Here is a 115,343-nt window from a genome sequence, read left to right as displayed (position 1 = left end):
TCGCAGTACATACAGCGGCAGCGGCCGGCGCACATCGCGGTCAGCACCTCCTTGATCGCGTCGAAGGTAGTGTCGCCCTTCCTGTTCTTCGAGGAGAAGCGGGTCTTGGCGGCCGCCACGCGTTCGGCGAAGGTCGGCAGTGCGTCGATATCCGCTTGCAGGCTCAGTAGCGCGGCTGCAGGGGTAGTGGGCAGGGTCACGGGCGGGACGTGGAGCATCGCCTTAACGCTCCCCCCTGGAGCGGACGTGCGCGGTGGTTGGGAACGTCGCGCGCAGGCGCGCCTGCTCGTCGAACTCCTCGGCCGTAAGGTCGCGCTCCAACTCGGCGTCGTTCAGCTCGGCGAGTCGTTCGAGCATCTGCTTGGCGCTGTCGGAGCGTGTCACGCCCTGCCCGAAGACGCCCGTGCCGTAGGCGTCGAGCACATTGCCGTAGCGCAGCCGATCAAGCTCGGTTCCCTGGAGCATCCGGCCGCCGGTGGTGCCCGGCTTCGGAAGGAGGAACACCGTCCCTACCTCGGCAGCTTGACACACGAGCGGGCTGTGGCTCGTGACGATGAACTGGATCCTCGGGAAGTGCTTCGTGAACCAGATTCCGACCGCGCGTTGCCAGGTCGGGTGCAGGTGCACGTCCACCTCGTCGATGAGCACGACGCCGGGCGCGCGCACCCTCGTCGGATCGCCGGGATAGAAGATCTGCTGGGCGCCGTAGGTCACCGTGAGCTGTCGCAGCAGCTCCAGCGTCAGGCTCAGGATCGAGCGGTGCCCATCGCTGAGCTGTTCGATGCCGACCGTATAGCCATTGCCGTCGGTAAAGGTGACCGCGGTGGACGAGACCTTGGTAAGCTTGGTGCCGTGGGGGAGGAAGTCGGGCTGGTTGATGAAGGCCTTGAGAGAATCGAGGATGTCCCCCTCGGGGTTCTTCTCAAGCTGTTTGTGGTCGAGCAGCTTGAGCCAGGCGATGCTTTCGGTGAGCGCGGGGCGCTCGTCGAAGAGTGAGAGGTGGCGAGCCAGGCGGGGGAGCGAGGCGAAGAGCTTCTCGTAATCGGAATCGCCGCCGGAGAAACGGCGGAAGGGGCCGTAGGCGGCGCTGAACAGGCCGGGGGAGGTGCCGTCGCGGAGGCGGCGACCGAGATCGTTGGGGGAGGTATCCTCCAGCTTGACCTGGTCGGCGTGGCGAGAAAGCTTGAGGGCGACGTCGAAGGTGACAGAGGCGCGGCCGGGATCTGGAAAGTTCCGGGACAGGGCGATGTACACCGAGCCCTCGGCGCTGCCTCGACAAAGCCACTCATTCCAGTCTTGGCGAAGGGCGTGGGCCTCGGTCTCGCTCACCAGGGCGAGGGCGAGGGATCGCAGGAACGAGCTTTTGCCAGCGCCGTTGTCGCCGATCAGCACATGCCAGCCCGGGCCTGCGGTAACGGGAATCTCCCACGTGAGCGCATCGATCGAGCGCACGCCCTGGATCGTTGCGCGCGTGACGTACGTACCCGTGCCCGTGAGCATGCTCGTCACAGCGAGGACATCGGGGTGCGCGTCGGGGAGCGAAATGCGGCGCGCACAGTCGATCGAGCGCTGCCAGGAGTCGCAGGCCTGTCGCATGTCGTCGAGTGCTGCATGACACTCGCCGAGTTGCATCAAGTCTAGAACCTGGGCCGGGAGGGCCCCAATCTGCTCGTGAAGGACCAGGGCACGCTCGATGCGCTCGATACCACGCTGGGTCTGGTCGAAGGGGACATCGCAGCTCCCCATCGCGCGCAGCACCGCGGCCTGCCCGGCGATGCGCCCGAGGCGCTCCTCGAGGCTCAGCGCATCTTGCAGTCGCTCGAGAGCGCCGGAGGGATTCCCGGTCTTGAGCAAGCACATACCGAGGTTGGCGAGGAGCGACGCGCGCCCGGGGAGATCATCGGGAGCGCGAAGTTGCACATCATCGAGCGCGCGCTCGACGCGCTCCCGTGCGCCAGAAATGTCGTCTCGCCGTAGCTCGCACATCGCCAGCTCGCCGAGGTGCTTGGCGCGTAGCCATGTGCCATGTGGCTCTTCCACGAGCTTGAGCCCTTCCTCGTGGTACCTGGCGGCGACATCGAACTCGCCGCAAGCGTAGTGGTAGCGAGCGAGGTACAACAGCGACTGACTCTGGAGGTTTCGGTTGCCTCGCGCTACGGCGAGCGCTAAGGCGCGACGGGACGCGGCGCCGGCGTTCTCCGCTTCGCCGAGCACGAGGAGCCCGCGCGAGATGCCGTTCTGCGCCTCGATAGCCTCCTCGCTCTCGGGCGGGAGGTGCGCGAGCAACTGCGTGATGCCGTCCACGGTGTCCCTGTACCGGCCGCGCCGATACTGATGATCGAAGACCCTCATGAACAGCCGGTAGGCCCCCCAATTATCACCTGCGGCCCTTGCGTTGTCGACGGCAGCCAGCACCTCCGGTACGTCCTGCTCCAGCTCACGCCACTGGATCGGGTCAGCGTACTTTTGCAGCGCTGCCTCGACATACTCCGCGTGTTGCTTCAGCGCCTGCTGTCCCTCTGGCTGGCGACGCACGAAATCTCGCCAGGGATCGAGTAAGCGCACGGAGCGTGCGTTCGTGGGTGCCAGCTGTACCTGCGCAATCTTGGTGGCAGCTGTGAGCACGACGCTTTCAGCAACGCTCTCGTCGAGGCGCGCGATCCACGCAACGGTGCTGATCGTGGTTGCCCCCGCGCTCGCCGCGAGCGCTGCCAGAACATTCCGCGAGCGTCCATCGAGGTGCGACCATACGTCGGCGAGTGGGTCGGAGACTGTCGTCGGCTTCGGTTGTGCGGCCTCGGGCAAAGGAGCCTGGAGCATGTAATCAAGCGCGAACTCTGCTGATACAGCCGCGGCGAAGGAGTGGAACCTCGGTTCGCTCTTGAAGTCGGCGAAGTCGCCGACGGCCTTCGCCACCATGATGGGCACGTCGAGCCGATGGGCCACATCACAGAATGCGGCGGCTTCCACGTCGAGACCGAGCGTCTTGCGATCGATGGCGCGCAGGCGGTCGAAGATGTCAGAGCCGGCGCGGTACGAAGAGACTGTCGCCAGCACGCCGAAATGCACGCGCAGGGGTGGCTCGCCGGGGTGGCCGTCCGGGTAGAGCGTCTGCTCCTCGAGCAGAGTGGCCCGGCCGCGGTCGGTGAGCGCCAGCGCTCCGGCGTGCTTCTCGATGTCACCGTTCTGCTCCAGCCACCGGATGACCTCCAGCCAGTCGGGGCACGAGAGCTTGCGGTCGGGATGGGCCGCCGGGGCCGGACCGCCTTCGCTCTCGTGTGCGTGGAGAGCGCGCGCGAGCCATCTACGCTGGCTCGCCTGGGTTTGAGGCCGGCGCCGCGACCACCGGCCCTCGGCGTCGAACCGGCGGGCGACATACCGCGCGTCCATCGCCCAATTGGCAGGCAGTGCGTACGAATCCAGCGAGTGGCCCTCGTCTGGGGCGCTGGGGTCGTAGCGGTAAACACGATCGGCCACGATGACATCGCCGAGCGCGACGGCGCCGCGGTGACCGGCGCAGATCCCGCAGATCGCCAGCGCGCGCGGCCTCGTGTGCTCGATCAGAACTTGCAAGCGGGCCGAGGATTGCTGGGCGCCGTCGGAGCCAACCCACGCGGCGGCGACCCGCACCGGCTCTCCAGCGGGGCGCCTCATCGCGCAGTGGTGGTAGCGAAAACCGTTCGGGAGCCGCGCCTCCTCCCAGGTCTCCGGGGGCTCGTCGAACACCCGGAGGACCGCCTCCAGTTCGTCGAGTGCCGCCGTGCACACTAGAACATCGAACCTCACCATCCTCTACGCCTCCCCCTCGCTCTCCGCTGCCTTCGTCCTCCGCCCCGCCTCGTCGTTCGAGCGTACCCACAGGCGTCGCGTGACGCCCGGGGAGCCGTCCGTGCGCACACGCAGATCCTCCGCGAGTGCGGCGCACACCCTCTGCGCCTCGGCGAGGAAGACCGCCCCGTCCAGGGTGGCGGAGGGGCCGGTCTCCCCGGCAAGGGGGCCGGGCTTGTGCTTGAGAAGGCGGTGGGTCACGGGGGCCGACGTTATACAACAGAGCGAGAGCGGCACGGAGGCCCATCCTCGGCCCTGACCAAGCCGATGGACGACCACGCAGGCTGTTGGGGCCAGGCGTCAGACAGCGGCGGAGAGCAACCCCCGTGAGCCACACGAAGACGGCGAAGTCGCTGTCGCTGGCTCACGAGGCCGATGCGTCTCGTGTCGGCGCCGGCGCCCTAGTCTCGACTTGGGCACTTTTCGTGCATCGCGCCCGCCCTTGTTTTGCAGGGCTTCCCATGCATCCGCAGGGTTTCGGGGGGCCGCGGCGTCTCCGGCGACCCGCGTGAAAGTGCGCAGGGCCTTCAGATCCAGGCTGTTCCGCAACGCCCGGCCGACAAAAAGTGCCCGAACAAAAAGTGCCCGAGTCGAGACTAGCGAGGTCTACAACGGGCGCGACGAGTGCGGGCACCTGCGTGGCGCTGAGGAGCTCCGAGACAGTGCACGCAGCGATCTGCGCGGTCGCGAGGTCGCCCGCCGCATGGGTGGCGGCGATGGTATGCGTGGGGGGCGCGACGAGCACCTGGCGCGGGTTGCTCGCCGGAGGCGTAGCCGGGGCAGCTTCAGGTCGGGGAGGGGTCGCCGGCGCTGCCTCATACGTGGGCGTCGAGGGCACCGCCGGAAGCGGCACCGAATCGTCCGGCCGACCAGAGCCTGAACGAGAGCCCGTGAGGAGGCTCGAAATGGTAATTCTGACGACCCGGTATCTCGTCGCGAGTTACCGGGATCTGGTCAGGTGTGGAAACCGCTCTGGTGACGCGCAGTTAGACCGCTTCGGGGGAGCTGCCGAGGGGCCGATTTGGGGGGCGCGAAGGGGGTCCGATTTGGTAATTTTGCGCGGAGTCGGCTGAGGGGCTCCGGCGAGCCGCCGACCTCCGTTTTGTCGCATACGTATGCAAGGGCGGCGCGCGGCGGGCACGACCGCGGGGCGGCCCGAAGGGCGCGGCGCAAGCTCGTCCAGGCGGACGCCGGGGCGGCCTGGGCATGGAGCCGAGCATGCCGCGGGGCGCGAACTCGGCGCAAGGGGCCGCGGAGCTCGTCCAGGCGGGAGGCTGGCGCAAGGCGGAGCTCGCCCAGGTGGACGCCGGCGCGGCTCGCGGCCGCGACGCCGAGCGAGCTGGCCCCGCTCGACGGCCGGGCCGTGGGATCGCCGGGAGGGGTCACCCCGCACACCGAGGTCACGTGTTCGGGCCCCTGCGAACGCCAGTCAGGTCACGGTGCCACGTGAGAACCGGCGTCCTCTTGGTCGCACGCTACATAAGACTTTAATGCCGTCGCCCTCGCCAGGAGCCGACTCTTGTACTGTGCTTTAACGCTCTTTAAAGTTGAACGGAAAATGAAGGCTTCGCTCTGGCAGGTTTCTGGTTCGGTGCTTTTGTAGACGCATGAGCTCGCGGCGCTGGTACGAGCTCGCGTGCGGAGTGGTCCGCGCGCCGAGCCACGTCCTGGAAGAGTGTTTCCAGATGAACAAGCAGACCCGGTGCCACCTGCGCGCGATCGCACGGCTGCACCCCGAGATCGGCAACCTGTGTGATCAGCTTGAAGCGCCCTGGAACGCCGTGCGAAGGATCGCGCACGCGCCGGGGGCGGCGGAGCAGTGGGAGCGCGCGGCGCAGGTGCTCGGTGAGCTCGTGGAGAAGCGCCGGGCGACGGCGCCGCGCCGGTCGAGGCTGGAGGCTGTGCGCCTGGAGGCGCTGAAGCGAATGGGACCGCCGATGGAGGGGGGAGGAAAACTTGAAAGCAGCCTGCGAGCCGCGTGGGAGGCGGCGGAGCGCGGGACGCCCGCGGTCTCAAGCCCACGTCCGAGCGATCGGCATGCTGGTCTGCGGTGCAGCGCTGCCCGGCGGGAAGCGCGCGAGTCGAGCACATGAAACGGCGTCGCGTTGGACTTTCGCCGCGTACCTCTCCCGTGCGTGCCTACCGCGCCCGCTCGCCGATCCCAATTCAGGGAGCAGGCGACGCTGGCGCATGGGCGACGTCGTGCAGCTCCAGGTGCGTCAAGGAGTGCTGCCACGGCGCCGGTACGGCGCCGCGCTCGGCCCGATGGACGAGGCCGACGGCGCAACGTTCGCCGACGTCCGCCTCGATCTCTGCGACGGCGTCGCGCTCGCCCGGGGTGGACAAGGCCCGATGGGTGGCTCTACGTCGCCTCCACGCGCGGCGTCGCCAGAGCGCGCGAATTACCAAATCGAGTCCTTCGCACCCCCCATTTCGGCCCCTCGGCAGGGCTTTCCAGAACACCCAACCCCGCGATGCGACAGGGTGTTTTCCCCAGGCAGGTCTCCAAGCAACTCGTGTCGAATTACCGGTGACACGGAATTACCGTTTCGTGCTCCTTCCAGAAGCGGCGGTCTCGGTCGCGCACGAACCCAACACAGATGGAGGTATGGCATGACACGAGCGGCTCTCGCGCGTGTATCGGCACCGCTTGCTCTTCGTCAGGCTGGTAACGGCACGCGCGCCATCGACAGAAAGAGCCTGGAGACTCCCGCCGGCGGATGGTCCAGCCCGAAGGTGAGCGACCAGCCAGCGATGGCGACGGCAACCGCGACGCTCACGATCCCGCTGGACGGGCTCACGATCACGGTGCCGCAGCCGGAGATGCTCTCGCAGAAGAACGTCGAGGCGGTCACCGGCATCCCGGCGCGCGTCTTCCTCGACACGATCCGCGCGCCGGGCTTTCCCCTGCTGATCACCAAACTCGGCAAGTTGCGCTTGGTCCAGCGCGAGTCGTTCGTTGCGTACCTGACGGCGCTGGCCAGTAAGCCGGCGTCGCGTCGCACCGCCGAGGCCGATGAGAACACTCGGGTTGCCGCCGTGCTGGCCTCTGCCGGGCTCGAACCTGTTCCGCAGCCGCCTACCGGCCGAGCGAGCTCCCGTCACGCAGATGCGAGGCGTGCTAGGCTGGCGCTGAAGTAGAGCGGGCCCGCTCGGCGCTACCAACGCCGGACGGGCCCTTGATCGACCCCCGCTTTCCCGGAGACCGACCCATGACCGACGTACCGCAGCGGCGGGCGCGCGCCAAGCGCTCGCCGGCAGTCGCTACTTCGTCCGTTCCTTCAGCCGGATCGACCGAGCGCCGCGCACGGGCGAGCCGCCCTGGCGGGCGCCCCTCGCCGCCGGAGGCGGGAGCTGCGCCCGGTGCGAGCTTACCGGGAGCGTCGAGCTCTCCAGAGCGCCCGCAGGGCACCGCGCCATCAGCGGCAGGCGACAAGCGCGCCAACGGCTCCGGGTCAGTCCGGTTGCGCAGGAACACGTGGACCGCGCGTCTGAGCCTCGGCGAGGCGGGGCGACGCACGTTCAGCCTGCCGACGTGCCGGACCGAGCACGACGCCAACGCGCGGCTGGAAGTGTTGGCCGATCTCAGCAGGCACCTGCTCGCTGCCGGACAGATCGTGCTCGGCCTGCCGCTGCTGGAGCAGGCTGCCGCGCGCGAGGGCAGCGCGCTCCGTGACGTCCGGCTCGCGATCAACCACCTGTGCAGGGGCGAAGCGCGCGCCCGTGCCTCCGGGGAAACCACCTTCGCCGAGTTCGCTGAGCGGGTTCTTTCTGGAAAGCTTGCCGATCAGTATCCGGACCATGTGAAGGCGATTCGGACAGCCGATAAATATGAGCAGAGGCTGGGTCACGTGCTCGACGTGCTAGGCCCCGTTCCCCTCGTGCGCTTCACACTCGACCATGCCGACCACGCGATGTCACGGCTGCCGGCGCACCTGGAGCCCGGATCGCGCCGGAATATTGCGATCGTCATCCATCGGCTATTGTCACTGGCTGCCTATCCGGCGCGCATCATTGCGCACAACCCGCTGCCGCGCGGGTGGATTCCGAAGATAGAAAATAATAAGGCAAAGGGCTACTTGTACCCTGACGAGGATCAACGCCTCATGAGGAGTCAGATGGTCCCGCTGTGCTTCCGGGTCTACTATGGCTTCCTCACGCGCGAGGGCATGCGAGCCGACGAGGCCGGAACTCTCGAATGGTCGGACGTCGACCTTGACCGGGGAGCCGTTGTTCTCGATGAGAACAAGACCGATGACCCCCGCGCCTGGGCACTATCGCCTGATGTGGTGCGCGCGCTTCGCGCTTATCGCGAGCTCTGGCCGGACAATCGGCGTGTCTTCGTCGGGCCAAAGGGGGACCCCTTGCCGGGTTGTCACGGGGCGGAACGCTTCAGAGATCACCTCCAACGCGCGGGAGTCGATCGACCCGAGCTGTTCGAGACCACGGAGTCGAGACTGAACATCCGATTGCACGACACTCGAGCGACCTTCATTACCATCAAGCTCGCGAATGGTCGCACGGAGACGTGGATCTCCGACCGAACCGGACACAAGTCGAGCGGCCAGATCCACCACTACAAGCGCGCCGCGCGCAAGATCGCCGAGCTTGGACTGGGCGACTTTGCCCCTCTGGATGAGGCCATCCCCGAGCTGAGAGGAAAGGGCGGCTCGGTAGGGGGAGGCCAACCCGCGTCCGCTGGAGCAGACACGGGCTCGGCGAGCGCCGAAGCTTCCGCCTCCGGCGCGCCGCCCGGTCAGACGGCGCCCCCGGGCGACGTCCCCGCCCCCGCCACGGCGGACGCTGGCGCCTTCACAGGCGGTTCGTTGGGCCCGCGTTGGGCCACGCCGGATGACGACTCGGCCGAGCGTCAGTCGGAACCCATTGAAACAATAGACATTTCTGCCGCTGACGCCTCGTCGCCGGAGAGGTCCTCGCGGAACATCTCGACGAGGGCGTTGTGCTCGAGCGTCGGCATGACGCTCGGCCTCGAGCACACCCCATGCCGACGCGAAACGACGGGAGAATCCGAGGAGAGCTCCACCTCAGGGGTGGCGGCGCCATGGCGGGGATGGATGTCGATGTCAGGCGCGGCGGCGGCGCCGGCGAGCTCGGCTCAACGGCGCACGCCGATGATGGGCGGCGTCACGGCGCGGGCGTCACGGGCACGCCTGGGCGGCCGTATTCCGGCGGAGCCCGCAGGCATAGGTGCCGCCGCCGCAGCTGAAACCGCTGCAGTACTCGTGCACCTCCCTGCGCCCGTTGGGGTAGGTTTTTACCTCGCAGTCCGCAGGGCTGTAGTCGCACACCTCCTGGCAGCGGATCGGGCCGGTCGTCCCGTCGTTCGCGTCCGTGCACGGCCGCTCATCGAGCTGGGTAGTCGACGTGAACCCCACGTCCGCTTGATCATCGAAGTGCCCCGTGCAGAAGTGCGCGTCGGTGACGGTGCCCTCGAGATAGCCCCGGATGTCCGGCGAGAAGAACGGCACCGGGTTCGGCGCCTTGTTGTCGGCGACGCGGCGGACCTCGAAGTGCAGGTGATCGTTGTTCGGCCAGTCCGACGACTCGCCGATCTCCTGCCCCGGGACGACGAGATCGCCCTCCGCGACGAGGGTCGACGCGGCGTGCCCGTAGATGACGTAGACCGAGCCATAGCGGATCGTCAGATCGATCTGGGCGGGCGCGCCCCGGGCGGTGGGGTACCTGCCCACGCAGGCGTCTGGCCCGGCGCACATGACCTTTCCATAGCCGACCGAGTACAAGGGGCTGCGCGCCGGGACGGAGAAGTCGAGCCCGCTGTGGTTGCCGGACGTGTGCGTGTAATAGACGGTCTGGAGCACGACCGAGGTGCACGTATGGCCGAAGTACTGCCCCATGGGCGGCGCGTCCCCGTTCGGCATCGTGGTGGGGTGATTGCAGAACGTGGGCACCTTCGTGTCGCTGAGCTCGTCGCCGGGCCCCACCTCGCCGCAGCCGGTGGTCGGGTCCCCCCCGCCGCCGGCGCCCGAGATCGACGCGTTCGTGATGGTCGCGCCCTCATCGAACAGGCTGGTGTCCAGCTCGAGCGGGTAGGTGGGCGTTGCGCTGCTCGTGTGGAACACGGCCCCGTTCTTCAGGTAGCGGACCTGGCCGCTCTGCACGTCGACGCGGAAGACGTCGCCCGCCTGGTAGGTCCCGAAGTAGCCCTGTCCGTAGCCGTTCTCCACGACCTCCAGTCCCCCGTCGCCGCGCAGGTAGATCGCATAATCGATGTCTCCGTACCCCTGATCGGCGTCGCCGTGGCCAAGGCCCGCCATCTTGTACCGGTTCGTCTCGTTCGTGGAGAACTCCACGTAGCCATCGTCCGACGCGATCTGCTGGACCGACGAGGCCCCGGCATGCCAGCCCCAGCCGGCGGCGCGCGTCAGCGAGCCCCCGCTCGCCGGCGCATGGCGGACGTTCTTCCAGAACCCCGGCGGCATGCAGCTCGTGTCCCCGGCCGCGCAGCTCACGACCTGGGCACCGGTAACGGTCGCGCCCCCGTCGTTCAGGCTGGTATCGAGCCTGAGCGGATAGGTGGGCGCCGTCAGGCTCGTATGGAACGCCAGCCCGTTCTTGCGGTACCGCACCTGGCCATTGAACACCTCGATACGGAAGACGTCGCCGGCCTGGTAGGTCCCGAAGTACCCCTGTCCAACGCCCTGCTCGTAGATCTCCAGGCCTCCATCGGCGCGCAGGTAGATCGCGTAATCGATGTCCCCGAAGCCCTGATCGACATCGCCGTGGCTCAGGCCCGCCATCTTCTGGAGGCTCGCCTCGTTCGTGGAGAACTCCACGTAGCCGTCGCCCGCCTCGATCTGCTCGGCCGACGAGGCCCCGGCGTGCCAGCCCCAGCCGGCGCTTCGTGTCAGCACGCCTCCGTTGGCGGTGGCATAGCGGACGTTCTGCCATAGCCCGGGGGGCATGCAGCTCGTGTCCCCGGCCGCGCAGCTCACGACCTGGGCGCCGGCGACGGTCGCGCCCTCGTGGTTCAGGCTGGTGTCGAGCCCGAGCGGGTAGGTGGGCGCCGTGGTGCTCGTGTGGAACACCATCCCGTTCTTGCGGTAGCGCACCTGGCCATTGAACACCTCGACGCGGAAGACGTCCCCGACCTCGTAGGGCCCGAAGTATCCCTGTCCAACGCCCTGCTCGTAGACCTCCAGGCCCCCGTCGTCGCGCAGGTAGATCGCGTAATCGATGTCTCCGAAGCCCTGGTCCGTGTCGCCGTGGCCGAGGCCCGCCATCTTCTGGAGGTCCGCCTCGTTCGTGGAGAACTCGACGTAGCCGCCGCCCGCCTCGATCTGCTCGGCCGACGAGGCCCCGGCGTGCCAGCCCCAGCCGGCGTCGCGGGTCAGCAGGCTTCCGTTCGCCGTGGCGTAGCGGACGTTCTTCCACTCCTGCGGCGGCATGCAGGCCTCGTCCCCGGCCGCGCAGCTCATGATCTGGGCCCCGGTGACGGTCGCGCCCTCGTGGTTCAGGCTGGTGTCGAGCCCGAGCGGGTAGGTGGGCGCCGTGTTGCTCGTGTGGAACACCATCCCGTTCTGCCGGTAACGCACATGACCGTTGAACACCTCGACGCGGAAGACGTCGCCCGGCTGGTACATCCCGAAGTACCCCTGTCCAACCCCCTGCTCGACGATCTCCAGGCCTCCATCGGCGCGCAGGTAGATCGCGTAATCGATGTCCCCGAAGCCCTGATCGGCGTCGCCGTGATTGAGGCCGGCCATCTTCTCGAGGTTTGCCTCGTTCGTGGAGAACTCCACGAACCCGTCGCCCGCCTCGATCTGCTCGGCCGATGAGGCGCCGGCGTGCCAGCCCCAGCCGGCGCTTCGCGTCAGCGCGCCTCCGTTGGCGGTGACGTAGCGGACGTTCCTCCACAGCCCCGGCGGCATGCAGCTCGTGTCCCCGGCCGCGCAGCTCGCGACCTGGGCGCTGGTGATGGTCGCGCCCTCGTGGTTCAGGCTGGTGTCGAGCCCGAGCGGGTAGGTGGGCGCCGTGGCGCTCGTGTAGAACACGAGCCCGTTCTTGCGGTAACGCACCTGGCCGCTGAACGCCTCCACGCGGAAGACGTCGCCGGCCTGGTACGTCCCGAAGTAGCCTTTCCCAACCCCCTGCTCGACGATCTCCAGGCCTCCATCGGCGCGCAGAAAGACCGCATAGTCGATGTCCCCGAAGCCCTGATCGACGTCGCCGTTGCCGAGGCCCGCCATCTTCTCGAGGCTCGCCTCGTTCGTGGAGAACTCCACGAACCCATCGCCGGCCTCGATCTGCTGGACCGATGAGGCCCCGGCGTGCCAGCCCCAGCCGGGGCTGCGCGTCAGCAAGGTCCCGTTCGCCGGGGCGTAGCGGACGTTCTTCCAGAACCCCGGCGGCATGCAGCTCTCGTCGCCGGCCGCGCAGCTCGTGACCTGGGCGCTGGTGACGGTCGCGCCCTCGTCGTGCAGGCTGGCGTCGAGCGCGAGCGGGTAGGTGGGCCCCGTGTGGCTCGTATAGAATACGACCCCGTTCTTGCGATAACGCACCTGGCCCTCGAACACCTCGACGCGGAAGACGTCGCCGGCCTGGTAGGTCCCGAAGTAGCCCTTTCCGTACCCCTGCTCGAGGATCTCCACGCCCCCGTCGGCGCGAAGGAGCACCCCGTAATCGATGTCCCAGAACGACGGGCTCTCATCGCCGTGGCTCAGCCCGGCGATCTTGGTCCGGTTCGCCTCGTTCGTGGAGAACTCGACGAACCCGTCGCCCGCCTCGATCTGCTGGACCGACGAGGCGCCGGCGCTCCAGCCCCAGCCCGGACCGCGGGTGAGGGCGCCGCCCGACACCTGGACCTCGACGGCGTTGCTCCAGAAGGCGGTGGCGCCCTCTATAGCCCGCGCGTCTCCTGCGCTCGCGATGGTGCTCCCGAGCGCGAGCGCCGCGAGGAGCGCGCCTTTGCAAAGCCTCCTCATGATGCGCCCGTCCTCCCGCGGCCCGCGACGAGCGCGGCGGCGGGGCGTGGCGCAGGGTACCGGATGGATCTGTCGAATGCGTGAGTAAGCACGGTGTTGATCTCCTCTGGACATGGATCGTTGATGAGAAGCTGGGCAGACGAAGCCCTTCGGCCAGCGCTCCGTCGCGGGTCGCGGGTCGCGGGTCGCGCGGCCGTCGCGCGTGCGTCTCCGTTCGCCAGCGCGCGACGGCGGCTGGCACCGGCGCGCAGGAGCGCGCTGCGACGCGGATCAGGTGTGGCTCTCCGGCCACCCCCGTTCCTACGCCGCGGCCGCCCGTCTTCTGACAGACACCGATCCTCTTTTCCCGCGCGCGCCGCCGGCCATGCCCGGCGAGGGGCGCCGCAGGGCATGGCCGGCGGCGCGGGGGGCTGGGGAGGCGCGCATGCCCCGGCCGGGCGACGACCAGGAGGCGCTCGCGCGGCGCGTCACCGCCGTGCTATGTCGAGCGGCATGGCAGCGCCGCGCATCGCCGTCGTGGGGCACGTCGAGCACGTGACGCTCGGCCGCACCGAGGGCGTCCCTCAGCCGGGCGACATCGTTCACCTGCTCGACGCGCGCTTCCTGCCCGGCGGGGGCGGCGGCCTCGCCTTCGCTCAGCTCTGCCGGAGCGACGCCGAGATCCACCTCTTCACCGCGCTCGGGCACGACGCGGCGGCGCGCGCCGTCGAGGAGCGCATCCGCGTCGCGCCGGGGCGCGTGCAGGTCCACGCGGCCGCGCGCGCCGTGGACCACCCGCGCGTGGTCGTCGTCGTGGACGCCGAGGGCCGTCGCACCATCATCGTCACCGGGGCCCCGCTCCAGCCCGCCGCGACCGATCCGCTCCCGTGGTCGATCCTCGCCGGCTGCGACGCCGTCTACTTCACCGGCGCCGACCCCGAGAGCCTGCGCCTCGCCCGGGCGGCGCGCCGCCTCGTGGTGACGGCCCGCCGGGGCGCGGCGCTCCGGGCGGCGGCGATCGCGCCCGACGTGGTCATCGGCAGCGCCTCCGATCCGCGCGAGAACGCCCCGCTCGACGCGTACGACCCCTGCCCCGGCGCGCTGGTGCTCACCGACGGGCCGCGCCCCGTCCGCGTCCTCCGCCCGGGGGGCGCCGCGCTGGTCGACGCGCCGCCCGCACCGGACCGCGTCCTCGGCGAGTACGGCGCAGGCGACAGCTTCGCCGGGGCGCTCACCTTCTATCTCGCCCACGGCCTCTCGGTCGAGGAAGCCTGTCGCCGCGCCGGACCGCACGGCGCCGCGGTGCTGCGGGGGATCGATCCGCTCGAGACGCAGAGCGGGCTCATCGCGCCGTGACGCAGATCCACGCCCGCGTGGAGGGATCCCGGCGCCTCGGTCGACATGAGCGGAGGGACGCCCTCGCGCCCGCTCCACCTCGTCGTCGCCGCCATCCTTGCCTCATGGCGGCGTCAGGATAGCCACTCCGCGCGCGCTCGGGCGACCTCTGCCGGGGCGCATCCCTCCGCAGGGGCGCGCAGGCGCTCCCATGCCTGCTCGATATAAGCGAGGCACTCCATGATGGATCCCTGCTTGCCGGCCTCCCGCGACCCGCGCGGGATCGCGCGCTCGACAGGGCAGACGGTGTACTGCTTCTCGTGATCGACGACGACGCGATAGGTGGCTGCGTCCTGCCGCTCTTCCTGGTTCATCTTCCCCTCCGCGGGTCGGCCCGATTGCGCTGCGGGGTCGCACGATAACCTCGACCCCGGCGCCGTCGAGCCGAAATCTCCGAGCGCGGATCGCAGGGTCATGCCGTCTCCGCCCGAGACGGCATCATGCCGGGATCGATGCCCGTGTCACGACATCGCTCCAGCGAGCCGAAGGTCCGTGGAGCCGCTCCCCCATCGATCGATGATTCACGCCAGGGGAACTGGCCGAGAGACTCATCGCCTGTCTTGTCGTGCTGGCAACGCAGCAAGCCGAAGCGGGACGGGCGGGCGTCGCGGGGTGAAGGCGGGAGGCGGAGGATGGCGCCTGCCCCGCGCCCTCGATGCCGGAACACTCCGCCCTGCGGGCGCGTCGGTCACGACGATTCCCAGTCTTCGAGCGGCAGGCCTTTCACGCGCGAGAACTCCCGAACATTATGGGTGACGAGGATCAGCCCATTCGCGAGCGCGATGGAGGCGATGAGAAGGTCCATGCTCCCGATAGGTTGACCATCGCCTTCGAGATCGGAGCGGATGCGCGCATCGTGTTCGGCTGCGAGATCGTCAAAATCGAACGAGACGAGCTCTCGCAGAAAACCATCCTGTGCGGAGCGGAGCGGTTTTGCGTGACTTTCGCGCTCTTGAGCGCTCCTTAAAACAGTTCGGCCTTTATCACGCTGCACGTACAGACGGAGGCGCGCGCCACCGCCACATAACGAGTGAGCATTCCAATGTGCTTCGCGCGCAGGATCCCAATCACCGTGTTGGTGTCGAGGAGGTACCTCACTCGATACCCTGACGCTGTTCGAGAGCGGGTTGAGCGGGGCGCTCGAACGTCGGATCGTCGATGGCTCCCCAGAAGAGAAGGGCCTCGGGGTTTGAGATGCCGTCCTCGCCAAGGCGATCGAGCAGACGCCGCCACGTGGATCCTCCCGACGCGTTCGGCCGCCCGGTTGAACGCACGCGTGAACCTGTCGAGGAGCGCGCGATTCAGGACGGCGTCCTGCCCGAGGTGCTCGGCGGCCTCCCGGTGCTTGCCCGGCTCCAGCGCGCAGAGCCCCAGATAACCCAGCACCTCGGCCCGCTGCACCGCGGTCGTCCGTCGATCGTTCCCGATTCGCCGCTATTCTCGAAACTGAGTACTGCGCCACACTGGTCGGGACTCGCTCGGCGGCAGTCCAGCAGGGGGTGGCCGCCGCGGGAGCTCGGAAAGCGCCCATCCACGGCGCTGATGGATCCATTCAGAACAACGAATGGTCGCCCGGACGCGCGTCGTTACAACTCTACTCACCGAAGCGCGGCGCGCCGTGCGCCGCCGAAGAGGAGGATCCCATGACCGCTGCTTCCCCGACCGCCGTGACCCTCTCCCTCCTGGCCCGCATCGAGGCCAAGCCCGGCAAGGAGGCCGAGGTCGAGGCCCTCCTCCGCTCCGCCGTCGGCCTCGCCGCCGAGGAGCCGCGGACGGTTCACTGGTTCGCGCTGCGCATCGGGCCGTCGACGTTCGGCATCTTCGATACCTTCGCGGACGAGGTGGGGCGCAAGGAGCACCTCGCGGGCCGCATCGCGGCCGCGCTCATGGCAAAGGCGCCGGAGCTGCTCGCCACACCGCCCGTCATCGAGCACGTGGACATCATCGCCGCGAAGGGGTGACCGGCCGCGCCCGGGCAGCGCGCGAGAGCAGCGCGTCCCAGAAGAGCTGCAAGCCCGGCGCCAGCGTGCGATCGCCCGAGCGCACAAGCGCGACGGTGCGCCGGAGGGCCGGGTCGACGAGCGGGCGCTGCGACGCGCCCGTCACCAGCACCGAGTGCTCGGGCATGAACGCAAAACCCAGCCCCGCGTGCACCAGGCTCTGGACCCAGTCCTCTCGATCGGTCCGGTACGCCGCGTACAGGTCCACGCGCCGCGCGGCGCACGCGCCCGTCACCTGCTCGCGCATCTCGCAGGCGAGCCGATCGAGGTAGGGCTCGCCGTCCAGATCCTCGAGCCGCAGGCCCTCGCGCGCGGCCAGGCGATGGCCGGGCGGGAGGACCACGACGTAGCGCTCCTCGTAGAGGGGCGCCACCACGCACCAGTCCGGAACGGCGTCACCGAGGTTCGAGACGATGACGTCGACCTCGGCCTCCTCCAGCCGCCGCAGGAGCTCGCCCTGCACGGCCACCGCGATCTCCAGCTCCACCCCCGGCGCCTCCGCGCGGAACGCCGCCAGCGAGCCGGCGAGCCGCGCCGGCCCGATGGTGCAGAGGATGCCCACCCGGAGCGGCACCTGCTTGAGGCGCCGGTGGTTGTCCGCGATCACCTGGACGGCCTGCATCTCGTCCCGCAGCCGCTGGAGCCGCGGCAGCACGCGCTGCCCCAGCGCCGTGAGCTTGGCGCCGCCGCGCTCGCGCAGGACGAGCGGCCCGCCCAGCTCCTCCTCGAGCTTCTTGATGGCGGCCGTGAGCGCGGGCTGCGAGACCGCGCACCGCTCGGCCGCGCGCGTGAAACTGCGGGTCTCGGTCACCGCAAGGAAATACCGGACCTGATGCATCTCCATGGCCGCGCATCTTCGCCCGACGACGCCGCCCGCGCCAAGGAGGCCAAGGAGGCCAAGGAGGGAGGAGCGCTCGCTCGGCTCCGATCAGGGCTGCTGCGGGAGAAGATGACCGGCGGCCCCTCTGCTCAGGATGGCGAGAGTCACCGCAGCGCGGTGGTGATGATGTAGCGCGTCTTGCCCAGCTCGGGATCATCGCAGCTTTTGTAATACTCCCCGGAGCGGTCGAGCTTGCCGCAGGACTCCTTGCAGCTCCCGACGATCTCGATCATCCCGCAGCCCTCGATCTCCCCGTCCGCATTGACGTGCCCGGCGGCGCAGTCGCGCTTCGCCGAGCGCGAGACATCGACGTTCGCGGTGTTGTAGCAGGCGCGCAGGTACGGCGTCTTCGTGAAGAGGTTCCCCCAGAAGGCCCCTTCGACATGAGGGTACTCGTCGAGCTCATCGTCCTCGACCTCGTGGCAGAGCGGGGTCTGTCGGGAGCGCATCGAGACAAGGACCGAGACGCCATAACGGTTCGTGTGGGCGGCGAGGCACGCGGAGACCATCTGCTTGCCCTCCTTATCGAGCGGGCGCCGGTCCCACCGGGGCGCGAGGCCGAGATGTCCGGGATAAACCTCCTTGTGGGTCGCGCCCGCGCGGTCGGTCCAGGAGAAACGGAACGACTGGGACTCCTTGAGGGCGCAGCTGACCGTGTACTTCACGAGCGTCCGAAAGAGGTCGCCCCGCTCGCCAGGATCCGTGAGCGCAGAGGCCGCCTCCGGGGCCAACGCGTTCGCGCTGAGCGCGTTGGCGCTCAACGCATTGGCGCTCAGCGCATTGGCCGTCAGCGCATTGGCGCTCAGCGCATTGCCGCTCGCGAGCGCGTCAGCGCTCGTGTCGAGCTCCTCTGTCTCTTCAGCATGCGCTTCGAGCTCCAGCTCGGGCGCCATGCAGCCAGTAGCCACGAAAAGGACACCTGCGCATCCAAGTACAGCCTTGATTTTCACGTGATGAGACCTCGGTAGCGAGCCAAGGGGAGCACCCACGCTCCCCGATCGCAGCACGCCCTCCGGTGCGTCGTTCAGCACAACGACAGCCGGGAACTCTCCACGTCTAGGCTAGAGTACGGTGATTCACCGCGGCTGTCAGCTCTTAAATTGACGCTCGATGCAGATTCGCCCGTAGCAAAACGGCGCGTAGTTACGCCAGATTACGCCAGATTACGCCCGGTTACGCCCGGTTACGCCCGGTTACGCCCGGTTACGCCAGATTACGCCAGATTCCGTTCAGCTACGCTCAGTTCCGACAGTTCGGACCCATTCCGACCCACTGCGCCGCCAGCTCCAGTGTGCGGGCGTTGTCCGGGACGTGGGAGAGAAAGCGCCTGCGCCACTCGGGATCGCGGACGCTGGCGGCCCGGTCGAGCAGCTTGTCGCGCGCCGATGAAATGGCGACAGCGGCCCTGTCCGCGTCGCCGACCGCAGAGAACGCCTCCGCGTGGACCAGCCGGATCATCGACTCACCCTCCTCGATCCCGCCGAGCGACTCGAGCGCTGCCAGGGCCTCGCCGGCGGCCGCGAGCGCCTCGACGGCGCGCCCCAGCCCGATCAGCGCCCGGGCGCGGATCGCCGTGGCCGCGACGCGGAACGGCGACGCGCTGTCCAGCGCCTCGGCGAGGCGCGCCTCGCGCTCCGCGCCCGCGAAATCGCCGGCGAGCAGGGCGATCTTCGCGAGGTACGAGCGCGACACCACCTCGGCGCGCGGGTCGCCCAGCCGCTGGCTCGATGCGAGGGCCGCCTCCTCGACGGCGCGCGCCTCGGCGAGCTTGCCGCCGTAGGCGAGGACCTGCCCGAGGCTGGCCTGCGCCGCCGCCGCCACCTCGTGCAGACCCATCCGCTCCGTGGCCTCCAGCACGGAGCGGAGCGCCGCCTCGGCGCCGCCGAAATCGCCGAGCTCCCCGTAGGAATAGCCCAGGTTCGCGCGGGTGATGCACGCGTTGCGCCGGTCGCCGACCTGCTCGTACGCCACGAGCGCGGCCTCCAGGCCGGTGACGCAGGCGCCGGGATCGCCCCCGCTCATGGCGCGGAAAGCGCGCGCCTGGTGCAGCCCCGCAACCACCTCGGCCCCCGTGCCGGCGCCTGTCGACGCCCCGTCGCCCATGGCGCGCTCGACCTCCGCGATGAGCGCGTCGACGACCGCGAGCCGCCCGGTGAAGGCCAGCGTCGAGGCGCCCATGGAGAGACAGGTGCTCTTCGCGCTCTCCGCGCCTTGCGAGGCCGCCATGACGACCGCCTCGCCCATCCACCGCTCCACGCGGTCGAAGCCGCCCAGCTTGCTCGCGGCCGCGACGGCCTGCGTGACGGCCGCGAACCATGGCGCCGAGCCGGGCGCGAGGTGCCGCGCCGCGTCGGTCCCCCGCTGCTCGGCGAGCGCGAGATCGCCCCGCCACACATGCGCCTCGGCCTGGACCAGCCGGAGCGCCCCCACCACCGCGGGCTCCGGCGCACACTCGAGCCCGCGCTCGGCCCGCGCGATCGCGGCGCCGAGATCGTTGCCCTCCAGGGCGTGCTGCGCCGCGCGCAGGTACGCCGCCGCGGCCCGCGCGGGCACCGCGCCGCGCTCGAAGTGCTCCGCGAGCGCCATCGCGTCGGGCTCGCCCGCGCCCTCCAGCCAGGCGCCCGCCAGCGCGTGGCCCAGCCGCCGGTCGGCCTCGGTCAGCATCCCGTACGCCGCCTCCCGCACCAGCGCGTGCCGGAAGCGGTACTCGACCTCGCCCCGCAGCCGCCCGGGGCCGCGCCGGTGGACCACCTCACGGCGCTCCAGCTCCGAGAGCCAGCGCGTCACCTCGGCGCCCCCGAGCAGCGCGCTCACCGCGCTCGGCCAGAACGCCTGGCCGAACACGCTCGCCGCCCGCAGCACGCGCCGCGCCTCGGCGTCGAGCGCCTCGATGCGCGCCTGCACCATCGCCAGCACCGTCTCCGGCAGGTCCGCGCCGTGGCCGGCCGCCACCGCGCGGACCTGCTCCTCCAGGTAGAACGGGTTGCCGTCGGCCCGGTCCACCAGCGTGGCCACGAGCTCCGCGCTCGCCTCGTCGCCCAGCGCGGCGCGCACCAGCCGCTCGCTCGCCCGGCGCGTGAGCGGCGGCAGCATCATCTGGTTGCCGAAGCGCCCCTGAGACAGCCCCGGAAAGGCCTCGTGCACCTCGGGTCGAGCCAGCCCGAGCACCAGGAACGGCAGATCCCGGAGGCTCCGGAGCGCCGCCTCGACCATCGTCAGGGTGGGCAGGTCGCCCCACTGCAGGTCCTCGAGGATCAGCAGCACCGGCTGCCTCGCGCACTCGGCCCGGATGAACTCCTCCCACGACAGCCGCAGCTGATCGCCCATCAGCTGCCGGTTGCGCCGCGCCGCGCCGACCCGGATGTCGTCGTCCGGGAACGGCGCGCCCAGGAGCTCGCCAAGGAAGGCGCTGACGCGCCCGACGTCGAGCTCGGGGTGGCGCTCGACCCGCGCCCTCACCTTGCGCCGCCGCTCCTCCAGCGGCTCGCCGTCGACGATGCCCATCGCGCTCCGCAGCGCGCGCGACAGCAGCCCGAACGCCGAGCCCGAGCTCATCGGATCGCCCTGGCCGACCCACACCTCCACGCGGGCGCCGTCCGCCAGGTCGGCGCCGCCTCCGTCGCGCGCGCCGTCGGCCGCCCGTGCGTTGCGCGACGACACCTTCTCGAGGAACTCCTGCCGCAGCCGCGATTTGCCCATGCCGGCCGCAGCGACCACCAGCAGCACGCCCGAGGTCGACTCGTCGATGCTCCGCTCGAGCTCGGCGCCGAGCACGCCGAGCTCCCGCTCTCGCCCGAAGCACGCCATCGGCTTGCCGAGCAACGCCGGCGCCGACGTCACCTTGAGGTCGTCCCGGGCCCCGTGGAGGAAGCGCGCGCCGCCCTCGCTGCTCGTCTCGAACCGGCCGCCCAGCAGCCCCGCCGTCACCTCGTCGATGCGGACCGCGGCGACCGCGCCCGGCTCGCCGCGCGACGGCAGGAGCTGGACGGCCCGGTCGATGAGCTCGCCCATCGGGATGCGCGACGTGAGCTCGGCCCGGCCGGTCACGAGCGAGACCTGCGCCCCGCCGAGCAGCCCGCGCAGCGAGAGCGCGCAGCGCGCGGCCTGCGCGGCGAGATCGGTGGCCGCCTCGGCGCTCGTCAGCACGAGCAGCGGCGATCTCGCGTCGATGAGCTCGATCTGGCCCTGGTAGCGCTCGGCGAGCGCGTAGAGCTCCTCGGCGCGGCCCGTCGCCCGCGCCTGCTCCTCCTCCTGCGAGCGCGTCACTTCCTCGGGCGCCGAGCGCTCGTGCGCGAGCACGAGGCACGTGACGCGCCGCTCGCTGCTCGTAAGCTCCAGGACCGGCGCCGGCGCGGCAGGGTGGGCGCCGTCCGCCGCGCCGGCGCGGCTGAGGTCGATCGCGCGGAGCTCCTCGGCGACGGCCGCGCCGTCGCGGGGTCGCCCGTCTGGCTGCTTCGCGAGCATCCTGGCGACGAGGGCGTCGAGCTCGTCCGGCAGGTCGGGGCGGACCTCGCGGAGGCGTGGGGGCTCGTCGAGGAGCACCTTGACCAGCACGGCGAGCGCCCCGGCGCCCTGGAAGGCGGCGCGCCCGGTGAGGCACTTGAAGAGCACGCAGCCGAGCGCGAACACGTCGGCGCGGGCGTCGACGCGCCGCTCGCCGCGCGCCTGCTCGGGCGCCATGTACTCCGGGGTCCCGAGGACGGTGCCCGGCAGGGTGAGCTGCTGGTCGATCCGGAAGCGCGCGATCCCGAAGTCGAGCACCATCGCGCGATCGAGCCGCCCCTCGACGAGCAGCAGGTTGCTCGGCTTGAGGTCGCGGTGCACGACGCCCTGCCCGTGGAGGGCGCCGAGCGTCTCCGCGATGCGCGCGACGACGTCGACGCTCTCGGCGGGGGTGAGCGCTCGCCGCGCGATGCGCTCGGCGAGCGTCTCCCCGGCGAGCCACTCCATCACCAGATACGGCTTGCCGCCCGCCGCGACGCCGTGCGCGATGTACCGGACGACGCCGGGGACGCGCAGCGCCGAGAGCGCCTCCACCTCGTAGGAGAAGCGGCTCAGCTCGCCCTTGTCGGCGCGGCGAATCACCTTGAGAGCCACCGTGTCGCCGCTTCGCCGGTCGCGCGCCCGGTAGACGTGCCCCATCCCGCCCGAGCCCGCGAGGCCCTCGATCTGGAACCGCTCGTCGACGATCTCTCCGACGCGCATCAACGGCCGTGAATCCAGCGATATCACGCGCGCCGCCCTCCTGGTCTGGATACAGGCCCGGGATGGTATGGCGACTCACCTCCACGGCGGCCGCGATCGAATCGAACGCGCGATGCGACGCGTCAGGGCTGGAGTCTCACGAAGAACCCCCCGGGGCGCCCGGGGAGGACCGAGCTCCGCGCGCCGGCAGCCCGCCGGTGCGAACGAGGGTATCTCGACGGACACGAGCGTGTGTGCAGGCCGTCCGGGTGGTGCACCGAGCGCAGGTAAGCCGTCGACGAGGAGGGCGTCCGTGACGGGCGAACGGCTCCGGCGCCGGAGAGGGCGCCGCCGGGTGCCGTGTTCGGCGGGCTCGGTTCAAGGCATCTGAAAGGCATCGAAGAGCGCATCATGCCATGTCGATGAACCTGCGTAATCGCGTCATGTCGAGCACCAGGGAGAGAGAGCCAAGCCCACCCGGTGAGGCGATGCTCGACGCGTCCTTCGCTCGCGGAATCGCCCCCCCCGGCCGACGGTGCCCGGGGGTGGGCGCGCTCCTCCGGCGCGGAGGCGGCGCGCGCCCGGAGGGGCGACCCCGAGGCGCGCGCCGGCGGGCCGGCACCTCCGCTCCTCGCGTCGCGCCAGGGCGTCCGCGCGGCGCGAGCGAGGACGGAGACAGCGCTGGGCGGACATCATGAATGAAGTTTTTCTCTCCTGACGTTATCTTCGCCTCGGCGGTGTTTGTGATGAAGTTTTTGTCCCCCGACGCCGTCTCGGACTCCGCGGCGTTCGCGAGCCGGCTCGGCGACCAAGGTGGCTGTTGACTTCCACCCGCGGAACTGCAATGTCTCTCGCTGCGCTTGCCCTTACCCACAGGAGACGTCGGATGTCGATGAGCAAGAAGCTGATGAGTGCCGTGTTGATGAGCGTCGGCATTGGCTTTGCTGGAGCCGCGTGGGCCGCCGGCGGGACCTCAGACCTCCCCGCTTCCGTCGCCGAGAAGAAGGATTTCGGCTGCGGTGCAAAAGGACAGAAGGCCTGTCCGATGCAGGGCTGGATGAAGTCGGTGATGCAGTCGGCGACGACGAGCGGCGACGGCGCGAAGATCGCGGAGGCGCTGAAGTACGTGGCGGCGAGGCCGCCGAAGGGCATGGACAAGTGGGCCGCGATCTCGAACGAGGGCATCGAGAAGGCCAAGAAGGGCGACATCGACGGTGCCAAGGCGAGCTGCAAGGCCTGTCACGATCTGTACAAGACGAAGTACAAGGAGACGCTCCGCGACGCCCCCTTCTGAGGCGTTCCTCTCCTCTCTCGCTCTCTTCCCTCCCTCCGCTTTCCCTTCCGCGCGCCGAGAGCGCGCCTCCTTCGGGCAGCCGTGGCCGGTCGCGCCGGGGCTCGCCCGCCGATCTGCGGCGACGGCCACGAAGCCGGCCCGCGGCGACGGCCATGAGCCGACCCGCGGGCCAGAGCCCCCCGTTCGGTGCGCGCCAGATCAGCAGCCGCCGCCGGCAGCCGCGCAGATCTCCTTGGGCGTGAGCGTCCGGCCGAAGATGCGGAGGCTGTCGAGCAGCCCGTTGAACTCGTCTTCCCCCGACGGCTCGTCCGAGCCGATGTGGACGGGCTGTTCGCCGGAGGCGATCACCGGGCCAGAGGGGCTCCTGTCGACCTCGACGCCGTTCACGTAGAGGCTCTGCGTCTGGCCATCGGAGAGACAGGCGATGTGCGTCCACTGCCCGGGAACGATGGGGTAAGCCACGTTCCGCTCGACGCCCATGGTGCAGCGGATCTGTCCGCCCGGCATCAGGAAGAGCGAAGGCTTCCCGCCGCTGTCGATCACGGTGTATCGCCGCTTCTCCGGCAGCGAGGCGGGGTTGATCCAGACATCGATGGTCATCGCGGACGCGGTCCACGCGGCGTCGTGGTGGAAGTAGAGTTTGCTCCCCATCGTCAACGAGAGCGCCTGGCCGGCCCGGCCAGGCACGTACTCCAGGCTGCGCACCTTCTCTGGCGTGAAGTGATGCTGCGAGGCGTCGTCGGGGTTCCCCTCGAACGCGAAGCACGCGATCAGCGATGGCTCTGCCGCCCCGCACAGCGGCCGGGGAGCGCCACCGGGCTCTTCGCCCTGAGTTCCGCCGGGTTCTTCTGCCGGATCCCCGCCGGGTTCTTCGACCTGAGGGCCGCCGGGTTCTTCTGCCGGATCCCCGCCAGGTCCTTCCGCCGGAGCGCCGCCCGGCTGTTCGGCGGGAGCGCCGCCCGGCTGTTCGACGGGAGCGCCGTCAGGCTGTCCTGCGGTGGCTCCGCCGGGTTCTTCCGCCGGAGCGCCGCCAGGTCCTCCGGGTTGAGCTTCGAATTCACCTGACCCGCCTGTGCCTCTCGTTTCGAGGGCGCAGCCCGGCAACGACAAGAGAAGCACGGCAACGCCGGCCAGGCGATGTGCAGATAGATGGGATTTGCAAAGCATGCTGCGGTTCCTGCGGGGCGCTCAGCGTAGCTCAGAACGCCGCTCGGTGTCACCGCGTCTCGCACGAAGGTTCGATTTGCGCCGGCGCGCGATACGTCGATGCAGTGAGAAGAAAAATGCATCGATGCAGTGAGAAGAAAAATGCACCACAGAGGCGCCGAAGAAGAGGCGCGGAGTGAGCGGCACAGAGGGAAATATCACCGACGGCGGCCAGAACCAGTGTGGCTGTCAGGGCGTGAGCATCCCGTGCAGGGCCGAGGGCGCGGGGCTCGCGCCGCCGGAGCCGCTGCCGGAAGCGCTGTGGCGCCGGGTCGCCAGCGCAACACCACACGACGCAGCTCGACGTGGCAACGGCGCTTTCCCGCGTCGACCCGTCGTGTCGCGGTGACAGCGACAGGCGAGGTGCCCAGGCCGGCGCCGCAGCCGGCCTCGCCTCAGCCCGGCTCCCGCCTGGCGCGGCGCGGATCGCCCGCTGCGGTCCTCCGCGCCTCGGGCTGGCAGGCCGGACAGTAGATCGCGTCGTGCCCGTGGACGCTCGCGCGACGGAGCTTGTCGCCGCAGCGCGGGCACGGCTGGCCCGGACGCCCGCGGACCTTGAGGAAGTCGCGCAGCCTCTCGTCCAGCGCCGGCGCGCGCCGAGCGATCGTCCGGGTCGCGTCGCCGAGGACATGAGCGATCGCCGTGTGCAGGCGGTCGGTCTCCTCCTCGGAGAGGCTCTGGACGGTCGCCTTCGGGTGGATCCTTGCCTCGAAGAGCACCTCGTCGGCGTACGAGTCTCCCATGGAGTCGAGCGCCGTCCCGTCCATCAAGAAGTCCTTGGCGAGGTCGCGCCGCCCGCGCGCGGCGGCGCGGAACGCCTCCTGCGTGAACACACGAGGATCGAGGACGTCGAGGCCGACGCGCTGGAGCCCGGGGATCTTGTCGAAATCGCCCCGCGCGAGCACGTGGACCTTGCTCATCTGCACGTCGTCTCGGACCCTGAGCTCGCGGCCGTCCCCGAGGGTCAGCGAGAACGCGAGATCGGTCGGGATCCGCGTCTCTCCTGGGCGCGTGATCGAGAACCGCCCTGCCAGCATCGGGGAGATCACGAGATCGAGCGCGCGCGCCCCTTCGAGCTCGAAGACCACGGCGTGCGCCCGCCGCGCCACGCGCCGGATCTCCGCGCCCGGCAAGAGCGCGTCGAGGCGCTCCGCGAGCAGGACGTGCAGCACCACCGCGTTCTCGGCCCGCGCCGCCGACACGGTCGCGCCGGCGAGCTCGCGCGCGAGGATCGGGACGACGTACTCCAGGTCCGGGCGCTCGGGCACGGCTCCAGGATACAGATCTCGCCGCGAAGATCGCGCGACTTCGGGCGAGGCGCGAAAAAGAGGCGCGGCGGCGAGGCAATCAGGCGCTGATCCGCGGTGACTCCTCGCCGAGCGCGGCCTCACCGCCGTCGCCCCGCCTCGGCCGCTGCGCGCCCTGGATCACGAGATCCTCGCGCCGGGCGAGCGCGTACACGACGCGGATGCGCGCGGTCTTGAAGGCCCTCTCCGGCGCCGGGTTCAGGTGCACGACCCTGCGCTCGCCCGGCTGCGTTACATGGCTCGCGCCCCGGGGCTCGCCCGGCTGCGCGACGAGGCTCACGCCCCCGAGCTGGTCCTCCTTCGGCTCCTCGACCTCCAGCGCGATAGGGATCGCGCCCCGGGGCGCGAGCGCCGTCCGGATCTCGTCGAAGCGGAGCTCCTCGCCCGCCTGCCCCGCCCCGCCGGGCGGCGGCGCCTCGATGCGGACGAGGTCCTGCCCGCCCTCGCCGAGGAGCTCATCGTAAAGAGCCGTTACTCCCGGCACGAAGGCGCTGTGGACCATGAAGTAGTTCTTGATGCGCTCGGTGCTGACGAGGCTGACCCGCACGGCGAAGCCGCACTTGTCGGGGGCAAGGAGGCTCCGGACGTGCTCGCCCTTCGCCACCGAGGAGAACTCCGCGAGCACATGCAGCCCCCTGCCGTGCGCGAGCTCCCGGCTCGCCAGCGCCCGCGCGAACCGGATGACCCGCATCGCCGTGCGCGCGTCGCGATCGAGCCCCTCGGGCTCGCTCAGGAACACCGCCGCGGAGAGCGGCGCGCCGCGCGCCGCGCAGCGCACCGCGAGCGAGGCGAGGTCGTGCCCGTGCTGCGTGTACACCGTCGCGCTGCCCCCGCGCGGGAGCGAGAGCATCGCCCCGTCCGAGCCCGGCGGCGCGCCGCCCGGGCCGGGCGTCACGCCGAGCGAGGCGAGCCGGTCGGCGAGCGGCATCCGCTCGTCCCCGCGCTCCCCGAGGACCAGCGTCACCTCGATGCCCGGCACGAACCGCGCGAGCGCGTGCAGCAGCGAGGGCAGCGCGGCGCTGTACCCGACGATGAGCACCCGCTCGATCTCGTTGAGGTGCAGCGAGAGCTTCGCCGCCCACGCCTGCGCCGCCGTCGCGCCGCCCGACGCCGCGGCGCGCTCGATCCCCCGCCCCCTGTAGAGCTCTCGCCCGTAGTCCAGGAGCGGCGCATACGTCGCCGATACGCCGATGAGCCCCCGGAGCCGCTGCGCCGGCACCCGGCCCGCCCGCGCGCCGAGCGCCCACGCCGGCGATCCCTCGGGCGGATCGAGCAGCGGATTCAGCCACGGCACGAGCCCCTCGACCGACACGAGCTTGCCCTCCTCGCGCTTCGGCACCGCCGCCTCGTTCCCGAGGAACACGCCCGCGAGGATCACCTGCTTCTCGTAGGCAGCGCGCGCCATGTCCGAGAACGAGAGCTCGTGCTTCGGCGCCTCGCCGAGCTTGCCGACGGCGCAGGCCGCCTCGTCGCCCAGGAAGATGTGCGTGTAGAACTCCGAGCCGTCCGCGGTCATGAGGTCGGTGTAGAGGGACTCCACGCCCGGCGTGAGCAGGTGCTGGCAGAGGAAGAAGCCGAGGAACCGCTGCATGTCGAGCGGATGTGTCCCGGGCCCGCCCACCGCCTGGATGAGGTCGCGGTTCTTGCTCTCCTGCACCTCGACGAACACATGGCCGTGCGGGTTCTGCGCCCGGAACGAGGAGAGCGCCATGGCCGTCAGGGCGTCGGCGTCGGGCCCCGCGTCGGGCCGCGCGAGGATCAGCGCCCGCTTCGCCTCGGCGGCGCCCACGAGCTCGAGCGCCTCCGGCTGCGCGCTGTCCCCCTGGCGGTAGCTCACCCAGCGCATCCCCGGCGCGTAGAGGTAGGCAGGCGGGTCGTCCTCGGTGCCGAGGAGCGCCATCCGCGGGAGCGCGTGGCGGGTCGGCGGGGGCCCGCGGCGGATGAGCCACTGCCAGAGCTCCGAGAGCCGGATGCTCCGGAGCGCGCGGTGGCGCTCGTACAGCCGGACGAACTCCTGCACCAGCATCTCCGCCTCGTGCACCGGGCCGATCACGAGCGCGTGGCCCGCGTAGCGGACCGGCCGCCGCCGCGCCGCGCGCACGACCTGATCGACCACGTTGGCGCCGATGCCGATGATGAACGACGTGATGAAGACGCCCACCATGGTGAGGCCGAGCGAGACGACGGCCACGACGGGGTGCACCCGGAGGTTCTCGACGAGGTTGTCGGCGCTCTCGATCTGCCGGAAAGACCACCAGATCCGGTCGACGAAGGTGGTGTCCGGGGTCGGGCCGCTGCCATCGTAGTCGTGCGTGATCGCGAGGTGGCTGAGCAGCACGGAGGCGCCGAACGCGAGCCCCCAGACGGCCAGCGTGACGAGCCCGAACTGCTCGAGCAGCTCGCGCCGCGTCATGATCGCGTAGAGGTCGATCGCGATCTCGCGCGTGAAGCGCAGGAGCAGGAAGAGCCGCGAGAGCCGCAGCATGGGGAGGGCGTGGGCGGCGTGCGCGTCGAGGATCCGCTCGAGCGGCAGGAAGCTGATCCACGCGATGATGTCGAAGGCGAAGAGGAGCACGTCGAGGCGCGACCGCCCGTCCCCGCGCTGGCGGAGGAGGACGGCCCGGAAGAGGAGCTCGACGCCGAAGATCGCCAGGAAATACGGGCGGAGCTGCTCGTCGAGGCCCTGGATGGGCAGGACCGAGACGAGGATCAGGAGCGAGATCGCGGCCTTGACGGGGCGGGTCTCCAGCCCGCCGGCGAGGCGGTGGAGCAGGGGCAGGCGGGGCGCCATGGGCGGCAAGGATAGGCGACCTCGCGCGCGGCTGCTGTAAGCTCCCCGGGTGCCAGCCCCCCGCTCGTTCGATGAGAAGCGCGCGAGGATCGCGGCCCTCGCGGAGGCGCCGCCCGCGCAGGCGGCGGCCGAGCTGCGCCGCCTCGTCGCGGACCGGAACGGGTACCTGGTCGGCGAGGCCGCGGCAATGGCGGGGCGCCTCGCGCTGCGGGAGCTCGTGCCGGATCTGGTGGGGGCGTTCCCGCGGCTGCTCGAGGAGCCGCTCAAGAGCGACAAGGGCTGCTCCGGCAAGAACCGCATCGTCGAGGCGCTGCTCGCGTTCGACGCGCACGAGCCGGACACCTACCTGGCGGGGCTGCGCCACGTGCAGCTCGAGCCGGCGTTCGGGCAGCCGATCGACACGGCCGCTGGGCTGCGCGGGCTGTGCGCCCACGCGCTTGTCCACGTCGGCCACCGCGAGGCGCTGCTCGAGGTCGCGCCGCTGCTCGCCGATCGCGAGCCGGTCACGCGCGCGGAGGCCGCTGCGGCGCTCGGCAACTCCGGCCTCGACGCGGCGGCGGCGGCGCTCCACGTGAAGGCGCTCTCCGGCGATCCGGAGCCGGACGTGCTCGGCGCCTGCTACAGGGGGCTCCTGCGGCTGCTCCCGGGGCGGTACCTCGGCTTCGTTGCGAAGGTGCTGCAGCAAGGCGACGACGGCGCCGCGGAGGCGGCGGCGCTCGCGCTGGGTGAATCGCGCCTGCCCGAGGCGCTGCCGATCTTGCAGGCCGAGCTCGCCGGGGCGGCGCGCGCGGGCGCGGCTCGCTGGCCGCGCGACAGCGTGCTGCTCGGGATGGCGCTGCTGCGCACGGACGCGGCGAACGACGCGCTCGTGGCGCTCGTCGAGGAGGGGGCGGAGGTGCACGCGATCGCGGCGCTGAGCGCGCTCGCGCTGCACCGGCACGACGCGCCGCTCGTGGAGCGGGTGCGGGAGGCCGTGATGGGGCGGAGATCGAAGAAGCTCGCGGCGGTGTTCGCGGAGAAGATCGACGGCGGGTGACCGGACGGCGGCGCGGCGAAGCGAGGCCGAGGGCGAGCGACGTCCGCCCGAGCCGAGGTCGGGTCCGGGCTCAGAAGGCGAGAGGGCGGGCGCCGCGATGGCCGGGCGGCGGACGGCCGCGCCTCACGTCGCCGGCGGGGTCCACTGACGTACTCTCGGACGAGCGAAGGTGTAAAGGGCGTCGATCGTGCGACGTGGAGGAGCTCGACGGTAAGTCGCGCGGTGGATCGACCACGCGTGGAAGATGCATGCGTCTCCGGCGCGCAAGGCGACGCGCGCGGCGTTCGGCATGTCCAGCGCGGTCCGATCGGCGCCCCTGCGGATCCGGAGCTCGTCCGGCGTGTCCCAGCGGGCGTGGGACCCGGGGACGATCTCGAGCCGATCGTCGTCTTCCAGCGCCACCCTGAAGTGGACCGATGTCGTCGTCGCGACGATCGCGCGCTCGATCTCTGGATCGGATTGGCCGAACTGGCTGTCTCGGTGCCAGTCCCCGTCCCAGTCGCGCCTTGTCTGCTCGTGGTAGTAATGCGCGTCCTTCAGGCGCGGGGTGTCTTCCTCTCCCGGACGCGAGAGGCCGGCGAGCAGCTCGCAGACGCGCCGGGAGCCGACGAACGTGGAGATGAGCTCCAGCGCGCAGGGATCGTCCTGAAAGCAGGTCGTGCCGTCCGTGAGGAGCGATATCCTGGGGGTCGAGTGACCGGTCTCCCGGGAGAGCGCTCGTGTGCGGAGGAGCGCGGCGTCGCACGCGCGGCGGAGCTCGGCGCGCTCGGCGATGTCGAGGAAAGCGCGCGCGATGAAGAGGCCTTGCGCGCGAAAGGCATTGATTCGATCTCTCGTTGACGTGCTCATCATGACCTCGCGACACTCGGGATCGCGGAGATCACTCAATGGATGGCCCGAGGCCCACGCATCGCCAGGGCGACGAGGGGGCTCTGGGGGAACGGCATCAGGCGATGACGGCTCGAGACGACGAGACACGCGAGCCGCCCCGCGATCTCGAAGGTCGCGAGCGCGGCGGGCGCGCCGAAGTAATCGATCGGCACGAGATCGACGTTCCGCGCCGCCTTCGGCGTGGAACGCTCGTCGAGGATCTGCGCGAGCGCCTTCTGGTAGCTCTCGCCGGTCCGGGACATCCTGGCGCGGACGTCGGCGCGCAGCTTCTTGTGGTGGTGGCGGTTCCCCATCGGCCCTGTCCAGGTGATCTGCCGAGATCGGTCCTTGTCGGCCGGCACCGACGGAAGAGCGGCAGCATCACGAGCGGAGACCGCCGAAGGGCAGCGCCCTCTTCGCCCCTCGCGGAGCCGTGCCGGCGGCGAGCGAGGTGCCGGGCTCGGAGAGGCCCGTGAGGCGAAGTGTTCGCGGGAGCACGGCCGCTGTCAAGCAGGCGCCGGAGGGTCCGCGCCGGGTGGGGCCATCGGCGCTGCGGTTCGCTGCTCAGCGCTGCGCCTCGCTGACGGGGTGCTCGGGGCCGGGGCGCCCGTCAGCCAGCGTCTCTCGGAGGCGCTCCTGCGTCAGCCCCGGGCTGCTCGACAGCCTGGTATCCGCGTGGGGATCGTCCGATCGGGCGACCGACTCCGCATGGGCCGTCTCGGGGCGCGCCTCGCTCAAGGGGTGGCGGCTGCCGGGCCGCCCCGTTGCGAGCGTCGAGCCCTGGCCGATCTCGGGTGGAGACGCCGCGTGCGCCGGCCGCGGCGGGGGCGCTCCGGCCGAGCGAGGCGCGAAGAGGTCCGCCCAGTCCGGCAGGTGCCGCTCGAGCCGCAGGCGCTCGGCCTCGGGTAGCGCCTCGCCGATGACCTGGCACACGGCCTGGGCGTGCTCCATGCCAAAGCCGCGCGGCGCGCCCTCGCGGCGGGCGATGCGGTCGTAGAGCTCGTCGCGATCGAAATCGCCCTGGTACGTGGCGCCCCGCACTGCTGCGGCGACCGGACCCGGCAGCCTACCGGCGATCGGGGCCGCCTCCTCCGCAAGCAGCCGCTCGCCGAGCGTCCGTGCTGTCACGGCGATCGCACGCTCGGCCTCGTCGCGGCCCTCGAAGCCGGCGCGGCGCTGCACCTCCTCGACGAAGCGGTCGTAATCCATGCGGGGCCCTCCTTCCGGAGATAGTCCATTGCGAGACCCGTGCCAGGCGCGTGCGCAGGGCGGGCGACCTCAACCTGGGTTCGACCTCAACCTGGGTCGGGGCGGCGGGGTCGGGCGGCGACCTCAATCCGGCGACCTCAACCTGAGTCGGCGCGGCAACCTCAACCTGGGTCGGGCAACCTGGGGCGGCGGGGTCGGGCGGCAACCTCAATCCGGCGACCTCAACCTGAGTCGGGGCGGCAACCTCAACCTGGGTCGGGCAACCTCAACCTGGGTCGGGGCGCCCGCCTCGGGTCGCCTCGCGCAGCGTGCGCCCGATACAGTGCCTCAGGCCCGCCTGTGGGTCGGATAGTGTCGTAATCTCAGCAAGCTCGATCCCGAGCGAGACGATGGTCTGGGCGACGCTCGGCCGGATCCACCCCCGATGGAACGGCTAGCCTTCGCCGACGCGGCCCGCGCGCGCCTTGAGCTGCATCCGCAGCGCCTCGACCACGTGATCACGCAGCGCGACGGTCTTCCTCGGCAAGTGCTGGCCGCTCGGGAACACGAGGAAGACGCCGCCCGTCGGCGCCGTCCAGCGCGGCAGCACGCGGACGAGCGCTCCAGCGAGCACGTCCTGCTGAACGAGGAAGGTCGGGAGCAGGCCGATCCCACCGCCGTTGCGCACCACCTCGCGCGCGAAGAACCCGTCGTTCGCGAGCCACCGGACACGAAGCCGCGCGCGGGCGCGCGACACCTCGTCTCGCCCGAACGGGCTCGTCTTGATGAGCGCCACGCAATCGTGCCCCGCGAGATCGTCCAGCGTCCTCGGCGTCCCCCGCGCGGCCAGGTACGCGGGCGAGGCGTAGAATTGCAGGTGCAGCTCGCCCACCTTGCGCGCGACCAGCGTCGAGTCTCGCGGCTTCTTCGCGAAGAACCGGAACGCAACGTCGTACCCCTCTTTCACCAGATCCACCGGCTGCGTCGACAGGTGCATCTCGACCGTGATGCGCGGGTAGCGGCGGCAGAAGGCGGCGAGGATCTCCGCCAGCACCTCGGTTGCGAAGTCCGCCGTCGCCGTGAGCCGCAGCGTGCCCGACGGCTCGTCCTCGAGCTCCGGGAGCCCCTCGATCGCCTCCGTCAGCGCCTTGAGCCGCGAGCCGAGGCGGTCCACCAGCGCCTGCCCGGCCGTCGTCAGCGCCACGCTGCGCGTCGTCCGCTGCAAGAGACGCACGCCGAGCGAAGCCTCCAGCGACGCGACGCCCCGGCTGACCGTCGACTTGGGCACCCCGAGCCGGCGCGCCGCCTCCGTGAAGCTCGCCGTCTCGGCGACCGCCGCGAAGACGGAGAGGTGGTTCAGATCCATTGTTCCCATTTCGGCACACAGTAGCCAAAATCTGTGTGTTGCACCAGATTCGAGACAGAGGCAAACATCCGCTCAACCTCGTCACAGGGAGCTCTCATCATGTCTCAGACTCTCCTCGTCACCGGCGCCAACGGCCAGCTCGGGCGGCGCGTCGTCGATCTCTTGCTCGCGCAGGGCGCAGGGCCGCTCCTCGTCACGACCCGGCACCCGGAGAAGCTCGGCGAGCTCCGCGCCCGCGGCGTCGAGGTGCGGCGCGCAGACTTCGATGCTCCCGCCTCGCTCGCGGAGGCGTTCGCGGGAGCGGCGCGTCTCTTGCTCATCAGCACCGACGCGCTGGACCGCCCGGGCCGGCGCATCGCGCAGCACCGGAGCGCGCTCGAGGCCGCCGCGAAGGCGGGTGTGCGGCACGTGGTCTACACGTCGCTGACCAACCCCGGGCCGGGCTCGCCGATCACGATCGCGCCCGACCACCAGGCCACCGAGGACGCCCTCGCGGAGAGCGGGCTCGGCGCGACCGTCCTGCGCAACAACCTCTATACGGACTTCCTCGTGGCCTCGCTGAGGCGCGCGCTGGCGACGGGCCAGCTCGTCGCTGCGGCCGGCGACGGCAAGGCCGGGTATGTGACGCGCGAGGACTGCGCCCGCGCCGCGGCCGCGGCGTTGGCCGCCGATTTCGACGGCAAGCGCGTGCTCGATATCACTGGACCTGCGGCCGTGTCCCAGCGCGAGCTCGCGCAGATCGCCTCGGCCGTCACAGGCAAGTCGATCGACTACGTCCCCGTGCCGGGTGACGCGCTGGAGCAAGGCATGCAGAAGGCCGGGATCCCCGCGGCTATGGCCACGCTGCTCACCTCCTTCGACGAGGCGATCGCCCGCGGAACGCTGGATGTGACCACGAGGGCGGTGGAGGAGCTCACCGGCAAGCCCGCGGAGGACGTGCGGAGCTACCTCGCGCGCCACCGGGCAGCGCTGCTCGCGCCGGTCGAGGCCTGATCAGGCGGGAACACCGATGGCGAGCGTGTAGACGACAGGCTCGTTCACCCCAGCCATTCCGAGGAGCGAGCCAGAAGGCAAGCACGCGCAACCTCCTGCGCGATCGAGCAAAGCGTCACCGATGCGCTGCGCGCTTGGTGGGAGACGCGCTTGCGTCAGCCAGGATCGCCGACCTACGCCGCGGCGCGAGCCGGACGGGCGAGCACCTCGCGCTCTTGCGCCTCGCCCCCTGAGACCGGCAGCGAGAGCGCCTCCTCGGCCTCGGCGTGCCCGTCGCTGCCGAACGGGCGAACGACCCCAGGGTGAGCGCAGCGCAATCTGATTCGCAAATTTCCTGAAATTGGACGCGAAACTCCCTTACGCTGGCCTCCCGGGATCTGCCTGGAGGAGGAATGTTCATGCGTCGATGGTCCGTTCTGCTGTGCGCTTCAGCTGTCGTTGCATGTGGTTCGGGGGACGACTCGCCGGGATACGACTCGTCGGGCGGCGGCGGCATCAGCTCCGGGGAAGGCGGAAGCGGGGGGGACGGAGGAAGCGGCGGGAACGGCGGAAATGGCGGGCTCCCTCCCGCATTTCGCTATGGCGCCAACCTCGGCCATCGCAACGCGGACTGGGGCGACGACAAGGAGGCCACGCTCGCAGCGCTCGCGGGGGCCCGCAGCCTCCGCATCAAGCTGCCCGCCGCCCATTTTGCGAGGTGGGGATATGAGATCGAGGTCGGGGACATTCAATCATATGCGTCCCTGGGCATGGGGGATCACATCGGATTTCTCATCGGCTCCGAGTCGGTCGATCTGACGGTGGCGCCGGCCGACGCGGAGGACTGGCAGAACGAGTACTATACCCCAAAGAGCCTCTACGAGCCGATCTTCTCGGCCGACGGAACGGTGAATCAGGGCAACGCGTGGGCCTCTTACGTGTATCGGACCGTCGACACCTACAAGCCCTGGGTCAAGCTGTGGCACGTATGGAACGAGCCCGATTGGGTGGCCGACTGGCGCGTCACCGAGACATGGAAGACCGAACCGCCGAAGGCCGCCGATCTCCCCCGGTTCAACGGATCCATATTTGATTATATACGAATGCTGCGCGTCACGAAGGAGGCCGCGCGCAAGGCAGATCCGGATGCGCGGATCGCGACGGGGGGCATCGGATACCCCTCGTTCCTCTCGGCGATCCTGCGCTACACCGACAACCCCGACGGCGGCGCGGTCACGCCAGATTACCCGGAGAAGGGCGGCGCCTACATCGACGTGCTCGATTTTCACTATTACCCGATCTTCAGCCCGAAGAGCTCGGATGCGTCCGTCGACGATTTCCTCGCGTCGAAAGATGCGTTCGCCGCGACGCTCGCCGACGGTGGGGCGGAAGTGCAGAGGTGGAATGTCTCGGAGAACGGCGCGCCGCTCGCTCCGACGCCGGAGTACCCGGAGGTGGGGAGCCCGGAGTACGCGCGGAATTACCTCATCAAGATGATGATCATGGCGCAGGCGCACGGCATCGGCGGCGTCGACTGGTTCATTCTATCGAACGGCGAGGACGGGAGCGACGACGTGTTCGCGCACATGGGGCTCTACAACGATGTCGGCGCCCTCGCCAGCGTGGATCAGGCGACCAAGACCGACCTCGGCAAGGCGTACACCACCCTCAACGAGGTGCTCTTCGGCGCGTCCTACGATGACCGTACGACAAGGGAACTCGCGCTGCCGGGGGGCGCTCGGGGCGCCGTGTTCACGAAGGACGGCAAGCGCCGGATCGCCCTCTGGGCCGTGACGGCGAGCAGCACGGAGGAGGCGTCCGCGAGCGCCGAGCTAGCGACGGCAACGGGGTTCGAGGTCCATGCATGGGACGGCGCGAAGACCTCCGCCGACGCGAGCGGCGGCAAGGTGACGCTCGCCCTCTCGGGCAGCCCGGTGCTGCTGGTCGAGCGGTGACGGCGACCGACCCAGGTTGAGGCGACCTGGCGCGGCGACCCGATCCGACCCAGGTTGCGGCCCTACCCAACCCGCCGGACCGGGGTTGAGCTGCGGCACCGTCGCAGTTTCAGCTGAGCGGAACGCTATCTCACGGCACGCTCGATCCCCGGCTAGACAAGCTTGATGCCAAGCTGGGCTATTCGCTACGCTCGTCTTCCGGCACGAAATTTCCCGCTCGTTCACATAACGCCGATCGCAACCCCTCCGGACCCGCTCCTACGCATTCGGGACGACATCGCCCCTGCACATCCCATTGCGTACACCACCGCACAACGATCTGCCAGCTGCACCGCCGGCCCCAGACGGACGCGCCCCACGACAAGGCGCGGATGCCCTTGCCCGTCCTGCCCGCCTCCCTGCCGCGCCGCTGCTAAGGCTCTACACCGTGAGCACGACGTCGGCCACGCTGGCGCCGTGAAACGTGCGCATCCACCACGTCCCCGCGGGGAATACAGCGCTGCGCACGCCGGCACACCATCGTTCGAGTGCCGCACGGTACGACGCGCGAAACGCACGCACAGCGGCACCTGCGATTCGCCACGCGTCCCCCTGATTGCGACCAACCGCAAACGTCGGATTGCCGTCGCGCAGCGGCTCGAAGCTCGTCACGCGCTCGTAAGGGGACACCCTGCTGGCCCTCTCGGCGCCCAAGAAGCGAAGTCCTCGTCGCTGCACCTCCGCGCGGGCCCGCGCTTCCTGTCGCTCGAGCTCGGCAGAGACATCCTGGCGAAAGCTCTCCGCGCTGTCCTGCCCGATGGCTGGCGGAAGCGCGAGCGAGACGGTCACCTCCTCGGGCCACTGGGGGTTTTCCGGGTCGAGATACACCGAAGGCCGTGCCGCGCGCAGCACGCCGCGACCGAGCTCGTCCACATCCACCTTGGCGCCTGGCCACTCGCGAGCATGCTGCACCAGGCCAGCGGCGACGGGATTCGCCATGACGTAAGCAATCTTCTCCACCACCGCCGCGCGCGTCAGCAGCCGCACCACGCTCGTGGCCTCGTGGTCCCACACGGGGCCTTCCCACCCGCGAAGCACCTTCGTGCCGAGCGCGACGATGCGATGGAAGAATTGCAAGAACCGCGGCAGGACGCCCCTCGTGTCTGTCACGACCAGGTGCAGATGCGTTGACATGGCGCAGAGCGCATGGACCTCGATGCCGTAACGGCGGGTCGACACCGCGAGGACGTAGACGAGGAGCCGGGTGATTGCCGCGTCCGGGCGGAAGAGCAGGTGCCGGCGCAGGACGCGACGGGTGATGAGGTAGGTGGCTCCGGCAGCGATCTCGCGGGGCTGGCTCATGACAGGTGCACCATGACAAGCTTTGTGCCACGGGTTTTCGTCAATCATTTCGCTGCTCGACCAAGCTTCGTGGGTGGCGGCCGCCTGGCGGTCCGCCACCTGAGCTGGAGCCGTTGCCTACTCCAGCCTGACCTGGGTTGCTGTTAGTCCCATGCAGGTGGGGATGCCAACCTCGGTCTGCCAACCTGACCCACCGCCATTCTGGGTCGGACCCGGTGAGCTCGCCGGTCGCCCCTACCTTGGTCGGATCCATCGGGGTCGGATCCGTCGGTCGGTCGGTCGCCCCCAACCTCGGATCCGTCGGTCGGTCGGTCGCCCCCAACCTGGGTCGGGCCCTCGTCATGATAGCGTCCGCTCATGGAGCTCCGCCTGCGCGGCCTCACCCACCTCGACCCGCTCGCCGTCCCTCTGCCCCATGGCACCGAGGTGACAACCCGGGTCGACCGCCTCCTCGGCGATCGACGTGTCCCGCAGGGCGCCATCGGGCGTGTCGTCGGCTCGGCCGGCGCGGAGCTCGACGTCATGCTCGTCGGCGTCGGCGTGGTCCGCTACAACCGCGACGAGCTCGTCCCGCGTAAGGCCGGCCAGGTGCGGCATGCCGAGCGGCGGAGCGCCGCCTGGGACGCCCTCCGGCCCACCGTGGTCCTCGAGGCCGTCGTGGGCTCGCGCGCGTGGGGGCTCGCGAACGAGGGCTCCGACACCGACAGGCGCGGCGTCTTCGCTCTCCCCTTCCCCTGGACCACAGGCCTCGCCGAGCCGCCCAGGGACCTCGTGAGCACCGACGGCAGCTCCTCCTATTGGGAGATCGAGAAGGCGATCCGCCAGGCCCTGCGCGCCGACCCCAACACCCTCGAGCTGCTCTTCGTCCGGACCGCAGAGGCGCGCGACGACATCGGCGCGTGGCTCCTCGAGGCGCGTGGTGCGTTCGTCTCCTCGGCCATCTACGGCAGCTTCGGCCGCTACGCGCTCTCCCAGCTGAAGCGGCTCTCGCAGGCGCACCGCCTCGCCGAGCACCGGGAACGGGTGCTCGAGTGGCTCGCCGACGACCCCTCGCTGGCGCTCGCCGAGGTCGCCCGCAAGCTCGCCGCCGTCAGCCCGCGCGCCGCGCCGACCCAGGTTGACCGGGAGCTCCAGGCGAAGGAGTACATCAAGCAGCTCTATCGCTCCCTCCACGACCAGGGCCTCCTGCCCGCCCGCGACTTCGCCTCGCTCGTGGCCTTCGCGCGCGCGGGCAGGGCCTCGCTCGATCCCGCCCGCGACCTCCGCCCCAAGAACGCCTACAACCTGGTGCGCCTGATCGCGACCGCCATCCGCTGGCTGCGCGACGGCGAGGTCGATCTCGTGGTGCAGGGAGACCTGCGCGAGACGCTCCTCGCCATCAAGAGCGGCGCCTGGCCGCTCGATCGCACCATCGAGCTCGCCGAGTCGATGACGCCCGACCTCGAGGCTGCGCGACTCGCCACCAAGCTGCCGCCGCACCCCGACGTGCCCCGGGCCGACGTGCTCCTCCGGCGGGTCCGCGAGGAGATCGCCCGCCGGCACCTCGCGACGGAGCCCGGCCCCCTCGGCAAGGACGCTCCCCCCGCGCCGGTCGCAACCTGGGACGACGGAGACGCAACCTGGGACGGCGGAGACGCGGCCCCCACGCCCGGAAACGAGGAGAGAAAGGACGACGGATGAACCCCCAGGTGCTCGAAGCAAAGCAGCAGGAGGTCGCGGCGCGCGTCATCGCCGAGGAAGAGGCCAAGCGTTCGCACCTCGTCATCGCCCTGAGCGGCGCCCACGCGTACGGCTTCCCCTCGCCGGACAGCGACCTCGACCTCAAGGCGGTCCACGTCGAGCCGACCGAGAAGCTGCTCGGCCTCCACCGCAGCAACGCGAGCCCCGAGCGGATGCAGGTCATCGACGGCGTCGAGATCGACTACACCTCGAACGAGCTCCACCCGGTCCTCATCGGAGTCCTCCAGGGCAACGGCAACTACATCGAGCGGATCCTCGGCCCCCTCCAGCTCCACGTCGATCCCGACCTGGCCTCGCTTCGCCCGCTCGTCGCCGCCGCGCTCTCGCGCCGGATCTTCCGCCACTACATCGGCTTCGCCACGAGCCAGCTCCGCGCTTGGGAGGCGGGAGGCCGCTCGTCGGCGAAGAAGCTCCTCTATGTCCTCAGGACCACGTTGACCGGCGCCCACGCCCTCCGGACGGGCGAGATCGTAACCGATGTCACCACGCTCCTCGATCTCTACGGCTTCAGCGCCGCGCGCGAGTTGATCGAGGCCAAGCGCGCCGGCGAGCAGGCGCCGCTCGCTCCCGACGTCGCCGAGCGCTGGGCCGAGCAGATCGCCCGGGCCTTCACGACCCTCGAGGCGGCCCGCGATCACGCCGTGCTGCCGGAGGAGCCGCCCAACCACGGAGAGCTCAACGACTGGCTGCTCGCGCTGCGCAAGGCCCGGCTCTGAGGCGCGGCGAGGGCTCGCAGGCACGTACATCGACGTGTGGACACGGGCACGCCCGAGCGTCGGCCCCTGGACGGCTCACCGCGGTCCCACGCTCGTCCCCCGGCGAACGCCCGGCCAGCCTCATCTCACCGCGGCAGCGCGCAGCCGTCCCCGCACGCCTTGCGGCCATCGCCGCACTTCACCGCGGGCCCCTGCCCAACGCAGGTCACCGGGCATCCTCCCCCGGTATTGGAGCAAGACACCGCGCACGAGCCCATGCACATCACCTGGCACCCTCCGACCCGATTGCACCTCACGACGCTCCCGTCGCCCACGACGTGAGCGCACTTGTTGACGTCCTCGCAGGTGATCGAGCACCCCGCGCCGCAGGTCACCTGGCACGTCTCCGCGTTGCGGCAGTCGGTGGAGCAGCCGTCTGCGCACGTCGTGCTGCACACCTTGCTTTTCGCACAGGAAGACTGGCAGTCGCCGGCGCAGTGGCTCGCGCAGCTCTCTCGATCGGAGCAGCTCGGCCTGCAGCCGGGCGCGTCGCCGCACGTGAGCAGGCAGCTCGCCGGCGCCTTTCCCGGACTGCCGCCCGGGCAAGTGCAAGGCACGCCCGGCGGACAGCCGGCGGGGTCGACCGCGAGCACCGCAGCGCTCCGGGCCTGCGCGACATCCTGGAGCGACACCGGCGCGCCGCTGTCGCCAGCGTCGCCGGCGCCCGGGTCGCGGGAGGGCCACAGCAGCAGCACCATCCCGACTCCCACGCAGAAGAGCAGCACCGCCACCCCGCCGACGACCGCGATCTGCGTCGCTCCCGGTGCGCGCTGCCCCCGCCCCCGGGGCGCTGCCCCCGCCCCCGCCGCCCCCGAATAAGGCTGGCCCGGAGGAGCCCCCGTCGAGGCAGCCACCGCCGCCGGCATCACCCCGGCCGGCGGGCTCGCGCTCGGATAATGCGCCCCCGCCGGCGGCCCGTCGGGGATGGCCCGGCCGTACGCGCGCGTGCGCTCGTCCATCCTGGCCTGCTCCCCCGTCGCGAAGGGAGGCTCCTCGCCCCGGCGCAGGGCGCGCACGTCGGCGAGCATCGTTTGCGCGTCCGGGTAGCGCCGCTCGACCTGAAAGGCGAGCGCCCGGTCCACGACGCGCGCGACCCGCGGATCCACGCCCGGCGCCACCGTCAACAGCGAAGGAGCCGGCGTCGTGCCCCTCTTCACGAGGAGCTCTCCCTCGGTGAGCCCGTCGTCGTCGTGGACTCGACGGTTCGCGAGGACGGTGAACATCGTCGCGCCCACCGCGTAGAGGTCGGCCCGCCCGTCCACGTTCCTCCCCAGGATCTGCTCGGGCGCCATGTAGCTTGTCGTGCCCAGCACCGCGCCCGTCCGCGTCTTCAGCCCCGAGCCGCCCTGCTTCATGCGCGCGATCCCGAAATCGAGCACCTTGAGCCGCCCATCGCGGGTCACGAACAGGTTGTCCGGCTTGATGTCCCGATGGACGATCCCGGCGTCGTGCGCCGCCTTGATGACCTCGAGCAGCGTGTCCATGTGGGCCAGGAGCTCGGTCAATGAGATCGTACCGAGCCGCAACACGCGCTCGCGGAGGCTCTCTCCGTCGAGCAGCTCCATGACAAGGAACGGCTCTCCCCGCTCGGTCACGTCGATGTCGTGGACCTGCACCGCGGCCGGGTGCCCGAGCCGCGCGGCGGCGAGCGCCTCCTGCTCGAAGCGGGCGCGGAGCTCGCGAGACACCGCGCCCTCCGGGTGCAGGATCTTGATGGCCACGCGGTGCCCCACGTGATGCGTGGCCGCGTAGACGGCCGCCATCCCCCCCGCCCCGATCAGCGCGTCAATCCGCCATTTTCCGTGGAGGGTCGTCCCGACGCGGGCTTTCAGCCGCTGGATCTCCTCCTCTTCCGCTTCCGACATCGGCGCGGAGGCTAGCACGGGTGGCCTCGCGGCCGGCTCCCGCGGACGCCGCGCGGCGCCCTGTCACGCCCCCCGGCCGCGGCCGCGGCCCGCCATCTCCCACGCCGTCGCCACCGCCTCTTCCGCGCTCGCGGCCGACACGATCCGATCCGAGCGCCGGTCGTCCACGCGCCCCCCGGCGAGCTGCCTCGCCCAGCCGCCGCTCGTCGCGAGCGCGAGCAGCGGCTTGCCGAGCTGCCAGGCGACGGCGACCTCGCTCAGCGTGCCCGCGCCTCCGCCGACGACCACGACCACGTCGGCCGCGGCGACGACCAGGATGTTGCGCCCGATCTGCATGCCGGTCGGGACGACGATGTCCACGTACGGGTTGGCCGCCGACGCCTCGTACCCTGGCAGGATCCCCAGGATATCGCCGTCACGCCACGTCGCCGCCGCGCGCCCGCCGCGCGACACGGCCGCCATGACGCCCCCCAGCCCCCCGGTGACCAGCCGGAACCCCGCCTCCACGGCGCGCCGCCCGAGCTCGACGCACACAACCTCGGTCGCCGCGTCCACCGCGAGGCCGTTGCCGATGACCGCCATCACGGGGCGGCGCGGCACGTAGGGCGCGATGTCCCGCTTCGTGTCCTCGTCTTCTCGCTCGTCCCGATCGTCGTCCATCACGGCTCCGCTCCGGCGCCCGCTATTTCAGCCGGCCGATGAGCTGATCGCCCAGGTTCGGTTGATCGATCTTCCCGAGCCAGATGCTCCACACGGCCTTCATGAAGTCCACGCCGGCGACGCTCGCGCTGCTGCCTCCGACCGCGACGGTCGTGGTCTTCTTCTCCGGGTCGTACTGGATGGTGATGCGCGCCCCTTCCTTCAGCTCTCCCTGGAACGCGCCCACGAACGCCTTGATCTTGGCCTGATCCTTGTACCCGTTCATCGCGAAGGCGCCTGTCAACGCGTCGTGGATCTTCTCCTTGTCCACGTCGCGCAGCATCTTCCAGACGAACTTCTTCGGGACGTCGGCGTCGATCACCGCCTGCTTCGATCGCGACGCCGGCGTCTGCTTCATGAAATGGCTGATCTCGTAGACGTCGATGTCGATGAACGCGATCGTCTTGACGCGGACGCCGGTGCCCGTCAGGGCCCAGTCGTCGGCCCTGACCGGGGCGGCGGCGGCGAAGGTGAAGAGGGCCGCGAGGGCGACGACCAGGACCATGAGCTTCTTGGGAATGAGCTTCATCGGAGACCCCCCTGGAGGGCGCGGGCCGGCCGAGCCCACCCGAGGGCACCGCTCCCCGGGCCTGCCGTTCGTGCGCCAGCTCGAGCTAGCCCCCGCGGCCGCGTGGAGTCAAGGCTCGCGCCGGCGCCGCGAGCGCGCTCGGTCGCGTGGTCGCGTGGTCGCGTGGTCGCGTGTCGGGTGTCGCGTGTCGCCCGGCGTCTGGTCGCGCTACCGCTGGGCCGGGTAGAGGCCGTCCACGGCGTCGGCCCAGAGCTTGTTCATGGCCACCCGCCCGGCGGGATCCGGGTGCACCTTGTCGGTGAACCGGTCGGGGTGGTCCTTGAACCACGTATACAGATCCGGCCCAGGAGGGAGGCCGTTCGCCTGCGTCAGCTCGTCGATCGCCTGGTTGAACACCGGGACCGCGTCGTGGTTGCCGTCCGGCGAGAACGGGATGTGCGCGAGCACCGGGACACGGCCCGCTGCCTCGATCTTGTCGATGATCTGCTGAAGGTTCGCCTTGAAGGTGCTCGGGTCGGTCTGGCCCCAGGAGTCGTTGGTGCCGTAACCGATGGCGAAGTAGTGGAAGTCGGGGTTCAGCTCCAGGACGTCATCGATGCGATCCAGCGCGCTGGGCTTGTCGCTGCTCTTCGTGAGCTCGCTCCCGATGCCGCCGTTGATCATCGCCGGATAGTGGGCCGGGTGCGCCGCGTGCACGTTCTCGGCGAAGCTCGGCTGCGTGGCCGGCGTGTCGCGGTCGTAGGCGAACGCCGTGATGCTGTCGCCGAGGAAGAACCACGTGTCCTCCGCGCCCTTCGAGATGTCGTGCACGTCGATCTCGTCGAGCTGCACGCCGGTGTCGTCGGTCATCGCGGGGGCCGCGGTCACGACGAGCCGGACCCAGCTCTTGCCGCCGAAGTCGAAGCTGTGGGCACGCGTGCGGACCGGGTTGTCGGTCACCTCCGCAACCTTGGTCCAGGTGCCGTCCGAGCCGTTCGTGGAGTCGCTCGACGTCTCCACGCGGTAGGCGCCCGGCGCCCCGTATTGCACGTCCGTGTAGTTGTAGTTGTACGAGGCCGTCCAGCTCAGGAGCAGCCGCTCGTACCCGGTGCCGACCTGGATGGCGACCCAGGCAGGCGCGGCCGAGGTGGGCTTGCCCGCGATCCAGGTCCCTGCCGACCTGTACTTGCCGTCGTTGATCACCGACGCCGTCCCCGCCGAGGCGAAGGCCGGCTTGCCGCGAGAGATGATGGGATTGGGCACGATCCCCTGCGCGTCCGTACCCCCGCCGGCGCCGCCACCGCCCGTGTCACCGCCGCCGCCACCCGTATCACCGCCACCCGTATCCCCGACGCCGCCCGTACCACCGCCCGCGCCGCCCGTGCCCTGCGCGGTGGTGCTCCCGGAGCTCCCGGAGCTCGCCGACGAGCCGCCCGTGCCCCCGGAGCTCGCTGACGAGCCGCCGCCGTCGTCATCCGAGCAGGCCGACAGGAGGATTACCGCCCCCAGCGTAAGAACCAGGAAAGGTGACTGGTGAAATGAACGCAAAGCCATCGAAACTGACCTCCAGCGCCGGGCACTCTGGGGCAGTTCGGCGCCACGATCAACAGCGGAGGTGACCTCCGTCATCGATCCACGCCGATAAGATGAACCGGTAAATACAAGTTCGCTGCACCACGGCTCGCAGCAGCTCAGGACAATGCTCTGGGTGGCAGAATTGTCAACTGAAACGGTAAATATCCAGAGGTGTTCTCCGCGGCGACAGCGGGACGGCAGGACCTCGCGACGGACGGCATCCGCGTCGGGCGCTCCCACACAAGCCAGCACGCGCGACGCCAGGCGAGCGACGAGCGGTGCCGTCAGGGGGCGCTCCGGTGATACCGCCCGATACGGCGCGCTTGACAGCGACGACGGTTCCAGCGTCCATGCGCCAAGAGGCAGCACGCGAGGGGTGAACCATTGAACGCCAAGAAAGAGCCGACACTGCGGGCGCCGGGACGAGCGAGGACGGCCGGGCTGGTGGCGGGGCTCTTGGCGGTCGCCACGCCCCTCGCGGCAGCGGCGGACCCCTCGGGAGCCCCGGGCGCCGGCCCGGTGGCGGGAGGTATCGAGGGCCTGGTGCAGAGCGCCGCCCACTTCCGCCTGAGCAACGGCCTCGAGGTGCTCCTGGAGGAAGATCACAGGCAGCCGACGGTGGCCGTCGTCGTCGCGTACGAGATCGGCAGCCGAGATGATCCGCGGGGCTATGACCAGCTGGCGCACCTCGTCGAGCACATGACGTACCGGGGCTCGCGTCACATGAAGCCGCTCGAGGCGCTGAGCCTGCTCGAGCGAGCAGGGGTGCACCGCATGAACGGGGTCACGGGCCCCGACTACACCGCCTACTACGCGCTCGTGCCAGCGGCCGCGCTCCCCCTCGCGCTGTGGATCGAGAGCGAGCGCATGGCATTCACGCTCGAGCGCTTCGACGAACAGGCGCTCGCGCTCGAGCAGAAGATCGTGCGCAACGAGCTCCTGGAGAGCGATGGCATCGACGGGATGTTCCGGCGCCACACCTTGCGCGCCATCTTCGGGCAGGACCACCCTTACTCGGGCGCAGAGCTCCCTCTCGACGATCTCGAGGCGATCGAGCTCCGGCACGCGCAGTGGTTCTTCCAGCAAGGCTACCGTCCGAGCAACGCGCGCCTGATCCTGGTCGGCGACATCGATCCACAGGCGACCCGCGCCCTCGTGGAGCGGTACTTCGGCCCGGTGGTCAATCCGAAGGCGCCGTTCGTGCGCCGGAGGACGGCCCCGCCCGCCTTCGCCGCGGCGCGGCGAGTGACCTTCGAGAATGCGGTCTATCGTGAGCAGATCGAGGTGTGCTGGGCGGCACCGCCCGCCGCGTCGCGCGAGCGGGTCGCGGCGGGGCTCGTCGCCGACGCGCTGGCGCAGTCGCTCCGGGCGCGCCTCGTCGATGATCAGGGGACCCTGTCGCACGTCGATACGGACATCGACGACCTGGACCTGGGATCGGTGTTCTCCGTCTCGGCGGCCCTGACGAAGCACGCGACCCACGACGGCGTCGAGGCGGCGATCGAGCGGGAAATCCACCAGATGTGGGGCATGGACTGGGGAGCCGTGCTGCCGGAGGTGAAACAGACCGCGATCGTCCGCGAGCTCATCTCGCATGACAAGCCGCTGTCGCGCGCGTTCCGACACCTGCAGTCGCTGCGCTCCACGTCGCGGCCTTTCAACGTGGCACGGCGGATCGCTGAGATCGGCGGCGTCACCCCCGACGACATGCTGCGCCTGCGCCGCTACTTCACGCCGGATCGGCGCCTCGTCGCCCGCCTCGTCCGCGTGGAGCCCGAGGATGTCGCGTCCCCTGAGGGCAAGTTGACCGTCGACGCGCGCTGAGGTGTCCGCATGAGACGAGCAAGCATGGGGTGGGCAGCGCTCTTCGGGGCAGCGCTCGCAGGCTGCGGCTCGCGGGTGGAGCTGCCTCCTCCCCTGCTCCCGCTCACGCCGACCCCGGACGCCGAGTTCCGCGCGAACGCGCCGCCGCCCGCGGCTGAGCCAGCGCTGCGGGTCCACGACGTCCGCTCGACCGAGCTCGAGAACGGCATGACGACGCTCGTCGTCGAGCAGCCCGAGCTGCCGCTCGTGACGCTGGTCTACGTCAACCGCGCGGCGCGCGACGATGGAGCGCCGCGCAACGCCGGGCTCGCGGAGCTCACGGCCCGGATGTTGAACGAGGGGACACGGCTGGAGAACGGCGAGGTCCTGCGCCAGCTCCGCATCAGCGGTGAGCCCCCCGGGTGGAGCGTGGGCTCCGCCGGAACCGCGATCGCGATCACGACGCTGGCGTCTGGCGTCGAGAAGGCAGCGTGGCTTCTGGCGCGGCTCGTCCAGCACCCCGTCTTCGAGGCCGACTCGCTCGAGAGCGCGCGCGTCGCGCAGTCCCAGCAGCTGTTCAGCCGCTCCCTCGGCATCTCTTCCCAGCTGAACGAGCTCGCCCTCGAGGGGCTGTATGGCCCCGATCACCCTCTGGCGCTGCCATTCAAGACCTTTGGGCGCAATCTCAGGTTTTTTTCCGGGCATCAGGTGAGGAGCTTCTACTCGCGGCAATACGGCCCGCGCGACAGCGCCCTCATCGCCGTGGGCGCCGTGCAAGCCGATGCGGTCTTCACGCTCGCGCGCCGCCACTTCGGCGCATGGTCCCCTGCGCAGGGTCAGGTGCCGGCTGAGCCAGCGCCGCCGGCGGTCGTCCCCCGCGGCGACCGGAACATCCAGATCGGCGCGATCGCGGCCGACGCGTCCGACGCCAGCCTGGTCGTCGCTTTGCCATGCGCCGGCTTGTCAGACCCGGACGCCCTCGCTTTCGATCTCATCGCCATGCTGATCGGCGGGCTCACCGTGTCGCGCTCTGCAGCCGCGCTCCGGCACGACACGGGAATCAGCTATGGGGTGCACGCCGCGTGTTATCAACGCAGGACCGCTGGCAAATTCCTGATCGAGCTCAGCGCCGATCTCGATCGCGCAGGTGAGAGCCTGGAGAAGATCCTGACGGAGATCGAGCGGATCAAGAGCTCTCCGGTGACGCTGGCCGAGCTCGAGGCGGCGAAGATGCGCTACCTCGGCCAGACGGCCGCTGCCGTGTCGTCGACTCCGGGTCTGGCCGGGGCTCTCGCGGACCTCTATTTGAATGCGCTGCCGCTCGACCACCTGGCGACGCTGGAGCGCCGGGTGCGCGCCCTCAGCGCCGAGCAGCTGCAGCGCGCCGCGGCGCGGTACTTTGACGCCCAGATCGGCGTCGCCGTCTATGGGCCCCCGCGGTTGCTCCACGACCAGCTCGTGAGCCTCGGCGACGTCCAGTGGTCGATGCTGAAGACGACGAAGTGACAGCCACCTGCTCCTGTACGTCAGGGATCTACCCGCCCTCCGCCACCACCTCGCTCCAGTCGATGTCGAACCGCGCCAGGTACTTCCGCAGACGGTCCGCGTCGTTGACGCTCTTCTTCTTCGCCCGCGACGCCGCGAACAGCGCCCGTCCCGCCTCCGACAGCGACCGCGCGCCCTTCAGCACCCGCAGCACCTCGGCGAGCTGCACCCGGTCGAACGGGTCGAGCGCCGCCGCCCGGCGCGCGCCGAGCGCCGCGACCACGAGATCGTCCCCGTCGCTCCCCTCCCCCGCCGCGCCGCCCGCGGCGAGCGCTCGCCCGCCCGCCGCCGGCGCTCGCCGCCAGGCCTCCACGAGGCGCCCGATCTCCTCGTCCACGATCGGCACGCTGATCCTCCCCCCGGGCGCGAGCGTCGCCATCCGCGTCACGGCCGCGTTGAAGTCGCGGAAGTTGCCCGGCCACACCGCCTCTCGCGACGTCGCGAACGCGAGGAACCGCGCGCGCGCGTCGCGGCTCATCGTGATCCGCACGCCGAGCAGCCGCGCCGAGGCGTCGAGCTCGTAATCGAGGTTCGGCTCGATGTCCTCGACCCGCTCCCGGAGGCCCGGGAGCCGGAAGGTCCACAGGTTGATCCTCGCCAGGAGGTCCTCCCGGAAGCGCCCCGCCGCCACCTCCAGCGCGAGATCCCGGTTCGTGCCGGCGAGCAGCTGGAACTCGCTCCTCACCTCCCTGTCCGAGCCGACCGGCAAGAACGCCTTCTCCTCGATCGCCCGCAGCAGCATCGCCTGCTCGTCCGCGCCGAGCTCGCCGATCTCGTCGAGGAACAGCACCCCCTCGTGCGCCTTGCGCAGGAGCCCCGGGCGGTCCTGGAGCGCCCCCGTGAACGACCCCTTCGTGTGCCCGAACAGCGCCGACATCGCCCCGTCGCCTCGGATCGTCGCGCAGTTCAGATCCACGAAGTCACCGCCCACCTGCCGGCGCCCCTTCTTGAGGTCGTAGATCTTCCGCGCGAGCTGCGATTTCCCCGCCCCCGTCGGGCCCATCAGCAGGATGGGCGCGCGCGACGCGATCGCCACGTGCTCGATCCGCTCGATCAGCCGGTTGTACGCCGCGTTGCGCGTGTCGATGCCGCTCTTCAGGAACGACACCCCCTCGCGCTGCTCCTTCTGGAAGCGCGACGCGATGCGGTCGTACTTCGAGAGGTCGAGATCGATGATCGTGAACGACCCGGCCGCGAGCTCCTCACGGTCGCGCTTCGGCGGCGACGTCTGGATGAGCCGACCCGGGAAGTACCGCGACTCCGTGAGCAAGAACAGGCAGATCTGCGCGACGTGCGTGCCCGTCGTGATGTGGACGAGGTAGTCCTCCCGGTCCGGCGCGAACGGGTACGCCCTCGCGAAGTCGTGGAGCGCGCCGTACACCGCCTCGAAGTCCCACGGATCGTCCACCTCGACCACGTGAGCGCGGATGTCCGTCTCCGGCGAGGCGTGCCGCACGTCGCCCATCACCGTCTCGGCCAGGCCCTCGAAGCGGCGCTGGTAGAGCAGCTCGAACCGGTCGACGATCAGGTCCTCGTGCTGGCAGAGCGCCACGCTCGGGCGCCAGCGCGACCAGCGCTCCGGCGTCTTTCCGGTGTCCAGCGTCGGGCCGAGCATGCCGAGGACCACGGTGGTCTTGCGTGTCATAGAAGATTCTCTAACTGTCTTATACACAGGTCTAATCCGCAGGGCCAGGGGCCCGCGATCGCCTGGATTTCGAGTGGCACGCGCCGTGCGATGCGCAGGAACGACGGACCGACGGAGACCGACGAAGACCGACGGACCCCACCGAGAACGAGCGTCGCGGCGCGAGCCGGACGGCTCGACCCCTCACCGGAGATCTTGCCATGGAGCGAAGCTACAACGTCATCCCCACGGACTCGGGCGTGCCCATCAAGGCGTGGACGGTCGGCGTGCCGTTCGAGACCGCCGCGGAGGCGCAGCTCAAGAACCTCGCCGCGCTACCGTTCATCCACAAGTGGATCGCCGTGATGCCCGACGCGCACCAGGGCATCGGCGCGACCGTGGGGAGCGTGGTCGCGACGAGCGGCGCGGTCATCCCGGCGGCGGTGGGCGTCGACATCGGCTGCGGGATGATGGCGGCGCGCACGAGCCTCTCCGCGTCGCAGCTGCCGGACGCGCTGCGCGGGCTCCGGACGGCCATCGAGGGCGCCGTGCCGCACGGCCGCACCGACAACGGCGGGAAGAACGACCGCGGCGCGTGGCGCTCGCCGCCCCCCGCCCAGGTCGCGGCGTGGGCCGAGCTCGAGCCGCGGTACCGGCAGATCGTCGAGAAGCACCCGCGCATCGGGCGCGGCCATGCCATCGAGCACCTCGGCACGCTCGGGACCGGCAACCACTTCATCGAGCTCTGCCTCGACGAGGAGGACCGCGTCTGGGTCATGCTGCACAGCGGGTCGCGCGGCGTCGGCAACCGGGTGGGGAGCTACTTCATCGAGCTCGCCAAGCAGGAGATGAGGCGCTTCTTCATCCACCTGCCCGACAGCGACCTCGCGTACCTGCCGGACGGGACGAGGCACTTCCACGATTACATGCAGGCGGTGTCGTGGGCGCAGGACTTCGCGGCGGTGAACCGCGAGCTGATGATGGCGCAGGTGGTCGAGGCGCTCCGCGGCTCGGGCGAGCTGCCGCCCTTCGACGCGACCGTGGCGGCAGTGAACTGCCACCACAACTACGTGGCGCGCGAGCACCACTACGGGAAGGACGTCCTCGTGACCCGCAAGGGCGCCGTCCGCGCGCAGGCGGGCGATCTCGGGATCATCCCGGGCAGCATGGGCGCGCGGTCGTTCATCGTCCGCGGGCTCGGCAACCCGGAGAGCTTCTGCAGCTCGAGCCACGGCGCGGGCCGCGTCATGTCACGGGGCGAGGCGCGCCGCCGCTTCTCCGTCGCGGACCACGAGGCCGCGACCGCAGGCGTCGAGTGCCGCAAGGACGAGGACGTGATCGACGAGACGCCGGCGGCTTACAAGCCGATCGACGACGTGATGAGGGCGCAGAAGGATCTCGTCGAGATCGTCCACACCCTGCGGCAGGTCGTCTGCGTGAAGGGGTGAGCCGCGCGTCCCGGCGCCGTGATATCGCTCATCCAGGGGAGAGCCGATCGCCATGCTGACCATCGATGGATCCATCGGAGAGGGAGGGGGCCAGATCCTCCGCACGACGCTCGGCCTCTCGCTGATCACGCAGACGCCCGTCCGTATCACCTCGATCCGCAAGGGCCGCGCGCGCCCGGGCCTGATGCGGCAACACCTGACCTCGGTCCGGGCCGCGGCCCAGATCGGCCGCGCCGAGGTGTCGGGCGCCGCGCTCGGGTCTCAGGAGATCGTGTTTCGACCGACCGCGATCGTCCCCGGAGAGCACACGTTCCATGTCGGGAGCGCGGGGAGCACGACGCTCGTGCTGCAGACCGTCCTGCCCGCGCTGCTCCGCGCGCCCGCGCCGTCGGCGCTCACGCTCGAGGGCGGCACGCACAACCCCCTGGCGCCGCCGTTCGACTTCCTGGATCTCGCCTACCTGCCGCTCGTGCGGAGGATGGGGCCGGACGTCACCGCGACGCTCGTGACGCCCGGCTTCTACCCGGCCGGCGGCGGGCTGGCCCGCGTCTCGATCGCGCCGGCGCCGGCGCTCGCACCGCTCGAGCTCCTCGAGCGCGGGGAGATCCGCGGCCGGCGGGCGGTCGCGACGGTGTCGAACCTCCCGGGCGCCATCGCGGTGCGCGAGCTCGACGCGGCGGCGGCGGTGCTCGGCTGGGAGGCGGGCTGCTTCAAGCCCAGCGTGCTGAAGGGCGGGAACGGCCCAGGCAACGTGATCACCATCGCCGTCGAGAGCGAGCACGTGACCGAGGTCTTCACCGGGTTCGGCGCGAAGGGCGTGCGCGCGGAGTCCGTCGCCACGAAGGCCGCCGAGGAGGCGCGCGACTACCTTGCCGCGGGCGTCCCCGTGGGCGAGCACCTGGCCGATCAGCTGCTCTTGCCGATCGCCCTCGCGGGCCGCGGCGCCTTCCGGACGGTGCGCCCGTCATCCCACACGACAACCCACCTCGGGCTGCTCCGAGATCTCCTCGGGATCCGCGCGTCGGTCGAGCAGATCTCGGACGCGGCGTGGCAGATCGAGATCTGGCGCTGAGCGCGGTCCACGGCGGATCCACGGCCGATTGACGGCGGCGTCCCGGTTGTGCCACATCACGACGAGCGTACGGCGCGCCCTGCGTCGCGGGCTGCCCCGCGGCAGGGCGGCGCGCCCGGACGGCGGCGACGCGGAAGGCGGGACAATGGCGAAGCGCGATTACCTCAAGATCACGGACACGACCCTGGCCGAAGCGCACCGGGTGCTCAGGCTCGCCGCTCGCCTGAAGGAGGAGCCGAAGGGGCGGCGCACGACGATCCTCGCCGGCCGAGCCATCGCGGTCGTCCTGGAGAAGGCGAGCACGCGCACGCGCGTGTCGTTCGAGGTCGGCATCGCGCAGCTCGGCGCCCAGCCGGTCGTGCTGAGCACCCAGGGCAGCCAGCTCGCCCGCGGCGAGCCGATCCGCGACACGGCGCGCGTGCTCGCCCGGTACTGCGACGCGATCGCGTTCCGCACGTCGTCGACCGCGCGCCTGCTCGAGATGGCGGAGGCGAGCGTGCCGGTGATCAACGCGCTCTCGGACGACGGCCACCCGGTGCAGGTGCTCAGCGACATCTTCACGATCCAGGAGGCGCTCGCGGCGAGCGGGGACAGGACCGGCGTCGCCGGCCGGCGCATCGCGTTCCTCGGCGACTGCGCGAGCAACATGGCGCGCTCGTGGCTCGAGGCGGCGCAGCTCTTCGATTTCCACCTCGTGCTCGCGGGGCCCGAGGGGTACATGCCGCCCGCGGACGAGGTCGAGCGCGCGCGGAAGACGGGCCACGTCACGATCACGCACGATCCGCGCGAGGGCGCGGCGCGCGCGGACGTGGTGAACACGGACGTGTGGGCGAGCATGGGACACGAGGCCGAGGCGGAGAAGCGCCGCACCGCGTTCGCCGGCTGGACCGTGGACGCCAAGGTGATGGCGAAGGCCGCGCAGCACTCCATCGTGCTTCACTGCCTGCCGGCGCACCGCGGCGAGGAGATCGACGACGAGACGCTGGAAGGGCCGCGCTCGCGCGTGTGGGATCAGGCCGAGAACCGGCTGCACGTGCAGAAGGCACTCATGCTGTGGCTGCTCGGCGTCGAGCTGGCCTAGAGCGGGCGCGCGGCGCGCAGGGTCAACCGAGGAGGGCGCCGCCCCGGGGCCGGACGGAGGCCTCGTCGCTGCCCGAGCGGCCCGTGAGGTCCGCGACGACCTGCACCAGGTCGGCAGGGTCGATCGGCTTGGCGACGTGCTTCTGAAAGCCGGCCGCCAGCGCTCTCCTCCGGTCCTCGATCCGGGCATAGGCGGTCAGGGCCACGGCGGGGATACGCCGGATCTCGTCCCGACCCGCAGCGCGCAGCTGGTGAATCAGCGCATAGCCGCTCTCCCCCGGCATACCGATGTCGCTGAGCAGGACATCGGGCCTCAGCCGCTCCAGGACGCTCATGGCCTCGCTCGCCGAGCCGGCCGTGGTGACCCGCGCGCCCGCTCCCTCCAGCAAGAACGCGAGCATCTCCCGGGCGTCCGGCTCATCCTCGACGACGAGGACGTGAACGCCGAAGAGCGGCGACGGCTCCCCGCTCCTCGGCAGGGCGCGCCCCGGCGCAGACGGCGGCCCCTCGTGCGCGGCGGAGGGCGCCGCGGGCAGGGGGAGCGTCACCGTGAACGTCGCTCCTCTCCCCTCGCCCGGGCTCTCCGCCTCCACCGTGCCGCCGTGCAGCTCGACGAGGTGGCGGACGATCGCGAGCCCCAGGCCGAGCCCGCCGTGAGCCCTCGTCGGCGAGGAGTCGCCCTGACGGAAGCGGTCGAACACGTACGGCAGGAACGACGTGGCGATGCCCTTGCCGTTGTCCGTGACCGAGATCGCGACCTGCGCGTCGCTCCGCCCCACCCGGACGGTGACCAGCCCTCGCTTCGGGGTGAATTTCACCGCGTTGGAGAGCAGATTCCACATGACCTGCTGGAGGCGATCCGGGTCGCCGCACACGTGGCTGAGCCCCTCGCCCGGCTCGATGCGGATCTCGATCTCCTTCGCCTTCGCCGTCGGCGTGATGGTGTCCACGGCGGCGTCGATGACCGAGGCCAGATCCACGGCGATCGTGCGGAGCCGCAGCTTGCCCGTGATGATCCGGGAGACCGTCAGGATATCGTCGACGATCTGCGCCTGCGCGTGGGCGTTGCGCTCGATCGACGCCATGCCCTGCTTGACGCGCTCCGGGCCGAGGTCCTTGTCCTTGATCAGCCGCGCCCAGCCGAGGATCGCCGTGAGCGGCGTCCGCAGCTCGTGGGAGACCGTCGCGAGGAACTCGTCCTTCATGCGGTTCGCGTCCTCGGCCCGGATGCGGTCCTTCTCCGACTGGGCGAGCGCCTGCTGCTCGCGGCGAAGCAGCTCCGTGCGCTCGCGCTCGAGCTGCTTCAGCTCGGTGATGTCGACGACGGCGCCCGTCAGGAACAGCGGGGAGCCGTCCCGATCGGCGACGATGCGCCCGCGATCGTGGACCCACCGGATCGACCCGTCGACGCGGACGACGCGATGGATGATGTCGTAGATGCAGCGCTCGCGGACGCTCCGCTCGTGCATGGCGATCACCGCGTCGAGATCCTCCGGGTGGACGCGGCTCAGCCAGTCGCCCATGGGCTGCGTCGTCTCGCGCTCGTCCAGGCCCAGGATGCGGTTCAGGCTCGCGTCCCTCGTATCGTACTGAGTCACCAGGTCGACTCGCCACGTGCCCACGTCCGCCGCCCACGTGGCCAGCCGGAGCCGATCCTCCCGGTCCTGGAGCGCGCTCTCGATCCGGAACCGCTCGGTCAGGTCGACCGAGGCGCCGACCATGCGAATCGCCTTGCCTCCCGCGTCCCGGAGCACCGCGCCACGATCGAACACGCGGGCGACAGAGCCGTCGCCGCGGTAGACGCGGTACTGCGCCGACCAGGTGTCGGCGTCCCCGTGGATGAGCTCCTCGAGCGCGCGCGCAATGCGGTCGCGATCCTCGGGCAGCACGCGGCCCACCCACCACGCGCCGGTCGGGGCCGTCTGCTCGGGCTTGTAGCGGAAGACCTCATGGAATGTCGCGTTGCGCTCGACCCGGTCCGTCCGGATATCCCAGTCCCAGATCGGGTCCTTGATCGCTCGACCGAGGAGGCGATAGCGCTCGTCCTGCACGTCCGCCTCCACGCGCGCGCGCTGCTCCCGGGCGTCTGCGTGCGCGGCGGCATCGGCGGGGCCTGCGAGCGCGACCGCGGCCTGATCGGCGAGCGCCTCGATCAGCCAGGCATCGCCGCCGGAGGCCGGGGCGTCCCGCTCGACCGCGAGCACGCCAGCGACACGGCCGTCGACGATCAGCGGCGCGGCGGCGACGTGGGCCGCCCCGTCCAGCGCTCGCGCTATCCCGTCGTCGACGCTCGGGAGCGGGCGGCCGCAGAGCTCGGCGAGCAGCGCCGGATCGAGCCCCAGCGCCGCTCGCACGACCGGGCGCCCGTCCTCGTCGTTCAGGATCAGGACGGCCCTGCCGGAGCCGCTCAGACGCGTCGCCGCCGAGAGGACGATCTCTTCAATCGCGCGCGCCGAGCGCGCCGACGCGAGCGCGCGGCTGGCCTCGGTCAGCGCGCGGACCTGAGAACGGTGCCTCTCGTCGTGTTCGATCACAGGCAGACGACCCTCGGATCCGGGATGAGGGTACTCTCGCGGACGATGGGTGTGCATCCCTGGTCAGATCAGCCGGGCACGCTCTTGAAACACGACGCCACCACACCAGAGCACGAGCAGGCGGTATGCCTCTTGCAGCCCTGTCATAGGAGCGCGTCGACATGCGCGCCAGCCAAGCCGCAGGCGACCCGGCGCAGAAAACTTGGCCCGGTATCCCGATTCCTGAGCAAACCCGCGCTGCGTGGATTTCCGCGACATGCCGCCGGAGCTCCTCCTGGCCGTGGCCGGCGCGGCGCTCTCCTTCGGGCTGGTCCAGACGCTCCGGCTCGCGTGGAGGCGCGCATCGCAGCGGCGCCGGCTCTCGCGGTGCCGGGAGCAGGGCGCCGCGGGAGAGGCCCGCGCCGAGGCGCTCCTCCGCGAGCTCGGCTACACCATCGTCGGCCGGCAGGTGGCGGTCTCGTACGGAGTCCACATCGACGGCGAGCCGGTCAGCGTCGGACTCCGCGCCGACTACCTCGTGGCGCACGGTCCCAGGCGGTATGTCGCCGAGGTGAAGACGGGCCGGCTCGCGCCGCGCATCGACACGCCCGCGACGCGGCGGCAGCTGCTCGAGTACCGCGTCGCGTTCGATGTCGACGGCGTACTCCTGGTCGACGCGGAGTCCCGGCGGGTGCGGTCGGTGGTGTTCCCGCTGCCCGCCGGCGCCGCGGCCGCGTCACCGTACGGCGCGCGCCTCGCGTGGGTCCTGGCGGCGGTCATGGGGGGCCTCGTCGCGGCGATGGCCGCGCGCTCCGCGTGGTGACGCGGGCGCGCGGCGGGCCAGAGCGCGGCTCACGGAAGGCGCGCGGCGCGGCGCGCGAGGTTGCGAGGTTGCGAGGTTGCGAGGTTGCGAGGTTCACTGACGGCTCGCGGCGCGCGCCAAGGGGAAGCCTACGGGCGGCTCGCGGCGCGGCGCGCGCGGCGCCTGCGGCCGGCGAGCAGCAGGAGACCGAGCCCGAGCAGGCCGACCCTGGCCGGCGAGGCCTCCGAGGTCGCGCCCGCGCGGCACGCGCAGGACGCGTCGGGCTTGTTGCCGCCCGTGCCGCCGCTCGCGCCGCCGGAGCCGGCGCCAGAGCCGGAGCCAGAGCCGGAGCCGGTGGTCAGATCCACCGGATCGTCGAGCCCCACGTCGGGTCCGACCGGCCCTCCGCTCGCGGCGGAGGCGGCGCCGCCGTGGACCACCGGCTCGCCGCAGACCCCGTTGACGCACGGCGCGTTGCCGGGGCAGATGGCGCCCGCGCACGCGTCAGCGCAGCTCCCGGCGACGCAGACCTGCCCGTCAGCGCACGTCTTGCCCTCGCAGCCGGTGTCGACGCAACGGCCGTCCGCCGCGCACGTCTTGCCGGTGGGGCAGGTGCGGCAACCGCAGTTGGACTGGCAGATGCCGCGCTCGCAGACCGCGCCGTCCTCGCACTCGATGTGGGCGCAGAGATCCACGCACCGCCCGAGCTGGCACTCCTGGTTCGCGGGGCAGACGACGCCGTCGCACCCGCCCACGCAGTTGCCGCCGACGCAGATCTGGCCGCCGGTGCACTCCTTGCCGACGCACGCCTGCTCCACGCAGAAGCCGTTGTCGCAGACGAGGCCGGCGTCACAGACGACCTCGCCGCGCCCGCAGTACGGCACGCACGACCCGCGGTTGCACACGAAGCCCTCGTCGCAGAGCCCCTCGCCGTTGTCGACCTCGCCGTCGCAGTCGTTGTCGATGTTGTCGCAGGTCTCTTTCTGCTCCCCGGGCTCGAGCACGGGCAGGCACTCGACCTCGCCCTCGGTCGCGCAGCCCGTCCTGCCCACGGCGCACGCGCCCTGCAGGCCGGTGTCGCAGATCTCGCCGCCGCCTTTGCAGGTCACGCCCGTGATGTAGTAGACGAAATCGTTGAAATCTCCGTCGTTCTCGTACCCGCCCTGGCTCCCCTTCCAGCTCGTCGCGGTCACGGGCAGGTCCTCGAAGGCGACATAGAACGCGTCGGGCTCGGCGGTCGACGTGTAGATCAGCGTCGTCACCCACGGCGCGTTCGGCGTGCAGCTCGTGCAGACGGTGTTCAGCTCGCGCTGCGAGAACTTCGTCTGGGTGCAGTAGGTGCCCGCCTTGCCGATCAGCGCGAAGCCGACCAGGCCGCCCTGGTACCGCGCGTCGTTCCGGATGTCCGCCGCCGAGAACTGCCGCGGTGTCCAGTCGTGCTGCCCCGCCTGGGTGGTCTCCATCGTGGCCAGCGGGCAGAAATCGTTGTCCTCGCACCGGAACGCCGTCGAGGTGTCCGCGGGGATCAGCTCGTAGATCTGGTTGTCCGGCGGGCGCGTGCCGCTCGCGTTCGCGTTGTACCAGCCGAACGCGACCTTGCACCCGCCCCCGCGCAGCACGAGCTCTCCCGAGAACCCGCAGAGCGGCGAGAAGACACCTGGCTCCGTGCTCGCGTCGGCCACGGGATCGATGTCCTCCCCCCGGTACCCGAAGAGCCCATCGAGCGTGACGGCGTCCCTGGGGAAACCCCGGCCCGTCACGAGGTTAATCTCGTTGGCGCTGACCGCCGTGGGCAGGCGCGTGCCATCAAGCTGCGTCACAGCAGCGCTCGCGGGCACGGCCCCCGCGAGCGGGGCAAGCGAGAGGAAGAAGGAAAAAGCGGCTCGAGCCGCGCGGCGGCGAGGCGTCATGAAATAAGGTGTTTGCGGCATGAACACCACTCTACACCTCCCGAGGAGGCCAGGGTGGATGAGATGACACATCTCCACGCCGCCAGAATTATGCAGCACAGGTGTTCCTGCGTCGCAGCGCGCATCCGGTTTGACGCATGCCGTCACCACGACGCATGGAGTTGATCTGACGTTGAGCCGACCGTCAGCGTATTCCGACGCCGCTCCACTTCGCGCCTGGACAGGCCTCCTCCTGGCGCCGAGCGACCGACTGCGGCGGAATCGTCGCAATGGCGAAATGGAAGAGCGGAGCAATGAAACGACGTTGCAACGAAACAACGGCGCGGCCGACCAACGCAGCGGCGCTCCCGGCCCGGGGTGTTGCCCGGGTGTGGTAGGCTCGCGCGCTCAGGCTGCGCGTTTCCACCGCCACCGTATGACCAAGAAATCGCTCCGCGTCTATTTCATCGCCCACCACGACGGCCGCTTCACCGGCATCCTCCTGCGCACGTGGGCATTCCTCTTCGATCGGCCGGCGCCGTCCGCCTATGGCGCCTCCGAGGACGACGTGCTGCGCGCGATCGAGGTCGAGCTCCACGCGCGGCTGGCCACGGACGAGGACGATCTCGATCGCTACCTGTGGGACGAGTCGTTCGAGGTCCGCTCGCTGGACGTCGACGTCCACCCGCAGACCACGGTCAAGCGGACCGCCGTCGTCGGCCGGCGCCAGATCCCGCTGCGGCTCACGTACCTCGCGAGCAAGCTCGCCGAGGGCGGAGTCCGCGTGATGCTCCCCCGCTTCGGCTGGTCCGTGGTCCTCGAGGATCTCTCGATTGCGCCCGACGTGCTCCGCCAGCTCGTCACGAGCGCGCTGCTCGGCGAGTCTCCGCGGTCGCTCTTCGATTTTCGCCGGGAGGGAGACGAGTACGTGCGCCCGTGGTCGCCGCGCCGGATGGAGCGCGCCGGGCGGAGCGCTCGGCGCCCGGAGGACGAGCGCCCCACGCTGCACGCCGTCTCCGAGGATCTCGTCGAGAAGGCCGCGCGCCAGCGGCTGCCGCTCGCGGTGGGCGAGTCCGAGGAGCTGGAGCAGGCGCTGCCGCTGTTCGACGTGGCGCACGCCGCGCCGCCGCCGTCGATCCTGCTGGTGGGCGGCCCGGGCGTCGGCAAGACGACCTGGGTCCACCGGCTGGCGCGGCGGTTCGCGGCGTGGCGAAGGGACAAGGCGCGCGCGAGCTCGCCGGGCCTGTTCAGCACGTCGGCCGATCGGCTCCTCGCCGGGATGATGTACCTCGGCATGTGGCAGGCGAGGTGCCTGAAGCTCGTGGGCGAGCTGTCGCACGAGGGGGATCTGCTCCACGTCGGCGCGCTCTTGCCGCTGCTCCGGCCGCAGCCGGACGGCGCGTCGATCGGCGACGTGTTCCTGCCGGCGCTCCGGACCGGCGAGGTGAGCCTCATCGCGGAGTGCACCGAGCCGGAGCTCGAGGCGTGCCAGCGCCGCGCGGCCTCGCTCGTGGCGTGCTTCCAGATCGTCCGGCTGCGCGAGCCGGATCCGGCCGCGGTGCCGGCGCTGCTCGCGGAGTACGAGGCGCGGAAGGACGCGCGCGTCCGGCTGCACCCGGCGGGCAAGAAGCGGCTGGTGCAGCACCTCGCGATGTTCCGGCGCGACGTGCTCTTCCCCGGCAAGGCGCTCCGCTTCTTCGACTGGCTCGCGCAGGAGGCCGGCGCCCGGGCCGGCGCGGAGGCGGAGGCGGCCGGAGCGGCGCCGGCGCGCGTGCTCTACCCGCGGGACGTGTCCGAGGCCTACGCGCGCCACTCGGGGCTGCCGATCGAGCTCATCGCCGACGAGATCCCCGCGAGCGCCGAGACCATCGCGCGCGGGCTGAAGCGGCGCGTGATCGGGCAGGACGAGGCGTGCGACACGGCGGCGCGGGTGCTGGCGCGCTTCAAGGCCGGGATGAACGACCCCGAGCGCCCGTGCGGCACGCTGCTGTTCGTGGGCCCGACCGGCGTGGGCAAGACGGAGCTCGCGAAGGAGCTCACGCGGGCCATGTTCGGCGACGAGGGGCGGATGATCCGGCTCGATATGAGCGAGTACAGGCTCCCGGGCTCGTCGGCGCGCCTGCTCGCGGCGGGGCCGGACGCGACGACGCTCGCGCAGCGGGTGCGGCAAGAGCCGCTGTCGCTCGTGCTCCTCGACGAGATCGAGAAGGCGCACCGCGAGGTGTTCGACCTCTTGCTCGCGATCCTCGGCGAGGGCCGGCTGACGGACGAGGACGGGCGCCACGTGGATTTCCGGATGGTGCTCATCGTGATGACCTCGAACCTCGGCGTCGCCGACCGGGCGCCAGTCGGCTTCGGCGGCGACGACGAGCGCGCCCTGCCCCCGGGCGCGCGGCGCGCGGCGCCGGCGGGCGTGCGCGAGCATTTCCGGCCGGAGTTCGTGAACCGCATCGACCACGTCGTGCAGTTCCGGGGCCTCGGGCGGGACAGCGTGCTCAAGATCGTCGATCTGGAGCTCGCCAAGGCCGAGGCGCGCACCGGGCTCGTGCGGCGCAACCTGAGGCTCCGTGTGCTGCCCGAGGCGCGATCCTTCCTGGCCGAGGCGGGGTTCGATCCGAGGCGCGGGGCGCGGCCGCTGAAGCGGGTGATCGAGGAGCGGGTGATCACGCCGATCGCGGCGCGCATGGCGGAAGATCCGGGGTGCAGGGACAGGGAGATCGTGGTCGAGGGCGGGGGCGCGGGGCTCGAGGTGCGGTTCGGATAGACCAGGGGGAGCGGCGGTCGTCCGGCGCTCAGCCCGCTTCGATGGGCGCCTCGGGCGCGGCCCCGGGCTCCTCGTGCAAAACGGCCCAGACGAACTCCGGGATGAGCGCGAGCGAGTGCGGGTCCTGTGTGACGCCGATGAGCCCGCTGATGAGCTCCAGGGAGTGCTCCTGGCGGTGCGCGTCGACGAGCCGCAGCGGCGCGCTCGTCAGCGCCGGCGGGAGCCGAGCGAACCCCGGCCCCTGCGGATCCGCCAGCGCGACGAGCGGGTTGCGCCGAGCCTCTGCCGCCGTCCACCGCTCGAGCCAGTCGTCGAGGTGCGTATTCGGGATGAAGTGATCTGCGGGCCACGCGCGAAGGTAGGGGAAGAGCACGTGAATCCAGCCGGTGAGCTCGTCCGCGGCGTTCTCGTACCGGAAGAAGGCGCGCCAGAACGCCGGATCCGGAGGCTTTCGCCCCTCCGCCGAGGCGACGATCTGGTCCAGCACGGGCAGGAGCGCGCGGGCCCAGCGCTCCGCGCCGAGCGATCCGAACGCCTCCGCGCGCTGCCGCACCGAGCGCCAGTCATCCGCCGTACCCATCAGGTAGATACGCGGGATTCCGGGTCTCGGAAACACCATGTCCGCCGGGAAAGGCGGCTCCCACTCGAAGTGCGGCGCGAGCGGGGTTGTCACCGTGAGCTCCGAGGCCACCCGCTCGACCGGCCCTGTCGTCGAGAAGTCGGCTGTCAAGAGCTCCCTCAGCCCGCCGACCTGCGCGGCGGTCTGGGCGGATAGCTCCGAGAACGTGATGGGCCACGGGTTCACCTGGCCGAGCGTGAAATCAGGCCGGTCGAGCGTCAGCTCGAAATCGCGGTCCTCCCGGATGAACTTGCGCCGCTGCGCCTCGTTCGCCGCGATGTGGAGCGTGAGCCCCCGCGCCAGGCAGAGCCATATCACGTCGGGCGAGAGCACGAGCGGATAGCGCTGGGTGAAGGCCATATACGCTGCCTGGACGAGCGGGTGCACGTCCGTGCGCCCGACGAGCGGCAGGCGATGGCGGTAGGCGGCCTCGATGGGCGAGACGAGCAGGCTCTGCACCGAAGCTTCTTCGTCGAACGCGGGCAGGAGCGCCGTCGAAGGCGCGACCTCGGCAACGTCGATCGTCGTGACGCTCATGGCTACTCGTCCTCCTGGCCCTGCGCGACGGCTCCATGGGCCAGCGCTGCCGTAGATAGAACCTCGTACACAAGCGCGCCGCGCGAGACAACTCGCACCGGCGGCAGCCGCACAGCGGGCTCAACCTTGGAATCGCCTCGGCAGCACATCGACCTCGTCGGACGCGCCGACGCACGGCCGTGCGCCAGATGCGTGCGCGGAGAGACAGCAAACGCTCACTCACAACGGAACATTCCAGCAAGGCTGACACGCCCGTGCTTGCAATTAGAGCGCCAGGTTACCTGCTCGGCGGACCGACCGCAATCGCGAGGCTTGTCGCCGCGTCGCCCTGGATGCATGCGCGGATTCGCTCCCGGGGGAGCGCCACAATGACGCGAAGGCGCGGGCATCTCCCGGTCCACAAGGCAGATCCGGAGAGATCGCTGCTGGCCGAGCAGGGTGACATGGCACGGCATATCCCGCCTCCAGGCGAGGAGCGAGGCGCTTGGCAGCGCATGAGTTTCGCGTCATTCATGGCGCATGCCCTCCTCGCGCAGCTCCTCGCGCAGCCCTTCGCCGTCGAAATCCACAGGTGTCCGATCGGCGCTGCGCGTCCAGATAAAGAGCTCGGGCAATTTCGCGCATCCCGCGACCGACGCCGGCAGCCTGCCCAGCAGCGCGGCCGCGTCCAGTAACGCGAACCAGGCCGCAGCCCCCAGCCCGACCCCGAAGCCAGACCCCTTCTCCGGCTGGGATCCCGTCACACGGAAGAGCACCAGCCGCACGAGCTCGCCCGGTCCGACGACCACGACGACGGCCGCGCCGCACAATCCGTCAGGGAGCCACTCCGGGAGCACGACGACCGGCAACAGTAGCACCAATGTCGGTCGAGCACCCACCAGCGCACCAAGCTCACCCACCGCGACGCCGAGACCGCCGGTCTCCAGCGCCGGGAACCTGCAGGATCCGGTCAGGCCTCGATCCGCTGCTTCCGATGGCGACCTCCCCAGGGGCTCCACGCAGCCTCAGACCACCGAGCCCACCGTCAGGCCTCGATCCGCTGCTTCCGATGGCGGCCTCCCCAGGGGCTCCACGCAGCCTCAGACCACCGAGCCCACCGTCAGGCCTCAATCCGCCTCTTCCGATGGCGGCCTCCCCAGGGGCTCCACCCAGCCTCAGATCACCGAGCCCACCGTCAGGCCTCAATCCGCTCCTTCCGATGGCGGCCTCCCCAGGGGCTCCACCCAGCCTCAGACCACCGAGCCCACCGTCAGGCCTCAATCCGCTCCTTCCGATGGCGGCCTCCCCAGGGGCTCCACCCAGCCTCAGACCACCGAGCCCACCGTCAGGCCTCAATCCGCTCCTTCCGATGGCGGCCTCCCCAGGGGCTCCACCCAGCCTCAGACCACCGAGCCCACCGTCAGGCCTCAATCCGCTCCTTCCGATGGCGGCCTCCCCAGGGGCTCCACCCAGCCTCAGATCACCGAGCCCACCGTCAGGCCTCGCTCCGCTGCTTCCGATGGCGGCCTCCCCAAGGGCTCCACCCAGCCTCAGACCACCGAGCCCACCGTCAGGCCTCAATCCGCTCCTTCCGATGGCGGCCTCCCCAAGGGCTCCACCCAGCCATCTCAGGACCTCGGCAAGGGTCCCCAAGGGAACACCACGGCGACGACGCCGGAAAGCACGGCTCCCAAGGGGGGCGAGGTGCCCGGAAAGACGCCCGCGAACGAGACCGTCGCAAAGGACAGAACGTCAGCCCAGACCTCCCCCAAGACGGGCGAAACCGGCGCGAAGAGCACCCCCGCCGGAAAAACCGCTCCCACGGCGGAGCCGACGCCCGCCAGTTCCTCTACCTCGAAGTCACCGCCCGCGGGGCAGGGCTCCCGGCAGCCGGGGCCTGGACGCTCGGGACCGCCGCCGGGAGGCTCGTCCACCACGACTGACCCAGCGAAAGACGGCAAGGTGACATGGATCGCGGACAAGGCCGTCAAGAAGTCCGACTGGAGGACGTCGACGGGTAGAGGCACTCGCAAGAAGGCGAAGCGAGCCATCCCGAGCATCGCCGACCAGCTGACCAGCGGCGGCTTCCCCACCAATCCCGTGCAGGCGAAGAAGCAGATCGGGAAGCGCTTCCCCAAGGGACCGCTGTTCAACGAAGCCGAGTGGAACGCCTTCGAGCAGCTCTCCTCGACCCCTCAGGGACAGCGCTGGCTCACCGCCTCCGGCATGCTCCCGCTCGGCCAGATCGAGCAGTACCTTTCGAACGACAACGCCGAGAAGTTCCGCGGCTTCCACCTGCTGCACAAGCCGAGCAAGGTCGTCCTCGCGAGCTACGTCTCGCGCCAGATGAACGGCGGCGAGGACGGCAAGCGCTTCGAGGGCACGCCTCCGGCGGCGGTGGCCCTGTCCATGGAGGCGAGGCACACGACCGACCCGGCGAGGCGGGACGAGCTCAAGAAGCAGATCGATCAGGGCATCGCCAACGAATGGGCCAAGACGCTCGAGCATACCGAGCCCAACGACGACGTGATCTCCGCCATGGACCAGGGCGCCGTGCTGGCTCCGAGGACGCTCAAGGAGAGCTTGACGTTCGCAGAGATCAAGACGCTCTCGACGGACGAGGCCCTCGCCCGGTACCGGCAGTCGATCGAGGTGCTCAAGAACACCTTCCACCTGCTCCAGGCCGGCGCCGAGATCTACGACGCCGGCTCGAAGAGCCATGTCCCGCTCCAGGGCGTGCCGGTCGCCAAGCTCCTGTCGCACGGCGGCCGCGTCAACATCCAGATCCCCGAGGGCAGCCCGCCCTACGCGCTGACGGAGTTCCTCGGCATCACCGACGAGAACGGCAACCCCAAGGCCGGCGTCTTCAAGCGCGACTTCGGGACGCACCACGTCTCGCTCGGCAAAAACAAGTTCAAGGAGCAGGGTGGGCAGTACGCCGCGATCAGGTCCAAGCTGGACGACACAGAGCTCTACGGCATCAACCTCGCTATCGGCGGGCTCGGCCTCAAGGACTTCAACGGCGACATCATCCTGCCCGACGGCGCCCACGGGCACGTGTTCATCGGCTACCGCCCGCCCAAGCCGGGGAGGCGGGGCGCGCTCCAGATCGGCATCGAGACCACCGGCCCAGGCGCGCCCAGCACCGTCGGCTACATCCACAACTGGCGCTCCACCGAGAAGACCGCAAACCCCATCTCCAGCGTCGGCGGTCTCAAGCAAGACAAGATCGGCGATGAGAAGGGCAAGAACGCCCGCACCGTCGACCTGCGCAAGCTCGGGGACGACTGGAAAGGGACCCTCGAGGAACGAGCGGACCAGTTCGCGCACGACGTGACGGAGAACCCGACAGAGGCGATCAAGAACCTCGTCGGCCCGCGTGATATTCCGGAGGAGGACACCCTGGGTACCGCGCCGCGCGCCTCCGTCGAGCCGTCCGACGAGTCGTCCGTCGAGCCGTCCGACGACTCGTCCGACGAGTCGTCCGATGGGTCGGATCGCTCCGAGCGAGGTTCGCGGGGCGGCGATCGCCGCGATCCGCCGGGTGACGCCGCGTCCGACCCGGAGCGAGGCGCCCAGGATCCCGGGCAGGGCGGCTCGGATCAGCGGCCGCGAGGGGTCGAGCAAGCCCCCAAGGGCAACGAGCCCCGCGAGATGCCCGGTGACGCGCCGGAGCAGATGACGGCCAAGACGCCAGAGGCCTCGAGTCCTGGCTTGGAAGCTGGAACGACGCAAAGCGCTCCAGGAAAGGCGCCGGAGAGCCCCGGCTCGCGCCTGCCGGAGACGACATCGCAGCCGCCCGTGCGGGGCCCCGGCAGCCAGGCCACGCCCATCACCACCGGGACGAAGGCGCCGGTCGGGTCGCCCGCGGCCAGCGCACAGGGTTCCGCGGCAGCCTCCGCGACCCTGAGCCCGGGAACGCTGCCGTCGCGCGGTGACGGCAGCGTCGAGGAGGTCGGCGCGGAGTTCTTCCGAGACAATGCACCGGACGCGGGCGACGAGGACCAGAGCAGTGACGACGGCGACGAGGACCACAGCGATACGGACTCGGAGCACGACGACTCCGAGGGCGAACGCGACGACGACTCCGAGGACGACGACTCGGAAGACGACGCCGAGGGTGAACGCGACGACGACGCCGAGGGCCAACGCGACGACGACGCCGAGGGCCAACGCGACGACGACTCCGAGGACGACGACTCCGAGGACGACGACTCGGAAGACGACGCCGAGGACGAACGCGACGACGACGCCGAGGGTGAACGCGACGACGACTCCGAGGGCCAACGCGACGACGACTCCGAGGGCCAACGCGACGACGACTCCGAGGGCCAACGCGACGACGACTCCGAGGGCCAACGCGACGACGACTCCGAGGACGACGACTCCGAGGACGACGCCGAGGACGAACGCGACGACGACGCCGAGGGTGAACGCGACGACGACGCCGAGGGCCAACGCGACGACGACGCCGAGGGCCAACGCGACGACGACTCCGAGGGCCAACGCGACGACGACTCCGAGGGCCAACGCGACGACGACTCCGAGGACGACGACTCCGAGGACGACGACTCGGAAGACGACTCCGAGGACGACGACTCGGAAGACGACGCCGAGGGCCAACGCGACGACGACGCCGAGGGCCAACGCGACGACGACTCCGAGGGCCAACGCGACGACGACGCCGAGGGCCAACGCGACGACGACTCGGAAGACGACGCCGAGGACGAACGCGACGACGACGCCAAGGGCCAACGCGACGACGACGCCAAGGGCCAACGCGACGACGACGCCAAGGGCCAACGCGACGACGACTCCGAGGGCCAACGCGACGACGACTCCGAGGGCCAACGCGACGACGACTCCGAGGACGACGACTCGGAAGACGACGCCGAGGACGAACGCGACGACGACGCCAAGGGCCAGCGCGACGACGACTCCGAGGGCCAACGCGACGACGACTCCGAGGGCCAACGCGACGACGACTCCGAGGACGACGACTCGGAAGACGACGCCGAGGACGAACGCGACGACGACTCCGAGGGTGAACGCGACGACGACTCCGAGGGCCAACGCGACGACGACTCCGAGGACGACGACTCGGAAGACGACAACGGAGATCGCTTCGGACCATCCCAACGGCCTCAGTCCGGCCGCGAGGTTCCGTCTTTAACACCGCTGACGCCTGAAGGCGGACAGCACGCCCGCGCGCCTCGTGGTGAGTCCCCCGCGGATACCCCGGCGGACCTGCTGGCAGGGTACAACCCCGCTCTGGACAGCGGGGATGACGCAGCCGACCCGCAAGCGCAGCTCGACGAGATCGAGGAAGAGCAGGAGCCGCCGTCGGAACGAGCGCCGGATCCGGAGACATCCACGCCCGTCGAGCAGGTGACCTGGATCGTCGACAAGGCCGTCAAGAACACCATCTGGCGGACCGACACGGGCTTCATGAGCCGTGACCAGGCCAAGCACGGTCTCTCCGCGATCCAAGGCCAGCTGAGCGCCAGCGGCTTCCCCCCCGATCCCACGACGGCCAAGGAGCAGCTCGGAGGGCGCTTCCCCAGAGGACCGCTGCTCAGCGACGCCGAGTGGAGCGCCTTCACGCAGCTCTCCTCCACCCCCCAGGGACAGAGCTGGCTCAACGCCTCGGGCATGCTCACCCACGAGCAGGTCGAGAAGTACCTGTCGAGCGACCCGAGCGACAACCCCGAGCGGTTCCGCGGCTTCCACAAGCTCCACAAGGCGAGCAAGGTCGTGCTCGCAAGCTACGTCTCGCGCCAGATGAACAGCGGCGAGCCCGGCAAGCGCTTCGAGGGCACCCCGCCGGCGGCGTTGGCCCTGTCCATGGAGGCCAGGCACACGACCGACGCGGCCAGGCGAGACGAGCTCAACAGGCTCATCGACCAGGGCATCATCGACGAGTGGTCGAAGACCCTCGAGCACACAGAGCCCAACGACGATGCGACCACCGCCATCAACCAGGGCGCCGTGCTGGCTCCGAAGACGCTCCTCAATACCCTGACCTTCACGAAGGGCAAGAAGCTCTCGAAGGACGAGGTCGTCAAGCGCCACGGGCAGTCGCTCGAGGTGCTCAAGAACATCTTCCACCTGCTCCAGGAAGGTGCCGAGATCTACGACGGCACCGCCAAGAGCCATGTCCCGCTCCAGGACGTGCCCGTCGCCAAGCTCCTGTCCCACGGCGGCCGCGTCAACGTCCAGATCCCCGCCGGCAGCGCTCCGTACGCGCTCACAGAGCACCTCGGCATCACCGACAAGAACGGCAACCCCGCGGCCGGCGTGTTCAAGCGCTTCGTCGGGACCCACCACGTCTCCCTCGGAGATGGCAAGTTCAAGGAGCAGGGCGGCCAGCTCGCCGCCCTCCGAACCAAGTTCGACGACACCGAGCTTTACGGCATCAACCTCGCCGTCGGCGGCCTCGGCCTCAAGGACTTCAACGGCGACGTCATCCTGCCCGACGGCGCCCACGGCCACATGTTCATCGGCTACCGCCCGCCCAAGCCGGGCAGGCCCGGCGCGCTCCAGATCGGCATGGAGACAACCGGCCCTGGGGCGCCCAGCACCGTCGCCTACCCCCACAACTGGCGCTCCACCGAGAAGACCGCCAACCCCATCTCCAGCGTCGGCGGCCTCAAGCAGGACAAGATCGGCGACGAGAGCACCAAGAACGCACGCACCGTCGACCTCGGCAAGCTCGGCGGCAACTGGGCCAAGACCCTCAAGGACCGCGCCGACAGGTTCGAGCGAGACCTGGCGGAGAAGGGCAAAGACGCGCTCCACGAGCTCCTCGGCCCCCGCACCCAGCCGCCTCAAGAGCTCCAGGACGGCGGCGTGGGCCGCTCGGGCGATATGCTCGCCGGAGCCGCCGCGCCGGGCGCGAGCCCCTCCCCCGCTCCGACAACCGCCAAAGGCACTGCCCAGGTCGATCCGAGCGCCCACAGCCAAGGGAAAACGCTCGACGAGCTGCTCGACGAGCTCGAGGAGCAGAGCCGCACATGGTCGCACCCGGCCACCGACAAGAACAAGCAGAAGGCCAACCAGCTCCTGACCGGGCTGCTCCAGCAGCAGAACGTGAGCCCCTCGATCATCGACAGGCTGCGCGAGCTCATCGAGAACCCGGCATCGCTCTCGCAGTCTGCCTTCACCAATTGCGCGCTCACCAGCATCCTCTACCCGACGCTGAAGAACGACCTCGCCACCACCGCCCACCTGGTCGCGGCGATCTTCACGGGCAAGCCGCTCGGCCGCTTCGCGATCGCCCCAGGGGCAAAGGCCTTCGCGCAGCAGGGCTCGGGCAAAGGGAGGCTCAGCGACGACCTGGACCTCCTCCGGGGCGTGATGACCGGGGTTGTCCCCCAGGCCCTCGGCCCGACGCCCACGAGGCCCCTCGTCAACGGCCTCAAAACCGCCAAGGCCAAGAGCGACAGCCTGACGAAGGTCAAGGACCGAGAGGCGCTGGATCGCCTCCTCCTCGACCACCTGCTCGCCCGCGGCCTCGGTGAGATGTTCGGACAGGACGCGCTCGCGAAGCTCGAGGAGCGATCCGACGCCGCAAATCAGCCCGGCGTCTCCACGGCGCAGGGCGACCTGCTGGCGTCGGCGAACTCGGTCGCGAGCATCTTCAGCTCGGCGCTCGGGGCGAACACCGCCGTCATGACCGCCAGCTCTCCCTCGGGTTACGACGTCGATCGCGTCAAGGAGACCCTTCGGAGGACGGATCAGGGAGGGTTTGCGATCGCCACCGTGATCGACGGCGAGGCGCTCTGGAACGCAGCGAAGAACCATGAGGCCAGCTCCACGACCCCTGACGCTCCGGGGAACGTCGCGCCGCTCGGCGAGGTGGCCACGATCGCGCCACACCATGCCCCGATCGACGGCCCGATCACCGATCAGGGCGACTCCTTCATCGTGCCGATCCAGTCCTGGGGGCGCACGTTCCCCGTACGGGTGAAGAAGGAGGACGTGCCAAAGGTTTTCGCGGCGATCACCCACGGGATCTCCCTCCCGCCGCCTGCGCCGTCGCTCGACGCCTCCGCTCAAGTGTCCGGTAAAACGCCCCCGTACGAACAGACGCTCTCGTCGTACGGAGAGAAGGGTCAAGGGCTCGCGCAGCCACAGCCTCCCGCGCTGCATGCGGACGCGGGCCTTCCGCCGCCCGCGCCGTCACCTTCACGCCATGGAATCCAGGAGTCGCTGGCAGACACGCTGGCAGCGTACAACCCCGCCTCGAACAGCGGGGATACGGCCGCCGACCCGCAGGCGCCGACCGACCCGATCGAGGAGGAGCAGGAGCCGCCGTCGGAGAGCGCGCCCGATCCTGCCGCGTCCACCCCCATCGAGCAGGTCACCTGGATCGTCGACAAGGCCGTCAGGAAGACCCTCTGGCGCACCGACACCGGCTTCATGAGCCGCGAGAGTGCCAAGCGCGGCGTCCCCGCGATCACTGGGCCGCTGACCAGCGGCGGCTTCCCGCGCGATCCCGCGCAGGCCAAGGAGCAGCTCGGAGGCCGCTTCCCCAAAGGGCCGCTGCTCAGCGACGCCGAGTGGAGCGCCTTCCAGCAGCTCTCCTCCACCCCCCAGGGACAGGCATGGCTCAACGCCTCTGGCATGCTCACGCTCGCCGACATCGAGAAGTACCTGTCGAGCGACGCAAACGATAACCCCGAGCGCTTCCGCGGCTTCCACCAGCTCCATAAGGCCAGCAAGGTCGTCCTCGCCAGCTACGTCTCGCGCCAGATGAACAGCGGCGACGGCGGCAAGCGCTTCGAGGGCACCCCGCCCGCTGCGCTGGCCCTGTCCATGGAAGCGCGGCACACGACCGACCCGACGAGGAAAGCTGCGCTCCAGCAGCTCATCGATCAAGGCATCGTCGACGAGTGGTCCAGGACCCTCGAGCACACCGACCCTAACGACGACGCGGACACTGCCATCGGGCAGGGCGCCGTCCCGGAACCGAACAAGAGGCTCTTCCGACCGCAAACAACCCTTTCCAAGGAAGAGGTCGTCGGCAGGCATCGCCAGTCCCTCGAGGTCCTCAAGAACGTCTTCCACCTCCTCCAGGAAGGCGCCGAGATCTACGATGACAGCGCAAAGAGCCATGTCCCGCTCCAGGACGTGCCCGTCGCAAAGCTCCTCTCCCACGGCGGCCGCGTCAACGTCCAGATCCCCGCAGGCAGCGCTCCTTACGCCCTCACCGAGCTCCTGGGCATCACCGACAGCAACGGAAACCCCGCCAGGGGCGTCTTCAAGCGCGCCTTCGGCACCCACCACATCGCCCTCGGCGACGGCAAGTTCAAGGAGCAGGGCGGACACTCCGCCGCCATCCTGGCCAAGCTCGACGACACGGAGCTCTACGGCATCAACCTCGCCGTCGGCGGCCTCGGCCTCAAGGACTTCAACGGCGACGTCATCCTGCCCGACGGCGCCCATGGCCACATGTTCATCGGCTACCGCCCGCCCAGGCCCGGCAGGCAAGGCGCCCTTCAGATCGGCATCGAGACCACCGGGCCCAACGCCCCCAGCACCGTCGGCTACGTCCACAACTGGCGCTCCACCGAGAAGACCGCAAACCCCATCTCCAGCGTTGGCGGCCTCAAGCAGGACAAGATCGGCGACGAGAGCACCAAGAACGCGCGCACCGTCGACCTCGGCAAGCTCGGAAGCGACTGGGCCAACACCCTCAAGAACCGCGCTGACAGCTTCGAGCAAGACCTCGCGAACAAGGGCAAAGATGCCCTCAACGAGCTCGTCGGGCCCCGCAGCCAGCCGCCGCAAGAGCTCCAGGCACCCGAGCAGCCGGCGCAGGGCAGCACGCGCCGCGGGCCGCCCAGAGATGCCCCGGAGGACATGCTGGCAGGGTACAACCCCGCCTCGAACAGCGGGGATACGGCCGCCGACCCGCAGCCGCAGACCGACCCGTTCGAGGAGGAGCCGGAGCCGCCGTCGGAGAGCGCGCCCGATCCTGCCGCGTCCACCCCCATCGAGCAGGTCACCTGGATCGTCGACAAGGCCGTCAAGAAGACCCTCTGGCGCACAGACACCGGCTTCATGAGCCGCGAGAGTGCCAAGCGCGGCGTCCCGGCGATCACTGGGCCGCTGACCAGCGGCGGCTTCCCGCGCGATCCTGCGAACGCCAAGGAACAGATAGGAAAGAGGTTTCCCAAAGGGCCGCTGCTCAGCGACGCCGAGTGGAGCGCCTTCCAGCAGCTCTCCTCCACCACCCAGGGGCAGGCATGGCTCAACGCCTCCGGCATGCTCACGCACGCCGACATCGAGAAGTACCTGTCGAGCGACCCAAACGATAACCCAGAGCGCTTCCGCGGCTTCCACCAGCTCCACAAGGCCAGCAAGGTCGTCCTCGCAAGCTACGTCTCGCGCCAGATGAACGGCGGCGACGGCGGCAAGCGCTTCGAGGGCACCCCGCCCGCTGCGCTGGCCCTGTCCATGGAGGCCCGGCACACGACCGACCTCGAGAGGAAAGCCGAGCTCCAGCAGCTCATCGACCAGGGCATCGTCGATGACTGGTCCAGGACCCTCGAGCACACCGACCCCAACGACGACGCGGACACCGCCATCGCCCAGGGCGCCGTCCCTGACCCGAACAAGAGGCTCTTCCGGCCACAAGGGACGCTCTCCAAGGAAGAGGTCGTCGGCAGGCATCGCCAGTCCCTCGAGGTCCTCAAAAACGTCTTCCACCTCCTCCAGGAAGGCGCCGAGATCTACGACGACAGCGCAAAGAGCCATGTCCCGCTCCAGGACGTGCCCGTCGCAAAGCTCCTCTCCCACGGCGGCCGCGTCAACGTCCAGATCCCCGCAGGCAGCGCTCCTTACGCCCTCACCGAGCTCCTGGGCATCACCGACAGCAACGGAAACCCCGCCAGGGGCGTCTTCAAGCGCGCCTTCGGCACCCACCACATCGCCCTCGGCGACGGCAAGTTCAAGGAGCAGGGCGGACACTCCGCCGCCATCCTGGCCAAGCTCGACGACACGGAGCTCTACGGCATCAACCTCGCCGTCGGCGGCCTCGGCCTCAAGGACTTCAACGGCGACGTCATCCTGCCCGACGGCGCCCATGGCCACATGTTCATCGGCTACCGCCCGCCCAGGCCCGGCAGGCAGGGCGCCCTCCAGATCGGCATCGAGACCACCGGACCCAACGCCCCCAGCACCGTCGGCTACGTCCACAACTGGCGCTCCACCGAGAAGACCGCAAACCCCATCTCCAGCGTCGGCGGCCTCAAGCAGGACAAGATCGGCGACGAGAGCACCAAGAACGCTCGCACCGTCGACCTCGCCAAGCTCGGAAGCGACTGGGCCAACACCCTCAAGAACCGCGCTGACAGCTTCGAGCAAGACCTCGCGAACAAGGGCAAAGATGCCCTCAACGAGCTCGTCGGGCCCCGCAGCCGGCCGCCGGGCATGCTGGCGCCGGCGGACGAGCCGGCGGGGTACAACCCCGCTTCGAGCAGCGGAGATGGGATAGCCAATTCGCCGACGCGCCCCCCCAAGACCACGAGCAGCGCCCAGGTCCAACCGAGCACACCGGATCAAGGCCGGTCGCTCGACGAGCTGCTCGCCTCACTGGACGAGCAGAGCAGCGCGTGGTCCGGCCCGGCGAGCGACGGTGTCAGGCGACAGGCAGCGGTCAGCCTGGCAGGCCTGCTTGGGTCGCAGAACGTCGACAGCGCGATCGTCGACAGGCTGCGCGAGCTCATTGAGGACCCCGCGTCGCTCGCGCAGTCCACCTTCAGCAACTGCGGCCTCCAGAGCGCCCTCTACACGGTGCTGAAGGGCGATCTCGCCACGGCCTCGCACCTGGTCGTCGCGCTGTTCACCGGTCGGCTGCTCGGCCGGCTCGCTCAGGCCCCCGGGGCCCACGAGCTCGGCGCGCAGCAGGGCCCTGGCAAGGCGGCGCTCAGCGAGGACCTGGACATCCTCCGGCGCGTGATGACAGGAGAGATCCCGCGCGCCCTCGGTCCGGCTCCGACTCGTCCGCTCGTCAACGGGCTCAAGACCGCCAGAGCGAAGCGCGACGGCCTGATGAATGCGAACGATCGGCAGCGACTGGATCGACACCTCCTCGACCATCTGCTCGCCCGAGGTCTGGTCGAGCTGCTCGGGAAGAGCGCCGTCGCGCAGCACGAGAAGCGGACCGACGCCGCGAAGCAGCCCGGCGTCGTGGCGGTGGAGGGCGACCTGCTCCTCTCGGCGAACTCGATCGCAGACCTCATGAGCGACGCGCTCGGGGCGGACGTCGAGATCAAGAGCGGCGGCTTCTCGGGGGACGACATCACCCGCATCAACGAGGCGCTGAAGCGCACGGATCGAGCTGGGTTTGCCGTCGCGACGGTCTCCAATGGCAAGGCGCTCTGGGAAGCGGCGAAGAAGCACCGCGACGGCGCCACGACATCGCACGATCCCGCGCGCGTCGCGCCGCCCGGCGAAGGCGAAGCCACGAGCCGGCACCACGCCGCGATCGACGGCGAGATCACCGCCGACGGCGACGCCTTCATCGTGCCCGTCCAGTCGTGGGGGCAGGCGTTCCCCATCCGGGTGCTGAAGGCAGAGATGCCGAAGCTCTTCGAGGTGATCACCCACGGGACCTATCCCCCGCCGCACGCGCCGGCCAATGGCGCCTCCACCCAGCAGCGCGCTCCGGCGCGCCTCGAAACGGGCGCGCCGTCCGGCACCACACAGGACCCCATGGACCCGCGCGACGAGCTCGCGGGAATGCTCAGGAACGGCTCGGGGAGGATCGCGCCCCAGCCACCCGAGCCGATCACCAGGGAGACCTTCCGAGATCCCCGGGACTGGCGCCGTTACAACGAGAATGCGCGCAACTGGGTCCGTAGCGCCTTCGACCTCTCTCCAGCGGACGCAAGCGCTCTGATTCGAAGGGTCTCCCCGGAAGCCGCGCACCTCATCCTCGCGCTGTACGATCACCCCGGGAGGGACCAGCTGACGTTCCGCCCGATGGATCGCTTCCGGATGTGGAACACGACGTTCTTGCGACAGAAGCTCCAAGAGCTCAACCAGCCCGCGGCGGCGCCCGTTGTCGGGGGGAACGCGCTGGCCCAGCCCGCGGCGGCGCCCGCCGTCGGGGGGAACGCGCTGGCCCAGGCGCAGGGCAGCCCCGCGCAGAACCAGCCCACCAGCCCTGGCAGCGCCGGCGGGGCGCCGGGTAGAATCGATCCCGCGACGGTCGAGCTCACGCCGTCAGGGCTGTACGACGCCCTCGTGGAGAGCGTCCCGAACGAGCGGTTGGACGAGGTGGCGGGCCTCGTCGTCGAGGCCATCGACACCCAGCTCCTCCCGTCGATCCTGGATCTATTGCCCATCGGCCTGCAGCCTGCCGCGCGGCTGGCCGAGGAGATCGTCGAGAAGTGGCTGGCCTTCAACCCCAGCTTGCTCGACCTGCCCGCCGGCGACCTGAAGGAGCACCTCGCAGCGCACACCGAGCTCGTTCTGGGCACGCTCGAACGGGACAAGGGCCGCCGTACGATCGGCCGAAACATCGATGCCGAAGAGGACAGCAGCTCCGACGCCGGCTCCACGGACGAGGCGCCTCCCGCCGCAGTGTCGAGCCACCATGAGGGGACACCTCCCCCGCGGGAGGGGATCGAGGGTGAGGCGCGAGAGACGTCATCGGATACGAGCAGCGAGGCCGAACCGCACGTCGATGCGACCCCGCTCGCGGCGACCGAGGAGGAGAATCCGTTCGCCGACTGGGGCGAGGAGCTGCCGGAAGTGGGCGATGAGCCACAGAGGCAATCGCCCGCCTTCGTGCGGCGCGCGCCCGTCACCGACGCCGAAAGGGCCATCCCCGGCTGGATCTGGGAGGTGCCGCACTACAGCGACCTGCAAACCTCGCTGCTCGCTCACATCGACGACGGCGCGGTGCAGGACGCGCTCACCACGCTCCTGCCCTATGGGCACAGCCGTGCGGAGTCGCTCGCGAGGTTCCTGCTCAGCGGACTCAACCGCTCCCGCACGGGCGAGGAGCTGGCGCAGGCGTTCCGCAACGTGCTCGACTCGTACAAGGACGGCGAGAGGCGCAAGATCGTTTTCGACGTCGCCGAGGCGCTGGGCGCCATCGACTCGCTCGCGACGACGCCAGGCATCGATCTCGCTGCCCTGCGCGACCCGCCCCCGCCCACGTCGCGCCGCGAGGAGCCGCCTCGCTCGGTCGCCAAGAGGGGCCGTGAGGGGCGCTGGGTCACCCGCGGCGAGCTCGACATCATCAATCGCACCATCGGTGAGCGCGCGTTCGCCGGCATGCTCGCGCGCGCCATGGACAAGGCCAAGCTCGCCGACACCCGCGCGATCATCGAGCACCTGGTCCGCCACGCCGAGCACATGGCCGACCCGGCGCTCTCGCCGCCGCTCACGTCGACCTCGCTGGTGGTCGACTCCAACCTGGTCGGCGCCCTGTTGACGCCGTACGACGACCTGTCGCCCGCCTGGCGTCACATCCGCGATCAGCTGGACGACCTCATCCGCGACCAGCGCATCACGGACCTGCGCCTCACCAACGTCAACGTCGGAGAGCTCTACCAGCACGGCGACATCATCGGTCGTACGTTCACCACCTCCGATGGTCGAGAGATCCCCTGGCGCGGCGTCCAGGTCGACGGCGACCGGCGCGGCCGCGCGGCCGATTACGATCAGGGGTTCGACGCGCTCACGGACCGCTCGGTCGGCGAGAGGAAGGGCAGCGCCGACCGCAGCATGATCGCCGACGCGTTCTTCTCCACGCGTGCCAGCGCGGGCGGCGCGCCCGCGGTGCCTCATTTCGCCACCAGCGATCACGGCATCTTGACGCCGCTCCTCGGCTTCGCCGGCATCGACGCGGCGAGGCGCGGCGAGACGGCGTTCAGGGACTTCGTCAGAGACAACACCGATGGGGTCAACACCTATTTCCGCCCGCAGCTCGTGGACCGCGAGATCAAGGCCCATGCGATCCTCAACCCGGAGACGCCGGCGCGCGCCGAGGGCGCCGCGGCGGCCCAGAGCCCGGCCATCGGCGCTGCGCTCCTCGACACGCCGGTCGGGACCACCCACCGGGTCAGTGACCTGTTCGATCTCATCCGCAGCTCCGGCTACGACGTCTACATCGTCGGCGGCGCGGTGCGCGACGCCCTCGCCGGCAATGAGCCCAAGGACGTCGATCTCAAGACCAACATGCCCATGTCGAAGCTCGAGGCCCTGCTCAGCAACGACTCGGCGTTCACGTCCCTCTCCATCAACACGGTCCCCCAGCTGCGCCTGATCACGTTGGGCAACGGCGACGACGCCGTGGACATCACCACCGCCGACGACACCAGCGTGCAGGGTCCGCTCGACGTCATGGCCGACGCGCAGAAGCGCGACTTCCGCATGAACGCCCTCTACCTCAACGAGTACGGCCAGGTGGAGGATCCGCTCAACGGCATCGAGGATCAGCTCCTCGGAAGGCTGCGCTTCGTCGCCGACCCCGGCCCCCCCGCGCCCGTCGAGGAGCGCCAGAGGGCGGTCGTCGAGCACCTGCGCAGCGCGCCGTGGAACCTCGGCCGCGCGCTCAAGTTCCACCAGCGCGGCTACAAGCTGGAGCCCGAGATCCTCCACGCCATGCGCGACAACGCCGAGAGCATCCTCTCGGCCATGAAGGAGCGCGAGGCGCCCCTGCTCGCCAAGTCGCTGCTCCTGCGCTCCACACGCGTAAAGTCGCCGGACGCGCTGATCGAGCTCATGGAGGATCTCCGCTTCTCTCCCGGCGCGATCCGCGAGCTCATCCCCGACGAGATCGCCGGCCGCTTCGACGACGAGAGCCTCGCGTACGAGCGCGACCTCCTGCCGCGCTGGCGCGAGACCCCTGACGACGACGCCTCGGGGTATCCGCTGGCCGCGCCGGAGATGAAGATCGATGTCGCGACCGGGCGGATCTACCAATACCGCATCCACGCCAAGACGCCGCCGCTGCAGGAAGGCCAGGAGGGCGAGCACGTCATCATCGACGTGGACATGAGCGATCACAACCAGCCAGGCCACAACGCGCCGCACTACCACGTCTACCGCTGGCGCAGCCGCGACGGCCTGTCCAGGTGGGACAAGAAGAAGAACGGCCTCTCCGATACCGGCCAGCCGGGCATGCCGCTGATCGACCGCGGGGTTTACCTCGGCCCGCAGCCGTGGCGGTTCGAGGAGGGGCTCGACAGCGCGAGCAGCGACTTCCTCGACATCGCCGAGGAGCGCATCAACGAGGCAGGTATCGCGCTCACGAGGACCCCCGACCAGCTCGATCTGGGGGGCCAGGTCAAGCTGCACCCCAGGCGGCTCGGAGAGCTCCACGACCACGGGCAGTTCGGCAAGCTGCTCATGCTCGTCAAGAACCTCAACGACGGGATCCCATGGTCCTCCAGGGACCAGGCCACCCTGGACCTGTCCGGGTCCCACCGCGGCCAGGAGCGGCTGCGCTTCAAGCCGCAGCTCGATCAGGTCGTGCCCTTCCTCCGCGACAGCGGCATCGACGACCCCACGTCCATCCCGATCTTCGCCGAAGAGGGGCAGATGCGGCACGACGCGCTGCTCCGGCTCTATGACCTGGTGAGCGCCGACGTGCGCCATGACCTGCGCCGCCCGGCGGCCACGTTCGCGCTCGACGGCGCAGCGAGCTTCAACGAGTTCGTCGAGCGCTTCGAGTTCTATGTCACCTCGATGCAGGACACCCTCGACGCCGTCGACATCGAGGAGCGCTGGCAAGAGCAGCTGGAGGCGGCAGAGGACGCAGACGCCGTGGGCGACGTCACGCTCGGCGAGGGCCGCGATCTGCGGGAGAAGCTCACGAACGCGGCCGACGATCTGAGCTTCGAGTCGGCGAGCACCGCCGCCTACCACGCGGCCAAGCACGGCGCCGATTTCCTGACGCCGGAGGAGCTGGCGCGCCTGTCGCCGGCGGAGCGCGTTGAACGCTACCTCGAGACAGCGCGCGAGGCCGTCCGCGCGGCGAGCGTCATCGAGGCGAGGATCGACGACACCGGCGCGACCAACGTCGTGCTCTGGAGCGGCGCGACCAAGGTCATCGTGCGGGTCGCGGACGACGGCACGGCGCACCTCCTCACCAGCTACGCGCACACCGGCCGCGCCGGGAGCCGCGCCGCGCCCGCGCCCGCGACACCCGTGGACCCCGCGTCCGAGCTGGGCGCCTATCGTCCAGAGGTCGGCGCCGGCATCGACGAAGGGCGGACGGCGAGCAGCCAGCCCGTCGAGCCGCGCGCGGCGCCGTCCACCGCGCCGACCGGAGCCCCCGACGAGGCCGCGCAGAGCCGAGGAGCGCAGGGGCGCACGCTGGACGAGCGGATTGACGCGCTCGACGAGCAGAGCCGGGCGTGGTCCGGCCCGGCGAGCGACGGCGTCAGGCAGCAGGTCGCCGGCAGCCTGGCAGGCCTGCTCGAGTCGCTGAACGTCGACAGCGCGATCGTCGACAGAATGCGCGAGCTCATCGAGGACCCCGCGTCGCTCTCGCAGTCCACCTTCAGCAACTGCGGCCTCCAGAGCGCCCTCTACACGGTGCTGAAGGGCGATCTCGCCACCACCTCACACCTGGTCGTCGCGCTGTTCACCGGCCGGCTGCTCGGCCGGCTCGCTCAGGCCCCCGGGGCCCACGAGCTCGGCGCGCAGCAGGGCCCCAGTAAGGCGACGCTCAGCGAGGATCTCGACCTCGTCCGGCGCGCGATGACCGGAGAGATACAGTCCTCCAGCGGCCCGGCTCCGACTCGTCCGCTCGTCAACGGGCTCAAGCGGGCCGGGGCGAGGCGCAGCGGCCTGACGAAAGCGCAGGAGCGGCAGCAGCTGGATCGCCACCTGCTCGACCACCTGCTCGCCCGAGGCCTGGTCGAGCTGCTCGGAAAGAGCGCCGTCGCGCAGCACGAGAAACGGACCGATGCCGCGAAGCAGCCCGGCGTCGTGGCGGCGGAAGGCGACATGCTCCTCTCGGCGAACTCGATCGCGACGCTCGTGAGCTCCGCGCTGGGGGCGGACGTCGAGGTCAAGAGCGGCGGCTTCTCGGAGGACGACATCGCGCGCATCAACGAGACACTCAGGCGCACCGATCGGGCAGGGTTTGCCATCGTGACCGTCTCGAACGGCGCTGCGCTGTCGAGGGCGGCGGAGACATACCGCGACGGCGCCACGACACCTCGCGATCCCGCGACCATCGCGCCGCTCGGTGAGGGCGACGCCACGAGCCGGCACCACCTCGCGATCAATGGCGAGATCACCGCCGACGGCGACGCCTTCATCGTGCCTGTCCAGTCCTGGGGACAGGCGTTCCCCATCCGGGTGCTGAAGGCAGAGATGCCGAAGCTCTTCGAGGTGATCACCCACGGGACCTACCCCCCGCCCCATGCGGTGGCCAACGGCGCCTCCACCCCGCAGCGCGCTCCGGCGCGCCTCGGAACGGGCAGGCCGTCCGGCACCACACAAGACCCCATGGACCCGAGCAACCAGCTCGCGGGAACGCTCACGAACGGCTCGGGGGGGATCGCGCCCCAGCCACCCCAGCCGATCACCAAGGACACCTTCCAAGATCCCCGGGACTGGCGCCGTTACAACGAGAATGCGCGCAACTGGGTCCGTAGCACCTTCGACCTCTCTCCAGCGGACGCAAGCGCTCTGATTCGCACAGTCTCCCCGGAGGCCGCGCACATCATGCTCGCGCTGCACGATCACCCCCGGAGGAACCAGCTGAGGTTCCGCCCGATGGATCGCTTCCGGATGAGTGATGAGAGGTTCTTGCAACAGAAGCTCCAGGAGCTCAAACGGTCCGCGGCGGCGCCCCCCGGTGGGGGGAACGCGTCGACCCAGGCGCAGGGCAGCTCCGCGCAGGACCAGCCCACCAGCCCTGGCCAGCCCTCCGCGGCGCCGGGGACGCTCGATGCCGGAACGGTCGATCTCACCCCCTCCGGGCTGTACGAGGCCCTCCTGGAGCGCGTCCCGCCGCAGCGCCTGATCGAGGTCGCGAGCCTCGCCGTCAATACCATCGACGCGGAGCTCCTCCCGCAGATCCTGGACATGCTGCCCATCGCGCTGCCGGCGGCCGCGCGGCTGGCCGAGGAGATCGTCGAGAAGTGGCTGGCGTTCAACCCAAGCCTGCTCCATCTGCCCATCGCCGAGCTCCAGGAGCACCTCGCAGCGCACACCGCGTTCGTCCTGGACACGCTCAAGCGGGATCAGGGCCGCTCGACCATCGGCCGAGAGGTCGACTCCGAGGAGAGCGACAGTTCCTCCAAGGACAGCGACAGCTCCTCCAAGGACAGCGACAGCTCCTCCGAGGAGAGCGACAGCTCCTCCGAGGACGGTGACGGCTCCTCCGAGGACGACGATAGCCCCTCCGAGGACGGCGACCCGCGCACGGTCGGAGATGCGACTCCACCGGTGATGGACGATTTCTTCAGCGCCTTCGGCGACGAGCTGCCGGAGATGGGCCCTACCCAGGTGGAGACCAAGCCCAAGCTCGCGCGGCGCGAGCCCACCACCGACGCCGAAAGGGCCATCCCCGGCTGGATCTGGGACGTGCCGCATTACAGCGACCTGCAAACGTCGCTGCTCAATCACATCGACGACGCCGCGGTGAAGGCCGCGCTCACCACGCTCCTGCCCTATGGGCACAGCCGTGCGGAGGCGCTCGCGAGGTTCCTGCTCAGCGGACTCAACCGCTCCCGCACGGGCGAGGACCTGGCGCAGGCGTTCCGCAACGTGCTCGATTCGTACAAGGACGGCGAGAGGCGCAGGATCGCCTTCGACTTCGCCGAGGCGCTGGGCGCCATCGGCCCGCTCGCGACGACGCCGGGCATCGATCTCGCCACTCTGCGCGACCCGCCCCCGCCCACGTCGCGCCGCGAGGAGTCGCCTCGCTCGATCGCCAAGAAGGGCCGTGAGGGGCGCTGGGTCACCCGCGGCGAGCTCGACATCATCAATCGCACCATCGGCGAGCGCGCGTTCGCCGGCATGCTCGCGCGCGCCATGGAGAAGGGCAAGATCCGCGATATCCGCCCGACCATCGAGCAGCTCGTCCGCCACGCCGAGCGCATGGCCGATCCGTCGCTGTCGCCACCGCTCACTTCCACCTCGCTGGTGCTCGACACCAACCTGGTCGGCGTGCTCTTGAAGTCGCCCGATGAGCTGTCGCCCGCCTGGCGCCACATCCGCGATCAGCTGGACAGCCTCATCGACGGCCAGAGCATCACGGACCTGCGCCTCACCAACGTCAACGTCGGAGAGCTGTTCGAGCACGGCGACATCCTCGGGCGCACGTTCACCACCTCCGATGGTCGAGAGATCCCCTGGCGCGGCGTCCGGCTCGACCGCCAGCGGCGCGACGCCATGGCGGATTACAACCGGGGATTCAATGAGCTCACGAGCGGCTCGGTCGGCGAGAAGAAGGGCAGCGCCGACCGCAGCATGATCGCCGACGCCTTCTTCTCCGACCGCGCCAGCGAGGATGGCGCGCCCGCGGTGCCTCATTTCGCCACCAGCGACGGCGGCATCCTGAGGCCGCTCTTGAGGTTCGCCGGCATCGACCCGGACAGGCGCGGCGAGACGGCGTTCTTGGAGTTCGTCAGACGCAACACCGACGGGGTCAACACCTATTTTCGCCCTCGGCTCGTGGGCCGCGAGCTCACGGCCCATGCGATCCTCAACCAGGAGGCGCCGGCGCGTGCCGAGGGCGCCCAGAGCCCGCCGGTCGGCGCTTCCCTCCTCGATACCCCCGTCGGGACCACCCACCGGGTCCATGACATGATCGCGCTCATCCGCAGCTCCGGCTATGACGTCTACATCGTCGGCGGCGCGGTGCGCGACGTCCTAGCCGGCAATGAGCCCAGGGACGTCGATCTCAAGACGAACATGCCCATGTCGCGGCTCGAGGCCGCGCTGAGCGACGACCCCTTGTTCAGATCCATCCCCATCAAGACCGTCGCCGAGCGGCGCCTGATCACGCTGGGCGACGGCGACGACGCCGTGGACATCACCACCGCCGACGACACCAGCGTGCAGGGCCCGCTCGACGTCGTGGCCGACGCGCAGAAGCGCGACTTCCGCATGAACGCGCTTTACGTCGACGAGCACGGCCACGTGGAGGATCCGCTCAACGGCATCGAGGACGTGCTCCTCGGCAGGCTGCGCTTCGTCGCCGACCCCGGCCCCCCCGCGCCCGTCGAGGAACGCCAGAGGGCGGTTATCGAGCACCTGCGCAGCGCGCCGTGGAACCTCGGCCGCGCGCTCAAGTTCCACCAGCGCGGCTACAAGCTGGAGCCCGAGATCCTTCACACCCTGCGCGACAACGCCGAGAGCATCCTCGAGTCAATGAAGGAGCACGAGAGGCCGCTGTTCGCCAAATCGCAGCTCCTGCACTCCACGCGCGTGAAGTCGCCGAACGCGCTGATCGAGCTCATGGAGGATCTCCGCTTCTCTCCCAAGGCGATCCGCGAGCTCATCCCCGACGAGATCGCCGGCCGCTTCGACGACGAGAGCCTCGCGTACGAGCGCGACCTCCTGCCGCGCTGGCGCGACACCCCCAAAGACGACGCCGAGGGGTATCCGTTCGGCGCGCCGGAGATGAAGGTCGATGTCGCGACCGGGCGGATCTACCAATACCGCATCCACGCCAAGGTGCCGCCGCCGGAGGAAGGGCAGGACGCGGAGCACGTCATCATCGACGTGGACATGAGCGATCACAACCAGCCAGGCCACAACGCGCCGCACTACCATGTCTACCGCTGGCGCAGCCGCGACGGCCAGTCCAGGTGGGACAAGAAGAAGAACGGCTTCTCCGATACCGGCCAGCCGGGCGTGCCGCAGATCGACGGCGGCTTCTACCTCGGCCCGCAGCCGTGGCGGTTCGAGGAGGGGCTCGACAGCGCGAGCAGCGGCTTCCTCGGCATCGCCGAGGAGCGCATCAACGAGGCAGGTATCGAGCTGACGAACACGGGCGGCCAGCTCGACCTGGGCGGGCAAGTCAGGCTGCACCCGGAGCGGCTGCGAGAGCTCCATGACCGCGGGCGGTTCGGCAAGCTGCTCATGCTCATCAAGAACCTCAACGACGGGATCCCATGGTCCTCCAGGGACCAGGCCACCCTGGACCTGTCCGGGTCCCACCGCGGCCAGGAGCGGCTGCGCTTCAAGCCGCAGCTCGATCAGGTCGTGCCCTTCCTCCGCGACAGCGGCATCGACGACCCCACGTCGCTCCCGATCTTCGCCGAAGAGGGCCAGATGCGGCACGACGCGCTGCTCCGGCTCTACGACCTGGTGGGCGCCGACGTGCGCCAGGATCTGCGCCGCCCGGCGGCCGCGTTCGCGCTGGAGGGAGCCGCGAACTTCGACCAGTTCGTCGAGCGCTTCGAGTTCTTCGTCGCCTCGATGCAGGACAACATGAACGGCGCAGACATCGAGGGTCGCTGGCAAGCGCAGCTGGAGGCGGCGCGGGAGGCCGGCGCCGTGGGCGACGCCACGCTCGGCCAGGGCGACACGCTGAAGGCGCGGCTCGCGGACGCGGCCGACAGGCTGAGCTTCGAGTCGGAGAGCACCGCCGCCTACCACGCGGCCAAGCACGGCGCCGACTTCCTGACGCCGGAGGAGCTGGCGACGGGCATGTCGCCGACAGAGGGCATGCGGCGTTACCTCGCGACCGCGCGCGACGCCGTCCGCAATGCCGGGCTCATCGAGGCAAGGACCGACGAGACCGGCGCGACCAACGTCGTGCTCTGGAGCGGCGCGACCAAGGTCGTCGCGCGCGTGAAGCCCGACGGCACGGCGCACCTCCTTACCAGCTACGTCCACGCCGGCCGCAAGGCCACGCCCGAAGCGGCGTTCACCCGCTCGACAGGAGACGGGTCGACCTCCGGGACACCACCGACTCCACAGGTGACCAACACGGGCGTCGAGAACATCGGCAACAGCTGCTTCCTGTCCGCCGGCCTCACGATGCTCGCGCACACCGATGCCTACTACAATCTGTTCGCGCCGCGCGTAGGCGACAACCCTGGCACCAACGACGCCCGGCTCCGCGCCGCGGTGCACGCGGTCCTCACCCAGATCCGGGCCGGCACGCTCGTCGGGAGGGACACGATGGCACGCCTCGATACGCTCCTGACGAACACCAGAGTGCGCAACACCGACACCAGGGTGCTCGACAGAACGTCCGCCACGACGCAGCAGGATCCCAGCGAGGTCCTTTTCCGACGCCTCTTTGATGCAGCGAACCTCGATATCGCCGGCGTGACCCTGACGCAGACGAATCGAACCGATTGGACCGGGGTGGCGCTCAACGAGCACCATGGCACGCTGAGCGATCCCACCTCGCTCGACAACAGCCCCGTATGGAACCGGCAGGCGTCCGACGTCGTGCTCAGCCCGTCGATCCACGGCAGCCGCACGCTGCAGCAGGCGCTCAATGCCCATTTCAGCGCGAGCACCGTCGAGGCGACCGCCATGCGCGGGGGTCGAGCGGTGCGCGGCACTCCATCGACGCAGATCGTCGTCGCACCGGTCAACAACACGCCTCGGGCGATCACGATTGCTCTGCAACGCTGGAACGCGGGGAACAGGGACGGCAGAGCGATCGACGTCCCCGATTGGCTGAGCGTCAACGGCCGCTGGTACCGCCTGAACGTGGTCGTCCATCACCACGGGGCGACGACGACGGCGGGTCATTACACCGCGAGCACGCGCAACGCAGCGTCGGGGCAGTGGCAGCACCGCGACGATCGCAGCGTCTCCAACGCTGACCCGCAAGCCGCCGAGCGCAGGAGCCGCGGCTACCTGTTCACCTTCGAGCGCGTCGACAACCCGGCCGACTGGCCGGACGCAACGGCCGCGGCTGCGGCCGCGCGGATCGGCGCGGCGCCGGCGCCTCTCCCGAGCGCCCCGTCCAGCTCTGCCGTGGTCAGCGGTGATGCCGAGTCCGACAGCGAGAATGAGGACGAGTCCGACAGCGAGGACGAGGATGATGCCGAGTTCGAGAGCGAGGACGAGGACGACAGCGAGGATGAGGACGACAGCGAGGATGACGATCCGGCCAACCAGCTCGGCGCTTACCGCCCCGTGGATGGCGCCTCCGACGGGACACAGGGGCCGCGAGCCCCGCAAGCGACCGCCGCGCCGCCTGCTCTCGACGCCGAGAGCATCCCCCCGCCGATCGACGCCCTGGTGAGGACGCTCGTCGCGAAGAGCAACGCATGGTCCTCCCCGCGCACGCAGGCGGACAAGCAGGAGGCCATCGCGCTCGTGACCGAGCTCCTGCAGCAGCTCGGCATGGACGCCCGAGTCGTCGACAGGGCGGGCGAGCAGGACAAGGACACGCCTGATACCGAGCACTCCGCCTGCACGTGCGTCCGTTAGGCTAGCGCCCGCGTCAGCCCCCCTCCGCGGGCGCGCTCCGTCTGCCTCCTCGCCAGGGCACGGCTCGGCCGCTTCAGGCGAGCGCGATCCTCATCGGATGAGCAGCGCTCCCGGCGCCGAGCGGCTAAGCTCGGGCCGCGCCAGCCCATGAAGTTCGTCCACGCCGCCGACCTCCACATCGACAGCCCCCTCCGCGGGCTCGACCGTTACCCGGGCGCCCCCGTCGAGCAGATCCGCGGGGCGACCCGCCGCGCGCTCGAGAACCTCGTGAACCTCTGCCTCGCCGAGGAGGTCGACCTCCTGCTCCTCGCGGGCGACATCTACGACGGCGACTGGAAGGACTACAGCACAGGCCTGTTCTTCGCCGCGCAGCTCTCCCGGCTGCGCGCCGCCAAGGTGGAGGTCGTGCTCCTCTATGGCAACCACGACGCCGAGAGCAACATCACGCGTCACCTGGAGCTCCCCGAGAACGCCCGGCGGCTCGATCCCCGCCGCCCCGAGTCCATCGTCTTCGATCGGCTCGGGATCGCCGTCCACGGACAGAGCTTCGCGACCAAGGCCGTCACCGACGATCTCGCCGCGGGTTATCCGGACGCGCGGGCAGGCCTCTTCAACATCGGCATGCTCCACACCTGCCTGGGCGGCCGCGAGGGCCACGACAACTACGCTCCTTGCAGCCTGAACACCCTCGTCGGGAAGCGATACGATTACTGGGCGCTCGGCCACGTGCACACCCGGGAGGTGCTCTCGCGCGATCCGTACATCGCGTTCCCCGGCAACCTCCAGGGCCGCCACGCCCGCGAGACCGGCGAGAAGGGCGCCCTGCTCGTCGCGGTGGACGAGGGCCGCATCACCTCGGTCGAGCACCGCCCCCTCGACGTCGTGCGCTGGTGCGCCTGCGAGGTCGATCTCTCCCCGGCCGCGAGCGCCGACGACATCGTGGATCTGACGCGGGAGGAGCTCGAGCGGCGCCTCGCCGAGGCGGACGGGCGCACGCTGGCCGCGCGGGTCTTCCTGTGCGGCGCGACGAAGGCGCACGCCGCGCTCCGCGCCGATTTCGAGCGCTGGATGGGGCAGATCCGCGCGATCGCCAACGACCTCGGCGGCGCGCTCTGGATCGAGCGCGTCCTCTCCCGGACGATCTCGCCGCTCCAGGTGGGCGCGCTGGACGAGCGGGACGACGCGATCGGCCAGCTCACGCGGTCGCTGCGCGCGCTGCGCGACGACGAGGCGGGCCTGTCCTCGCTGCTGCGCGAGTTCGCGAGCCTCAGGAACAAGCTGCCCGTCGAGGCGCGCGAGGGAGACGACGCGATCCGCCTCGACGACCCGTCGTTCCTGCGCGAGGCGCTCGACGACGTGGAGCACACGCTGATCTCGCGGCTGCTCGGCGCGAGCGACGCGCCCTGAAGATCGGGCGCGCTCCCGCGGCGCGCTCGAGATCCGGGCCCGCGGCTCGATGGATCGCCGCGCTCCGACCGCCGCTTGACGGCGCGCGGTTCTCCACCATGCACACCTCGCGATCCGGCGTGACGCGAGCATCACCTCGAACGTCCGGACGCCATGGAACGAACGGGGGAATCATGGTCGACCAGGACGCTTTTCCGGAGCTGTTCCATCCGAGCAGCCGCGCCGAGCCTCACGCGATCTACGCGCGCATGCGCGCCGCGGGGCGCCTGCATCGCCTCATTCACCCCCGCCTCGACGTGCCCATCTGGGTGGCCATGCGTCACGACGACTGCGTGGAGCTCCTCAAGGATCCGCGCCTGATCCGCGACGTCCACAAGCTCCCTGCCGAGGTGCGCCGGCGTTACTTCCCGCTCAGCGAGCGCACGACCTTCATGGATCGGCACATGCTCGACGCCGATCCGCCGGATCACACGCGGCTCAGGGGCCTCGTCCAGCGGGCCTTCTCGCCGCGGATGATGGAAGGGCTGCGCCCGCGCATCCAGGCGATCGCGGACGGGCTCATCGACGCCGTGATCGACCGGCGCCGGATGGAGCTCGTGGCAGACTTCGCTTTTCCGCTCCCCACCGGGGTGATCGCCGAGCTCCTCGGCCTCCCCGTCGAGGATCGCGACCGGTTCCGCCGGTGGACCAAGGTCCTCCTCGCGCCCGCGAAAGATCGCGAGTTCGTGGAGCGCGGGCAGTCCGCGGTGGAGGAGTTCGGGGCGTACTTCCGGGCGCTCTTCGACGCGCGCCGCAAGGCCCCGCGCGACGACATGATCAGCGGCCTCGTGCTCGCCGAGGAGCAGGAGCACAAGCTGAGCCCGATCGAGCTCTCGAGCATGGTGTTCCTCCTGCTCGTCGCGGGCCACGAGACCACCGTGCACCTCATCGCGAGCGGCATGCTCCTCCTGCTCTCGCACCCCGCGGAGCGGCGCCGGCTGGCCGAGGACCCCGGGCTCGTCGGCTCCGCAGTGGAAGAGGCGCTGCGCTGCGAGGGGCCGGCAGAGCTCTCGACGATCCGCTGGGCGCTCGAGGACATCGAGCTGTTCGGCGCCCGCGTGCCGGCGGGAGAGGGGGTCGCGGCGGGGCTCCTGGCCGCGAACCGGGATCCGGAGCACTTTCCGGATCCAGACCGCTTCGACATCGGCCGCTCGCCGAACCGGCACATCGCCTTCGGGAGCGGGATCCACTTCTGCCTGGGCGCGATGCTCGCGCGGATCGAGGCGGCGATCGCCTTCTCGACGCTCCTCCGGAGGCTGCCGCGCATCGAGCTCGCCACCTCGCCCCGCGACATCGTGTGGAGCGAGTGGCCCGTGATCCGCGGCCCGGCGGCGGTTCCTGTGGTGTTCTGAGCGGGCGAGCGCTCAGCCCCCCGAGGGGGCCGTCCGGGCATAGGCGCGCAGCACCTCGGCCACGCTCCACGCCTGGGCGACGCACCCGCGGGGCGTGAACGGCGGCTCGGCGTCGAAGATCTCGCTGATCGAGCCGGCGCAGGCCTCGTCGAGGTGCGGCGCGAAGCCCTCGAGCAGGCGCCGCGCCCCGGCGAGATCGGTGGGATACACCTTCAGCCAGGCGTCGATGAACGGGCCCATGAGCCACCCCCACACGGTCCCCTGGTGATAGGCCATGTCCCGGGCGCGGAGGTCGCCGAAGTACTTCGGTTTGTAGTCCGGGTGCCCCGGCGCGAGCGACCTGAGGCCCACGGGCGTCCAGAGCCGCTCCTTCACCTGATCGACGATCCCCTTCCAGCGCGCAGGGTCGAGGACGGGGTGAGGCAGAGAGATCGCGAGGAGCTGGTTTGGCCGGAAGGCGTCGTCGACGCCCTGCTCGCCGTCGATCACGTCATATAGATAGCCGTGCTTCTCGGACCAGAAGCGCCGGTTGAAGGAGGCCTTGACCTGCTCGGCGGCCACGCCGTAGCGCTTCGCTGCGCCGTCGCCGTCGGACTCGCGCGCCCAGCGCTCGATGAGGCGCAGGGCGTTGTACCAGAGCGCGTTGATCTCCACGGCCTTCCCCCGGCGTGGCGTGACGACGTAATCGCCGACCTTCGCGTCCATCCAGGTCAGCTGATACCCCTCTTCCCCCTGGCGGATCAGGCCGTCCTGCGGGTCGGCGCGGATCCCGAAGCGCGTCCCGCGGGTGTGGTGCTCGACGATGTCGATCAGCGTGGGGAGGATGAGCCGGAGCGTCTCGCGATCCTCGGTGGTCGCCAGGTAGCGATCGAGCGCGTGGAAGAACCAGAGGGTGGCGTCGGCGGTGTGGTAGAGCCCGTCGTTCTTGCCCTCCGGGAACATGTTGGGGATGAGCCCATCCTTCACGTAATGGGCGAACGTGCGCAGGATGTAGCCCGCCTCGGTGTGGCGCCCGGTGACGAGCGTCAGCCCCTCCAGGCTGATCATGGTGTCCCGGCCCCAGTCGGTGAACCAGTGATAGCCCGCGATGACGGTGCGCACCTCGTCCCCGGCGGCCCGGGCGCGGGCGGCGTCCTCGACGCGGCCGGCGGGGCTGATGAGGAACTGATCGGCGCCGAGGACGAGCTCCGCCGCCGGCCCGGTGCGGACCTGGGGCGCCGCCGCGAGCAGGAGCCGTGTCCGGCGCTTGTGCTCCGCGCGCTGCACCTCGTCCGTGGAGAGGGCGTTGAGCGTCTCCCAGGCCTCCGTCGACGCGATCAGGGTCACGCTGCCGGAGACCGGGAGCTCCAGGCTGAAGCGGCCAGGGCTGTAGAACTCGCCCACGGCGTCGTATCCGCGGCTCTGCTCGATCCGGTAGCGCACGTTGCGCAGCCGGGCGCTCTCGATCCTGAACTCGGCCCGAGCGCCCTGGACCTTCAGCCGGAGCGGCGGCAGGTCGCTCGGCGACGCGAGCTCGTAGCGATCCTCGACCACGGTGAGCGCATAGGGGCCCGCCACCGGCCGATCGAGCGCGCCCTCGTGCGGCCGGAAATTCACCCACGGCTGGAGCTCGATCCGCACCGGCCCCGTCCCCTCGACGAGCGTGTACGTGACATGGACCGTGTTCTGCGCGTGGGGCATGAGGAGGCGCCGCTCGATCGCCATCCCCGCGCCCTCGTAGCGCCAGACGGGGAGCCCGGCCTCGAGGCGGAACTCGGCGAGATCGATGACCTGCGCGCCGCCGTCGTCGAGCCAGGGCTCCTGACCGCCCACCTGGTACACCCTGTCGTCCGCGGTGAAGATCCGGGTGGAGAGATCGCTGAGCATCATGGTGCGGCCGAGGGGGGCCGGCAGCGCGGAGATCAGCAGTCCATGGAAGCGGCGGGTCACCGCGCCGGAGACGGTGCCCGACGCGTAACCGCCGAGGCCGTTCGTGACGAGCCATTCCCGCGTGAGCGGGTCCGAGCCGCGCTCGGCGTCGTCCTGCGAGGTGGGGGCGGCGCCCCGGGACCAGACCATCCTCCGGCAGATCTCGTCAGCGTACATGCTTCTTGGGCTCCTCCGGGCGCGGGTTGGCGCTCGTCTTCTCGGGCACCGGCGTCCCGACCACGGGGTGGAGGAGGATCGCCGCCTCGCCCGGGATATGGACGCCCTCCTCGGTGATGACAGGTGGGCTGCCTTGGCCCCCGTAGCGGGGGGACTCGCTGGACCACGACGTCTCCCAGCGGCGCCCCGGCGGCGGGGCGAAGAGCGGCTCCGGCAACGACCCTCGGTGGATGTCCCGCCCGAGGTTGACGAGGAGCAGCCGGTCGTCGCCGTCGTCGCCGAAGTAGCGCAGGAGGAAGGCGTGCGCCGAGAGGACGGCCCCGTCGACGCCGCGCGGGCGCTGGGCCCGGATCACCGGATCGCGCCGGCGGAGCGCGATGAGGTCCTCGTGGAGGGCGTAGATGGCGGCGTTGCGCTCGCGCTCGGAGAAATCGAGCTTGCAGCGCTCGAACGTCCGCGGGTCGCTCGGATCGTCGAGCTGCGCGCGGACCTCGGGCGCCGCGCAGGACGGGAACTGCTCGAGGAACTCCGCCCTGCCCTTGCGCACGAGCGGGGCGAGCTCGGGGTTGTGGTCGGCGAAGAAGAGGAACGGCGCCGAGGACCCGAACTCCTGCCCCTGAAAGAGCATGGGTGTCCCCGGGGCGAGGAGCAGGGCCGCCGACATCGCCCGGAGCCTGCCCGGGCTCACGATGTGGCAGAGCCGCTCGCCTCGCGCGGTGTTGGCGACCTGATCGTGGTTCTCCAGGAAGAGGACGAAGCGGGCCGGATCCACGCCGAGCGCCGGCGTCCCTCGCCGCTGCCTCTGCCAGTGGTAGCGCTGCCCCTGGAAGAGGAACCCGTGCTTCAGGGCGGAGAGGAGCTCCTGGGGCGAACCCTCGTGATCGCTGTAATAGGCCTCGTTATGGCCGGTGAGCGCCACCTTGGCGCTGTGGTGGAAATCGTCGTTCCAGATCGCGTCGAGCCCGTAGCCGCCCCGCTCGGCGGCGCGGATCAGCCACTCTTCCTGGGACTCGTTCTCGGCCACGAGGAACGTCTCCTTGCCCTTCGCCGCCTCCCGCACGCGGCGCGCGATGGCGGCGAGGATGTGGTCCTTCGAGCCATCGTAGATGTTCTGCGTCGCGTCGAGCCGGAGCCCGTCGAGGTGGAACTCGTCGATCCAGTAGCCGGCGTTGGAGATGAAGTATTCCCTCACCGCCTCGGATCGCGGGCCGTCGAAGTTGATCGCCGCTCCCCAGTCCGTCTTGTGACGATCGGTGAAGTAGTCCGCGGAGAACTGGCCGAGGTAGTTGCCGTCCGGGCCGAGGTGGTTGTAGACGACATCGAGGATCACCGCGATCCCGGCGCGGTGCGCCGCGTCCACGAAGCGGCGGAGATCGTCCGGGCTTCCATAGAGGCGCGTCGGCGCGAAGAGGTTCACGCCGTCGTACCCCCAGTTGAAGCGGCCGGGGACCTCGGCGATGGGGAGCAGCTCGATCAGGGAGACGCCGATCCGCGCGAGCTCGGGCAGCTCGCGGGCCGCGGACTCCCACGTGCCCTCCCGGGTGAAGGTCCCGATGTGCATCTCGTAGACGACTTGCCCCTTCAGCGGCGCGCCCCGGAATGCCGCGTCGCTCCATGAGAACGCGCCGGGATCGATCACCTCGGAGGGCCCGTGCGGCCCCTCCGGCTGCGACCGCGAGGCGGGATCGGGATAGAGCGCCTCGCCGTCGTCGAGCCGGAACCGGTAGCGGGTGCCGCTCGCGGCGGACGCGACGAGCCCCGCGAAGTAACCGCCCTCCTCGGGCCGCAGCGGGGCGGCCCCGCCGCTCCCCGGCCCGGCCTCCAGGACGACCTCGACCTTGCGCCGGCCCGGCGCCCAGACACGGAAGTGGACTCCTTTCCCGGTGAGCACTTCCGCGCCGATGGGCAACCGCCTCTCCGTCTTGAACTCCAGCATTGAAATGAATTCTAGGCTCAACACAGATGACGTCCAGCGCCGATATGCACATGACGACGCTACCGCTGTCACTGCTCAGCTGTCGAGCGCAACGTGCCTTACGGAGTTGCCTGAGAGCGATCAGGAGCAAGCCGACATCGAGGTCAGCGCTGCCTGTGTGGCGAAATTGCGCGACGTGAGCTCGCTCTGAAGCGCGCGCCCTTGGGCTTCCTCCTCGCCCAGGGCATGTGTTCGTGAACACGAAAGAGATGGAGCGAGACAGGAGTCGACCCATCGAGATGGGGAGAGGCCATGGAGTGGGCTTGACGACCGTGCGATGGAAGGCGATGAAGCGCGCTCTCCGCGGCTACGGGTGGGCGATGACCACGAGGGTGCGCGCGCGCCGGAGCACGCAGCGCAGCGCGCGCTCCAGCGTCTCCGGATCGAGCGCCGCGAAGCTCTCGTCGAGCACGACGACCTCGGCGCCCTGCAGCAGCGCGCGCGCGATGTAGAGCCGGCTCCGCTCGCCGTGCGAGAGCTGCCAGCCCGTCTCGCCCACCACCTGCTCCAGCCCTCCCGGCATCCGGCCGAGCAGCTCGCCGAGGCCGAGCTCGTGGCAGATCTCCTCGGCCTCCGCGAGGTCGTCGGGCCTCGGCGGCCAGCGCCTGCCCATCAGCAGGTTGTACGCGAACGTCCCGGCGAGGACGTGGTTCTCGTGGAACTGCGGCGCCGCCGCCACGCGGCGCCGCCACGCGGCGGCGCCCAGCATGTGGCGGTCGAGCCCGTTCAGCAGCAGCAGCCCCGCGTCGGGCGCGCGCAGCCCCGAGAGCAGCGCGCTCAGCGTCGACTTCCCGCCGCCCGAGGGCCCCTCGAGCAGGATGCGGTCGCCCGCAGCGATCCGCACCGACACGTCGATGACCGCGGGGCGCGCCCGTCCCTTGTGCCGGAACGACAGCTCGTGCGCCTCGAGGACCGCCGCGCGGGCCTCGGCGTCCGCCGCGCGGCCGGGCCGCCGGCGCGCTCCTCCGCCTCCCCGCGCGCGAGGGCCGGCGATCGCCCCGCGTCGGGGGGCAGCGGAGGCGGCGGCGGCCCGCCGCGGGCGGCCGCCTGGAACAGCGTGGAGACCTGCTCCCACGCGATCGCCGCGCTGGCGAGGCTCGACAGGCCACCCGACAGGCCCTGGAGCGCGCGGCTCGCGAGCAGGACGCCCCCCAGCGCCACCGCGTACGCCCCGGCGGAGCCGGTGCCCGCGAGGAACGGCGGCAGGAGGCCGGCGATGCCCGCGATGAGCCAGCCGCGCGGCATCAGCGCGCCGATCTCGATCTGGCTCCTGTCGATGTCGCGCGACCGCAGCAGGTACTGGGCGAGCGCCTCGTCCTCGCCGTGGTGCCAGCGGCCGTGGCGCTCCTGGGCGAGGCGGGTCCGGTGGCCGACCAGGCGCTCGACGAGGTCGTGCGTCATCGCGAGCCGCGCGGCGGTCCAGCGCGCGCGCCGCCGGTAGAACCGCACGCAGAGCGCGAGGACCAGGACCGCCCAGGCGGCGAGCAGCAGCGCGTGGATCGGGCCCGCCGCGCCCTGGGCGAGCACGGCCGCCGCCGCCGCGAGCTCGAACGCCGAAGCGACCGCCGCGACGCCGCCGCCCATCGCGAGCCCCTCGATCGCCTCGGACTCGATCACGCGGCCGAGGAAGCGGCCCGCGCCCTCGCCGCGCACCTCCTCGGCGTCGAGCGCGAGCGCGCCCGAGAGCAGGCGCTGCTTGACGAGCGCGCTCGCGTCGATCGCGACGAGGCCGGACAGCCACGCCATGAGCTGGCGCAGCGGCACGACCGTCGCGAGCAGCAGCGCGCCGGCGACGAGCCACCCCTCGTCGAGGTGGTCGTCGAGGATGCTGCGCCCCACGGTCATCCACACCAGGATCCAGAGCGTGTAGGCCGCCGCGTGGGCCGCGAGCAGGCCGAGGAGGCGGCGCGGGATCCGCGCGGCCAGGGCCTGCCGCCCGAGCGGCGCGCCCGGCGGCAGGCGCAGGCTCCAGATGCCGTCGACGATCACGGGCCCGAGGCGCTCGTCGAGCAGGGCCCGCCGTGCGCGCCCGCGCCGCCGTGGCTGGACGGCTGCGCGCGCGAGAACGCGCTCGATCTCCGGGAGCACCTGCGCCTCGATCGGGCGGCAGATGCGGCTGGCGATCGCCTCGACAGGGACGCGCGCCGTGGAGCGGTCGGCGCGGAGCGCCGCGAGGTCGCGCCCCCTGCGCCCCACGACGGCGAGGAAGCGGGGCGTCTCGCCGTCGCGCAGCCACACGAGCGCGGGCGCGACGCGGAGGAGCGCCTCGCCGATCTCGTCGTAGCGCGCCGCGATCGGCTCCGCCTCGACGCCGAGGTACGCCGCGGCCTGATCGATCCACGCCCCGAGCGCGTCCGCGCTGCGGAGGTGCCCGGCGGTCGGGACGGGCGCCGCGGCCGCGCGCGGGCCGAGGCCGCTCTGCGTCGCGAGCGCCTCGAGCGCGTCGCCGAGGCGCTCCGCCGGCCACTCGAGGGCGCCGAGCGGATCGACCGCCTGATCCGGCCGCGCTCCCCACCCGGGTTGCGGCCTGGCCCCCCACCCAGGTTGCGCCTCCGCCCCGTCCGGCCGGGCTTCCCACCCAGGTTGCGCCTCGGCGGTCACCTCCGCCGGCCCTCCGCTGGCGCTCCGCCACCCTCCGCTGGCGCTCCGCCACCCTCCGCTGGCGCTCCGCCGCCCTCCGCTGGCGCTCCGCCACCCTCCCGCGTCGCTCCGGCTTCCTCCCCTACCGCTCCGGCGTCCTCCCCCGCCGCCTCGGCGATGCGCCCGCGCGCGACCCTCAGCCGGCGCCACCCGCCGCTCGACCAGAGCCCTCGCTGCACGGCCGCCTCGGCCTCGAGCAGCGCGCGGTAGCGCGAGCCGGGGCGCGCCGCGAGCTCGGCCGGCGCCCCGTCCTCGACGACGCGCCCGCCGTCCACGACGAGCACCCGCTCGAACGATCGCGTCTCGCCGACGTCGTGCGTGACGCACAGGAGCGTCGCGCGGCGGAAGCGCCGCCGCGCCCGGGCGAGCAGCGCCCGGCGGCGCTCCCGATCGAGGCCGCGGAACGGCTCGTCGAGGATCGCGAGCCGCGCCTCGCTCCGCAGCATCGCCCGGCCCAGGCGCAGCCGCTGCCCCTCGCCGCCGGAGACGAGCCCTCCGCCCTCGCCGAGCAGGGTCTTCTGCCCCTCCGGAAGCCGCTCCAGCACCTCGCGCAGCTCGGCCTCCTCGACGACGGCGCCGAAGTCGGCCGCGTCGTCGGGCGCGCCGTAGCGGAGGTTGTCGAGGAACGATCGGTTCCAGATCTGGACCGCCGGGTCGACCCACGCGGTCTCCTCGCGCAGCGCGCGCACCCGCTCGCCGTCGAGGGGGCGGCCGTCGACGAGCACCCTGCCCTCGCTCGCCCTGTGCCAGCCGAGCAGGACCCCGACGAGGCTCGACTTCCCCGCGCCCGAGGACCCCACGATCGCCACGTGGCTGCCCGCCGCGATCGTCAGATCCACCCCGTCGAGGATCACATGACCTGCCGCCTGGATGCGCACGCGCTCGAAGGTGATCGCGCAGCCCGCGCCGCCGGCGCCCCCTTGCGCGAGCGGCGCCGCCGCGGCGGGCGCGCGCACTTGGGCGCCGGCGCGCGGCTCCTCCGGCGCGCCGAGCGGCTCGAGCAAGCGCAGCGCCGTGTTGCGGTGCCCCGGGTACTGGAGCAGCGTGCTCGCGAGCGCCTGCCCGATCGCGGGCAGCGCGAGCGCCCAGTAAAAGAGCAGGAGCGCCCGCGAGAGGGCGCCCCCGCGGGCGAGGAAATCGCCGAGGATCCACGCGGCGAGCGCGAAGCCGATCAGCGCCTGCGCCCCGTCGACGGCGAGGGCTGCGCGGAGGAGCGCGCGGCCGGCGAGCGCCCACTCCCCGAGCAGGCCCGCGTGCTCGCGCCGCACGGCCCGCTCCGCCGCGTGCGCCCGGATCGGCACGAGGCCGAGGAGCGCGTCGAGGTAGAAGCCCGTGAGCGCGCCGGCGTGGGTGCGGACGCGCAGGTCTCGCTCGACGAGGACGCGGTTCCCCGCGAACGGCAGCGCGAGCGCGAGCGCCGCGCCCGGCACGGCGAGGCGCGCGCTCGCGGGATCGATCCAGACGATCGCGGCCGTGGTGACCGCGAGGTCGAGCGCCGAGCGCGCGATCTGGCCGCCGAACGCGGGCAGGCCGCGGAGCACGTGCAAGCTGTGGCCGCGCTGCGCCATGTCCGAGGCCGGGCGGCTCTGGAAGTAGCGATCGCCGATGCGCGGGATCTTCGCGAGGAACGCCATCCGCAGCCGGACCTCGAGGTGGCGCCCGAGCCGGATCATCCCCGTGGTCAGCGAGAGATCGAGGGCGAGCTCCACCACGAGGAAGGCCGCGAGGGCGACGATGGCGGCGAGGCGCTGCTCGAACAGCGCGAGATCGTTCGAGATCTGGAGCAGGCCCCGGAAGAGGAGGCTCTCCAGCACCACCGTCGCGACGCTGAGCAGGAGCGCTCCGGCGAGCACGGCGGGCGTCAGCAGGCCATCCTCGCGGATCATCCGGAGGAGCGCGCGCCCAGGCGGAATCTCGCGCTCCGCGAGGGCGGCTGCGAGGTCGGGCGGGAGGCGCCCCTCGCCGCGCGCTGCCACCTCGCCGGGAGCGCCCGCCTCGGCATTTGCCGGAGGCTCGGGGGCGCCGGCCCCCGGCGCGCCGTCGCGGCCTGCCGGCGCGTGGGCGAGGCTGAGCGGTCTCCGCCCGCGGATCCGCACGAGCACGGCGCCGCGCGTGAGGACCTGCTCCTCCCCGCGCAGGCCGGCCGGCCCCGGGCGCGCCGTCCAGAAGCCGGGCGGGATCATCTCCTCCCGGGCGGCCCCGGCGTCTCGATCGAGCAGCGCGCCCAGCACGCGCGCGGCCTCGCGTCCGCGTCCGAGGCCGCCGGAGCGCACGAGCGACGTGACAAGGCGCGCGCCGGCGTCGAGCGCGGCGATCGCTCGCCAGTCCCGGTCCGACAGCGCCGCCTCGATCGGCCCCCTCCCTGCGCCCAGCCACGCGAGCCGGCGCCCGAGCGGCCGCGTGAACCCGTCGCTCGCGGCCCACGCGCGGAAGTCCGCCGCGGACAGGGGCAGCTCGTGCTGGTAGAGCTCGGCTTCGAGCTGCCGTCGCGTGACCCAGCGCCGCCCCGTGCCCGGGTCCATGATCTGCGCGAGGCCGCCGTGCCGGCGCCAGATCACGACGATGTGGAGCGGCCCGGTCGACTGCCGCACGATCGCCAGGGCGGGCAGCGCCTGGGCCTCGTCGAGGAGCACGTGCTCCGGCGGCACGAGGATCTGCTGGGCCACGAGCCCGAGCTGCTCCGCGAGGTCCTCCAGGGTGTCGATGGAGGTGCCGTCGACGTCGGTCTGGCAGGCCTCGCGCAGGCGCCCGTAGCTCACGCCGACGCCGAAGCCCTCGAGCACGCACTTGAGCGTGGCTGGCCCGCAATCCATCGCCGAGGTCTGCACGACCTCCGGCGCGAGGAGCCTCCGCCTCGGGCTCGGCGGCCTACGGCGGGGATCGGCGCTCGCTGCGCGCTCCGGCGCGGATCGTGGCGAAGAACGTCGATCGGCGCCCGCCGTCCCCTGGCTCACCCGTCCGCTCCGCCGCGGACCCTCACGATCTGCCCTGCTGCCCGCAGCACGAGCGACGCCGGCGAGACGCGCTCCATCTCGATGACGACGTTGCCGGGGAGCCCGTGCTGCATGGGGATCGGCGACGCGGGATCGGGGCGCACGCCGAGCTCCACGCGGATGCGGCCCTCCTGCGCCTCGCTGGCGACGCGCTCGACGGTGGTGGCCAGGGTGCCGTATTCGGTCCAGGGGAACGCGTCGAGGCGCAGGCGCCCCGCCTGCCCCGCGCGGATCCGCCCGACGGACGAGGGCGGGAACTCCGCGATCACCCTGAGCTCGCCGGGCGGGACGACGGCGGCCACGACGTCGCCTTCGCGCACGAAGGAGCCGGCCCGCAGCACCGTGATCTCACCGACCCGCCCTGCGATCGGCGAGCGGATCTTGCGCCGCTCGATCTCGGCGAGCAGCCCCTCGATCGTCGCCTCCAGCACGAGCCGCTCCCCGTCGAGCGAGGCCACCTCGCGGTCGAGCCGCGCGAGCTCGGCCTGCTGCTCGCTCTGCCCCGTGCGCCGCTCGACGTCGGCCCGCGCGGCGGCGCGATCGAGCGCCTCGGTCGCCGAGCGCCTCGACAGCGCCTCGGCCGCGAGCCGCGCCGCCTCGGCCTCGGACACGAGCCCGTCCTGCCGGAGGCGCACGGCCCGCGCCGCCTCGATCTCCTGGAAGCGCGCGCCCGCCTCCGCCTCCTTGAGCCGCGCCTTCGCCTCGTCGATGCGCGCGCGCGCCGCCTCCGCCCCGTCGCGCAGCGCCTGCGAGCGCGCCGCGATCTCGGCCCGGAGCGGCCCCATCTGCCCCGCGATGGCCGAGAGCCGGGCCCGCTTGTCGTCGATGTCGCGGCGGAGCGGCTCCACGTCGAGCTCGACGAGGACGTCGCCCGCGGCGACCTCCGCTCCGAGGAGGTCGAGGCGGACCGCGGCGACCCTCCCACCGAGGGGCGCCTCGACGCGGTGAGCCGCCTGCCCCACCTCGAGGCGCGCGCTCACGCTCGCCTCGTACTGCCCGACGCGCGCGAGGAAGAACCACGCGAGCCAGCCCCCGAGCAGGAGCGCGCCGATCGCGGCGCCCGCGATCGAGCCGCGATGGCCGTCGGTCGCGATCACGTGGATCGAGCGTGAGAACCCGGCGGGCATGAAGGGTCGCGACAAGGTACACGAGCGAAGGATGCGCAGGAAGTCGCACCCATCGCCCGGGTAAAGGCGTTGAGCCTGGCAAAACTTCACGTGCAGCGCGGACCGATTGAATGAATGCTCTCCTCCGCGGCTCCGCCGCAAAGCAGTCATTCCATCTGGAGGTCCCCCATGGCTGATATCGATCGTGATCACGAGCAGAACGAGCAAACGGAGCAGGAGGAGCAGACGGAGACGGTGCCGTTCTTCGCTCGCTACCTGGAAGATCAGAAGCGAATCCGGACCGGCGTCAAAGCCGGCGGCATCTACCAGACCCTCAAGTACCCCTCGGACCGGGACGAGGACGTCACCATGAAGTACCCCTCCGACGGCGACGAAGAGCTGGCCTTGAAGTGAACCGCGAACGCCGCGCGGCGGGTAACCGCCAGCGGCCGAGCGGAACCCACCGAAATCGCCCGCAACATCGCGTACCTTCCGTACCTTCCGTAACGACGTCGTGACGACGTCGTGACAACGCGTAACCAAGCTCAACACGATTCAACACAATCGAGCGCCCGTGATTGAAAGATCGCCGCAACAGCGGAATCGCAGCGTCACGGGATCGTGGAATCACGACGTCGAGCCCGCTGCAATTGTGCTGAAGAGCGCCGAAATCGTCCTCGGGCTCTTGCACCCCCGCCCGGTTGCTCGCTACGGTAGCTCTCTTGTCCTCGGCGGCTCCGTCGCCGCGGCAACGCAACCATCTGGAGGTATCCCATGGCCGATATCGACAACCGTGAGCCCGAGCAGCAGGAGCAGAAGGACGACGCCGAGGCGGTGCCGTTCTTCGCTCGCTTCCTGGAGGATCAGAAGCGCGTTCGTACCGGCGTCAAGGCCGGCAGGCCGCCCTTCCAGACGTTGAAGTACCCGTCGGATCAGGAGGACGGCGGGGGAGGCGGGAAGGACCCGATCTTCACCACGCTGAAGTACCCGTCGGACGGCGACGAGGCCTGAGCACCGCATGGACCGCCCGCGCCCGTGCGAGAGAGGCACCCTGACGTGACGACGGCGAGCGCGAGCGTCCTCCTTGTCTCGCACTCACAGGACGACTTCGGGATCGGGCGCGTGGCGGAGGCGCTGCGGAGGCGCGGCGCTCGCCCCGTCCGCCTGGACGTCGACCGGTTCCCTCGCGACATCACGCTGTCGGCGGCGCTCGGGCCGGGCGGCGTGCGCCGCCGCCTGGAGGACGCCGGCGCCGAGATCGGCGGGGACGAGATCTCCGCTGTCTGGCTCCGGCGCCTCTGGGCGCCGAACCTCGGCGAGGGCATCCCCGAGGCGTACCGCGGCGCCTGCGTGCGCGAGTCGATGGCGGCGCTGACCGGGTGGCTGCGCGGGCTCCCCGCGCGGCGCTGGATCAACGAGCCCGAGGCCGAGGAGCGCGCCCAGGACAAGCTGCGCCAGCTCGCGGCGGCCGCGTCGGTCGGCCTGCGCATCCCCGAGACGGTGGTGACGAACGACCCGGCCGAGGTCCGCGCTTTCTTCGCGCGCCTCGGGGGGAACGTGGTCGCCAAGATGCTCACGCCCTTCTCGACGAGCCTCGCCGGCGGCGCGCCCTTCGTCTTCACGCACGCCGTCGCGGAGGCCGACCTCGACGCCCTCTCCGGGCTGCGCCAGAGCCCCATGGTCTTCCAGGAGCGCATCCCCAAGGCGCGCGAGCTCCGCGTCGCCTGCGTCGACGGCCGGTGCTTCCCGGGCGCGCTCGACGCAACCCGCTACGAGTCGATCGCGGTCGACTGGCGCCACCCGGACGTGAGCGAGGTCGGCATCGGGTGGGAGCCGGACGCCCTCCCGCGCGACGTCGAAGCGCAGCTCGGCGCGCTCCTTCGCGCCCTCGGGCTGGTCTTCGGGGCCGTCGACCTCATCCGGACGCCGGGCGGAGAGCACGTCTTTCTCGAAGTGAACCCCGCCGGCGAGTGGGGCATGCTGGAGCGGGATCTCGGCCTGCCGATCGCCGACGCGCTGGCGGAGGCGCTGCTCGCTCCGACGGAGAACCGGTGACAGTCCTCATCATCACGCACAGCGAAGACAATGAGTGCATCGACCGCGTCGCCGCCGCGATCGCCAGGCTGGGCGGCCGGGCCTTCCGCTTCGACACCGACGCTTTCCCGGCGGGGGCGCGGCTCTCGCTCTCGTCGGGGGCCGGGGCGGGCCGCTCGACGCTGACCACCCGGGACGGCGCGCTCGACCTCGGCGACGTGACCGCCGTCTGGTACCGCCGGGTCGCCTACGGCGCCAGGCTGCCCTCGTCGATGGATCCGCAGCTCCGGACCGCGTCGGTCCACGAGGCGAAGCAGACCGCGGAGGGCATGCTCGCGGCGTTCCGCGTCCCGCAGGTCGACCCCTTGCCGGCGGTGCGCTTCGCGTCTAACAAGCAGGTGCAGCTCGACATCGCGCGCGAGGTCGGCCTCGACACGCCGCGCACGCTCACGACCAACGATGCCGACGCGGCGCGGGCCTTCGCCGCGACCTGCCCCGGCGGGGTGATCGCCAAGATGCTCTCGTCGTTCGCCGTCTACCGCGACGGCGAGGAGCAGGTGGTCTTCACGAACGCCCTCGAGGCCAAGGACCTCGCGGACATGCGCGGGCTCTCGCTCTGCCCGATGACCTTCCAGGAGAACATCCCGAAGGCGCGCGAGCTGCGGGTCACGGTCGTTGGCGAGCGCGTCTTCACGGCCTCGGTCGACTCGCAGGCGGCGCCCGGCGCCGAGGTCGACTGGCGCCGGCAGGGGATCGAGCTCATCGACGCCTGGCGCAAGGACACGCTCCCGCCCGACGTCGAGACGGGCGTGCTCCGGCTGATGGATCAGCTCGGCCTCAACTACGGCGCGCTCGACATCCTCCGCACGCCGGACGGCCGGCACGTCTTCCTCGAGGTCAACCCGTCCGGCGAGTTCTTCTGGCTGGAGCGGACCCCCGGGCTCCCGATCAGCGAGGCGCTCGCCGAGGTCCTGCTCGGCAAGGCGCCGCGGCGCGGCTCGTGGAGCGCCTTCCTCCACACGCCGGCGACGCATCCCCGCTGAGCGCCTTCCCGGTAGGGTGGATCCAGCTCCGCCCGCCGGACGTCCGTCCAGGGATCCTGAGAGAATTCAACGCCAAGGCGCCAAGGCGCAAAAAGAATAATTTTGTGCATTTTTGCGCCTTGGCGCCTTGGCGTTGAATCTCTCTTCGCTCGCGACATCCCTGGCAAGGATCTCTGCCCTGCGAAACTAGCCAAGCGGCCGCCGTCGAGCGCCTCGCGTCGTCGCGCCTCGTCGCCCGCTTCCGCGCGGTGCGGCTTGACAACGCCCGGAGGTTCCGCACTTGCTATCCGTTCAGGGGAGGGCACCGTCCCCTGCGCCCGGCAAGCGATCTCGTGAAGATCCTAGAGCTCCACCTCCTCGCGTTCGGCCCCTTCACGGATCTCCGGCTCGACTTCTCCTCGCCGTCGCCAGGCCTCCACGTCGTCTACGGCCCCAACGAGGCAGGAAAGAGCACCGCGCTCCGGGCGATCCGCGGCCTGCTCTACGGCATCCCGCACATCACGCCCGACGCCCACCTGCACCACAACACCGATCTCCGCGTCGGCGGCCGGCTCGCGGGAAGGGGCGACGCCGCGCTCGCGCTCGTCCGCCGCAAGGGGCGCGTGAAGACGCTCCGCGACCCGGACGACAACCCCCTCGACGACGCCGCGCTCGCGCCGGTGCTCGGCGGCGTGACGGAGGAGCTCTTCCGGACCTCCTTCGGGCTCACCCACGAGACGCTCCGCCAGGGCGCCGAGGCCCTGCTCCAGGGAAAGGGCGACGTCGGTCAGAGCCTGTTCGGCGCGGGGCTCGGCGGGCCGGGGCTGCAGCAGCTGCTCACCACGCTGCGCCAGGAGGCGGACGAGATCTTCACGCCCCAGGCGAGGACCCGCCCCCTCAACGAGGCCATCAAGGCCTTCGAGGCGGCCCGCAACGGGGCCAGGAGCGCCGCTCACCCGCCCGCGGACTGGACGCGCAAGCGGCAGGAGATCGACGAGCAGCGGGCCGAGCAGGAGCGCGTCGACGCGGAGCTGCGCGCGCTCCGGTCGACCGACAAGCGGCTCCGGCGCGCGCTCCGGGTGCTCCCGCTGCTGGAGGCGCGGCGCGCGATCCTCGGCCGGCGCGCCGCCCTCGGCCACGTCGTCCTGCTGCCCGAGAGCGCGCAGCGCGACCGCGAGGACGCCCAGGATCGCGCCGCCGACGCGAGCGCCCAGGCCTCGCGGCTCCGCGCCGACATCGCGGAGCTCGAGGCGCGCCACGCCGCGCTGGAGGTCCCCGCGTCGCTCGCCGACCTCGACGCGGGCGCGATCGACGGCCTCGTGACCCGGCTCGGGAGCCACCGCAAGGCCGCCGTCGACCTACCGCGCGTCCGGGCGGAGCTCCACGGCGTCGAGGAGGACGCGCGCGCGATCCTCCGCAGGCTCGGGCGGGACGCCTCGCTCGCCGGCGGCGACGACCCCGAGCGGCTCGAGGCGATGCGCGTCGATGTCGCGACCGAGGCGCGCATCAAGAAGCTCGCCCGCGAGCGCGGCGCCGCCGAGGCCAAGCCGCGCGAGGTGGAGCGGCTGCTCTCGGCGCACCGCGCGCGGCGCGACGCCTGCGCGCGCAGGCTGGCCGAGCTGCCGTCGGGTGAGGACCCTGCCCCGCTCCGCGGCGCGCTCTCTCGCGCGCAGAAGCAGGGCGACCTCGAGCACCGCCTCCGCGAGGCCGCCGCCGCGGCGGCGCAGCTCGCCCGCGACGCCGACGCGCAGCGCGATCGGCTCGGCCTCGGCGCGGCCGGCCTTCGGACGCGCCTCGACGTCGGCGAGGCGGCAGCGCGGCAGGCGCGCCTCGACGTTGGCGAGGCGGCAGCGCGGCAGGCGCGCCTCGACGTTGGCGAGGCGGCAGCGCGGCAGGCGCGCCTCGACGCCGGCGACGCGCCCGAAGGCCGGCCGCTGTCCGCGGCCGAGGCGAGCGCCCTGCCCGTCCCGCTCCCCGAGACGGTCGACCGGGCGGCCGCGCAGTGGGGCGCGCTCGCCCGGGAGCGCGAGCGGCTCGGCGAGCGCGCCGCCGAGATCGAGGCGCGCCTCCGCGAGAGCGCCCGCGAGATCGACGCGCTCCAGCGCGCCGGCGCCGTCCCCACGGAGGCCGACCTCGCGGAGGCGCGCGAGCGGCGAGACGCCGCCTTCAAGGCGCTGGTGCGCGCCCTCCAGGCGAAGGCGGGCGCCCGCGCGGCGGCGGCGACGATCCACACCGCCACGCTCTTCGACATCGGCGCGGACGCGCCCGCCTCGCCCGGAGCGCGGCGCAGGCCGTCGCTCGCCGCGCGCGACGAGCCGCCGGCCGCCCGGGGGAAGCCCGACGACTACGCCGACCTGGTCCGCGCCGCCGACGCGCTCGCCGATCGGCTGCGCCGCGAGGCCGACCGGGTCGCCCGCCTGGCGCGGCTGCTCGCGGACGAGGCGCGGGCCCAGGCGGACCAGGCGCAGCTCGCCACGGAGCGCGCAGCGCTCGCGCGCCGGGCCGAGGAGGCCGAGGCCGCGTGGATCGAGCTGTGGCGGCCCGCGGGCGTCGCCCCGCGCTCGCCCGAGGAGATGCGCGGCTGGCTCGGCCGCTACGCGGTCCTCACCGCCACGGTCGATCGGCTGCGCGCCGCGGAGGCCGAGGCCGAGGCGCTGCGGGCCCGGATGCAGGCGCACGCGGCCGAGCTCCACGCGGCGATCCAGGGCGCCCGCGCCGCGCCGGGCGCCTCGCGCGGGGACGCGGCCGGCGTGGGCTCGCGCCGTGATGCGGCGAGCGTGGGCGCGCGCGGCGATGCGGCCGGAGCGCCGGAGGACGCGCCCGCGCGCCTCCCGGCGCTCGTCGAGGCCGCGGAGCAGGAGCTCGCGGCCATCGAGGGCGCGGCCCGGGAGCGCAAGGAGCTCCTGCGGGAGCGCAAGGAGCTCGAGCGCGAGATCGAGGACCTCGAGCGCGAGCAGTCGCAGCACGCGCGCGCGCTCGAGGCGTGGCGTGCCGAGTGGGCCGAGGGCGTGCGGCCGCTCGGCCTGCCCGGCGACGCCTCCGCGGACGAGGCCACGGCGATCCTCGACGAGCTCGGCGTGCTGTTCCGCAAGGCGGACAGCGCCGCCCACGAGCGCCGCCGGGTGCGCGGCATGGAGCGCGACGCCCGGGCGTTCGCGGCCGACGTCGCGGAGCTCGCGTCCCGGCACGCGCCGGACCTCGCCCCGCTGCCGGCGGATCAGGCCGCCGATCAGCTGATCAAGCGCCACCACAAGGCGCGCGCCGACCTCCGCGAGCGCGGCGAGATCGCGCGGAGCCTGGCCGACAAGCGCCGCGAGCTGGATCAGCAGGAGGCGCGCCGCGCGGCCGCCGAGTCGCGCCTCGCCAAGCTCTTCGAGGCGGCGGGCGTCCCGCGCGGCGGCGACGACGCCGCCGACGTCGCCGCGCTCTCGCTGGCGGAGGAGCGCTCGCGCGAGGCGCGCCGGCTCGACCGCGAGCTCGTCGAGAACGAGGGCAAGCTCCTCGAGGCGGGCGAGGGCGCGGGCATCGCCGCGCTCGAGCAGGAGACCGCGGAGGTGGAGCGGGACGCGCTCGCGCTCGAGCTCGACCGGGCGGAGGAGCGCCTCGCGGCGCTCGAGGACGAGCGGCGCCGGATCGACAGGGCGCTCGGGAGCCTGGAGCAGGAGCGCGAGCACCTCCGGGCGACGGTGGGCGCCGCGGAGGCCGCCGCGGAGGCGCAGATCTGCCTCTCGCACCTGCGCGGCGAGGTGCGCCGTTACGTGCGGGCGCGCCTCGCCGCGGTGCTGCTCGAGCGCGAGATCGAGCGCTACCGCGAGCGCAACCAGGGCCCGATCCTGGCGCGCGCGAGCGCGCTCTTCCACCGCCTGACGCTGGGCGCCTTCGCCGGCCTCCGGGTGGGCTACGACGAGAGCGAGCAGGCGATCCTCCGCTGCGTCCGCGCGGCGGCGTCTAGCGCGGGAGTCGGCGGGGCAGCGATCGCGAGGGCGCCCGCGCCGGACGGCGCGGCGGAGCCCGTGACGACGCCGGCGGACGCAGCGGCAGAGCCCGCGAAGGCGCCGACGGACGCACCGGCAGAGCCCGCGAAGGCGTCTGTGGATGCGGCAGCGGAGCCTGCGAAGGCGCCGACGGACGCAGCGGCGAAGCCCGCGACGGCGCCGACGGACGCAGCGGCGGAGCCCGCGAGGGCGCCGGTGCAGCGCGAGGTGGACGTCACGGGCCTGAGCGACGGCACGCGCGACCAGCTCTACCTCGCGCTGCGCCTCGCGAGCCTCGAGCATCACGCCCGGACGGGCGAGCCGATGCCGCTCATCCTGGACGACATCCTGATTCACTTCGACGACGACCGCGCCCGGGCCGCCCTCGCGGTGCTCGGCGAGCTCGCGGGGACGACGCAGGTGCTGTTCTTCACGCACCACGCGCGGCTCTGCGAGCTCGCGCGCGAGGCGGTGCCGGCCGACGTGCTCCGCGAGCACCGCCTGCGGTAGAGGACCGCGGCGGGCGGCACCGGCGGCTCCTCGGGGATGCCGGGGAGGTGGAGCCCGTAGTATGGCTCGAGCAGCGAGACGTGGAAGCCGAGCGCCGTTTCGTTGGTGAGCCAGATGCGCGTCGACCACGCCGGGTCGCTCCCCCCGCAGACAGGCTGAGCGACTCGTTTTGAAGGCCGGTGACCGCGATAGGCTATCCTGGGCGGGATGACGGTCCAGGAGCTCCACGTCGCGGGATACCGCTCGATCCGTGAGCTGACGCTCCCCCTCGCGCAGGTCAACGTCATTGTCGGACCGAACGGCGTCGGCAAGACCAATCTCTATCGCACCATGGTGCTGCTCGGCTCCGCGGCGAGCGGGAGCTTCGCGCGCACGCTGGCCGAGGAGGGCGGGATGCCCTCGGTGCTCTGGGCTGGCCAGCGCAGCAAAGGCCCGGTGCGGATGACGCTGCGGGTGCGGCTGGAGCAGCTCGTCTACGAGCTTCAGTGCGGACTGACGCCGCCGCCTGGAGGGCCGTTCGAGCTGGATCCGGACATCAAGGAAGAGAAACTCTGGTTGCTCGACAAGCGCCGCCGCCTGCCGATGCTGGAGCGGGCCGCGGGCTCGGCCTTCGCGCGCGACGCGGACGGCCAGCGCGTGACCTTTCCCTTCTCGCTCTGGGGCTCGGAGTCGGTGCTGGCGCAGGTGGTGGAGCCGCACCGCTTTCCATTGCTCTCGGTGGTGCGGCAAAAGCTGATGAACTTCCGGTTCTATCACCACTTCCGCACCGACTCCGGCGCACCGTTGCGGGTCGAGCAGGTCGGGGTGCGGACGCCGGTGCTCAGCACCGATGGCCACGATCTCGCCGCGGCGCTGGCGACGATCCTCGATATCGGCGACAGGGTCGCCTTGAAGGATGCCGTCTCCAGCGCGTTCCCCGGCGCGTCGCTCGAGGTCTCCTCGACGCAGGGGCGGTTCCGCGTCGAGCTCGGCTTGCCAGGGATGTCACGGCCGCTCGACGCCCGCGAGTTCTCGGACGGCACGGCGCGCTATCTCTGCCTCCTGGCGGCGCTGCTGAGCCCGAGGCCTCCGCTGCTGATGGCGCTGAACGAACCGGAGACGAGCCTGCATCCGGATCTGCTCGGGCCGCTCGGGGATCTCCTTGTGCACGCGGCCTCCCGGAGTCAGCTGTGGATCACGACGCACTCCCGCCCGCTGGCAGAGCGGCTCCAGAAGGCGACGCCCTGCCGGCTCATCGAGCTCGACAAGAACGGTGGAGAGACGGTGCTGGCGCACGGCGCGGCGGAGGATGAATGACGTCCGCCCCCGCGTGAGCGCTGCGAGCGGGAGCCGGCGCGGGGGAGGAGGTCTCTTTTCCTGGTCACACGTAGATCGTCGCCTCGCCCATCGACACGCCTTCAACGACGACGACGGCCACGGAGCCCGGGAGCATACAACTACCCTCGCCGACCCAATCCACATAGCCGCTCATCGACCAGCCCAGCGGCCCGGCAACGTACGTGTTGGTGTGTGCGTGCCCGCCTATCGCCACCCCGACGACGCGCCCGCACAAGGTGACGCCGCACGTCGGCATGACGTGGAACGCGACCGATGACCCCAGACGGGAATGGCCATCCTTCCACCCACGCGCGCACGTGCCGCTCGCCCGTCCGCCAGGATCAGCCAGGACACGGCCCGCCGCACCCCGCGCCGCCGCAGTCGACGCCGGCCTCGTCGCCGTTCTTCACGCCGTCCGTGCAGGTGGGGGCCTCGCAGACGCCGGCCCAGCACACGCCGCTCGTGCAGTCCGCGCCGGTCTGGCAGCCCCGGCCCGGCGCGCAGCGCGGGCAGTACTGCTTGCCGCAGTCGACGCCGGACTCCCGGCCGTTCTTCACCCCGTCGCTGCAGGTCGGGATCATGCAGGTCTCGTTCGTGCACACGCCGCTCATGCAGTCCGTGGCCGCGCGGCAGCGGTCCCCCGCCTGGCAGGGCCGGCACGGGCCACCGCAGTTGAAGCCTGTCTCTCCAAGGCCGACGTCCTGCACGTCGTTCACGCAGTGCTCCGGCACGCACCAGACGCCATCACACGCGCGCCCGCCGGGACAGCGCAGCGAAGCGTCCGTGTCGACACACTGCACGCAGGTGCCTTCATGACATCGCCCCTCGCCCGAGGCGGGGCACGTGACCTCATTCAACAGGAGATGCCGCGGCTCATCGATCTCGCAGACGTCGAGGGTGCACTGGTTGCCGTCATCGTAGATATCCTGGGCCGCCGCGCTGACCACACCGCCGTCGGCTGTACACTTCTCGATCTTGCAATCGCCGCGGAGCTGCGACTCGATGGGGCCCTCGTGGATCTCCACCGCGCACGCGCCGTCCACGCACCGCCCCGCGCCGCACCGCGGGTCCGGCGGGCCAGGGCACTCCGCGTCGCTCTCGCAGCCGCCGGGCGGCACGGACACCCCGGAGCACTTCTCGGTGCCCTCCTCGGTGCCCTCCGCGCACTCGTCGCAGGTGAGGCACGCCTTGAAACACTCCGAGTCCTGCTCGCCGCGCGAGCCCTCCTCGCCGCGCGCGCAGCAGATGACCTTGCCCGGCTCGCCGCACACGCAGCGCTCATCGACGCAGATCGTGCCCGGCACGTACTGGTGATCCGACTCGCAGTCATCCGTGACCGCGCAGTCTCCGCCCATATAGGGCACGTCACCACATGCAAAGAACGTCGCTGGGCCGATGAGAAGAATGCAACCAACAAACCAAGGCGCGATGGGCTTACCCATGCTCCAGTCCTCCGGCACGAGGCTGAGGCGCCGGCACCCTGGCGGCCCCAATCCGCCGGGGTGTCGTTTGCCTGTCATCCGAGACGCGCACTATGCCGCGTCGGGCCCGCGGCCGTCACGCAAGTTTTCACCAGAATGCGCCGCTGGCGAGGCAGCCTTCCAGCAGGGCAGGCGCGAGGTCGAAGGGAGGAAAAGCGGTGCTCGTCAGCGGAAAGCCGCTGACTGACACCGTGCTCTACGCCGAGCCGCGAGGAGGGGACGTCCGCAGCCGTGCGCCGTGCGCCCCTGCTCGCCGGGCCGCGCCTCGTCGCACCGGGACGCTTCGCCTCCGGCTCACGAGGCGAACAGCCAGGCGATGCTCGCCGCGCCGGCCAGGAAGAGCGCCGCCGTGAAGATCAGGATCGCCGTCCGGTCAGGGCGGTACTCCCCGCGATCGATGGCGCGCGCGACGCGCAGGTAACGCGTCGCGGCCCACGCGATGAGCGCCATCCCGAGCACGACCATCCCCGCGCCGACGCCCACGACCTCGCGCAGCAACGACCGCGGCCCTCCGGGCGCGGCCGGCGGCCCCGCCTCCAGAAAGTAGAGGCTGACCCGGTTGAGCGTGATGCCGAAGCTGAGCAGCGCGATCGCCGTGCGCACGTAGGCGAGGTGCGTCCGCTCGTTGGCCAGGTGCTCCCTCGCGTAGGCCTCCGTGCGCTTCACGCTCTCCTCGCCAGGCATGGTGGCTCACCCTCCTCGGCGCCCCGCCTAGCGGCGGCCGTACCGATCGTCGAACCACGGGTACGCCGTGTTCGAGTAGCCGCGGATCTCCCAGAACCCCGGCTGATCCGCCGCGCTGAACGTGATCCGCCGGATCCACTTCGCGCCCTTCCAGGAGTAGAGCTGCGGCGTGATCATCCGCACCGGACCCCCGTGCTCACGGGGCAGCGGCTTGCCCTCCCAGGAGTGGACGAGCAGGACGTCGGGCAGCATGGCCTCGTCGAGCGGCAGGTTCGTCGTGTAGGGGGTCTGCGTGCCGGGCGCGATGTCGCTCGCCTCGATCAGCACGAAGCGCGCGTCCGCGAGCGGGCGCGCGCGCTCCGCGATCTCGGCGAACCGGACGCCGATCCAGTGGTTGTCCAGGCGGCTCCAGGTGGTCACGCAGTGGAAGTCGGACACGTCGAGCGTCTGCGGCAGCTCCATGAACTCTTCCCAGGAGTAGGTCCGCGGCGCCTCGCAGAGCCCGTCGATCTCGAGCTGCCAGCGCTCGGTCGAGATGTCCGGCGTATCGCCGAGATCGAGCACCGGCCAGCTCTTCACCTCGCGCTGACCGATCGGCAGCCTCGGCATCCCATGCCGGTTCGGCGGCCCGCTGCCCATCGGCGCGAGCCCGTCGAAGGCGCCCTTGCCGCGCGCCGCCTGCCGCGCGGCGAACGCCTGCTTGCGCTCGATCAACGACCTCGTCCGCCGCCCCGCGTCGTCCGCCATGACGTGACCTTGGCGAGAGCCCAAGACGCCTGCAAGAGCGAGCTCATCCGACCTTGCGGCCCGAGAGCTCCACGGATGCGGCATCCACCGACACCGACGTCGGAGGGCCGAACTTCTTGACCTGAACGGTCACGAGGAGGGCCGGCGTGTCGTCGAGCACCCGCTCGATGATGCGCTCGGCGAGCGTCTCGAGCAGCTTGTACGACGCGCTCGTGCCCGATTCGACGACGAGGCTCGCGAGCTTGTCGTAATCGAAGACGCGCGCGCGCGTGTCGGCTCGAGGCAACAGCGAGATCGGGAGCTCCACCTCCAGGCACACAACGAAATCCTGGGGCAGGTCGCGCTCGGCGCGAGACACGCCGTGCTTGGCGCGAAAGCGGATGCCGTCAAGGCGGATCCGGTACGTCTGGATCACGGACTCCATCGGCGCCCCCTAGCATGCCTTCCGGCCGGCTTCCGCCGCAAGAATGCCAGGCGGCAGGGTCGCCCGCTCGCCGCGGCCTTCCCGACGCGCGACGGCCGTCCCGGCGTGTCCCGGCGCGGGCGGCCTTCCCGGCGCGACCGCCCTCCAGGCGCGCGGCGGCTGCGCGCCACGCGCGCCCTGTGCGGCACGTCAGAGGAGAGGCCGCTTGAAGCACACGGCGTCGATTTTCCCGGACATCTCGCTGCGCAGGAACTGCACCGGCTCCCAGCCTTCCTGCCCGAACCGCTTGAGGACCGGGTTCCATCCGGACGTGGTGGTCACCTCGATCACCTGACTGTCGCTGACGCGCGCTGTCTCCACGTCCACGCACCGAACCTCCCACCGGGGCGGATCGGTCCCCGCCTGCACCGGCGGCACCAGAAAGCGCGGCGCGACGTACGACGCGGAGCAACCGAAGAGAAATGCGACGGCGATGGCTGTTCCGGAGCTGAGCTTCGGCATGGGCGGTCCTTTCCTGCGGGGTCGACTCGCGAAGGCGTATCGACGCTTCGAGCGCCACGTCAACTGGGAACGGCGCGCGCGCCGGCGCCGAGCGCGTCGACTCCTCGGACGTGACAGGCGCGTGTCCGGGGCGCCCCGCCACGTCCACTGGAACCGCTCGCCCTTCCCCCGCGTACTCGTCCAGGGGCACAACCCCGCCTCGAAGGAGCGGAGCCGATGATGCTCGCTGGACACCTCGATGATCCGTTGGAGGACGCGCTCCTCGCCCGCGCGGGATGGGCGCGCGACGCCGAGGTCGAAGCGCACCTCGGCGCCTCCGGCGACTGCGCGCGCCGGCTCGCCCACGCGGAGGCCGCCGTCGCGGCCGTCGCCCTCGCGCTGCCGCCGGTCCCGCCGAAGGGCCGCCTGCGCGCGCGGCTCTTCGCCTCGGTGGATCGCCGGGAGCGGTTCACCCGATGGCGCCGCGCCTCGCCGCCCTCATCGACGTCGCGCCGGACGACGCCCGGCGCGCCCTCCACGCGCTGTCCGAGCCGGAGGCGATGAGCGCCGTGCTCCCGGGCATGCGCGTCCACCCGGCGCTCGGCTCCGACTGCGCCCGCGTGAGGCGCGTCGTGGCCGCGCTCCAGGAGGACCAGCGCACGGTGCTCGAGCTCGCCTATTTCGAGGGGCTCTCCCTCGTGGAGATCGGCGAGCGCCTCGCGGTGCCGGTGGGCACCGTCAAATCCCGCCTCTCGCGCGCGCTGGACAAGCTGCGCACCACGCTCCAGGAGCAGCCGCGCGCCGCGGCAGGCTGACGCCGCCGCTAGCGCTTCCGGGCGAGCGCCTCGCGGTCCTTCACGATGAGCCGCCGCCCCGCCGCGTCGAGCACGCCCTCCTTCCGGAACGCCCCGAGCGTCAGCGTCACCGTCTCGCGCGTCGACCCGATCACCTGGGCCGCAGCACGCACCGACGGAATAGGATCGGCTTTCGGGAGGGGCGTGCCTCCCAACCCTTTACAGGGACGCGTGTTCTCGGGGACCATGACGTTGGTCCCTCGCCCGCCAGCGGCAGCAGATGGCGTTTCGACCCCCGACCCCCGGCCTCCTCGTCGACAACAAGTACCGCCTCGCGGAGCGCATCGGCGGGGGCGGCATGGGGGACGTGTTCCGGGCGGAGCACGTGCTCGCAGGTCGCGCCGTTGCGATCAAATTCCTCCACCCTGAGCTGGCGGACAACTCGGAGCTCTCCCACCGGTTCTTCCAGGAAGCGCAGGCGGTCAATCGGATCCGCCACCCGAACATCGTCGACGTGATCGACGCCGGCGTCGGCGAGCTCGGTCCGTACATCGTGATGGAGCACCTCGACGGCGAGTCGCTCGGCATGGCGCTCGCGCGCTTCGGTCGCCTCGACATGGAGGCCGCCGTCGGCGTCGCGATCCCGGTGCTCGAGGCGCTCGACGCCGCGCACCGCGCGGGGATCATCCACCGCGATCTCAAGCCCGAGAACATCTTCATCGCCTTCGATCCGAGCCGCGGCTCGGCCGTCGTCCGCCTGCTCGACTTCGGCATCGCCAAGGTGCTCGACTCCGACGGTCCCTCGCCGCGGACGCGCACGGGCGTCGTGTTCGGGACGCCCGACTATCTCTCGCCCGAGCAGGCCACGGGGGAGTCGCCGCTCGACGGTCGGAGCGATCTCTTCTCGGTGGGCGTGCTGCTCTACGAGGTGCTCACGGGCACGCGGCCGTTCCGCGCGCCGACCGCCGTGGCGACGGCGTTCCGCGTCGTGCACGCCGAGGTGCCCACGCTCGCCTCGGCGGGCGTGACCGTCGACCCGCGGCTCGAGGCGATCGTGCAGCGGCTCTTGCAAAAGGATCCCGCGAAGCGGTTCCAGACGGCCGGCGACGTCGTCCGCGAGCTCGAGCGCGTCGCGCCTGATCCGCCCCGAAGGACGACGGCGCTCGGCAGGCTGATCAACGTGCAGCGGCGGATGGCCCTGAGCCTGGGGAACGCCCCGGAGAACGAGCGCGATCGCCTCTCGTCCTCGCGCGATCGATCGCGCCCGGGGTTCGACGTGAACCCCCCGCCGATGCGCATCTCGCCGTCGATCGTGCCGGGCGGGCGCGTCACCGAGGCGCCGCCCGGGATGCGGCCGTCCTCCGAGCCAGCGAAGCCCGCGCCCGGCGTGACGCTCTCGAACGCGCTGCGAAGCCGCGGCTCGGAGCCCACGATGCTCTCGCAGCGCGGCGAGTCGCTGCCCACGGTGCGCAGCGCCGATCTCGGCCTCCGGGCCGAGCCGACCGTCCGCAGCGCGG

General features: G+C 71.1%; 70 protein-coding genes and 2 pseudogenes (1 of these 72 running past the window's edge). 32 read left to right on the top strand and 40 right to left on the bottom strand.

The window, feature by feature from the left end; all coding sequences use genetic code 11:
- The 3 genes in view from POL72_RS48280 to POL72_RS48270 are tightly spaced (at most 4 nt apart) and all read right to left on the bottom strand, a layout consistent with a single transcriptional unit that may run on beyond the window.
- Positions 1–218, bottom strand: the start of a protein-coding gene (locus POL72_RS48280; protein WP_272103993.1) for an HNH endonuclease family protein. It extends 592 nt beyond the left edge of the window; the window shows 218 of its 810 coding nt (coding positions 1–218); the start codon lies at positions 216–218; its stop codon lies off the left edge, out of view.
- A 4-nt stretch (positions 219–222) separates the two neighbouring features.
- The gene (locus tag POL72_RS48275; protein WP_272103991.1) at positions 223–3,789 is read right to left on the bottom strand and encodes an AAA family ATPase; all 3,567 of its coding nucleotides are present in this window, start codon (positions 3,787–3,789) and stop codon (positions 223–225) included.
- A 3-nt stretch (positions 3,790–3,792) separates the two neighbouring features.
- A complete protein-coding gene (locus POL72_RS48270; protein WP_272103989.1) occupies positions 3,793–4,029 on the bottom strand; it encodes a hypothetical protein in 237 nt (78 codons plus the stop codon).
- Positions 4,030–5,513: 1,484 nt separating this feature from the next.
- Here POL72_RS48270 and POL72_RS48265 point away from each other — a divergent pair.
- Together POL72_RS48265 and POL72_RS48260 are read left to right on the top strand one after the other, a co-directional pair.
- Positions 5,514–5,921 (top strand): hypothetical protein, encoded by a 408-nt coding sequence (locus tag POL72_RS48265; RefSeq protein ID WP_272103988.1) that lies wholly within the window; start codon positions 5,514–5,516, stop codon positions 5,919–5,921.
- 520 nt (positions 5,922–6,441) lie between these two features.
- On the top strand, positions 6,442–6,969 hold the full coding sequence (locus tag POL72_RS48260; protein ID WP_272103986.1) for a hypothetical protein: 528 nt from the start codon (positions 6,442–6,444) through the stop codon (positions 6,967–6,969).
- A 314-nt stretch (positions 6,970–7,283) separates the two neighbouring features.
- Here the strand turns inward: POL72_RS48260 and POL72_RS51495 are convergent, their stop codons facing one another.
- The gene (locus tag POL72_RS51495; protein WP_272103985.1) at positions 7,284–7,679 is read right to left on the bottom strand and encodes a hypothetical protein; all 396 of its coding nucleotides are present in this window, start codon (positions 7,677–7,679) and stop codon (positions 7,284–7,286) included.
- Positions 7,680–7,742: 63 nt separating this feature from the next.
- Between POL72_RS51495 and POL72_RS51490 the strand changes: the two are divergent.
- Positions 7,743–8,360 (top strand): annotated as a pseudogene (locus POL72_RS51490) (tyrosine-type recombinase/integrase); the annotation flags it as partial.
- Between the two features lie 627 nt (positions 8,361–8,987).
- On the opposite strand, the gene POL72_RS48245 reads toward POL72_RS51490, so the two are convergent.
- Positions 8,988–12,791 carry a M23 family metallopeptidase gene (locus POL72_RS48245; RefSeq protein ID WP_272103983.1) on the bottom strand — a complete coding sequence of 1,268 codons (3,804 nt, stop codon included), beginning with the start codon at positions 12,789–12,791 and terminating at the stop codon, positions 8,988–8,990.
- A 492-nt stretch (positions 12,792–13,283) separates the two neighbouring features.
- Between POL72_RS48245 and POL72_RS48240 the strand changes: the two genes are divergently transcribed.
- Positions 13,284–14,126 carry a PfkB family carbohydrate kinase gene (locus POL72_RS48240; protein ID WP_272103982.1) on the top strand — a complete coding sequence of 281 codons (843 nt, stop codon included), beginning with the start codon at positions 13,284–13,286 and terminating at the stop codon, positions 14,124–14,126.
- 113 nt (positions 14,127–14,239) lie between these two features.
- Here the strand turns inward: POL72_RS48240 and POL72_RS48235 are convergent, their stop codons facing one another.
- A complete protein-coding gene (locus tag POL72_RS48235; protein WP_272103980.1) occupies positions 14,240–14,581 on the bottom strand; it encodes an MbtH family protein in 342 nt (113 codons plus the stop codon).
- 272 nt (positions 14,582–14,853) lie between these two features.
- Positions 14,854–15,159 carry a PIN domain-containing protein gene (locus POL72_RS48230; protein WP_272103979.1) on the bottom strand — a complete coding sequence of 102 codons (306 nt, stop codon included), beginning with the start codon at positions 15,157–15,159 and terminating at the stop codon, positions 14,854–14,856.
- A 649-nt stretch (positions 15,160–15,808) separates the two neighbouring features.
- Between POL72_RS48230 and POL72_RS48225 the strand changes: the two genes are divergently transcribed.
- A complete protein-coding gene (locus POL72_RS48225) occupies positions 15,809–16,126 on the top strand; it encodes a putative quinol monooxygenase (protein WP_272103977.1) in 318 nt (105 codons plus the stop codon).
- Here the strand turns inward: POL72_RS48225 and POL72_RS48220 are convergent.
- From POL72_RS48220 to POL72_RS48210, 3 genes are all read right to left on the bottom strand, one after another.
- Entirely contained in the window at positions 16,107–17,009 is a 903-nt protein-coding gene (locus POL72_RS48220; protein ID WP_272103975.1) for a LysR family transcriptional regulator, read from the bottom strand. The genes POL72_RS48225 and POL72_RS48220 overlap by 20 nt on opposite strands.
- A gap of 140 nt (positions 17,010–17,149) precedes the next feature.
- A complete protein-coding gene (locus tag POL72_RS48215; protein ID WP_272103974.1) occupies positions 17,150–17,953 on the bottom strand; it encodes a hypothetical protein in 804 nt (267 codons plus the stop codon).
- Between the two features lie 331 nt (positions 17,954–18,284).
- Positions 18,285–22,250 (bottom strand): serine/threonine-protein kinase, encoded by a 3,966-nt coding sequence (locus POL72_RS48210; RefSeq protein WP_272103972.1) that lies wholly within the window; start codon positions 22,248–22,250, stop codon positions 18,285–18,287.
- Positions 22,251–23,121: 871 nt separating this feature from the next.
- On the opposite strand from POL72_RS48210, the gene POL72_RS48205 reads away from it, so the two are divergent.
- Positions 23,122–23,523, top strand: a complete 402-nt coding sequence (locus tag POL72_RS48205) for a hypothetical protein (RefSeq protein ID WP_272103971.1) — start codon at positions 23,122–23,124, stop codon at positions 23,521–23,523.
- 198 nt (positions 23,524–23,721) lie between these two features.
- On the opposite strand, the gene POL72_RS48200 is transcribed toward POL72_RS48205, so the two are convergent.
- From POL72_RS48200 to POL72_RS48185, 4 genes are all read right to left on the bottom strand, one after another.
- Positions 23,722–24,228 (bottom strand): LamG domain-containing protein, encoded by a 507-nt coding sequence (locus tag POL72_RS48200; protein WP_272103969.1) that lies wholly within the window; start codon positions 24,226–24,228, stop codon positions 23,722–23,724.
- A gap of 65 nt (positions 24,229–24,293) precedes the next feature.
- Positions 24,294–24,584 carry a hypothetical protein gene (locus tag POL72_RS48195; protein WP_272103968.1) on the bottom strand — a complete coding sequence of 97 codons (291 nt, stop codon included), beginning with the start codon at positions 24,582–24,584 and terminating at the stop codon, positions 24,294–24,296.
- 540 nt (positions 24,585–25,124) lie between these two features.
- Complete coding sequence (locus POL72_RS48190) at positions 25,125–25,997, bottom strand: DNA-formamidopyrimidine glycosylase family protein (protein ID WP_272103966.1); 873 nt, start codon at positions 25,995–25,997, stop codon at positions 25,125–25,127.
- A gap of 79 nt (positions 25,998–26,076) precedes the next feature.
- On the bottom strand, positions 26,077–28,827 hold the full coding sequence (locus tag POL72_RS48185) for a Rossmann-fold NAD(P)-binding domain-containing protein (protein ID WP_272103964.1): 2,751 nt from the start codon (positions 28,825–28,827) through the stop codon (positions 26,077–26,079).
- Between the two features lie 49 nt (positions 28,828–28,876).
- Between POL72_RS48185 and POL72_RS48180 the strand changes: the two genes are divergently transcribed.
- Positions 28,877–29,863: a hypothetical protein gene (locus POL72_RS48180; RefSeq protein ID WP_272103962.1), complete on the top strand. Its 987-nt coding sequence runs from the start codon at positions 28,877–28,879 to the stop codon at positions 29,861–29,863.
- Positions 29,864–29,986: 123 nt separating this feature from the next.
- Here the strand turns inward: POL72_RS48180 and POL72_RS48175 are convergent, their stop codons facing one another.
- The 4 genes from POL72_RS48175 to POL72_RS48160 form a co-directional block, all read right to left on the bottom strand.
- Positions 29,987–30,715 carry a phytanoyl-CoA dioxygenase family protein gene (locus POL72_RS48175; RefSeq protein WP_272103961.1) on the bottom strand — a complete coding sequence of 243 codons (729 nt, stop codon included), beginning with the start codon at positions 30,713–30,715 and terminating at the stop codon, positions 29,987–29,989.
- Between the two features lie 32 nt (positions 30,716–30,747).
- Positions 30,748–31,047, bottom strand: a complete 300-nt coding sequence (locus POL72_RS48170) for a hypothetical protein (RefSeq protein WP_272103960.1) — start codon at positions 31,045–31,047, stop codon at positions 30,748–30,750.
- 250 nt (positions 31,048–31,297) lie between these two features.
- Complete coding sequence (locus tag POL72_RS48165; protein ID WP_272103959.1) at positions 31,298–31,942, bottom strand: DUF2267 domain-containing protein; 645 nt, start codon at positions 31,940–31,942, stop codon at positions 31,298–31,300.
- Positions 31,943–32,375: 433 nt separating this feature from the next.
- The gene (locus POL72_RS48160; protein ID WP_272103957.1) at positions 32,376–33,296 is read right to left on the bottom strand and encodes a LysR family transcriptional regulator; all 921 of its coding nucleotides are present in this window, start codon (positions 33,294–33,296) and stop codon (positions 32,376–32,378) included.
- A 90-nt stretch (positions 33,297–33,386) separates the two neighbouring features.
- On the opposite strand from POL72_RS48160, the gene POL72_RS48155 reads away from it, so the two are divergent.
- The gene (locus tag POL72_RS48155; protein ID WP_272103956.1) at positions 33,387–34,280 is read left to right on the top strand and encodes an SDR family oxidoreductase; all 894 of its coding nucleotides are present in this window, start codon (positions 33,387–33,389) and stop codon (positions 34,278–34,280) included.
- 398 nt (positions 34,281–34,678) lie between these two features.
- Complete coding sequence (locus tag POL72_RS48150) at positions 34,679–36,214, top strand: hypothetical protein (RefSeq protein ID WP_272103954.1); 1,536 nt, start codon at positions 34,679–34,681, stop codon at positions 36,212–36,214.
- A 420-nt stretch (positions 36,215–36,634) separates the two neighbouring features.
- Here the strand turns inward: POL72_RS48150 and POL72_RS48145 are convergent, their stop codons facing one another.
- A complete protein-coding gene (locus tag POL72_RS48145; protein WP_272104539.1) occupies positions 36,635–37,555 on the bottom strand; it encodes a transposase in 921 nt (306 codons plus the stop codon).
- A gap of 357 nt (positions 37,556–37,912) precedes the next feature.
- Between POL72_RS48145 and POL72_RS48140 the strand changes: the two genes are divergently transcribed.
- Together POL72_RS48140 and POL72_RS48135 are read left to right on the top strand one after the other, a co-directional pair.
- Positions 37,913–39,235, top strand: coding sequence for a DNA polymerase beta superfamily protein (locus POL72_RS48140; protein ID WP_272103953.1), 1,323 nt, complete (start codon positions 37,913–37,915; stop codon positions 39,233–39,235).
- On the top strand, positions 39,232–40,011 hold the full coding sequence (locus tag POL72_RS48135) for a nucleotidyltransferase domain-containing protein (RefSeq protein WP_272103952.1): 780 nt from the start codon (positions 39,232–39,234) through the stop codon (positions 40,009–40,011). The genes POL72_RS48140 and POL72_RS48135 overlap by 4 nt, the downstream gene beginning before the upstream one ends.
- 125 nt (positions 40,012–40,136) lie before the next feature.
- Here the strand turns inward: POL72_RS48135 and POL72_RS48130 are convergent, their stop codons facing one another.
- From POL72_RS48130 to POL72_RS48115, 4 genes are all read right to left on the bottom strand, one after another.
- Positions 40,137–41,915 carry a serine/threonine protein kinase gene (locus POL72_RS48130; RefSeq protein WP_272103951.1) on the bottom strand — a complete coding sequence of 593 codons (1,779 nt, stop codon included), beginning with the start codon at positions 41,913–41,915 and terminating at the stop codon, positions 40,137–40,139.
- A 63-nt stretch (positions 41,916–41,978) separates the two neighbouring features.
- Entirely contained in the window at positions 41,979–42,575 is a 597-nt protein-coding gene (locus tag POL72_RS48125; protein WP_272103949.1) for a TIGR00725 family protein, read from the bottom strand.
- A gap of 22 nt (positions 42,576–42,597) precedes the next feature.
- Entirely contained in the window at positions 42,598–43,143 is a 546-nt protein-coding gene (locus POL72_RS48120; protein ID WP_272103947.1) for a chalcone isomerase family protein, read from the bottom strand.
- Between the two features lie 207 nt (positions 43,144–43,350).
- Complete coding sequence (locus tag POL72_RS48115; RefSeq protein ID WP_272103946.1) at positions 43,351–44,676, bottom strand: GDSL-type esterase/lipase family protein; 1,326 nt, start codon at positions 44,674–44,676, stop codon at positions 43,351–43,353.
- Between the two features lie 405 nt (positions 44,677–45,081).
- Here POL72_RS48115 and POL72_RS48110 point away from each other — a divergent pair, with 405 nt between their 5' ends.
- Both POL72_RS48110 and POL72_RS48105 read left to right on the top strand, forming a co-directional pair.
- Positions 45,082–46,521: a M16 family metallopeptidase gene (locus tag POL72_RS48110; RefSeq protein ID WP_272103944.1), complete on the top strand. Its 1,440-nt coding sequence runs from the start codon at positions 45,082–45,084 to the stop codon at positions 46,519–46,521.
- Positions 46,522–46,530: 9 nt separating this feature from the next.
- Entirely contained in the window at positions 46,531–48,006 is a 1,476-nt protein-coding gene (locus POL72_RS48105) for a M16 family metallopeptidase (RefSeq protein ID WP_272103942.1), read from the top strand.
- Between the two features lie 28 nt (positions 48,007–48,034).
- Here the strand turns inward: POL72_RS48105 and rtcR are convergent, their stop codons facing one another.
- A complete protein-coding gene (rtcR, locus tag POL72_RS48100) occupies positions 48,035–49,690 on the bottom strand; it encodes an RNA repair transcriptional activator RtcR (RefSeq protein WP_272103941.1) in 1,656 nt (551 codons plus the stop codon).
- A gap of 200 nt (positions 49,691–49,890) precedes the next feature.
- On the opposite strand from rtcR, the gene POL72_RS48095 reads away from it, so the two are divergent.
- From POL72_RS48095 to argF, 3 genes are all read left to right on the top strand, one after another.
- Complete coding sequence (locus POL72_RS48095; RefSeq protein ID WP_272103939.1) at positions 49,891–51,117, top strand: RtcB family protein; 1,227 nt, start codon at positions 49,891–49,893, stop codon at positions 51,115–51,117.
- 52 nt (positions 51,118–51,169) lie between these two features.
- Complete coding sequence (rtcA, locus tag POL72_RS48090) at positions 51,170–52,189, top strand: RNA 3'-terminal phosphate cyclase (protein WP_272103937.1); 1,020 nt, start codon at positions 51,170–51,172, stop codon at positions 52,187–52,189.
- A 145-nt stretch (positions 52,190–52,334) separates the two neighbouring features.
- Positions 52,335–53,270, top strand: coding sequence for an ornithine carbamoyltransferase (gene argF, locus POL72_RS48085; protein WP_272103935.1), 936 nt, complete (start codon positions 52,335–52,337; stop codon positions 53,268–53,270).
- 22 nt (positions 53,271–53,292) lie between these two features.
- Here the strand turns inward: argF and POL72_RS48080 are convergent, their stop codons facing one another.
- Positions 53,293–55,803, bottom strand: coding sequence for a PAS domain-containing protein (locus POL72_RS48080; protein WP_272103933.1), 2,511 nt, complete (start codon positions 55,801–55,803; stop codon positions 53,293–53,295).
- 256 nt (positions 55,804–56,059) lie between these two features.
- On the opposite strand from POL72_RS48080, the gene POL72_RS48075 reads away from it, so the two are divergent.
- The gene (locus POL72_RS48075; protein WP_272103931.1) at positions 56,060–56,605 is read left to right on the top strand and encodes a hypothetical protein; all 546 of its coding nucleotides are present in this window, start codon (positions 56,060–56,062) and stop codon (positions 56,603–56,605) included.
- A gap of 128 nt (positions 56,606–56,733) precedes the next feature.
- On the opposite strand, the gene POL72_RS48070 is transcribed toward POL72_RS48075, so the two are convergent.
- A complete protein-coding gene (locus tag POL72_RS48070) occupies positions 56,734–58,404 on the bottom strand; it encodes a hypothetical protein (protein ID WP_272103930.1) in 1,671 nt (556 codons plus the stop codon).
- A gap of 505 nt (positions 58,405–58,909) precedes the next feature.
- Here POL72_RS48070 and POL72_RS48065 point away from each other — a divergent pair.
- Complete coding sequence (locus POL72_RS48065; RefSeq protein WP_272103928.1) at positions 58,910–61,237, top strand: AAA family ATPase; 2,328 nt, start codon at positions 58,910–58,912, stop codon at positions 61,235–61,237.
- A 28-nt stretch (positions 61,238–61,265) separates the two neighbouring features.
- Here the strand turns inward: POL72_RS48065 and POL72_RS48060 are convergent, their stop codons facing one another.
- Complete coding sequence (locus POL72_RS48060) at positions 61,266–62,393, bottom strand: DUF4419 domain-containing protein (RefSeq protein WP_272103926.1); 1,128 nt, start codon at positions 62,391–62,393, stop codon at positions 61,266–61,268.
- Between the two features lie 506 nt (positions 62,394–62,899).
- Positions 62,900–63,241, bottom strand: coding sequence for a hypothetical protein (locus tag POL72_RS48055; RefSeq protein WP_272103925.1), 342 nt, complete (start codon positions 63,239–63,241; stop codon positions 62,900–62,902).
- Between the two features lie 1,357 nt (positions 63,242–64,598).
- On the opposite strand from POL72_RS48055, the pseudogene POL72_RS52420 reads away from it, so the two are divergent.
- From POL72_RS52420 to POL72_RS48040, 5 genes and pseudogenes are all read left to right on the top strand, one after another.
- Positions 64,599–65,681 (top strand): annotated as a pseudogene (locus tag POL72_RS52420) (hypothetical protein); the annotation flags it as partial.
- Between the two features lie 670 nt (positions 65,682–66,351).
- Positions 66,352–67,545 carry a hypothetical protein gene (locus tag POL72_RS52415; RefSeq protein WP_506377488.1) on the top strand — a complete coding sequence of 398 codons (1,194 nt, stop codon included), beginning with the start codon at positions 66,352–66,354 and terminating at the stop codon, positions 67,543–67,545.
- Between the two features lie 275 nt (positions 67,546–67,820).
- Positions 67,821–86,762 (top strand): hypothetical protein, encoded by an 18,942-nt coding sequence (locus tag POL72_RS48050; RefSeq protein WP_506377487.1) that lies wholly within the window; start codon positions 67,821–67,823, stop codon positions 86,760–86,762.
- A 147-nt stretch (positions 86,763–86,909) separates the two neighbouring features.
- The gene (locus POL72_RS48045; RefSeq protein WP_272100059.1) at positions 86,910–88,169 is read left to right on the top strand and encodes a metallophosphoesterase family protein; all 1,260 of its coding nucleotides are present in this window, start codon (positions 86,910–86,912) and stop codon (positions 88,167–88,169) included.
- A 173-nt stretch (positions 88,170–88,342) separates the two neighbouring features.
- On the top strand, positions 88,343–89,560 hold the full coding sequence (locus POL72_RS48040) for a cytochrome P450 family protein (protein ID WP_272100057.1): 1,218 nt from the start codon (positions 88,343–88,345) through the stop codon (positions 89,558–89,560).
- A gap of 12 nt (positions 89,561–89,572) precedes the next feature.
- On the opposite strand, the gene POL72_RS48035 is transcribed toward POL72_RS48040, so the two are convergent.
- The 6 genes from POL72_RS48035 to POL72_RS48010 form a co-directional block, all read right to left on the bottom strand.
- Positions 89,573–91,645 carry an amylo-alpha-1,6-glucosidase gene (locus tag POL72_RS48035; protein ID WP_272100055.1) on the bottom strand — a complete coding sequence of 691 codons (2,073 nt, stop codon included), beginning with the start codon at positions 91,643–91,645 and terminating at the stop codon, positions 89,573–89,575.
- Positions 91,635–93,581, bottom strand: coding sequence for a malto-oligosyltrehalose trehalohydrolase (gene treZ, locus POL72_RS48030; protein WP_272103921.1), 1,947 nt, complete (start codon positions 93,579–93,581; stop codon positions 91,635–91,637). Before treZ ends, POL72_RS48035 begins: the two co-directional genes overlap by 11 nt.
- A gap of 346 nt (positions 93,582–93,927) precedes the next feature.
- Positions 93,928–94,464, bottom strand: coding sequence for an ATP-binding cassette domain-containing protein (locus POL72_RS48025; RefSeq protein WP_272103920.1), 537 nt, complete (start codon positions 94,462–94,464; stop codon positions 93,928–93,930).
- Positions 94,398–96,221 (bottom strand): ABC transporter ATP-binding protein, encoded by a 1,824-nt coding sequence (locus POL72_RS48020; protein ID WP_272103919.1) that lies wholly within the window; start codon positions 96,219–96,221, stop codon positions 94,398–94,400. Before POL72_RS48020 ends, POL72_RS48025 begins: the two co-directional genes overlap by 67 nt.
- Positions 96,218–99,214, bottom strand: coding sequence for an ATP-binding cassette domain-containing protein (locus tag POL72_RS51485; RefSeq protein WP_272103918.1), 2,997 nt, complete (start codon positions 99,212–99,214; stop codon positions 96,218–96,220). The genes POL72_RS48020 and POL72_RS51485 overlap by 4 nt, the downstream gene beginning before the upstream one ends.
- Positions 99,211–100,380 (bottom strand): HlyD family secretion protein, encoded by a 1,170-nt coding sequence (locus POL72_RS48010; RefSeq protein ID WP_272103916.1) that lies wholly within the window; start codon positions 100,378–100,380, stop codon positions 99,211–99,213. Before POL72_RS48010 ends, POL72_RS51485 begins: the two co-directional genes overlap by 4 nt.
- 168 nt (positions 100,381–100,548) lie before the next feature.
- Here POL72_RS48010 and POL72_RS48005 point away from each other — a divergent pair, with 168 nt between their 5' ends.
- The 6 genes from POL72_RS48005 to POL72_RS47980 all read left to right on the top strand — a co-directional run bounded on the left by POL72_RS48005 (position 100,549) and on the right by POL72_RS47980 (position 109,195).
- Positions 100,549–100,773 (top strand): microviridin/marinostatin family tricyclic proteinase inhibitor, encoded by a 225-nt coding sequence (locus POL72_RS48005; protein WP_272103914.1) that lies wholly within the window; start codon positions 100,549–100,551, stop codon positions 100,771–100,773.
- Positions 100,774–101,133: 360 nt separating this feature from the next.
- A complete protein-coding gene (locus POL72_RS48000; protein ID WP_272103913.1) occupies positions 101,134–101,370 on the top strand; it encodes a microviridin/marinostatin family tricyclic proteinase inhibitor in 237 nt (78 codons plus the stop codon).
- A 45-nt stretch (positions 101,371–101,415) separates the two neighbouring features.
- Entirely contained in the window at positions 101,416–102,414 is a 999-nt protein-coding gene (locus tag POL72_RS47995) for an MvdC family ATP-grasp ribosomal peptide maturase (protein WP_272103911.1), read from the top strand.
- Positions 102,411–103,436 (top strand): MvdD family ATP-grasp ribosomal peptide maturase, encoded by a 1,026-nt coding sequence (locus tag POL72_RS47990; protein WP_272103909.1) that lies wholly within the window; start codon positions 102,411–102,413, stop codon positions 103,434–103,436. Before POL72_RS47995 ends, POL72_RS47990 begins: the two co-directional genes overlap by 4 nt.
- Before the next feature lie 332 nt (positions 103,437–103,768).
- On the top strand, positions 103,769–107,899 hold the full coding sequence (locus POL72_RS47985) for an AAA family ATPase (protein ID WP_272103907.1): 4,131 nt from the start codon (positions 103,769–103,771) through the stop codon (positions 107,897–107,899).
- A gap of 207 nt (positions 107,900–108,106) precedes the next feature.
- Complete coding sequence (locus POL72_RS47980) at positions 108,107–109,195, top strand: AAA family ATPase (RefSeq protein WP_272103906.1); 1,089 nt, start codon at positions 108,107–108,109, stop codon at positions 109,193–109,195.
- 362 nt (positions 109,196–109,557) lie between these two features.
- Here POL72_RS47980 and POL72_RS47975 read toward each other — a convergent pair whose 3' ends face one another.
- The 5 genes from POL72_RS47975 to POL72_RS47955 form a co-directional block, all read right to left on the bottom strand.
- Positions 109,558–110,658 (bottom strand): hypothetical protein, encoded by a 1,101-nt coding sequence (locus POL72_RS47975; RefSeq protein WP_272103905.1) that lies wholly within the window; start codon positions 110,656–110,658, stop codon positions 109,558–109,560.
- A 333-nt stretch (positions 110,659–110,991) separates the two neighbouring features.
- Positions 110,992–111,381, bottom strand: coding sequence for a YidH family protein (locus tag POL72_RS47970; RefSeq protein ID WP_272103903.1), 390 nt, complete (start codon positions 111,379–111,381; stop codon positions 110,992–110,994).
- A gap of 27 nt (positions 111,382–111,408) precedes the next feature.
- A complete protein-coding gene (locus tag POL72_RS47965) occupies positions 111,409–112,128 on the bottom strand; it encodes a molybdopterin-dependent oxidoreductase (RefSeq protein ID WP_272103901.1) in 720 nt (239 codons plus the stop codon).
- A gap of 43 nt (positions 112,129–112,171) precedes the next feature.
- Positions 112,172–112,552, bottom strand: a complete 381-nt coding sequence (locus POL72_RS47960) for a dihydroneopterin aldolase (RefSeq protein ID WP_272103900.1) — start codon at positions 112,550–112,552, stop codon at positions 112,172–112,174.
- A gap of 189 nt (positions 112,553–112,741) precedes the next feature.
- Positions 112,742–113,053 carry a hypothetical protein gene (locus POL72_RS47955; RefSeq protein WP_272103899.1) on the bottom strand — a complete coding sequence of 104 codons (312 nt, stop codon included), beginning with the start codon at positions 113,051–113,053 and terminating at the stop codon, positions 112,742–112,744.
- Between the two features lie 216 nt (positions 113,054–113,269).
- Between POL72_RS47955 and POL72_RS47950 the strand changes: the two genes are divergently transcribed.
- The gene (locus POL72_RS47950; protein WP_272102902.1) at positions 113,270–113,596 is read left to right on the top strand and encodes a hypothetical protein; all 327 of its coding nucleotides are present in this window, start codon (positions 113,270–113,272) and stop codon (positions 113,594–113,596) included.
- A complete protein-coding gene (locus tag POL72_RS47945; protein ID WP_272102901.1) occupies positions 113,509–113,847 on the top strand; it encodes a sigma-70 family RNA polymerase sigma factor in 339 nt (112 codons plus the stop codon). The genes POL72_RS47950 and POL72_RS47945 overlap by 88 nt, the downstream gene beginning before the upstream one ends.
- 8 nt (positions 113,848–113,855) lie before the next feature.
- On the opposite strand, the gene POL72_RS47940 is transcribed toward POL72_RS47945, so the two are convergent.
- Positions 113,856–113,999, bottom strand: a complete 144-nt coding sequence (locus POL72_RS47940) for a helix-turn-helix domain-containing protein (RefSeq protein ID WP_272103897.1) — start codon at positions 113,997–113,999, stop codon at positions 113,856–113,858.
- 107 nt (positions 114,000–114,106) lie between these two features.
- On the opposite strand from POL72_RS47940, the gene POL72_RS47935 reads away from it, so the two are divergent.
- A partial coding sequence (locus tag POL72_RS47935; RefSeq protein ID WP_272103896.1) for a serine/threonine-protein kinase occupies positions 114,107–115,343 on the top strand: 1,237 nt, incomplete at its 3' end.

Source organism: Sorangium aterium (assembly GCF_028368935.1).
Taxonomy (GTDB): Bacteria; Myxococcota_A; Polyangia; order Polyangiales; family Polyangiaceae; genus Sorangium; species Sorangium atrum.
Note: the sequence above shows the minus strand (reverse complement) of the source record. Positions and strands in the feature narration are given on the sequence as shown.

What these genes read in the sequence shown, in the direction of transcription:
- POL72_RS48205 (WP_272103971.1), top strand. Translation starts at nt 23,122, where the DNA reads ATGAGCAAGAAGCTGATGAGTGCCGTGTTGATGAGCGTCGGCATTGGC.
- POL72_RS48155 (WP_272103956.1), top strand. Translation starts at nt 33,387, where the DNA reads ATGTCTCAGACTCTCCTCGTCACCGGCGCCAACGGCCAGCTCGGGCGG.
- POL72_RS48045 (WP_272100059.1), top strand. Translation starts at nt 86,910, where the DNA reads ATGAAGTTCGTCCACGCCGCCGACCTCCACATCGACAGCCCCCTCCGC.
- POL72_RS48065 (WP_272103928.1), top strand. Translation starts at nt 58,910, where the DNA reads ATGACCAAGAAATCGCTCCGCGTCTATTTCATCGCCCACCACGACGGC.
- POL72_RS48220 (WP_272103975.1), bottom strand. Translation starts at nt 17,009, where the DNA reads ATGGAGATGCATCAGGTCCGGTATTTCCTTGCGGTGACCGAGACCCGC.
- POL72_RS48235 (WP_272103980.1), bottom strand. Translation starts at nt 14,581, where the DNA reads ATGACCCTGCGATCCGCGCTCGGAGATTTCGGCTCGACGGCGCCGGGG.
- POL72_RS48120 (WP_272103947.1), bottom strand. Translation starts at nt 43,143, where the DNA reads ATGAAGCTCATTCCCAAGAAGCTCATGGTCCTGGTCGTCGCCCTCGCG.
- POL72_RS48165 (WP_272103959.1), bottom strand. Translation starts at nt 31,942, where the DNA reads ATGGATTACGACCGCTTCGTCGAGGAGGTGCAGCGCCGCGCCGGCTTC.
- POL72_RS48050 (WP_506377487.1), top strand. Translation starts at nt 67,821, where the DNA reads ATGAGCCGTGACCAGGCCAAGCACGGTCTCTCCGCGATCCAAGGCCAG.
- POL72_RS48260 (WP_272103986.1), top strand. Translation starts at nt 6,442, where the DNA reads ATGACACGAGCGGCTCTCGCGCGTGTATCGGCACCGCTTGCTCTTCGT.
- POL72_RS47960 (WP_272103900.1), bottom strand. Translation starts at nt 112,552, where the DNA reads ATGGAGTCCGTGATCCAGACGTACCGGATCCGCCTTGACGGCATCCGC.
- POL72_RS48075 (WP_272103931.1), top strand. Translation starts at nt 56,060, where the DNA reads ATGCCGCCGGAGCTCCTCCTGGCCGTGGCCGGCGCGGCGCTCTCCTTC.
- POL72_RS47980 (WP_272103906.1), top strand. Translation starts at nt 108,107, where the DNA reads ATGACGGTCCAGGAGCTCCACGTCGCGGGATACCGCTCGATCCGTGAG.
- POL72_RS47970 (WP_272103903.1), bottom strand. Translation starts at nt 111,381, where the DNA reads ATGCCTGGCGAGGAGAGCGTGAAGCGCACGGAGGCCTACGCGAGGGAG.
- POL72_RS48060 (WP_272103926.1), bottom strand. Translation starts at nt 62,393, where the DNA reads ATGAGCGTCACGACGATCGACGTTGCCGAGGTCGCGCCTTCGACGGCG.
- POL72_RS48245 (WP_272103983.1), bottom strand. Translation starts at nt 12,791, where the DNA reads ATGAGGAGGCTTTGCAAAGGCGCGCTCCTCGCGGCGCTCGCGCTCGGG.
- POL72_RS48170 (WP_272103960.1), bottom strand. Translation starts at nt 31,047, where the DNA reads ATGGGGAACCGCCACCACCACAAGAAGCTGCGCGCCGACGTCCGCGCC.
- treZ (WP_272103921.1), bottom strand. Translation starts at nt 93,581, where the DNA reads ATGCTGGAGTTCAAGACGGAGAGGCGGTTGCCCATCGGCGCGGAAGTG.
- POL72_RS48225 (WP_272103977.1), top strand. Translation starts at nt 15,809, where the DNA reads ATGACCGCTGCTTCCCCGACCGCCGTGACCCTCTCCCTCCTGGCCCGC.
- rtcA (WP_272103937.1), top strand. Translation starts at nt 51,170, where the DNA reads ATGCTGACCATCGATGGATCCATCGGAGAGGGAGGGGGCCAGATCCTC.
- POL72_RS48125 (WP_272103949.1), bottom strand. Translation starts at nt 42,575, where the DNA reads ATGGACGACGATCGGGACGAGCGAGAAGACGAGGACACGAAGCGGGAC.
- POL72_RS48130 (WP_272103951.1), bottom strand. Translation starts at nt 41,915, where the DNA reads ATGTCGGAAGCGGAAGAGGAGGAGATCCAGCGGCTGAAAGCCCGCGTC.
- POL72_RS48150 (WP_272103954.1), top strand. Translation starts at nt 34,679, where the DNA reads ATGCGTCGATGGTCCGTTCTGCTGTGCGCTTCAGCTGTCGTTGCATGT.
- POL72_RS48210 (WP_272103972.1), bottom strand. Translation starts at nt 22,250, where the DNA reads ATGCGCGTCGGAGAGATCGTCGACGAGCGGTTCCAGATCGAGGGCCTC.
- POL72_RS48115 (WP_272103946.1), bottom strand. Translation starts at nt 44,676, where the DNA reads ATGGCTTTGCGTTCATTTCACCAGTCACCTTTCCTGGTTCTTACGCTG.
- argF (WP_272103935.1), top strand. Translation starts at nt 52,335, where the DNA reads ATGGCGAAGCGCGATTACCTCAAGATCACGGACACGACCCTGGCCGAA.
- POL72_RS48035 (WP_272100055.1), bottom strand. Translation starts at nt 91,645, where the DNA reads ATGTACGCTGACGAGATCTGCCGGAGGATGGTCTGGTCCCGGGGCGCC.
- POL72_RS47945 (WP_272102901.1), top strand. Translation starts at nt 113,509, where the DNA reads ATGGCGCCGCGCCTCGCCGCCCTCATCGACGTCGCGCCGGACGACGCC.
- rtcR (WP_272103941.1), bottom strand. Translation starts at nt 49,690, where the DNA reads ATGACACGCAAGACCACCGTGGTCCTCGGCATGCTCGGCCCGACGCTG.
- POL72_RS48105 (WP_272103942.1), top strand. Translation starts at nt 46,531, where the DNA reads ATGAGACGAGCAAGCATGGGGTGGGCAGCGCTCTTCGGGGCAGCGCTC.
- POL72_RS48145 (WP_272104539.1), bottom strand. Translation starts at nt 37,555, where the DNA reads ATGAGCCAGCCCCGCGAGATCGCTGCCGGAGCCACCTACCTCATCACC.
- POL72_RS52415 (WP_506377488.1), top strand. Translation starts at nt 66,352, where the DNA reads ATGCACCGGACGCGGGCGACGAGGACCAGAGCAGTGACGACGGCGACG.
- POL72_RS48010 (WP_272103916.1), bottom strand. Translation starts at nt 100,380, where the DNA reads ATGCCCGCCGGGTTCTCACGCTCGATCCACGTGATCGCGACCGACGGC.
- POL72_RS48275 (WP_272103991.1), bottom strand. Translation starts at nt 3,789, where the DNA reads ATGGTGAGGTTCGATGTTCTAGTGTGCACGGCGGCACTCGACGAACTG.
- POL72_RS48000 (WP_272103913.1), top strand. Translation starts at nt 101,134, where the DNA reads ATGGCCGATATCGACAACCGTGAGCCCGAGCAGCAGGAGCAGAAGGAC.
- POL72_RS48160 (WP_272103957.1), bottom strand. Translation starts at nt 33,296, where the DNA reads ATGGGAACAATGGATCTGAACCACCTCTCCGTCTTCGCGGCGGTCGCC.
- POL72_RS48265 (WP_272103988.1), top strand. Translation starts at nt 5,514, where the DNA reads ATGAACAAGCAGACCCGGTGCCACCTGCGCGCGATCGCACGGCTGCAC.
- POL72_RS48135 (WP_272103952.1), top strand. Translation starts at nt 39,232, where the DNA reads ATGAACCCCCAGGTGCTCGAAGCAAAGCAGCAGGAGGTCGCGGCGCGC.
- POL72_RS47965 (WP_272103901.1), bottom strand. Translation starts at nt 112,128, where the DNA reads ATGGCGGACGACGCGGGGCGGCGGACGAGGTCGTTGATCGAGCGCAAG.
- POL72_RS48040 (WP_272100057.1), top strand. Translation starts at nt 88,343, where the DNA reads ATGGTCGACCAGGACGCTTTTCCGGAGCTGTTCCATCCGAGCAGCCGC.
- POL72_RS48095 (WP_272103939.1), top strand. Translation starts at nt 49,891, where the DNA reads ATGGAGCGAAGCTACAACGTCATCCCCACGGACTCGGGCGTGCCCATC.
- POL72_RS48185 (WP_272103964.1), bottom strand. Translation starts at nt 28,827, where the DNA reads ATGGCGCCCCGCCTGCCCCTGCTCCACCGCCTCGCCGGCGGGCTGGAG.
- POL72_RS48140 (WP_272103953.1), top strand. Translation starts at nt 37,913, where the DNA reads ATGGAGCTCCGCCTGCGCGGCCTCACCCACCTCGACCCGCTCGCCGTC.
- POL72_RS48175 (WP_272103961.1), bottom strand. Translation starts at nt 30,715, where the DNA reads ATGATGAGCACGTCAACGAGAGATCGAATCAATGCCTTTCGCGCGCAA.
- POL72_RS47975 (WP_272103905.1), bottom strand. Translation starts at nt 110,658, where the DNA reads ATGGGTAAGCCCATCGCGCCTTGGTTTGTTGGTTGCATTCTTCTCATC.
- POL72_RS48240 (WP_272103982.1), top strand. Translation starts at nt 13,284, where the DNA reads ATGGCAGCGCCGCGCATCGCCGTCGTGGGGCACGTCGAGCACGTGACG.
- POL72_RS47950 (WP_272102902.1), top strand. Translation starts at nt 113,270, where the DNA reads ATGATGCTCGCTGGACACCTCGATGATCCGTTGGAGGACGCGCTCCTC.
- POL72_RS48005 (WP_272103914.1), top strand. Translation starts at nt 100,549, where the DNA reads ATGGCTGATATCGATCGTGATCACGAGCAGAACGAGCAAACGGAGCAG.
- POL72_RS47955 (WP_272103899.1), bottom strand. Translation starts at nt 113,053, where the DNA reads ATGCCGAAGCTCAGCTCCGGAACAGCCATCGCCGTCGCATTTCTCTTC.